This window comes from Actinomadura luteofluorescens (genome assembly GCF_013409365.1).
Lineage (GTDB): Bacteria > Actinomycetota > Actinomycetes > Streptosporangiales > Streptosporangiaceae > Spirillospora > Spirillospora luteofluorescens.
Map to the genome: position 1 here is coordinate 3,064,361 of NZ_JACCBA010000001.1, position 111,723 is coordinate 3,176,083.

Here is a 111,723-nt window from a genome sequence, read left to right on the forward strand (position 1 = left end):
ACCGGAACACCAGGGCGGCGCCGAGGAGCGCGGCGTGCACGAGCAGCAGGATCGCGCCGCGGGTGTGGCAGGCGTAGGCGTAGGCGACCAGCAGCGACGCGCCCGCCCCGGCCAGCGTCAGCCGGACGGACGAGCGGCGCCCCGCCGGCGGCGGGGCGGTCAGCCAGGTGTGCGCCAGGAGCAGCCAGCCGACAACGAGAACCGGCAGGATCGCGTCGGTCAGCACGAACCCGGAGTAGAACAGCACGCACGGCAGCAGCGCCGTGACGTGCGCGAAGACGTACGACCAGCGCCGCCGCACCGCCAGCCGGCGCAGCAGCAGGTAGGCCAGCGGCAGCATCGCCGCGCTGACCAGCGCGTTGATCGCCAGGGCGGCGCGGTACACCCCGACCGGGCCCTCGCCGACCCAGAAGGCGGGCGTCAGCAGCAGCGGGTAGCCGCCGCGGTACACCGTCCCGAACGACATGTCGGCGTCGGGCCCGCCGGTCAGGACGCGGGCGGCGAACAGGTAGCCCGACTCGTCCGGCGTCGCCACCGGCACCGTCTGCCCCGACCCGAGCCAGAGGCGTACCGCGACCTGCGCGACCCAGCCGAGCGCGAACAGCCAGGCCCAGCGGCGGCGGTCCACGCGCGGCGGCGCGGCGGCCGGATCGGCCGGGGAGGCGGGCGGGCGGGCGGCGGCGCGTCCGGGCGGCGCGTCCGGGCGCGCGGCGCCCTGCGGGATGCGGGTGCTCACCGGCGCGCGGCGCGCCGGGCGCGGACGACCGGGTTGAGAAGATCCATCGACGGACAAGCCTGTCACAGTGCGGGCGGGGCGTCCGAGCCCGGCCCGGAGACGCTCAGCGACCGTCCTCGTCGCCGTCCTCGGACGCGGTCGCGCCCGCCTTGGCGGCGGTGACCTTCGCGTCGGTCTTCACGCCGGTCTTCGCGTCGGTCTTCGCGTCGGTGTTCACGTCGGTGTTCACGTCGGTGTTCACGTCGGTCTTCGCGTCGGTCTCGGCCGCCTTCTCGGCGCGCGCGGCCTTCTCGGCCTCGTCCCTGGCGACCTTGTGGGCGGCAGCGTCGACGACGCCCGCGGCCTCCTCGGCCGGGTCCGTGAGCGGCGGGTGCTGGCGGCGGCGGATGCCGAGGATGCTGACGAACAGCGAGGCGAAGATGGCCTGGAAGCTCATCACCAGCGCGGTCGCGGCGGGGACGACGATGCGCAGCGAGTGCCGCGGGTCCAGCTCGCCGAAGCTGTTCACCCGCCAGTGCAGCAGGGACGCGACGAGGCCGGCGAGGCCCGCGGCCGCGAGCAGCCCGCCGAGCAGCAGGCCGCGCTCCAGGCTCCACCAGTCGATGACCTTCTGCACCCGGCGGTCGTGCGGCAGGAAGCCCTCCTGCATCGCGTAGACCTTCGTCAGCAGCGCGAACAGCACCGCCTGGAAGCCGATCACCAGCGCGGCGGAGGCGCCGACCAGCGTGTCGACGTCGAAGGCGATGTCCCCGACGGTCACCGGACCGGTCGACAGCGCGACCCCGGCGACCAGGCCGAGCATCATGAAGACCAGGCCGGGGATGAGGAAGAGCCAGCGCGGGCTGTAGAGCATGAGGAAGCGCAGGTGGCGCCACCCGTCGCGCCAGGTGTTGAGGTGCGGGGCGCGGGTCCGGCCGTCCGGCGACAGCGTGGTCGGCACCTCGCGGATGTCGTAGCCCTGCAGGGTCGCCTTGACGACCATCTCGCTGGCGAACTCCATGCCGCCGGTCTGCAGGCCGAGCCGCATGATCGCTTCCTTGTCGAAGGCGCGCAGCCCGCAGTGGAAGTCGCCGATCTTGCTGCCGAAGAACAGCCGGCCGACGAAGCTGAGCACCGGGTTGCCGAGGTAGCGGTGCAGCGGCGGCATGGCGCCGTCGGCGATGCCGCCCTTGAACCGGTTGCCCATGACCAGGTCGGCGCCGTCGCGCAGCTCGTCCAGGAACGGGCCGAGGGTGGTGAAGTCGTAGGAGTCGTCGGCGTCGCCCATCGCGACGTACCGGCCGCGCGCGGACCGGATCCCGCCCATCAGGGCGTTGCCGTAGCCCTTGTCGACCACCGGCACGACGCGGGCGCCCGCGTCACGGGCCAGCTGCTGGCTGCCGTCGGTGCTGCCGTTGTCGGCGATGACCACCTCGCCGTCGATGCCGCTGTCCTCGAAGAAGCCGATGGTCTTGCGGACGCAGGTCTCGACCGTTTCGGCCTCGTTCAGACATGGCATCACTACGGAGAGTTCCACGCGATCTCCTTCATTACCCCTGGTGGCGTCGTTACCCTTGGTGACCCTGTTACACCTGCTGACCGTCTGCGGCGTTTTCCACTAATCTCTGTTGTTCCGCGTGTTGTTCATCGGGACGGCCCGTCGGCGTTCATGATGCCCGCCGAGGGCGGGGCATGATGGCCGCTCTCGTCAAGAGCACCCGTATCGTGTTGCCCACTTGCAACCGGAAAACCCTATCCGGCACCGTCGCGGGCGGCATGTTAGGACGTCAAGCATACGGGCACGGCGGCCCGGAAAGGGTGGGCGGCTGTGACGCGCGCCGCAGGACGCAGTGCCGTGGACGAACGTAGTGCCCTGGACCAACGCAATGCCACCGGACCGGGGGCCGGACATCGAAGGGAAGGTGCGGCAGTGGCGGGGGAAACGCCGCGGGGCACCGCGCTCGACGGGTCGGTGCAGGGCGGGACGGCCCTGGCGACGGCGGCCGCGTCCGCCTCGGCGACGGCCGCACCGGACGCTCCGGGCGACACGCCCGGGGACGCGAAGACCGTCCCGGACTCGGTCAAGTCTTCGCCAGACGCCGGCAACACCGCACTCGAATCCGGTACAGATGGCCTGGAATCCGGCATAACGGCCGCCAGCATCCATGGGTCCATTAAGGACGGTCCGAAAACCGATTCAAAGGTACGTCCGGAATCGGGAGACGCATCGGACGGCCCACCAGGGGACAACGCGGAACCCGGCCGCGGAGGCGGGCGCGGAGGCGGGCGCGGGCTGTGGACGCTGGCGCGCCGCAACCCGGTCTTCAGTGTGATCATTGCCATAGCGGCACTGCTCCGCCTGGTGGCGATGCTCGGCTACCAGCCGGTGATGTTCTTCAACGACAGCTTCGACTACCTCAACGTCGCGATGGACCCGTATCCGCACCCGCTGCGGCCCGACGGGTACTCGTTCCTGCTGCTCGTCCTCAAGCCTTTCCACAGCTTCGCGCTGGTCGCCGGACTCCAGCACCTCATGGGCCTGGCCATGGGCGTGATGATCTACGCGCTGCTGCGGCGCCGGTTCGGGCTGCCCGGCTGGGGCGCCGCGCTCGCGGCCGCGCCGGTCCTGCTGGACGCCTACCAGCTGCAGCTCGAACACCTGGTGCTGTCGGACACGACCTTCACCTTCCTGGTGATGTGCGCGGTCACGCTGCTGCTGTGGCGCGACCGCCCGTCCTGGAAGATCGCCGCGGCGGTCGGGCTCATCATCGGGATGGCGTGGCTGACCCGCTCGGTGGGGATGCCGGTGCTCCTCGGCGTGCTGGTGTACATGCTCGTCCGCCGCAGCGGCTGGCGGCTCATGGCCGTCACGCTGGTCGCCTGCCTGCTGCCGGTGCTGGGCTACATGGGCTGGTACAAGGCCGAGAGCGACAAGTTCGCGATCACCGAGAGCAACGGGATCTTCCTGTACGCCCGGGTCTACAAGTTCGCCGACTGCCACAGGATGGACGACCTGCCGGTCAGCGAGTACCCGCTGTGCACCGAGCCCGCGAACCGGCTGCCGAACTCGCAGGACGGCATCTGGAACGCCCGCTCCCCGCTCAACCGCTACACCGGCACGCGGTTCAGCCCCGAGAACAACAAGCTCGGCAACGACTTCGCCAAGCGGGCCATCGCCGCCCAGCCGCTCGACTACGCGCAGGTCGTCGCGCACGACTTCCTCCGCGTCTTCCAGTGGAAGCGCACGGTGTTCCCCGATCCGGCGACGTACTCGCAGTACGAGTTCGAGAAGAAGAGCAGGCCGCTGCCCGACTGGCACATGCCCGGCGGCGGTACCGCCGCCCAGGACGCGCGCGGCTACGAGCACGGCAACGCCCGCACGCAGGTCGTCGAGCCGTTCGCCGGGGCCGCCCGCGGCTACCAGGACGTCTTCTACCTGCGCGGCACCATGGTCGGCGCCATCCTGCTCATCGGCCTGGCCGGGCTTGTTCCGCTGTGGCGCCGGTTCGGCGGCGAGTCGCTGCTGCCGTGGACGCTCGCCACCGGACTGCTGCTCGCACCCGCGGCCACCGCCGAGTTCGACTACCGGTACGTGCTGCCGGCCGTCCCGCTGGCGGCGCTCGCCGCCGGGCTGGCGTTCAGGCCCGAGGCCCGCGCGACGGCGGCCGGCTGGACGCGCCGCCTCTTCGGCCGCGGCAAGGGCGAGGCGACGCCGCCGGTCGAGCCGACGCCCCAGGAGTCGCAGGAGTCGCAGGAGGCCGCCCGCGTCACGGCCTGACCGGCCTGACCCGCCTGACCGCTACCAGGCGTGCAAGTGACGCAGGTGGAAGACCATCGCCACGTCGCTGCCGCTGCGGGCGATCGGCACCTCATCGTGCATGCCGTCCCTCGCGGACAGCGCTTTGACGTTCTGGCTGCCGCAGCCCGGGCAGGAGCGGTCCATCCAGGGCGTCGTGCAGGGCTGGCCCTGGCGCCAGTAGACGACGGCCTCGTTGCCGTGCCCGTCACCGGAATGCCGGACCTGGAACTCCTCGTCCCAGGATCCCTCGCAGTGCAGACACTCGAAGCCCCACACCTCGTGGTTCGTCCATGCCTCGTGCACGGCACCCACCCCTCACAGACCATCTTCCGCGCGTCTCTTCGGCGCCCCTGGTCTGCTCCCTCGGATGCCGCGGCCGGAGGCCACCGGATCGGTTATGCCCGGGAGAAACCCGTTTGGATCGCTCTGTGGGGGGTGATTATTTCCTGGCCTTGACAACGGCGTCGTAAACGAGGCGCTTCTGGGCGCCGTTCTCCCTGGCGACCTCGGCGATGGCCTGCTTGCGCGGCGTCCCGGCCGCCTCCCGCGCGGCGACGGCCGCCGCCAGATCCGCCGGGTCCGTCAGCCCCCGCGGCTCGGGCGCGCCCCCGACCACCACCGTGATCTCGCCGAGGACGCCGTCACCCGCCCACGCGGCGAGTTCGCCGAGCGTCCCGCGGCGGACCTCCTCGTAGGTCTTGGTCAGCTCGCGGCACACCGCGGCGGGACGGTCCGCGCCGAACGCCTCCGCCATCGCCGCGAGGCTGACGGGCAGCCGGCGTGGCGACTCGAAGAACACCATGGTGCGGGGCTCGCCCGCGAGCGACTCCAGCCGGCGGGCCCGCTCGCCCGGCTTGCGCGGCGGGAACCCCTCGAAGCAGAACCGGTCGGTCGGCAGCCCCGACACGGCCAGCGCGGTCGTGACCGCGGACGGGCCGGGCAGCACCGTCACCGGAACGCCCTCGGCGACGGCGGCGCGCACCAGCCGGTACCCGGGGTCCGACACGCCCGGCATCCCGGCGTCGGTGACGACCAGCACGTCCCGTCCGGCGAGCAGTTCCTCCACCAGGCCCGCGGCCCGCTCCCGCTCGTTCACGTCGTTGTAGGACACGACGCGCGCGGCCAGTTCGACGCCGAGATCGCCCGCCAGCCGCCGCAGCCGGCGCGTGTCCTCGGCCGCGATGACCGGCGCCTCCGCGAGCGCGGCCCGCAACCGGGCCGAGGCGTCCTCGGGCCTCCCGATCGGCGCCGCCGCGAGCCGCAGCGTTCCCGTCCCCGCCTCCATCACGGCCCCCATCCAGGTCGTCCCGTCACGCGGCTCATTGTCCCAGGGAAGGCCCCGAGGTCCTGAAGGAGGCGGCAAGTGCAAATAAACTCGCAGGATGTCGACGACGGATCTGGCTCCGGTCCCGGCCACGGCGTCCCGGCGCAGGCCCCCTCCGCTGCGGGAATGGCTCGCGCCGGCGATCCCCGGCAGCGCGCTGCTGTCCTGGCTGGGCCCGCTGCTGGTCACCGCGCTCGCCGCGTACCTGCGGTTCGACCGGCTCGGGACGCCGAAGGCCGTGGTGTTCGACGAGACCTACTACGCCAAGGACGCGCTCGCCCTCCTGAGGTTCGGCTGGGAGCACAACACCGTCGAGAACGCCGACAAGATGCTCATCGCCGACCCGGACGCCCATATCTGGGGCAGCGGGCCCGCGTTCGTCGCCCACCCGCCCTTCGGCAAGTGGATGATCGCGATCGGCGAGTGGATGTTCGGCGCGACACCGTTCGGATGGCGGTTCGTGCCCGCCCTGGTCGGGACGCTGTCGGTGCTGATCCTGTGCCGCCTCGCCCGCCGGATGACCGGCTCGACGCTGCTCGGCTGCGCCGCCGGGCTGCTGCTGGCGCTGGACGGCCTGGCGTTCGTGACCAGCCGGGCCGCGCTGCTGGACGTCTTCGTCATGTTCTGGGTCCTCGCGGGTTTCGCCTGCCTGGTGAACGACCGGGACCGGTCCCGCCGCATGCTCGCCGAGCGGATCGAGCAGGGCCGGACCTCGGTGTACGGGCCGTTCCTCGCGCACGGCTGGCGGTGGGGGGCGGGCGTCTGCCTCGGCCTCGCCTGCGCCACCAAGTGGACGGGGGTCTTCTACGTCGCCGCGTTCGGGGTCATGACCGTCCTGTGGGACTACGGCGCCCGCCGCGCCGCCGGGGTGCGGGCCCCGTTGCAGGGGACGATGCTGCTGGAGGCCGTCCCGGCGTTCGTGCAGATCGTCGTCGCGGGTCTGCTCGCGTACCTGGCGACCTGGTGGGGCTGGATCTTCAGGCCGGGCGGCTGGGGGCGCGGCGAGGTCTCCGGCAACCCGCTGTGGCGGCCGTTCGAGGCGATGCCGAAGCTGTGGCACTACCACTCGGAGATGCTCGGCTTCCACACCGGTCTGGACGCCAAGCACCCCTACCAGTCGTGGCCGTGGGACTGGCCGATCCTGCGCCGTCCGGTCGCGTTCTTCTACACCGAGCCGAAGGGCGCGTGCGGCGGCGCGACCCGCTGCTCGCGCGAGATCCTCGGGATCGGCACGCCCGCGCTGTGGTGGGGGGCGCTGGTCGCGCTGGCCGTGGTCGTGTTCCTCTGGCTGATCCTGCGGGACTGGCGGGCGGGGGCGATCCTGCTCGGCTTCCTCGCGGGCTGGCTGACCTGGTTCCCGTCGGCGTTCGCCGACCGCACGATGTTCCTGTTCTACGCGACGCCGCTGATCCCGTTCATGGTGCTGGCGGTCGTCCTGGTCCTGGGCTACCTGATAGGACCCGCGCCCGCCTCGGCGGCGGGCGCGCATGCCGCGCGTCCCGGCGAGAGCGGCTACGACGGGGAGCTCACCGCCCCGCAGCGGGCCTCCGACGCGTCGCCTCCCGGCCTGCCCTGGGAGACGCCCGCCGCCCCCGAACCGGCGCCCGGCCAGGTCGCCGGGGTCCGGCGGCTGATCGGCGCCGCCGCGGCGGGGGCGTTCCTGCTGGTGGTGCTGGCCAACTTCGCGTACTTCCATCCGATCCTGTCCGCGCAGACGATCCCCTACGACGACTGGCAGTCGCGGATGTGGTTCGACCGCTGGGTCTGACGCCCGGCCGGGCCGTCACAGCCGGGCGGCGGCGTCCGCGGTGACGGCCGGGGCCGCGGCGGGACGCAGCGTCCGCGCGCCGAGCAGGCACAGGGCCAGGGCCAGGACGCCCCCGACCCCGGCACCGGCGAACGCGCCGGGCACGCCCGCGGCGTCCTGCCCGACGCCCGAGACGAAGGAGCCGACGGAGCCGCCCGCGCCGATCGCCGCGACGATCCACGCGAACGCCTCGGTGACGGTCCCATCCGGGGCGAGCCGATCGACGAGCGTGAAGCTGCACGCGAGCACGGGGGCGAGAAACACGCCGGAGACGAACGCGAGCACCGACATGACGGGCAGGCCCGGCGCGAGGACGAGCGGGAGGTACCCGGCGGCGAGCGCGGCCAGCAGCCAGGGCAGCCGCCGGTGCGGCTCGCCCGCCCACCGCCGGGCGCCGTAGACGATCCCGCCGGTGAGGGCGCCGCCCGCCATGCACGCCAGGAGCAGTCCGGAGGCGAGGTCGCGGCCGAGGTCCTCGGCGTAGGCGACGACGGCGACGGAGTAGACGCCGAGCGCGATCCCGGCGCAGGCGAGCGACAGCAGCAGGACCCGCAGGCCGGGCGAGCGCAGCGGCCCGGCCCAGTCGGAGGCGCGCGGCCGGCCCCGCCACCGGCGGGACGGCCCGGACAGCGCGACCACGAGCGTCCCGGCGATGCCGAGGGCGCCGGTGATCAGCAGCGCGGTCTCGGTGTTCACGACGGCCGCGGCGACGACGAGCAGCGGCCCGAGGGTGAACAGCAGCTCCTGGGCGGCGGCGTCGAGCGCGTAGGCGGCGTCGACCTGCTCCGGGCCGTCCAGGACGTCGGGCCAGAGGGCGCGCAGCCCCGCTTCGAGCGGCGGGGTGGCGAACCCGGCGGCGAAGACGGCGGCGACCGCCAGCGGGAGCGGGGCCGCGCCGACGGCGGCGAGCAGGGCGAACCCGGCCGCGGAGGCGCAGGCGGCGGGCAGCAGGACGCGCGGCTGGCCGTAGCGGTCCATGGCGCGGCCGAGGACGGGCTGACCGGCGGCGGTCGACAGCCCGAGGACCGCGGCGAGGGTCCCGGCGAGGGGGTAGCCGCCGTCGTCGGCGCGGACGTGCAGGACGACGGCGAGCATGCCCATCCCGTTGGGCAGCCGGCCGAGGAGGGTGCCGCCGAGCAGCCGTCCCGCGTAGGGCCTTCGCAGGAAGACGACGTAGCCGCGCATTCGATGGCCCCCGGATCCCGGTCTAAATGTGAGTCATACGTATTACCTCCGTCATACGTACCACCTCCGGGTCCTCCCGTTCTAGTCTGATTTCGTTAGCCCGATCCGCCAGGGAGGCGCAGGTGCCGGCGATCAGCCGTCCCACCAGCAAGGACGTGGCTCAGGAGGCCGGGGTCTCGCAGTCCACGGTCTCGCTCGTGCTGGGCGGCAAGTGGAGCGGGCGCGTCTCCCCCGCGACCGCGCGCAGCGTGCGGAACGCCGCCGAGCGGCTCGGCTACCGGCCCAACCAGGCGGCCCGGAACCTGCGGCTCGGGACGACCCGGACCGTCCTGCTGATGGTGCCGACCCTGACCGCGCCGTTCTTCGGCCCCGTGTACACGGGCGCCGCGCGGGTCGCGGCCCGGCACGGCTTCGGCGTCGTGGTCTCGACCTGGCCGGACGACGCGGCGGGACGCGCCGACGGCCCGTTCGCGGCCCCGGACGAGGCGATCGACGGCGTCCTCGCGTCCTCGATGGCCGCGCGGACGCTCGGCGAGTTCCGCGAGACGCCCGTCGTGATGCTGGACAGCGGCCCGGACGGGCGGCCCGGCGCCCCCGCCCCCACGGTCGACTTCGGCGTGGCCGACGGGATGCGGGAGATCGCGGCGCACCTCGCGGACCTCGGCCACCGCCGGATCGGGCACGTGGCCGCCGCCCTGGACCAGTGGACGTTCCACGCCCGCGCGGACGCCCTCGCCGAGGTCGTCGCGCGCCTGCCGGACGGCGTCCTGACCCGGGCCGGCTGCGCGATCGACGTCGCCTCGGCCAAGGACGCCGCCACCCGGCTGCTCACCGGCCCCGAGCCGCCGACCGCCCTGGTCTGCGACGACGACCTGATCGCGGCGGGCGCGTACAAGGCGGCCCGCGCGCTGGGCCTGGACGTCCCGTCCGACGTGTCGGTCACCGGCTTCGACGACGTGCTGCTGGCGACGGCGCTGGAACCCGAGCTGACGACCGTCCGGCTGCCGGCCGAGGAACTGGGCGCGCAGGGCATGGCGGCGCTCCTCGACCTCCTCGGCGGCCGCCGCCCGGCCCCCCGCGTCCTGCCGGGCGAGCTCGTCGTCCGCGGCTCCACGGCACCGCCGCGCGCCCGCTGAACGGCCCGGGCGTTCCGGCTCGCCCCGGCTTCTCTTCTTCTGGGAAAGCAGGGGTATAAGGCGCGCATGGGATCCCATCCATCCGAGACCGACTTCGACGAGGATCCGGCCAACCGGATCGGCTCCGCGCCGCCGCGGACGCGAGCCTGGCGCGGCGGCGCGATCGAGGCGGAGGGCTTCCCCGTCGCGCGGCTGAGCGACTACCTGGAGCGCCCGGACATGGTCGTGTGGCTCGACCTGTGCGCGCCGCGGCGCGAGGACCTCCACGTGGTCAGCGACGAGCTCGGCCTCGACCCCGTCGCCGTCGAGGACGCGGTGTCCCGGCACGAGCGGGCGAAGCTCGACCGCTACGAGGGGTACGCGTTCCTCAACGTCTACGTCCCGGTGGTGACCGACGGCGAGCTGGCGATGCACGAGGTGTCGGCGTTCCTCAGCGAGCGCGCCCTCGTCACGGTCCGGCAGGACCGCGGGTTCGACGTCGACGCGCTCGTCCGCCGCTGGGACCAGACCCCGCACGCCGGGTTCGACGAGCCGACCGCGGCGTTCCTGCTCTACGGCCTGCTCGACCTGGTCATCGACCTGCAGCTGACGGCCGTCCAGGCGCTGGACGACGAGGCCGACGCGGTCGAGGACCTCGTCTTCGACGACGCGTTCCCGGTCAAGGAGATCCAGCGGCGCAGCTACCGGCTGCGCAAGAACCTGACCGCGCTGCGGCGGATCGCGCTGCCGATGCGGGAGGTGCTCAACACGCTGCTGCGCCGCGACCTGAAGATCGTCCCGCCGCCGCTGGTCCCCTACTTCCAGGACGTCTACGACCACACGCTGCGCGTCGGGGAGTCGACCGACGGCCTGCGCGACCTCGTCGCCGACCTGCTGGAGACGCGGCTGGCGCTGCAGGGCAACCGGATGAACGAGGTGATGAAGAAGGTCACCAGCTGGGCGGCGATCATCGCGGTGCCGACCGCGGTCACCGGGTTCTACGGACAGAACGTCCCCTACCCGGGGTTCTCCCAGCACTCCGGCTTCATCGCCAGCACGGTCATCGTCGTCGTCTGCAGCCTCTCCCTCTACGTGATCTTCAAGGTGCGCAACTGGCTCTGACCCGCCGCGTCCGGCGAGGTCAGCGCGGCGGTATATGCGTTCGCATATCGAGACCCACGTCATATCAATATTGGACATGCCGTTCGCGGCTCTGGTCTGCTCTCCGGCATGACGACCCACAGCATCCGCGACCGGCGGCTCGGCGCCGCCGCTCTCGCCCTGACGACCATCGCCGGCCTCGCCGGCTGCGGTTCCGGCACCGACCCGGACGTGCGGAGCGCGGCGCCGCGCAGCGCCACCTCCACGATCGCCGTCGATCCCGCGCAGGCGAAGGTGACCGCGCAGATCGGCCGCCTCGAAGCGACCCACCACGTGCGCATCGGCGCCTTCGCGATCGACACCGGCAACGGGCGCAAGGTCTCCCACCGGCCGGACGAGCGCTTCGCGTTCGCCTCCACGTTCAAGGCGATGGCGTGCGGCGCGGTGCTGCGCAAGGCCCGGCAGTCCGACCCCGGCCTGCTCGACAAGGTGATCCACTACACCAGGGACGATCTGGTCGCCGGCTCCCGCGAGACCGAGAAGCACGTGGACACCGGCATGACCGTCGCCGCCCTGTGCCACGCGGCCATCACCCAGAGCGACAACACCGCCGGGAACCTGGTGCTGAAGGAGATCGGCGGGCCCGCCGGGCTCACCGCCTTCTTCCGCTCGCTCGGCGACACGGTGAGCCGCAGCGACCGCTGGGAGACCGACCTCAACATCTGGAAGCCGGGCGAACTGCGCGACACCACCGCGCCGCGCCCGTGGGCGGGCGACCTGCGGGCCCTCACCGTCGGCGACGCGCTCGTCCCGGCCGACCGCAAGCAGCTCATCGACTGGATGAAGGCGACCGTCACCGGGGACAAGCGCATCCGGGCCGGGCTCCCCAAGAGCTGGACGGTCGGCGACAAGACCGGCACCGGCGGGGTCTACGGCACCGCGAACGACATCGCGATCGCATGGCCGCCGTCCGGCGCCCCGCTGGTCATCGTGATCACCACGAACGGGCTCACCGCCGACGCGGAGACGGACGACAGGGCCGTCGCCCAGACCGCCCGCGTCCTCGCCGGCGCGCTCCGCTAGAAGCCCGTGGCACGACGATCGCCCCTGGTGCCGGACGTCCGGCACCAGGGGCGGCGCGCGGCAGAGGCCGCCCGCGGCTCAGAGCGCCCTGAGGAACTTCGCGGCGATGGGCGCGGCGGCCTCGGCTCCGGTGCCGCCGCCCTCGACGATCACGGCGAAGGCGACGTCCTTGCGGTACCCGATGAACCAGGCGTGGGTCGGCGGGTCGTCGCCCTCGCCGAACTCCGCGGTGCCGGTCTTGCCCGCCGTCCCGGACGGGAAGTCGACGCCGGACGCGGTGCCCTCGCTGACGACCGCCGGCATGAGGGCGTGCAGGGCCTTCTCGACGGCGGGCTCCAGCCGCTTCGGCGGCTCGGGCTTGCGGCCTCCGGAGTCGGCGGCCCGCGCGGCGAGGGACGCCTCGACCAGGCGGGGCGAGCGCCAGGTGCCGTCGGCCGCGGCCGCGGCGACGCTCGCCATGTTGAGCGGGCTGGTCAGCACCTGGCCCTGCCCGAAGGACGCGGCGGCGAAGGCGGTGTCGTCCTTGTTGTCGGGGAACGCGGCGCGGACCGCGGGGAGCCCCGCGATGATCGGGGCGTTGAACCCGAACTGGGCGGCGACCTGGGCGAGCCGCTTCTCGCCGAGCTTGTCCACGGCCAGGCGCGCGAACGTGGTGTTGCAGGAGTGCGCGAACGCCTCGCGGAGCGGGACCGTCCCGAAGTCCTCGTGCTTGTAGTTGTGGAACGACCGGCCGCCGACCGCGGTGGTCGCCGGGCAGGCGACGTTCGACCCCGGGGACAGGCCGCCCGCGACGAGCGCGGCGGCCGTGACGACCTTGAACGTCGAGCCCGGCGGGTACCGGCCCATCAGCGCCCGGTTGTAGCCGCCGGGCTGGTTCGCCACGGCGAGGATCTCGCCCGTGGACGGGCGCAGCGCCACCATGGACGCCGGCTTGGCCGCCCCGGCGACCGCCTGCCCGGCGGCGGCCTGCGCCTTCGGGTCGATGGTCGTCTTCACGGGCTCGCCCTGGGCGCCGCCGAACCGCTGCAGCGTCTTCACCGGGACGCCTCCGGCGTCCACGATCTGCACGGCGAGCGCGGGCTTGCCGGAGAGGCGGCGCTCGTACTGCTGCTGGAGGCCGTCCACGCCGGCCGGGTCGCCCTTGCGGTACGGGGCGCCGAGCTTGCCCGCCGCCTCGGCGGACACGGGGCCGACCTGCCCGGCGAGCTGCCGCGCGGACCCGGACGGCGAGGACCCGAGGTCGCTTCCGTCCGCCGCGAGCACGGGGGCGCGGTCGGGCCAGGCGCGCGACGCGCGCAGCCGCTGCCCCTCCTTGAGCTCCGGGTACATGACCTGCGGCGACCAGCGGACGCGCCAGTCGCCGTCCTTCTTGACCATCGGCAGCGACCCGTCGTACTTCCACGTCCGGTCGCCGGCCAGCGTCACCTCGGCGCTGTAGGCCCCGCCGACCGCGTCGCCCTTGGGACGTCCCACGGAGGCGACCGTGTAGCGCTGCCTGACGACGCCGAGGTCGTCCCGCATCCGGGTGAACCGCGTCTCGAAGTCGGCGGGCGGGCGGTCGGTCAGTGCCTTCATCGCCGCGGCGTCGCCGCCGCTCCAGGCCGCGAGGTAGCGCTCCGCGGCGTCCCTCGGATCGTCACCGTCGCGCAGGAACCACACCGCCCCCGCCCCCACGATCACGACCGCCGCCACGACCGCGGCGACGGCGAGCACACGGGATCGGCGCATCGTCGAACTCCTTCTCCCCCTGATAGACCCGGCGGCCGGGCGATCCGCCGAAGACGCGGATGACCGCCGGGGGGCACCAGGACACCAGGCGTCGCCCTAAAAGTCCAAGATTGATATCGGTCCAGATGAATATCCGTTTTGGTATCATCACTGGTCGTGAACCTGGTCGGGCATCTGCGGTGCTTCGTCGTCGTGGCCGAAGAGCTGCACTTCGGCCGCGCGGCCGAGCGTCTCGGCATGGCGCAGCCGCCGCTGAGCCAGCGTATCCAGCGGCTGGAGAAGGAGCTCGGCGTGCGGTTGTTCGACCGGTCCAGCCGGCGGGTGCGGCTCACCGCGCCGGGCGGTCTGCTGCTGGAGGAGGCGCGTGACATCCTCACCCGCGTGGACCGCGTCTACTCCGTCTCCGAGCGCGCCCGGCTGGGCGAGGTCGGGACGGTGCGCGCGGGCCTGCCGAGCGACCTCGGCGGCCGGGTCGTCGCCGCGCTGATCGCCGCGTTCCGGGAGCGCCGCCCGGACCTGCGGCTCGACCTGCGCGAGACGGGCACCGACCAGCAGATCCGCGCGCTCGCCGAGGGCGCGCTGGACGCCGGGGTGGTGCGGCACCCGTGCGACGCCCGCGGGCTGGAACTCGGCCCGATGCTGGCGCAGCCGCTCGGCGTGCTGCTGCCCGCCGGGGACCGCGCCGCGCGACCGGGCGCGCCCCCGGAGGTGCATCTGGCCGACCTCGGCACCCGCGACGTCGTCGTCCCGCCGCGCGAGGAGGCGCCCGGCGCGCACGACGAGGTGCTCGCGGGCTGCCGCCGGCACGGGTACGCGCCCGCGGTCGTCCACGAGGCGCGGCATCCGGGGTTCGCGCTGGGGCTCGTCCTCGCGGGGTCGGCCGTGGCGCTCGTCCCGCGCACCGACGACACCGCCGGGGTGGTGTGGCGGCCGCTGGCGGGCGAGCCGCTCGCCTGGCGGACGTCCTGCGCCTGGCGGCGGGCCCGCGACCCCGAGCACGCCCGCGCCATCGCCGACTTCACCGCCGTCGCGACCGCGGTGCTGCGCGGCGAGGCCGGCATGGCGCCGCTCGACCGGGCCCCCGCCCGCCGGGTCGTCCCGCGCCCGTCCTCCGGGTTCCTGGCATGAGCGAGGTGCCGCTCAGGAGGGCGAGCGCGGCCGAGCGGATCAATGCCGCGTTCCGGTCCGCGGGCGTGACCGGGTTCCTGCACGTCGTCGACATCGACACCGGGCGGGACGTCGCGGTCGGCGCCGACGAGCCGGTGGTGCTCGCGTCGGTGTTCAAGGTGCCGCTGCTCGTCGCGTTCCACCGGCAGGCCGCCGAGGGCGTGCTGGACCCGGCCGAGCAGGTCACGCTGCGCCCGGGCGACCGCACCGCCGGGCCGACCGGGGTGTCGGCGCTGCTGGACGAGGTCCGCATGTCGCTGCGCGACCTCACCTGCCTGATGATCACCGTCAGCGACAACGCCGCCGCCGACGTCGTGATGGACCGGGTCGGCCTGGACGCGGTCAACGCGGCGGCCGCCGACCTCGGGCTCCGCGACACCGTCATCGAGGGCAACGGCCGCGACCTGCACGAGTCGCTGCTCGCCGACGCCGGCGCGGACAGCGTCGCCGAGGTCTGGGCGCGGCTGGACGAGCCGGGCGTCCAGGGCCGGCTGCGCGCCCTCGACCCGCTGCGCACGAGCCGCAGCACCCCCCGCGACATGACCCGGCTGCTGTCGATGATCTGGCGGGACGAGGCCGCCCCGCCCGCCGAGTCGGCGGCGATGCGCCGCCTGTTCGGCCTCCAGGTGTGGCCGCACCGCCTGTCGTCGGGGTTCCCCTACGACGACGTCGTCGTCAGCGGCAAGACCGGCACCCTGCCGACCCTGCGCAACGAGGTGGGCGCGGTCGAGTACCCCGACGGGGCCCGCTACGCGGTGGCGGTCTTCACCAGGTCGATGGTGCCCGTCGCCGTCCTCCCGGAGGCCGACGCGGTCATCGGCGCCGCCGCCCGGATCGCCGTGGAGTCGCTCCGCCGCCCCTGAACGGGCGGTGCGGCCCGGGCGCCACAGCACCCGCTCTGAAAACATAAGCTGTACCCCTGTTTTGGACGTTCTTGGAGAGTGTTCGTTGCGGCTGCCAGAGCATCTGGAGCTACTGCTCACCGACGAGCCGGTGCTCGACGTCTACTCGCACGGCCCGTGGCGCGTCCCGGACGGCCTGTTCGAGGAGATCTCGGCACGGATCGACGGGCTGGCGGCCGACCCGCGGGCCGTGGAGCTGACCACCGACGAGCACAAGCTGCTGACGCTGCCCGCGTCGCTCGTCACCGCGGAGATCTTCGGCATGCTGGCGTTCCTGCCGGGCGGCGGCGCGATCAAGGCGGGGTCGTGGTCGCAGCTCCCCGAGCGGCTGCTGCACCGGCACCTGGTCAACCCCGGCCCGCTGAGCACCCGCATGACCCGCTGGGACGCGCCGGGCGGGCGGTGGCGGCCCCCGGTGGACTGGCTCATCGAGGCGCCCGACCGGGCGCTGGCGATCGAGCTGGCCCGCGACTGCCTGTCGGTGCTGGAGGGCATCGAGCCGCTGGAGGAGCGCCGCAAGGCGCTGCTGCGCCTCTACGACGACCCGCCGGTCTGCGACGTCAACCTGCCCAAGACGGAACTGCGGGAGCACTGGCACGCGCACGCCGGAGACGACATCGTCGCGGCGGTGCCCGAGCTGCTCGGCCCGGTCGGCTACCTGGAGTGGGTCTGCGCGGGCCTGCTCGCGTCCTACGAGCACCTGATGGAGGCGGCGCCGCGCGAGGAGACCGTCGAGGTCCACCTGGTCCAGCTGCTGCTGCAGGGCAGCATGGAGCAGGTCCCGGCCGAGCTCGCGGTCGCGCTCGGCGAGGACCGGTACGGCGAGCTGCTCCAGCGGTTCACCGCGGAGCGCCGCGGGTTCAAGGCGGGCGCGTGGCAGGAGCGGACGCGGGCATGGCTCGTCCGGGCGCTCGTCGCGGGCGCCGCCGACGCGTGCCGCGGCTGGCTCGACATGGCGATGCGGTTCATCGCGATCGTGCAGGGCCTGCCGGGCGACCCGTGGTTCCCGAAGGCGGAGTGGATCCCGGTCGGCCAGTTCCAGACCGACCTGCGCCGCCTGTACGCGCCGCGCCGCCGCGTCGTGAACCCGCTCACCGAGACGCTGACGAGCGTGCCCGCCGCCGGCGCCGCGCCCGGGACGGCCGCCGGCGGGCGGCAGGAGATCGCCACGTCGCTGGTCGAGCAGCCGGAGGTCACCGAGGCGCTGGCCGAGCTGACCCGCGGCAGCGCGCCCGTCCGGCTGCTGATCAGCGGGCCGGACGGCACCGGCAAGCGCGACGCCGCGCAGGAGCTCGGCAAGGCGCTGGCGCTCGGCCGCGACCCGCACTGGGTCACCGACAACCTGTTCACCGGGCAGCGCCTGTCGGACGCCGTCGCCAAGCTGCACGCCGACGCCCGCGAGTGCGCCGGCGACCGGCTGCTGATCATCGAGGGCCTGGACGGGATCGTCGCCGACCCCGGCAACGGCGAGGCCCTGGCCGCCGAGCTGCACCGGCTCCTGGCCGTCCACCCCGACCTGAACCTGGTGGCGCTGTGCGACGCCGGCGGCGAGGAGCGGATCCGCGAGATCAACCCCGTCCTGCCGCAGCGGTTCCGGATCGCCCGCACCCGGCCGTTCACGGCGGCGGGCCACGCCGAGCTGTTCCGCCGCGCGCTGGACGCCCGCGGCGCCCGCGGCACCCGCCCGGCGATCGAGGCGGCCGGCGCGCTGCTGGCCGCGACCCCGCCGACGCAGACGCTCCGCAACGCCCGCCTCGCGCCGCACCTCGCCGACCAGGTCGTCGCCGCCGCGCGGGCCCGGCTGGAGGCCGGCGAGCCGGGCGCCGCGCTCGTCGTCCGCAAGCAGGACGTCCCGGCCGCGCTCGACACCGCGCAGGCCGCCGGGAACCCGCTGGCCGAGCTGAGCGACCTCACCGGCCTGGAGACCGTCAAGCACGAGATCGCGCTGCTCGTCGCGGGCACGCACGCGGCGCGGCTGCGCAGCGAGTCGGGCCTGCGGATCACCCCGCCGACCCGGCACATGGTGTTCACCGGCAACCCGGGCACCGGCAAGACGATGGTGGCCCGGCTGCTCGGCCGCATCTACAAGCGGCTCGGCGTCCTGTCGTCCGGGCACCTGGTGGAGGCGTCCCGCGCCCACCTCGTCGGCGAGTACATCGGGCAGACGGCGCCCCGCACGCGCCGCCTGGTGGAGCGCGCGGTCGGCGGCGTCCTGTTCATCGACGAGGCGTACACGCTGACGCAGTCGCCGCTGAAGGGCGACTACGGGCACGAGGCGATCGCCGAGCTGGTCAAGCTGATGGAGGACCACCGCGACGACCTCGTCGTGGTCGTCGCCGGCTACGAGCAGGAGATGGCCGAGTTCCTCGCCGCCAACCCCGGCCTGGACTCCCGCTTCCCCAAGCAGATCCACTTCCCCGACTACAGCGACGACGAGCTGATCACGGTGTTCGGCCAGCTCGCCGCCGCCGACGGCTTCGAGCTGGCCCCCGGCACCGAGGACGTGCTGCGCTCGATGCTGCGCCGCGCGCCGCGCGGCCCGTCGTTCGGCAACGGCCGCCTGATGCGCAACATGCTGGACGTGGCCGTCGCGAACCAGGCCGACCGCGTCGCCTCCGCCGCCGTCGTCGCCCTCACCAAGGACCCGGCGGCGAAGAAGGGCGCGGGCAGGGACAAGGGCACCGAGCAGGCGCCTCCCACCCGGCAGGAACTGGTCACGCTGACCGCCGACGACCTGCCCCCGCTGCTGGACCACCCCGAGGAGTTCTTCGGCCTCTACCTGTAGGCAAGGCCCCGGCTGTGTTGATTCAGTCCCGGCCCACTTCGCTCGCCTTGCGGCTCGCTACGTGACCGTGCCTGGGCGAACGCGGCATCGCTTCGCGATCTGCCCGGTTTCGCTCGCCTTCGGCTTCGCTCCACCGGGCAGTTCACGCGTTCGCGCGTGGCCGAGGCCGTTCGAGACAGGCTGGGCGTGGCCCGGCTCAAGTGGTGAGGTGCTCGGCGGCTGTGAACAGGAGGCTCTCCGCGCCGCGGCGGGTGACTAGCTGCGCCCCGATCGGCAGCTCGCCGCCGCCGTCCGCCGGGACGGTTCCGGCGGGGACGGACAGGGCGGGCAGCCCCAGCACGTTCCACGGCGAGGTGAGGCTGACCAGCAGCGCGGTGAGCGGGCCGAGCCCGACCTCGGTCGCGCCGATCCGGGGCGCGGGGATCGGCATGGTGGGCATGGCCAGCAGGTCGTAGCGGTCCAGCAGACCGGCGATCTCCTCGGCGTACCGGTCCCGCTCGCGCAGCGCACGCACGAGCCGCCAGCCCGGCATCCGGCCCGCGTCCTCCAGGCGGGCGAGCGTCGCGGCCTGGTACCGGCCGGGCGCCTCGGCGACCCGCTCGGCGTGCACGTCGTACGCCTCGCTGTACTCGATCGCCAGGAACACCTGCCGGAGCCCGGCGAAGTCGATCCGCTCGGACGGCGCGTCCGGGAACAGGGCGCGGACGCGCCGCTCCACCTCCGGGTCGCACGCCGGCGGCTCGATCCAGGCGACACGCCCGTACGGGGCGTCCCCGGCCCGGCCGCCGCCGGACGAGCCGGCCAGGAGGGAGGGGACGGCCTCCGCGGGCCCGGTCAGCGCGTGGTAGGCGACGCGGCAGTCGTCGGCGGTGGCGGCGAGGACGCCCACGTGGTCGAGCGAGCGCGACAGCGGGAACACTCCGTCGGCCGGGATCGTGCCGTGCGCCGGCTTGAACCCGGCGATCCCGCAGAACGCGGACGGGATGCGCACCGACCCGCCCGTGTCGGTGCCGATGGCGAGCGGGACCATGCCCGCGGCGACCGCGACGGCGCTGCCGCTGCTGGACCCGCCGGACATCCGCTCCCGGTCGTGGGGGTTGCGGACCGCCCCGTTCACCGACACGTCGCCGCTGCCGCCGAACGCGAACTCCTGCGTCCCGGTCTTGCCGACGATCACGGCGCCCGCGTCCCTGAGCATCGTCACGCAGGCCGCGTCGGCCTCGGCGACGTGCCCGGCGTAGTGGCCTGACCCCATGCCGGTGGGGAGCCCGGCGACGTCGATGATGTCCTTCACCGCGACCGGGACGCCGTGCAGCGGGCCCCGGTCGACGCCGGACGCCAGCTCCTCGTCGGCCCACCGGGCGGCGGCCTCGGCGCCCTCGGCGTCCAGGGTCACGAAGGCGTTCAGGTCCTTGTCGACCGAATCCAGGACCCGCGCGACCAGGCCCCGCGCCGACTCCCGGCCCGCGCGCAGATCGCGCCCGATGCCGGTCAGCGTCCGTCCGGTGAAGAACCCGCCCATTGCGTCTCCTTGCCCTCTACCTGTGCCGATCTGCGTAGCATCTCAGACCCTCGCGGCCCCTCTCCGTCCGCCCGCCGTCCCGGTCGTCGCGCACAATGTGGCATTCTGTCATCAATTGATCGCTCACAGTCAACCGTTCACCGCAGATTGCCCACCGCTGGTCGAACCCGCTTCCGGAACCGTGAACCTACGCACGGGTAGGCGGCAGGCTTCCAGCACCCAGAGGTGACGCTCCCGCCGGTTCGCTGGGGGGCGGGGCGGAGGCCGCGCGCCGACGTGCGCCCGGCATGCCGCCCCTGTAACCGGTGACGGTCACACCGAGGTGGGGGGAACGAGGTCACGGCCGGGCGCCGTGGCCTCGTTGTCGCCAGGGACGTTCGGCCCTAGGCCCGCGAGCACGGGGCTGATGGGCTCTCCTCGACGGTTGAGAACCCCGTCCGTGGGGACGGGATGTCCTCAGGGCGATCGAGAGAACCCGGAGGACCCGCATGACCCAGTCGGGCACCCTGAGCGATGACGACGTACGGCAGATCAACGCGTACTGGAGAGCCGCCAACTACCTGTCCGTGGGGCAGATCTACCTCCTGGACAACCCGCTGCTCCGCGAGCCCCTCGAACGGCGCGACCTCAAGCCGCGGCTGCTCGGGCACTGGGGCACCACGCCGGGACTGAACTTCTGCTACGCCCACCTCAACCGCGTGATCAGGGCGCGCGACCTCGACATGATCTACGTCATGGGCCCGGGGCACGGCGGGCCCGCGGCGGTCGCGAACGCCTGGCTCGAAGGCACCTACAGCGAGGTGTACCCGGAGGTGTCGCAGGACGAGGCGGGCATGCGCCGGCTGTTCCGGCAGTTCTCCTTCCCCGGTGGCATCCCGAGCCACGTCGCGCCGGAGACGCCCGGCTCCATCCACGAGGGCGGCGAGCTCGGCTACTCCCTGGCCCACGCGTTCGGGGCGGCCTTCGACAACCCCGGCCTCGTGGTCGCGTGCGTCGTCGGGGACGGCGAGGCCGAGACGGGCCCCCTGGCGGCGAGCTGGCACTCCACCAAGTTCCTCGACCCCGTGCGGGACGGCGCCGTCCTGCCCGTCCTGCACCTCAACGGCTACAAGATCGCGAACCCGGCGGTGCTGGCCCGCATCCCCGAGGAGGAGCTCGTCCAGCTCCTGGACGGGTACGGCTACCGCCCGTTCCTGGTGAGCGGCGACGAGCCCGCCTCCATGCACCGCAAGATGGCCGCCGCCCTCGACCAGGCCCTCGACGAGATCGCCGACATCCAGCGCGCCGCCCGCGAGGGGCGGGCGACCGAGCGGCGCCGCTGGCCCATGATCGTCCTGCGGTCCCCCAAGGGCTGGACGGGCCCGAAGGAGGTGGACGGGCTGCCGGTCGAGAACACCTGGCGCTCCCACCAGGTGCCCCTCGCCGGGGTGTGCGAGGACGCCGGGCACCGCGCGCAGCTGGAGGAGTGGCTGCGCTCCTACCGCCCGGAGGAGCTGTTCGACGAGGCGGGCCGCCCGGTGGCCGCGCTCCGGGCCCTCGCGCCCGCGGGCGACCGGCGGATGAGCGCGAACCCGCACGCCAACGGCGGGCTGCTGCTGAAGCCGCTGGCCCTGCCCGACTTCCGCGACTACGCCGTGGAGGTCGGCAAGCCCGGCACCGTCACGACCGAGCCCACCCGCAGGCTCGGCACGTTCCTGCGCGACGTCGTGCGGGCCAACCCGTCCAACTTCCGGATCATGGGCGCGGACGAGACGGCGTCCAACCGGCTCGGGGACGTGTTCCAGGCCACCGACCGCGTCTTCCAGGGCGGGCTGCTGCCGACCGACGAGCACCAGGCCCGGTCCGGCCAGGTGATGGAGGTGCTGAGCGAGCACCTGTGCCAGGGCTGGCTGGAGGGCTACCTGCTCACCGGGCGACACGGGCTGTTCAACAGCTACGAGGCGTTCGTGCACATCGTCGACGCCATGTTCAACCAGCACGCCAAGTGGCTCAAGGTCACCCGCGGCCTGCCGTGGCGGCGGCCGATCGCGTCGCTGAACTACCTGCTGTCGTCGCACGTGTGGCGGCAGGACCACAACGGCTTCACCCACCAGGACCCCGGCTTCCTCGACGTCGTGCTGAACAAGAAGCCGGAGATCGTCCGCGTGTACCTGCCGCCGGACGCGAACACGCTGCTGTCGGTCGGCGACCACTGCCTGCGCTCCCGCGACTACGTCAACGTGGTCGTGGCGGGGAAGCAGCCCGCGCTGAACTGGCTGCCGATGGACGCCGCGATCGCGCACTGCACCCGCGGCATCGGCATCTGGGAGTGGGCGTCCACCGACGGCGGCGCGGACCCCGACGTCGTGCTGGCCTGCGCGGGCGACATCCCGACGCTGGAGACGCTCGCGGCCGCCGACCTGCTCCGGCAGCTGTTCCCCGAGCTGCGCGTCCGGGTCGTCAACGTGGTCGACCTGATGCGGCTCCAGCCGTCCAGCGAGCATCCCCACGGCCTGTCGGACCGCGAGTTCGACGCGCTGTTCACCACCGACAAGCCCATCATCTTCGCCTTCCACGGCTACCCGTACCTCATCCACCGCCTCACCTACCGGCGCGCGGGACACGGCAACCTGCACGTCCGCGGCTACAAGGAGGAGGGGACGACGACCACGCCGTTCGACATGGTCATGCTGAACGACCTCGACCGGTTCCACCTCGTGATGGACGTCATCGACCGCGTCCCGTCCCTCGGCGCCCGCGTCGCCCACCTCCGGCAGCGGATGGCCGACCAGCGCCTCTTCCTGCGCGCCTACACGCGCGAGCACGGCGAGGACGCCCCGGAGGTCCGCGACTGGACGTGGCCCTACTGATGCGCGTCCTGACGGTCAACCCCGGGTCGAGCAGCCTGAAGGTGAGCCTGCTCGACGCCGGAGACGAGGTCCTCGCCGAGGACTCCGGCGGCGGCCACGAGATGGCCGGGCTGGTCGCCCGGCTGCCCCGGCCGGACGCCGTCGGCATCCGGTTCGTCCACGGCGGCACCGACTTCACCGAGCCGGTGCGCGTCGACGAGAAGGTCACCGCGCGGCTCCGCGAGCTCGCCGACCTCGCGCCGCTGCACCAGCCCGCCTCCCTGCGCGCCCTGGCCGAGATCACCGGCGTCCTGCCGGACGTCCCGGCCGTGGCGTGCTTCGACACCGCCTTCCACGCCACCCTGCCGGACGCCGCCGCGACCTACGCGCTCCCCCGGGAGTGGTCCGAGCGGTTCGGGCTGCGCCGCTACGGCTTTCACGGGCTGTCGTTCTCCTACGCCGTGCGCCGCGCCGGCGAGATGATCGGCGCCGACCCGGCCGCGCTGCGGATGGTGGTGTGCCACCTCGGCGCCGGGGCGTCGCTGTGCGCGGTGGCCGGGGGCCGGTCGGTCGACACCACCATGGGGTTCACGCCCCTCGAAGGGCTGGTCATGGCGACGCGGGCGGGCAGCATCGACCCCGGCATCCCGCTCTGGCTGATGAAGCACGGCATCGCGCCCGCGGAGGTGAACGACGCGCTCGAACGCGACTCCGGGCTGCGCGGCCTCACCGGCACCGGCGACATGCGCCGGGTCCGCGAGCGGGCCGCCGAGGACGACCGGGCCGCCCTCGCCGCCCTGGACGTCTACCATCACCGCCTCCGCGCCTGCGCCGCCGCGATGACCGCCTCGCTGGGCGGGCTCGACGCCCTCGTCTTCACCGGCGGGATCGGCGAGAACGACCCGGCGGTGCGCCTGCGGCTGGCCGAGGACCTCGCCCACCTCGGGACCCGCGTCGACCCCGGCCGCAACGCGGCCGCGGACGGCGACACCGACGTCACCGCCGCCGGCGCGGCCGTCCGGACGCTCGTGGTGGCGGCGCGCGAGGACCTGGAGATCGCCGCCGGCGTCCGGAGGTGCCTGCGGCCGCAAGCCCCGCCCGCCGCCGTGAGGTAGTACATAAGGTGTGAGCGTGGAGAACACGGCGGGCGCTTCGGAGGGCGCGATCCGCAGGCTGGCGAACATCCAGGCGATCACCGACGAGGCGTTCGCCGCCATGGACGTGGACGACCTCCTCGACACCCTCCTCGACCGCGTCCGCGCCGCGCTGGGGGTCGACACCGCCGTGGTCCTGCTCCTGGACCGGGAGGAGCGGTTCCTCGTGGCGACGGCCGCGAAGGGCCTCGAGGAGGAGGTCGTCCAGGCCGCCCATGTCCCGGTGGGCGAGGGGTTCGCCGGGCGCGTCGCCGCCGAGCGGCGGCCGGTCTACGTCCCGCACGTGTCCAGCGCCGGCGTGTTCAACCCGCTGCTCGCCGAGCGGGGCCTGCAATCGCTGCTCGGCGTCCCGCTCGTCGGCGGCGGGACGCTGGTCGGCGTCATGCACGTGGGGACGCTCGCCCACCGTCGCTTCACCGGCGAGGGACCGAGTTCCTCCAGCTCGCGGCCTCCCACGCCGCGCTGGCGGTGCGGTCCCTGCTGGGCCGGGCCGAACGCGCCGGCGCGCTGGAGCTGCAGCGCAGCCTCATCCCGGCCCCGCCGCCGCGGGTCCCCGGTCTCGAACTGGCCGCCCGCTACCGTCCCGGCAAGGCGCTCGTCGGCGGAGACTGGTACGACGTGTTCGACCTGCCGTCGGGAGAGGTCGGCATCGTCATGGGGGACGTGGCGGGCCACGGGCTCTCGGCAGCCGTCGTGATGGGCCGGATGCGCAGCGCGCTGCGCGCCTACGCGCTGGACAACGACGACCCGGCCGAGGTGCTGCGCAAGCTCAACCGGAAGATGCTGCACTTCGAGCCGGAGGCGACGGCGACCGTCCTGTACGCGGTCGTCGACCCCGTGGTGGGCCGGGTCCGGGTCTCGTCGGCCGGGCACCCTCCCCCGGTCCTCGCGCTTCCGGACGGCCCGGCGGAGTCGGTGGACATGAAGTTCGACGTCCTGATCGGCCTGGGCGAGAACCTCCCCCGCCGGACCATGACCTTCGGCCTCCGGCCCGGCGCCCTGCTCTGCTTCTACACCGACGGGCTGATCGAGCGGCGGAACGAACCGATCCTCGACGGCGTCGCCCGGCTGTGCGAGGCGACCTACGCCGGCCCGCCCGAGACGGTCGGCGCGGCGGTGATGTCGGCGATGATCGGCCGCGAGGCGCCCGAGGACGACGTCGCGCTCCTGGTCGCGCGCCGCGTCCCGTAGAGGCGCCCGGATGACCCGCGGGGACTTCGCGGAACCCCGGTGCGGGCGGGAGCGTCCGAGTCGGGCGTTTCGGAGGCAAGGGGGCGGCGGTGGCGGGCGTTCGGCGGGCGGGTCCGGGTCGGCGACGGCTCGTGGGGGCGGTGCTGGGTCGGCGACGGCTCCTGGGGGCGGTCCTGGCAGGGGCGGTGGCCGTGGCGGGAGCGGTCGTGGCGGTCGTGGCCGCCTTCGATGCGCCCGTTCGGCCTCGGGAGTGCGGGTGCAGGCCGCCGCCGGTGACCAGCGGGATCAGCGGTGTGCCGCGCGAGTGGCAGGCCGCCGTGGCCCGGCGCGACGCCGGGACGGCCTGGCGGTTGCTGACGCCCGAGGCGCAGCGGCGGTACGGCTCGGTGAAGGGGCTGCGCGGGGCGCTCGCCCGGCTTGCCCTGGATTCCCACGGGCCCTCGGGGTGGAGGCTCGTCAACACGGACACGCAGGGGAGCGGCACGCCGAGCACGTTCCTCTACCTGCTCGTCGAGAAGCGGAACCTGCGGCCGGCCGGAGCCGTCGTCGTGCACTCCATCGCCGACGGCTCCGCCGATGGGCGGGTCGATCCCGTGCCCGCCGCCACCGTCCGCATCCTGGAACCCGCCGCGCGGGCCACCGTGGGCGTGCGCCCGCGCCTGCGTGCGGCGGCCGGGTCCCCTCCCGCGTACGCGGTCGTGCGGCGGGACGGTGAGATCCAGGGTGGCGTGGGATCCATCCGTGACGCGGACGGGTGGGACACACCGTTCTACGATGCGCTCAAGCCCGGCCCGGCGCTGATCGTCGCGGTCGAGGAGGACGGCGGCGGACGCCTCGCGTACGGAAGCGTCCGCGTCACGATCCGCTGACCTCGTACCGCGTCGCCGGCGGCGTCAGTCGGCCGGCTTGCGGGACGCGGCCCGGGCGCGCTTCTCCTCGTCCTCCAGGAGGGGGCCGACGCGGAACGGGACCTGGTGGGTCAGCACGATCGAGGTGGTGCTGCGGCGGACGCCGGGGCAGGCCAGGATCGAGTCGATGACCTCGTGGAGCTGCTTGCCGTTGGGGGCGACGGCGCGGACGAGGAGGTCGCCCTGGCCGGTGATCCCGAGGACCTCCAGGACGCGCGGGATCGCCGAGAGCGCCACGGCGGCCTCGCGCAGCCGGCCCTGGGCCACCTCCAGGGTGACGAAGGCCGTCAGCTCGAATCCGATGGCGCCGAGGTCGACCTCGCGGCCGCGGTGGCCGATGACCCCCTCGCGTTCGAGGCGCTCCACCCGGGCGTGCGCGGTGTTGCGGGCGATGCCGAGCTTGGCGGCCAGTTCCGTGACGCCGATGCGGGGCTGCTCGACGAGGCGGCGCAGGATCTGCAGATCGAGGAGAGTGGTACGGGTCACAACGCTCAGCTCCGGCGGATAACTCGATTCTGACTTGAGCAATCCGCTCAATTATCGTCCGACCATCTTGCACTCCGCTCAGCTTAGGCGGCTCAATGCAAGCATGAGCACCACCGTTTCTTCCTCCCCCCTCCGCGACCGGCTCGAACTGGAGCGCGGCCGGATCGCGATCGGCGGGGTGCACGCCCTCGTCCGGCTGCTGCTGGAGCAGCGGCGCGCGGACGCCCGGCGGGGATGGCGGACCGCCGGGTTCGTGTCCGGGTACCGGGGGTCCCCGCTCGGCGGCCTCGACCAGCAGCTGGTGCGGGACGCGAAGCTGCTGGACGCCCACGACATCCGGTTCGTGCCGGGCGTGAACGAGGAGCTGGCGGCGACGGCCGTGTACGGGTCGCAGCTCGCCGACCACCTGCCGGGTCCCCGGTTCGAGGGCGTGTTCGGGCTCTGGTACGGCAAGGCGCCCGGGGTGGACCGGTCACTGGACGCGTTCAAGCACGCGAACTGGCTCGGCACGTCGGAGCGCGGCGGGGTGCTCGCCGTGGTGGGCGACGACCCGTCCGCGAAGTCGTCCACGCTGCCGTCGGCGACGGAGGGCGCGCTCGCGGAGGCGTTCATGCCGGTGCTGGTGCCCGCGTCGGTGGGCGACCTGCTGCGCCTCGGGCGGCACGGCTTCGAGATGTCGCGGTTCAGCGGGGCGTGGACCGGGTTCAAGCTCGTGACGGACGTCGCCGACTCGCACGAGATCGTGGACGTCGAGCCGGTGCCCGGCCCGGTGTACCCGGAGTTCGCGTGGCGCGGGCGGCCGTGGAAGCCGACGCGCAAGCCGGGCGTCGACCTCCAGGGCACGACGGCCCTCGAAACCGAGGTCCTCCAGGGCCGCCTTCAGGCCGCGACGGCCTACTCGGCGGCCAACGGCCTCGACCGGATCGAGGGCGCCGCCGGCGACGCGGCCGTCGGGCTGGTCGCCGCGGGCCGCACCTATGTGGAGCTGCGCGAGGCCCTCGACCGGCTCGGGCTGGACGACGAGGCCCTCGCCCGCCGGGGCGTCCGGCTGCTGCGCCTCGCCATGATCTACCCGCTGGACGCGGACCGGATCCGCGAGTTCGCCCGCGGCCTGCGCGAGATCGTCGTCGTGGAGGAGAAGCGGCCGTTCGTCGAGACGCAGATCCGGGACGTCCTGTACGACCTGGCGGAGCGTCCCGCCGTGTACGGCAAGAACGGCCCGGACGGCGCCGGCCTGGTCCCGCCGGACGGGGGCCTGGACGCCGACCGTCTCGTGAAGGCCCTCGCCAGGCTCCTCGCCGACCGCGTCGGGCAGGAGCACGTGGACCTGCGCGACGCGGTGCTGAAGCCCCGCACGCCGCAGATCAACCTGCTCGCCCCTGCGCGCACCCCGTACTTCTGCTCGGGCTGCCCCCACAACCGGTCGACGGTCGTCCCGGACGGGTCGGTCGCGGCGAGCGGCATCGGCTGCCACGTGATGACCGTGTTCACCGACCGCGGCATCGGCACCACGCAGATGGGCGGCGAGGGCGCGATGTGGGTGGGCGCGGCGCCGTTCTCGGACACCGGGCACATGTTCCAGAACCTCGGCGACGGGACGTTCTTCCACTCCGGCAGCCTCGCGGTCCGGCAGGCCGTCGCCGCCGGAACCAGCATCACCTTCAAGATCCTCTACAACGCCGCGGTGGCGATGACCGGCGGGCAGGACGCCGACGGCGGCTCCGACCCGGCCGCGATCACCCGGATGCTGCACGCCGAGGGCGTCGCGAAGATCGTGGTGGTGGCGGACGACCCGTCCCGCTACCCGCGCGGGACCGGCTGGGCGCCCGGCGTCCGGGTCCGGCACCGCGACGACCTCGACGCCGTCCAGCGGGAGCTGCGCGAGATCCCGGGCGTGACCGTCCTGCTGTACGACCAGGCGTGCGCGGCCGAGACGCGGCGCAAGCGCAAGCGCGGCCTCGTCCCCGACCCGCAGACCCGCGTCCTGATCAACGAGGCGGTCTGCGAGGGGTGCGGCGACTGCGGCACCAAGTCGAACTGCCTCAGCGTGGAGCCGGTCGAGACCGAGTTCGGCCGCAAGACGCAGATCAACCAGACGTCCTGCAACAAGGACTACTCGTGCGTGGACGGCGACTGCCCCTCGTTCGTCACCGTCCTGCCGGGCGGCAAGCCCAGGGCCGCACGGACGCTGGCGCCGATCGGCGAGCTGGAGGAGCCCGAGGCGCGGCCCGAGTCGGCGGACGTGCTGCTCGTCGGCATCGGCGGCACCGGCGTCGTGACCGTGAACCAGGTGCTCGCCACGGCGGCGCTCATCGACGGCCGCCACGCCCGCGCGCTCGACCAGACCGGGCTCAGCCAGAAGGCCGGCGCGGTCGTGTCGCACCTGCGCATCGGAACCGCCGACCGGGAGCGGCCGGGCATGGTCGGAGCCGGCGGCGCCGACGCCTACCTCGTGTTCGACTCCCTGGCCGGGACGACGGAGGCCAACCTGCGCCGCTGCGCGCCGGACCGCACCGCCGCGATCGTGTCGACCAGCGAGGTGCCGACCGGGCGGATGATCGTGGACACCTCGGCGTCGCTGCCGCCGAGCGCGGCGCTGGTCAGGCGGATCGCCGAGCGCACCCGGGCGGACCGGCTGGTCGCGCTCGACGCCCTCGCGCTCGCCGAGCGCTGGTTCGGCGCCACGACGACGGCCAACTTCGTGGTGGTCGGCGCCGCCTACCAGGCGGGGCTGCTGCCCCTGTCGGCGAAGGCGATCGAGGAGGCCCTCACGCTGAACGGCGTGCAGGTGGAGGCGAACATCCAGGCGTTCCGCGCCGGGCGCCGCCTCGTGCTCGAACCCGAGGGCCGGGACGAGGCCGCGGCGCCCGCCGCCCAGGTCGCGCCGCGCCCGCTGGACGCGACCGCGTCGGCCGCGATGGACCTCGTCGACGCGGCCGGCGTGGACGGCGAGCTGGCCCGCGTCCTGCGGATCCGCGTGCCCGACCTCGCCGCCTACCAGAACCTGGCGCTCGCCGGGCGGTACCTGGACGCGGTCCTGCGCGTCGCCAGGGCCGAGGACGCGGCGGGGGCCGCCGGGAACCGCCTCGCGGTGGCCGTGGCGCGCAACCTGTACAAGCTGATGGCCTACAAGGACGAGTACGAGGTGGCCCGCCTGCACCTCGACCCGGAGCTCGCCCGGCGCGTCGAGGAGCAGTTCGGGCCCGGCTCCCGGGTCGCCTACATGCTGCACCCGCCGCTGCTGCGGGCCGTCGGCGTGGACCGCAAGATCGCGCTCGGCCGGACGGCCCGCCCGGCGTTCCGCGCGCTGCGCGCGATGCGGCGGCTGCGCGGCACCCCGCTCGACCCGTTCGGCGCCACCGCGCAGCGGCGCGCCGAGCGGCGCCTCGTCACCGGGTACGTCGCGGTGGTGAACGAGCTGGTGGCCGGGCTGGACGCGGGCGCCGCCGGGGACGGCCGGCACGAGTCCGCCGTCCGGATCGCCGAGCTGCCGGACATGATCCGCGGTTACGAGGACGTCAAGACCGCGAACATCGCCCGGTACGAGGAGAGCCTGCGCGAGCTGCTCGCCGCGTGGCGGGCCGAGCGGTCGCCGAGCCGGGTGTGACGCTCAGGTGATCGCGCCGGCCACCGCACCGGCCAGCGCGATCACCACCAGCTCCAGCGCGAGCAGCTTGGCCAGCGGGCCCGGCGCGAGCCGGCACGCGTAGCACTGCTCGACGAAGATCTTGAGCTGGTCGGACGGGTGCAGGCGCGGCGCGGAGTGCCGCGACGGGACGCCGCGCAGCGCCGCCGGCGGGGGCGGCCGCTCCTCCACCGGCCGCACCAGCACGCTGGTGACCGACCGCGTCGGCACGACCATCCGGTCCCAGTGCAGCGCGTCCAGCGGCAGCGGCTTGCCGTGCCCGTCGAGCTGGAAGATGGGGCCGCACAGGGTGATGAAGGGCGGCTCGCTCCCGCGCGCCGCCGATTCCTCTCCGAGGAGTCCGCGAAAGGTCTCGCCGCTGTTCAGGGTGATTTCGAGTTCGACGTCGCGGTCCCCGTAATCGGCGCTCGACCCGGCCGCCGGACGGGCCTCGGCGGGAAACGGCCCCGGACGATTCTCCAAACGCGCGAGAACGGCCGCGGCCAGCGACGAGAGCGTAAGGGAAAGCGCGAGGAAACAGCACGCCGTCCAGGCGGCGGCGAGGGGCGGGACCGCGGCGCCGCCCTCGTCCAGGAGGCGGTGCGGGCTCGGCACCACGGCCTGCCCCAGCACGCCCAGCAGGATCGACGTCACCGTCGTGACCATCGTGCCTGCGACCACCACGCGGGAGAACCGCGGCAGCGTGCCGCCCGGGCGGGCGCGTTCCCGGCGGCCGCGCACCAGATCGAAATGCAGGCCCGGAACCGCCGCCAAGACCAGCAGTACGACGGGCACGACAATGGAGCCCACGGTCATGGTCACCCCTGCCCTGCATCGGGGATCATGAGCTACAGATCCTGTCACTTGGACCGGGGATTCTCAATATCAAGACAACTGACTCCTGGTCCAATTGCCGTCCCTTTTCGGGACCGTTCGAAAAGGTCTTCACCGCGGATCGGTCGAACCCGCCGGGGCCGGCGGCGCGTACTGCCTGACGAGCCGGGGACCGCGCCCGGCACCGGAGTGCGACGAGGGTGACGTCCAGTGGAATCGGGACTGCGGCTGACGGAGCGCTACCGCCTCGTGGAACGTCTCGACGACGGCGGGACGATGGAGGTCTGGCGCGCCTGGGACGAGCTGCTGGGCCGTCCCGTCGCGGTCAAGGTGCCGGCGCCCGCGGGCACCGGGCCGCAGCGGGGTTTCCGGCGGGGCGTGAACCGCGCCGCCGCGCTCTCCCACGCCGCCCTGGAGACGGTCTTCGACAGCGACCAGACCCGCGACGCGTCCGGCCGGCTCGCGCCCTTCGTCGTGACCGAGTTCCTGGTCGGCGACACCCTCACCGACCGGTTGCGGCGCGGACCGCTCGCCGTTCCCGAGGCGGCCTCCGTCTGCGGTCAGATCGCGGGGGCGCTGGAGGCCGCGCACGCCGCGGGCGTGACGCACGGCGACCTCAAGCCGGACAGGGTCGTGCTCGTCCGCGGCGACACCGGCCTCGACGTGAAGGTCGTCGACACCGGAATCGGCGGCGTCGTCCGGTCGGCGGGCGACGGCACGGAGGCCGCAGACGTGCGGGCGCTCGGCGTCATCATCGCCGCCTGCCTCGCCCCCGGCGCGTCCGGAGAACTGTCCGCGCTCGCCGCCCGCTGCATGGGTCCGGACGCCCCGTCCGCCGCCGAGGTCGCCGCCCTCCTCGCCCGCGACGAGGGACCGCCGAACGCCGTCTTCGCCGCCCCGCCCGACGGCCACCGGACCGGCGCCCTGCCTCCGCCGCCCGGCCGAGGGAACGCCCGCCTCGCCGCGCTCGCCCTGGTCGTGGCGATCCCGGTCACGGCCGCTGCGGCGGTCCTGCTCTCGGCGCCGCGCTCCCCGGTCGCCGTCCCGGCCCCGGCGCGGACGAGCGCCGCCCCTCCGGCCCCCGCGCCGACGTTCCGGACGCCGCAGTCGGCGACCGCTCCCCGCGTCACCGACGCGCTGGGGCGGCTGCGCCCCATCGTCAGCCGCGGCTACGCCGCCGGCGAGATCCGCTCCGACGTCGCGATCGACCTCGACAACGTCATCACGAACCTGGAGAACGACCTCACCGCCGACCGGAACGTCGACGTCGGCGGCCGGATCGCCGAACTGCACGACAAGATCGTCACGCGCCGCCGCGAGCGCGGCCTGTCCCCCGGGCTCGCCGAAGAACTGAACCGCGTCCTCGCCACCGTCCAGACATGACGGGCGAACGGGACGCTGGATGGCGGCGCGAGGGCCTGCCCGGCACCCCGCACGCCGCCCGCTTCCCCTGGCTCGCGCTGGCCGGGGTCGCCGCCACGATGGCGGCGGCGACGGTGCTCGTCCTCGGGATCGGCGACACCCTCTCCAGCCGGGACGATTCCGCCGACCGGCTGCTCCCGCTCCAGGCGGCGTCCCCGTCCGCACCGGCTCCGCCCGAGCCGTCCAGCCCGGCGACGCCCCGGCCGCCGCCCGGATCGGCCGCCCCCGAGCCGCCCCCACCGCAGGCGCCGCCCACGGAACCGAACGTGGAGGAGGTCCTGGTGAGGCTGCGGCATGCCGTGGACGAGGGTGTGGCCGCCGGGGACGTCCGCGACGACGTCGGCCTCGACCTCGGCAACGTGATCGAGCGAATGCTCGACCACGGGCAGCGGAGCCGCACCGACGTCGCCTCCCTGCGCCACAAGATCGCCACCCGCGCCCGGGAGGGCGCCATCACCGGCGGCCGCGCCGAGCAGCTCCGCGTGATCCTCGACGGCGCGCTCCCCTAGACCTCGCGGGCCAGGCCGGGGCTTGACGGCGGCATATCGTTTATCGTTATTATCGAAAAACGATATGCCCCCCCGAAGGAGACGACATGACCTGGGCGACGCGCTGGTCCCGTTTCGACACCCATTTCCTGGAGCTGGTCATCGGCCTGGGCCTGCTGCTGGTCGGGCTCTTCCAGGCCCTCTTCCCGATCCTCGGCGTGACCGGCCCCTTCCCGCCTATCGACACCCGCGACGTCGACCTGCGCTCCACCGCGCAGGTGCCGGACCTGGCCTCCGGCGGGACGTCCCTGCGCGGCACCCACCACGCGGAACTGGCGGTCGGCGACCCCGGCCTCTGGGACCGGGTGCTGCTCGCCGCCCCCGAGGTCGCCCGCGCCGTGCTGATCATCGTGATCCTGTCGATCCTGCTGCGGATGGCCGCGACGTTCCGCGGCGGCGACGTGTTCGTCCCGGCGAACGTCCGGCGGCTTTTCGCGATCTCCACGGCCGTGCTGCTGCTCGGCATCGCGGCCCCCGCCCTCGACATGCTCACCACGAACGCGCTGGTCAGTGGCACGCCGCTGGAGGACGCGGTCGAGATCGGCTTCGAGGTGCGGGCCTCGACCGTCCTGCTGGCCATCCTGATCGCCGCCCTGGCCGGGGCGTTCGGGCACGGCACCCGCCTGCGCGCCGACACCGAGGGCCTGGTCTGATGCCGCCCGAGGACCCCCACCAGATCACCGTCCACCTGGACGCGATCCTCGCCGAGCGCGGCATCACCCTGGTGGAGCTGGCCGAACGCGTAGGGGTGACGCCCGTCAACCTCTCCATCCTGAAGAACGGCCGCGCCAAGGCCATCCGCTTCACAACCTTGAGCGCCCTGTGCCGAGAGCTGGCCTGCCAGCCCGGCGACATCCTCTCCCGAGCCGAGGAATGACCCCCCTCCCCTTTGACAGCGACAAAGCGCGCCAAGCCGCAACCATCAGGCGCGACAACCGCACCCGTGGGCCGCAACGACCGCAACCGTCGGACGCGCCAACCGCAACCGTGGGCCGCAACAACCCCAGCCACCACAGCAACCACCAACAAGCCGGGCCACCGCGATTGCGAGCGAAGCCAGGTTCGAGCCCGCGAGAACCTGATCGCCGAGTGAGCCGCCAGGCGAGCCGAGGCGATGCAGCAATCGCACGTGTTTTTGGGGGCGGTCGGCGCCCCCAAGGCGCCGACCGCCCCCAAAAACACAATAAATACAGCAGGCACCTCTCCGGATGAGGTGCCTGCTGTGCGGGGTACGGGCGAACCGGGCCTTGCGGTCCGGGTCAAGGCTTCGCCCGTTTCCCGTGTCAAGGTGGGGTTTCAGGCGCGGGCGATCACTTCCGTTTCTGGCTCGGGGACGGGACGGGACGGCCGGGGCCGGCGCGGGGTCATGCCAAGGGCGGTGATCGCTGCGATCACCATGAACGCGCCGACCATCAGCCAGGCGTGGACGTAGGCGGTGTGGGCGTCGGTGTAGCCGCGCGGGGTGCCGAGGACGGCGACGGCCAGGCTGACGCCGAGTACCGCGCCGATCTGCCGGCTCATGTTCACCACGGCGCTGCCCGTGGCGTAGCGGTGGGAGGGCAGTTCGACCGCGGCCGCGGACAGGATGGTGGGGAGGGCGAGGCCGACGCCGGTGCCGCCGATGAGCCAGCCCGGCAGCATCTGCGCGGCGTAGGCGGGTACGGGGCCCAGGCTCGTCGCGATCAGGACGACGCCGAAGGCGCACAGCATGCACCCGGCGGCGGTGATCAGCCCGACGGGGACGCGGGCGGCGAGGCGTCCGGCGATGAGCGCCATGACGGGGACCATCAGGGGGCCGGGCGCGACGGCGAGCCCGGTGCGGATCGGCGAGTAGTGCCAGACCTGCTGCATCCACAGCACGCCGAGCAGCAGGTTGGCGGCGAACGCGACGGTGAACAGCAGGACGGCGGCGTTGGACCACAGGAAGGTGCGGACGGCCAGCAGCGCGGGTTCGATCACCGGCGCGGGGTGGCGCAGGGACCGCAGCCAGAACCAGGCGAGGCCGAGCAGCGCGGCGGCGGCCACGAGGACGGTCCGTTCGCCCGGCCAGTCGTTGATCTTCACTACGCCGAGTGCCAGCAGCGCGATCGCCGCGGTCGCCACGGCGGTCCCGACCAGGTCGGGGACGCGGGCCGTCACGCCTTCGCGGGAGTCGGGCACGAGGCGGGCGGCGAGCAGCACCGCCGCGATGCCGATGGGGACGTTGACTTCGAAGACCCAGCGCCAGGAGGCGTCGACCAGGACGCCGCCGACCGCGGGCCCGGCCGCGGCGGCGATCGCCGAGGCCGCGGACCAGATCCGCACCGCGCCGCCGCGCCGCTCGGCGGGGTACGCCGACAGCAGCAGCCCGAGGCTGGTGGGGATGAGCGCCGCGGCGCCCGCGGCCTGGACGACGCGGAAGGCGACGAGCCACCACAGCGAGGGGGCGGCGGCGCACGCCTGGGAGGCGAGAGTGAAGACGGTGAGGCCGAGGAGGAGGCCGGCCTTGCGGCCGTAGCGGTCGGCGAGCCGGCCGAGCGGCACGAGCAGGGCGGCGAACACGATCGCGTATCCGTTGAGCACCCACGACAGGTCGGCCATCGACTCCCCGGCGAAGTCGCGGCCGATGTCGGTGAACGCCACGTTGACGATGAACAGGTCGAGGCCCGCCATGAAGGAGGCGACGGAGAGCACCGCGAGCACCGGTCCCCTGCGGATCCGGCCCGCGCCGCGCACCTGACTTTGTTCCACCATAGTCAGGGAGGCTAGCGAGCCCCCTGACTTTGGTCAAGCAAAGTCAGCAGGTTTATAGTGGAAGGGTGACAATCTCACTGGAAGGGCACTTCGCCGACCGTGACGCCTGGTCGATGCAGAACTGCCCGGTCGCGAGGACGCTCGCCGCGCTCGGCCCGCCGTCGGCGGTGCTGGTGCTGAGCGAGGCCTTCTTCGGGACGAACCGATTCGGCGACTTCGTGCGCAACCTCGGCATGACGGAGTCGGCCGTCACCGCCCGGCTGCGCCACCTCGTCGACGCCGGCCTGCTCACCAGGGAGCCCTATCAGGAGCCGGGGCAGCGCACGCGGTACGAGTACCACCTGACGAAGATGGGCCTGGACCTCGCGCCCACCCTCGTCAGCCTCATGGAATGGGGCGAGACCTACCTCCCGCACGAGGAGGGGCGCCAGGTCATGCTGACGCACGCCCGCTGCGGCGAGCGCGTGACGGCGCAGGTCAGATGCGCGGACGGCCACGACGTCGCGGTGGACGAGATCGTCATGGGCCCGCCGGGCGCGGCGGACGGCGAGCAGGGCGACGGCGGGTCCGGGGGCTGACGGGCGGCCGCGGGCGGCCGCCGCGCTCACGCGTGCCGGGTGCCGCCCGCGAGCCGCAGCGCGTGCTCGACCAGCGAGACGAGCACCTGCTTCGCCGACACCGTCCGGCGGGCGTCGCACAGCAGGACGGGGACGTGGGGGTCGATGTCCAGGGCCGTCCGGATCTCGGGCGCCTCGTAGCGGTCGGCGTCGTCGAAGCAGTTGACGGCGACGACGAACGGCGTGCCCTTGCGCTCGAAGTAGTCGATCGAGGCGAAGCTCGCCATCAGCCGCCGCGTGTCGGCGAGCACGACCGCGCCGAGCGCGCCGCGCGACAGCTCGTTCCACATGAACCAGAACCGCTCCTGGCCGGGCGTCCCGAACAGGTAGATGGCGACGCCGTCGCGCAGCGTGATGCGGCCGAAGTCCATCGCCACGGTCGTGGTGGTCTTGGCGGCGACGCCGTCGAGGTCGTCGACGCCGACGCTCACGTCGGTCAGCGCCTCCTCGGTGCGCAGCGGCCGGATCTCGCTGACCGCGCCGACCATGGTCGTCTTCCCGACGCCGAACCCTCCGGCGACGAGGATCTTCAGCGCGACGCGCGGGCCGTCCGCCCGGTCGTCGGGCTCGTCCGGTTCCGCGGTGGCGGGGGGCGGGGCGTCAGAGCGCGCGGAGTTCATCGAGCACCCTCCTGAGCAGGTTCGGGTCGTTGTGCGGCTGGAGCGCGGTCGCCTGGCCGAACGGCCCGGACGGCGACGGCGCCGGGGACCATCGCTGGACTTCCAGGAGGCCGGAGTCGAGCAGGTCGCCGGCCAGTACCCGGATCACGCCGAAGGGCAGGTTCAGGTCCGAGGCGAGGTCGGCGAGGGCGTGCGGGCGCCGGCACAGCGCCAGCAGCCGGCGCTGCTGGCGCGAGAGCCGGCCGGGCTCGGGCGGCGGCCGCCCGGTCGCGACGAGGATCGCCACGATGTCGAGCGGCTCGCCGCTCGGCCGGGTGCGGCCGCGCGTCACCGCGTAGGGGCGGACGATCGGTCCGGCGGCCGCGTCGAGCCACCGTTCCCTGCCGGGACCCCGGGGAGCACCGGGCCCGTCACTGGGGTCCATGGCGGGTCACCGGTGTCCGGGTCCGGGCGCGCCCTGCCTGAGTCCGGTGGACAGCTGCCTGCCGACCCGCTTGACCAGCATCGTCATCTCGTAGGCCACGAGGCCGGCGTTGGCGCCGACCTCGCTGAGCAGCGCGAGGCAGCTGTTGGCCCCGGCCGGGACGACGAAGAACAGGCCCTTGTCCATCTCGACGAGCGTCTGCCGGATCTCGCCGGAGTCCAGTTGCGGCCGGGCCCCGACGGCGAGGCTGTGGAACCCGGCGGCGAGGGCCGCGAGGTACTCGGAGTCCTCCCGCCCGACGCCCCGCGACATGCCCATGACGAGCCCGTCCCGGGACAGCACGACCACCTTCCTGATCTGCGGGACCCGGTCGACCAGGTCGTCGAGGAGGAAGTTCAGCTCCGCGGCCACTCCCTGATAGGTCATGATCTTCCCTCCATGCCGGGCCCCTCGGGCGCCTCGTCCTCGTCCCGGCCGCGCAGCCAGCCCGCCTGCAGGGACGCGAACAGGTCCCGGGACGCCTCCGCCGACCGTTCCTCCCAGGCGGCGATGGCGTCGCCGGTGGCGGCGGACTCTTCTCCGTACGGGCCGGTCTCCTCGTAGGAACCGGTGTCTTCGTAGGTGCCGGCGTCGCGCAGCTGGGGCGCGAGGCTCCCGCCGCGCACCCGGCGCGGCAGCGGGGCCCGCCCTCCGCCGGTCGTCTGCGCGTCCCCGAACTGCGTCCCGCCGAACGGGGACTCGCCGAACGGCGTCTCTCCGAACGACGCGGGAGCGCCGTACCGGTCGGCCGCTCCGCCGTAGGAACCGCCGCCGAAGGCGGGGGCCCGGGGCCCGGCGGCCTGGAACGGACGCGTGGCGTCGGTCGGCGGCGGACCGTGCGGCGGTGGGGTCCCGAACGACGTCGGGGTCTGGTCACCGTCGTCGAACCCCACCGCCGCGTTCTGGTCCGGTTTCTCCTCGCTCCCCCAGTGGGGGAAGGACACCGGCGTCTCTGGCGGCGCCGCTTCACCGGCCGGCCCCATGGCGTCGGGCGCCGCGCCGTTGGGCGCCGGACTGCCGGGGATCGCCCGGTTGGGCGCCGTATCGGTCGACGCCACGTCCTGGACGGGGGCGATGTCGTACACCGGCGCGTTGAGCGTCGCGGTGGACGACGGCGCCGGCGGCGTGGGCCAGGCGCGCATCGACCCGTTCACCGCCGCCGCGCCCCGCTGCTGGACGGGACCGGCCTGGACGGCGCCGTCCTCGTCCTCGGGCTGGTCGGCGTCCACGATCAGCTGGCGCGGGATCAGCACGACGGCGCTGACGCCCCCGTACAGGGACGGCTGCAGCGCGACCCTGATGCCGTGCCGGCCGGCGAGGCGGCCGACGACGAACAGCCCGAGGCGGTCGGTGACGGCCAGGTCGAACTCGGGCGGCCGCGCCAGCCGCAGGTTCAGCGCGTCCAGCTCGGACTGGTCGAGCCCGATGCCGCGGTCGATGATGTCGACGGCGAACCCGTTGGCGCCCATCTCGCCGCGGACGAGCACCTCGGTCGGCGCGGGCGAGAACACCGTGGCGTTCTCGATCAGCTCGGCGAGCAGGTGGATGATGTCGGCGACGGCCTCGCCGATCACCGCGGCCTGCCCGGACACCACGACGATCTCGACCCGGGTGTAGTCCTCGACCTCGGCGACGGCGGCGCGCAGCACGTCCTCGACGTGCACCGGCCGGCTCCAGCCCCGCCCCGGGGACGTCCCGGACAGGATGACCAGGCCCTCCGCGTGGCGGCGCATGCGGGTGGTGAGGTGGTCGAGGCGGAACAGGTCCTCCAGCACCTTGGGGTCGGAGGCGTCGCGCTCCATCTCGTCCAGCATCCGCAGCTGGCGGTGCAGCAGCGACTGGCTGCGCCACGCGACGTTGAGGAACACGCGGCTGATGCCCTGCCGCAGGTAGGACTCCCGCACGGCGGTCTCGATCGCGGTGTGCTGCACCTTGGTGAAGGCGTCGCCGACGCGCGCGACCTCCCGCGACTTGCCGATGACCAGCGGCGGTGCCTCGGCGTCCACGTCCACCTCCTCACCACGCCGCAGCCGGGCGACGACGCCGGGCAGCCGGTCCTCGGCGAGCTTCAGCGCGGCGCGCTGCAGCCCCCGCAGCTCCCGCGACAGGCTGCGCGCGGCCAGCAGCGACAGCAGGATCGAGGCGATCACCGCGAGCAGCCCGAACCCGCCCGCCAGGACGAGCCGCATGATGATCCGCTCACCGATCGGCTTGGCCATCTCGTTGAGCGCGAGGCTCGCCTCGGTGACCTTCTGCGCCCACGCCTGCGACAGCAGCTGCGTGGTGGCCTGCCAGTCCGCGGCCTCGGGCGGCAGCCGGTCGCCGCGGGCGCCCACGATCGCGTCCTCGGCCGCCCGGTACCGCTGGAACTCCGGGGACGCGGCGAGCCTGCCGATCGGCCCGCGGATCTGCTCGTTCAGGTCGGCGAGGCCGGCCTCGAACACGCGGCGCCCCTCCGCGGCCCACTGGACGAACGCGGTGTGCTCGGCGGCCGTGAGCCGCCCGTTGCGCGCCATCGCCGCGGTGACGAGCGAGTCCTCCCGCAGCATGTAGGCGCGGGCGTTGCCGATGCCGATCAGCGCCCGGCCCTGCGTGAAGATGGCGACGTCGTTGACGGTCACCAGGCCGTCGAAGACCTTGATGACCTGGTCGAGCAGGACGCTGTAGGAGTTGATGACCTCCAGCGGCTGGGCCCGGCCCGAGTCGACCCTGGCGCGCAGCTGCGGGAGCCGGTCGAGCGCCCGGACCGCCTCGGCGAGGCGCCGCTTGGTCTCCGGCTCGGCCGCGTCCCGCGCGTCGGGCGACAGCGCGGTCGAGCGGAACGCCTTGTCCACGGCGCTCACCCGGGCGCGCTGCCCGCCCAGCTTCTGCCGGTCCGCGGGGTCGCGTGTGCTGAGCGCGACGACGCTGAGGGAACGCTCCGCCTGGAGCTGGTTCACCAGGTAGATGCCGGGGAGGCCCACCTTCTCGTACGTCGTGGAGAAGTCGTACTTGTCGAACGCGTCGCCGAGCGTGATGTTCGCGGCGAACGCCCACAGGGTGATGAGGGACACCAGCGGGACCAGCAGCAGCGCCGTGATCCGCAGCCGGATGGGACGCCTGCGCCGGGGCCTTCGGCCGGACGCGTCGTCACGGGGTGTCGTGCGGGACATCGAGATCACTACCTCTAGCCGGGGGCGGGCCGCGCTGCCGGCCCGTGTGTCGGGGGTGGCCCGTGTGTCGGGGGGTGCGGGGTCAGGGGTGGGCCTCGTCCAGGGCCGCGCGGGCGACCAGGCCGCGCAGCCGGCCGGTGATCATGGCGACGGCCTGGGCGTGCCCGCGCAGGGCCTTGTCCCGCGCGGTGTACTGCCCGATGTCGGCGTGCATGGCGTGGTCGGACACGATCGTCTGCCACAGCAGCGGCCTTCCGTTCGCCGCGATGCCGAGGTCGATCACGGTGAACCAGGTCGAGACGACCACGACGACGGCGCCGACGCGGATGACGTCCTGCGCGAGCAGGCGCCCCCGCACGTCGAGCAGCAGCCGCTGGGCCTCCTCGGCCGTGGCGCGCCGCCCGTCCTCCCGGTAGTAGTCGGGGGGACGGCGGGGATCGGCGGACCGCGGGCCGGCGGGCTCTCCCGGGGGCCGGCGGTCACCGGGCCCCGGGTCGGCGGGCCTTCGGTCGACCGGCCCCCGATCGGCGGACCGCTGATCGGCGGACCGCTGATCGAAGGGCCCCTGGCCGGGGGGCCGGAGGTCCGCGGGCCGCTCGTCCGCGGGCCGGTCGTCTGCGGGCCGGTCGTCTGCGGGCATGGCGTTAGCAGGCATGGCATTTCCCATCGCCGTACCGGGGGTGCGCGGGAGATGCTCAGTGGCCGGGGTGCTCGTCCCGCGGCCAGGCGCGCACCTCGCACCAGACCGCCTTGCCGGAGGCGGTGTGGTCGGTGCCGTGCCCGTCGGCCATGACCGCGACGAGGAACCAGCCGCGCCCCGTCTCCTCCATGAGGTCGACCGGCCGCGCCGTCGGGACGGCGGCGCTCTGGTCGTGCACCTCGATGCGGAGCCGGGTGCCGGCGCGCAGCAGCCGCAGGCACAGCGCGCCTCCGGCGACCGGCGCGTGCCGGACGGCGTTGGTGACCAGTTCCGACACCAGGACCTCGGCGTCGTCGGCGACGTGCCCGATGCCGGACGCGGTGCTGACGGACCTGCTGAAGCGCCGCGCCGCCGGCACGGACTCCCGCTCGGCGGGCAGCGTCAGCTCGCCCAGCAGGACCGCGGGGGCCTCGTCCAGGCCCCGCAGCCCGTTCGGCGCCGTGCCGTTCGGTGCCGCGACCTGGGACGCGGTGGCGGTCAGGTGGCTCGGAAGTGGTGTGCTAGGTAGTTCGATGGTGTGGTGGTCGCCTGACATGATGAACGCCTCCTTGACTAAGGCGTGCCGCCCGATTCCAGCCCGGCCGGGGCGCGAGGCTGGGGTGGGCGTGGGGGGTTGGTGCCGGTGCCGCCGCTGTCCGGGCAGACGGCGGCACGGCGTGCGAGGGACGGGGCCGCCTCATGGCGGGCCGCTCCCCTCGGACTGGGTGCCCGCCCGGGCTCGCAGCAGCCGGGCGGTGCTGGTGAACCACGCGTAGTTCTCCTGCTCGAAGCGGCGTCCGCGCAGGCACGTGAGGTAGGGCCCGAGAGGGGACCCGGTGCGCAGGAAGGACTCCTCGTCCAGGTCGCCGCGCAGGTGCTTGAGGGTGCGTTCGAAGACCTCGACCTTGGCCGCCGAGGCCACCGCCCGGTCTTCCAGCTGCGCGATGACGGAGTCGGCGCAGATGTGGTCCACGGCCTGCACCATGACGAGCAGGTTCTCGCGGATGATCCCTGGCTTGGCGGGGGTCACGGCGAACCGTTCGAGCTCGTCGACGCCGGCCTGGGTGACGGTGTACACGCGCTTGTTGGGACGATCGTGCTGGATGATCTGCCGCCCGCTGATCAGACCTTCCGTCTCCAACCTCGACAGCTCCGAGTAGAGCTGCTGCGGTACGGCGTGCCAGAAGTTGGAGACCGACAAATCGAAGATCTTTGCCAGCTGGTAGCCGCTGTACTCGCCGTCGAGCAGCGCCGCCAGCACCGCGTGACGTAGCGCCATCGGCCTTCTCTCCCCGCCTTGACTCAGGGTGATGCCCGACGTTAGCAGACAACGACATGATTAGTCATCATGTTGACTAGGATTGGTCAGCGTCGACTTGGGCGCGCGCCTCCCGGAGACCGGCGACGCCCGGTTCCAGATCGGCCGCGAGCTCGGTGATCCGCCCGGTCAGGAACGCCTCGCGGGTCTGCCGGCGCTGCATCTTCCCGCTGGTCGTCCGCCTCACCGAGCCCCGCGCGGCCAGCACGACGCTGACGGCGGGCAGCTCGAACGTCCGGGTGACCCGGGTCCTGACCGCCGCGGCCACCTCCTCCAGGGGCGTCCCGGCCGCCGCCCGGGTGCTGATCTCCTGGACGATGACGACCTGCTCCCGGCTCGCGTCGGCCCCGCCGCCCTCGGGCGGCCCCGGGCCGAGGTCGGGGTCGATGGCGGCGTCGATCGCGAAGGCGGCGCCGAGCAGGGCGGCCGGATGCGCGGCGCGTGCCACTTCCTCGATGTCGTGCGCGTGGATGTTGCGGCCGTTGACGATGATCAGGTCCTTGATCCGCCCGGTGACGTACAGCTCGCCGTCGGCGGTGAAGCCGAGATCGCCCGTCCGCAGGAACGGGCCCTCGCCGCCGGCCGTGCGGGCGCGGAACGTCGCCTCGGTCTGCTCGGGGCTCTCCCAGTAGCCGCGCGCGACGCTGCCGCCGCGCACCCAGATCTCCCCCACGCGCCGCTCCGGCCGCTCGGCGCCGGTCTCGGGGTCGACGACGCGGACGTCCAGGGTGACGGGACGGCCGCTGCTCACGAGCCGCCTGACGCCGTGGGCGGAGGTCCCGTCCGCGGGGACGGCCTCGTTCCGCGCGAGCGCCCCCGCGTCGAAGTCGCGGACGACGGGGCCGCCGCCGAGGGGCGCGCCGGTGATGAGCAGCGTCGTCTCGGCCATCCCGTAGCACGGCATCCACATCGAGGGCCGGAACCCGACCGGGGCGAACCGCTCGGCCATCGCCTCCAGCGTCGCGGCCCGGACGGGCTCGGCGCCGTTCTTCACGACGGTCAGCGACGACAGGTCCAGGCCCTCCAGCTGCCGGTCGGTGACGCGGCGCAGCACCAGCTCGTACCCGAAGTTCGGCGCCACGGTGATCGTCCCCCGGTACCGGGTGATCAGCTCAAGCCACAGCACCGGGCGCTTGATGAACGTGATCGGCGAGGTGAAGACGTACCGGCAGCCGAGGTAGAGCGGCTGGAGGAACTGCCCCACCAGCCCCATGTCGTGGTAGTGCGGCACCCAGCCGACGCCGACCGTGGCGGGCGACCCCTCGATGCGGCGCCTGATCTCCTCGCCGTTGGCCAGCAGGTTGCCGTGGGTCACCATGACGCCCTTCGGCTCGCTGGTCGACCCGGAGGTGTACTGGAGGAAGGCGACGGTGTCCGGCCCGGACCGCGGAGGGGACCAGTCCCCGGCGTCGGTGTCCTTGCCGGCCTGGGTGTCCAGGCAGTGGACTCGTCCTTTCAGCCCGGCGGCCGACAGCCACGCGTCGAGGGTGTCGCGGTGGGCGGTGTCGGTGAGGATCAGCGCGACGTCGGCGTCCTCGATGATCCGGCGGGTGCGGCCGAAGCGGCCCGCGTCCAGGTCCGGAAGCGGGGGCCGGGACGGCGATGACGCGCGCGTACAGGCAGCCGAGGAACGCCGCCAGGAACTCCAGCCCCTCCGGGTAGAGCAGCAGGACGGCCCGGTCCCGTAAGCCGCGCGCCTCCAGGCGGCAGCCGAGCGCGCGGGCCTTGCGGTCCAGGTCGGCGAAGCCGAGCACGTTCTCCTTGTACCTGCGTCCCGGTTCCTCGCTGATGAAGGTGAAGGAGCGGGTGTCGCCGTGCGTCCGGATGTTCTTCCGGACGAGCGACACGAAATCTCTCGTCGTCTCCGGTGGCCCGGCCATGGGTGTCACTCGTCCTCGGGGGAGATGAGCAGGGAGGGCGGGAGCGCGGACAGGGAGAGCAGGGAGAACCAGCGCCGCTCGCCCTCGCCGCGGAACATCGCGTCCTCCAGCGGCGGGAGGAACTCCTCGGACAGGACGGTGTCGGGCTGCGCCCGCTGGAGCAGCCGCTGCAGGCACAGGACGAGCCACTGGCCGTCCTCGAACGCCCCGCCGAACACCTGCCGGTTGTGCAGCCAGGTGAGCATGCACGACGCCATCGCGTGCAGCTCGCAGTACCGTCGGGCCCGTGTCAGCGCCGCGACCGAGGACGTGTCGCCCTCGTTCTTGCGGATGCCCTCCTCGATCCTGGCGCGCAGGGTGCCGATGGCGGACAGCAGGTCCTTCAGCTCGGCCGCGACGCCGGGCGCGGCGTGCGCGTTCGCCGCCGCGAGCACCTCCTCGGAGATCTCCTCGAACCGCTGGCCGATCTCGTCGCGCCCCTCGTTGGTGAGCTGGAGCAGGCGGCCGTCGGGGTCCCAGGCGGGCGGGGTCCGCGTCCAGCAGAACAGGTCGGCGAGCAGCTCGTCCTCGCGGCCCGTCTCCGCCGGCGGGTCGATCAGGAAGGGCAGCTGGCCCGCGACGTTGGCGAGGTTCACGTGCGTGGTGCCCTCGAAGATGCTCGCGATCGCGTGGTCGCGCTGGAGCTTCTGGAACACCCCGTGCGCCACGCCCTCGCGCAGGTAGCCGCGCGCGGCGAGCACGGTCCCGATGCTGGCCACGACCTCCTCGCCGAGGACGGGCACGAAGTACTTCACGATCGAGGACCACAGGCTGAGCCGCCCGGGCGCGACCGTCAGGCAGCGCGCCACCGGGATCGCCACGCACTCGGCGATCAGCAGGTCCAGGTGCGCCTTGACCAGGTGGTCGCGGATCACCGGGATCCGGTAGATGTCCGAGCCGTAGAGGGTGCGCTGGCGCGCGTACTCCATCCCGATGCGCACCACCGCGTCCATCGTCCCGACCGACAGCGCCGCGATCGCGGTCCGGGTGATCTGCAGGGTCTTGAGCGTCTGGACGAGCCCGGAGCCGCGCCGCCCGATCACCCGCTCGGCGGGCAGCCGCGCCCCGGAGAACGCGACGCCGGACAGGTCGTGGCCGCGCAGCCCGACCGTCCGGACGGGTGGCAGCGTCGACCAGGCCGCCGGGTCCAGTTCCCGCTTGTCGACCAGGATGAGGGAGAAGTCGCGCGGGCCGGTCCTGGCGTAGGTGGTGACGAACCGTCCGCGGGTGGCGTTGCCGACCGGCCACTTCACCCCGGTCAGTACCAGCTCGTCCCCCTGGATGTCGGCCTCCGACTCCGACGCCATCACGTCGCTGCCGTGGTCGGCCTCCGAGACGCCGAAGCAGGCCAGGTCCCCGCGCAGCACCCCGTCCGCCACGGTCCTGCGCTGCCAGGCGTCGCCCCACAGCCACACCGGGTTGACCGCCAGCAGCCCGGACCCGTACATCACCGCGACGGTGACGCTGCGGCGTGAGATGCCGCGAGTGACGAAGAACAGCTCCTCAAGGGTCGTGAGGCGCCCGCCCAGCCCGCTCGGCACCAGGTATTTCGGGAAGCCCCACGCCCTGACGGCGTCCACCGCGCCCGGGGGCAGCTCGTCGCGCTCCTCCGCCTCCACGATGGCCTTGTAGGAGAACGGCCCCGCCTCGTCGTCCATCGGGTCGCCGAGATAGCCGTCCAGGTCGGCGGCGATCCGGTGCGCCGGCGCCAGCCTCTCGCGGGGGTGCCGCCCGGGCGCGGCCCCCTCGGAGGCGGGCTGCTCGGGCGCTGGGCTCTCAGAGGAGGACGTCTCGGACGCGGGGTTCTCAGAAGGGCCGGGGTGTACGGGATGCGCGGGATGGACGGAGCTCTCAGCGTGGGCCCCGGGGGCGGAGTGGGCGGGGCGGACGGGGTGCACGGGGTGTGCGGGGACCTTGCTATCCATTTTTCCTTCGACTCCCTTGTGTGGGTCGCGCCTTCCTGTTCGCGGGCCGCGACTCCTGAACGGGTCGGCTCCCTATGGCTGCGCGGTGTCGCCGGACGGGCCCCCCGCGTCGTCGGCGTTCTTCGGGTCCTCCATGCGCCTGCCGACCACCCGGGCGAGCGTCATCGCCGCGGGCAGCGGGCGGACCATGACGGTCAGGCCGGTGACGAGCCCGCTCTCGCCGAACCTCAGCAGGTCCAGCCCCTGGAGGTCCTTGCCCAGCACCCTGGCGCTGAAGACCAGCGCCTGCGCCGGGGGGCCCGCGCCGTTCGTCCCGCCCGAGGGGACGCCCACCAACTCGTCGGTGTAGTGGAAGTCCTCGAAGACCTCCAGCAGGACGCCGAGCAGGGCGGCGACGGCGTCGCGCCCCAGGTAGGGCTTCACCATCACCGGGCTGCGGAACTCGATGCCGGGGTCCAGCGCACCGGTGATGGCGGCGAGGTCCTTGGCCTCCACCGCCGATCGGAACGTTCCGGGAACCGTCATCCGAGCTGCTCCCTTCGCTTGCCGTTACGGTCAGTCGGCCGTCCTCGGCGGGACGGCTCCGGCGGGGGGCGTGTCCTGTGGCGGTTCGCCGGGCCCGGCGGCGCCGGGTCCGGTGGCGGGAGCGGGGGCTGGGAAGGCGGCGCGGGCGAGGTCGCGCGCCCAGGCCCGGTAGCCCGCGGCCGACGGGTGGAAGCCGTCGGCCGCGAAGAGCCGCGGGTCGCGGGCCATCGTCTCGTCCATGGGAGCGTGGACGGCGCCGCCCGCCTCGGCCGCGTCCCGCGTGATCCGGTCCATCGCCCGCGCCCGCGCGCCGAGGACCGAGCGCAGCGGCCGCGGCAGCGCGGGGAACCGGTGCACCGGCGGCATCCCGGCGACGAGCACCGTCGCCTCCGGGAACCGGCCCCGCAGGAGGGCGACGAGTTCGGTCACGTCCGCCGCCCACCGGCGCAGGGGACGCCGTCTGAGCAGGTCGTTGATGCCCGCGGTGACGACCACCAGGTTCGGCGCGGAGCCGTTCGCGGGCGGGACGAGCCCGCCGATGATGCGCCGGGCCGTCGCGCCGTTCCGGCCGGAGACCGACCAGGCCACGCTGCGCCGCAGCCGCTCGCCCAGCTCCTCCGCCAGGAAGCCGGGCAGCGCCTCGGCGTGCCGGGACGCGCCGACGCCCACGGCGGTGGACTCGCCGATCACCACGACCCGGAAGGCCGGGCCCCGCCCGGGGTCGGCGCCGGCGACGAAGCCCTGCTCGTCCCCGGTCGCCGGGTCCAGCCTCGGTGTCCGCCGCACCGTCCGCCATGCCTGCACGACCAGTACGGGAGCCAGGAACAGCAGCATCGGCGAACGGAATGCGCGAGCGACGGAATATGCTCTTTTCATCAGTCTCCCAGACTGCTGGATCGGCCCCCGTGACTCATTTCACCCGCTCGCCGAGCAGGCTTGCCGCGAGTTGCGCCATCACTTCCGCGACATAGGCGTGCCCATCCGGGTTCAGATGGATTCCGTCGGCGCTCCACATCGCGGGATCGGCGACCCTCGCCACCGTGTCCCGCTCCGGGAACGCCATTCCGAACAGGCGTGAAACCCGGTCGAGTTCGGCATTGAAATCGTGGATGCGCTGCACCGTGCGTTTCTTGCGGAACTGCGAGATCGGCGAGATGTCCAGCAGCGGCGGCCGCGGCACCGGGATGGCCAGGACGACCGCGCCGCGCCCGCGCGCCCAGCCGAACAGCTCCGCCAGCCGCAGCGCCGCGGCCTCCCGCTCGAAGCCGCGCAGCGCGTCGTTCATGCCGCAGCCGAGCACGACCAGCCGCGGCGCCAGGTCGCGGACGGCGGGCAGCTGGTCGCGGACCACGTCCTCGACCGTCGCTCCCGGGTCGGAGGCGTTGAGCATCTCCTCGCGGGAAATCCCCAGGTGACGGGCCAGCCGTCCGGCCCAGCCGAGCCACCCGCCGGCCGGGTCCGGATCGTCCTGGCCCTCGGCCACGCTGTCGCCGAGCACCACCATGGCGGGCCCGGCGCCGCCGCCGCCCGCCTCGGGGGGCCGGTCGGCCATCACGCGACGAGGTCGAGCAGGTAGTCGGTGAGGTCGGCCACCGTCTCCCGGCGCCGCGCCTCGGCCACGTCGACCTCCACCTGCAGGTGGTCCTCGATGTCGCTGATGATGCTGATCGCGTACACCGAGTCGACCCCGTAACGGGCGAGTTCGACCCCGGGGTCGATGTTTTCCACAGGCCTGTCGAGGTAGAAGGCGATCTTGTCAAGAAGCCACGATTGCAGCTCGTCGTGGGAAATTATTTCCGATCGGGACACCGCCACTCCTCCTTATGTCAGAGGATCATCGAAACAATCGCGATTGGTAACGGAAGACGAGCAACACGCAAGATACAGCCAAATGGTTGGCGTGTCTCGATCCGGATGTGAACGATCGGACACGGGGGTGTCTCCGTCCTGTAAACCCAGTCAGTGGTACGGTAAAAACGGCGATAAGTTACTTACCGGTAACCACTTCCGATAAGGGCCCAACGCGGGCGGTCGCGGACCCGCCGCCCCGCGCGCCCCACCGACCCGTTCTCCCCCGCGCGACTCCCGGCGGCACGCTACCTGCGCCGTTCCATAGTCAGCCTCGCCCCGGCGCCCCTCGGCCCCGGCCGCGAACCGGGCACGTTCCAGGAGAGTTTCGGACAACCCTTCGGGCGAGTCCCGTGCCGCCCGGCCGAGGCACCCTTACCTGAAGGCAAGGGCCATCTGTCCATCCAGTCGGCGCCCTCAGTCTGTCAGGACACGCTTACCGGACCGTTCAGCCACGACACGACCGGGTTGGGCTCTCGCTCCACCGCCAGCCGGTCCCGGACGGCCTGCGCATGCCGGGCCCTCCAGCGGTGCGCCGCGAGACGGTGGAATCTTGCGAGCGCAGCCGCCCCCGGACGCCCGCCCTCCGTGACCGCGTAGCCGTGCCGCCGCAGCCGGGACGCGAGGACGTGCTGGACGAGGTCCGCCTCCCACCCCTCCAGGCGCTCGCGCCAGGCGCCGACCTGGCGGCCGTGCACGGCCTCGTGCGTTCCCAGGTGCCACTTGCGCGCGGACGGCACCGTCTGCCGCGCGTGCCGGTACGCCCCCGTCATGCCGGGGTCGTACTCCTCCCCGAGGAACGCGCACAGCCTCGTCAGGGCGCCCTCGGGCTCGGCGACCAGGTCCTCGTAGCGGAACTCGTAGAAGGTGTCCGGGCCCAGGCGGGTCTGGAGGCGCGCGCCCATGTCGATCGCCTCCCGCCACGTCAGCGCGGCGGCGTAGATGTCGCCGTCGAACCACGGCATCCGGGTCAGCGAGCTCACCGCGTCCCGGCCGTCCCTGACGAGGTGGACGAACTGGGCGTCGGGGAACATCCGCCGGAGCATCGGCACCCGGCGGAAGTAGCTCGGCCGCTTGTCCCCCCAGCGCGGCTTCCCGTGCCGGCGCGCGTAGGCGCGGAACACCGCCGCGATCGCCGACCCGAGCGTCGGCGGCCCCTGCACGATCTCCTCGACCACGGCCGCGGCGTCCAGCCGCAGCACCCCGAACTTGGTGCCCTCCCCGGCGGTGATCCATTCGGCCAGCGCGCGCCGGTTCCCCGGCCGCTCCAGGTCGCCGAACCGGTGCCGGATGTCGTAGGAAATGTGCACGAACCGGGTCTCGGAGGGGAACGCGATGTGCCGGTGCGAGTGCAGCATCTGCTGGAGCAGCGTCGTCCCCGAGCGCGGGCACCCGAGCACGAAGATGGGCCTGCACGACTCCCCCCTCATGGCCCGCGAACTACCCGCGACCCCTGGAAGAAAGCTCAAACGAACCTCAACAGCACTTGAAAACCACAGGTCACAGGCGTCCCAGCAGTCACATGGGCCCCTCACGCCGACCCGTCCGGGCCTCCTGTTCCCCCGGCGCCGAAGGCGTGTCGGCCTCAGGCGCCGGCTCGGCCCCGCCCGTTTATTCTCCCGCCGCATGCACCGGAAGTGGTTGAACGTTCGAGTGCTTTCAATGGGCGTTCCGGGCTGGCCATGCCCTTCCTGGGCAATACTCGATGCGCGGTTTTACTCGTCCGCCCATAGAGCGGCGATATATGCGTCGCCCGGCGGTGTGGACGCTTCCCGAGTGGCTCACGGCGCGGCGTCCGCCGGCGCTCCGTTCCTTTCCTCGGGCGACGTTTCCGGCGTCCCGCGACGTGGCGGCGCGGGCGCCACCGGGACGTCCAGGGCCTCCAGAAAGGCGGTGGCGGCCGGAGACGGCCCCAGGCGGCTCCAGACCAGGTGCTCCACCCGGGTGGGCGGATCACGGAGCTCGACGACGCGCAGCCCGGCGAGCCCGGTGACGAAGGCGGCGGGCAGCATGCCGACGCCCAGGCCCAGCCGGACCAGCCGCACCACGAGGTCGGGGGTCGTCACCTCGAAGGCGACGTCACGGCCGACCCCGGCGGCGGCGAACGCCTCGTCCGACTGGGCCCGCCCGGCCGTGCCCGCGGAGAAGTCGACGAACACCTCGTCCGAGAGCCGGCGCAGGCCGACGTCCACCGCGTCGGCCAGCGGGTGCCCGGGGGCGACCACCGCCACCAGCTCGCCGTGCGCCAGGACGCGGCCGTGCACGCCCTTCGGCCGGGCACTGCGCGGCAGCCCGAGGAAAGCGAGGTCCAGCGTGCCCTGCCGCACCCGCTCGGCCATTTCGGCGCTCCCCCCCACGCGCAACGTGACCCGCACCTGCGGATGGCGGACGTGGAAATCCTTCAGCGCGCTCGGCAGGTCCACCGCCGTCACGGTGGGGATGGCGCCGATGGCGAGCCGTCCGCGGATCTCCCCGGAGACCGCCGCGACCTCGGCGCGGGCCCGGTCGGCGGCGTCGAGGGCCTGCCGGGCGGCGGGCAGGAACGCCTCACCGGCGGGGGTCAGCCGGACCCGCCGGCTGGTCCGGTCGAAGAGCCGGGTGCCGAGCTCGCGCTCCAGCCGGGCGATCTGGTGGCTCAGCGCCGACTGGACGACCCGGCACCGCTCGGCCGCCCGGGTGAAGTTCGACGTCTCCGCCACCGCGACCACGTAGCGCATCTGCTGGAGCTCCATGGATCCATCTTGTATCGCGATCAATCGGATGACGAACATGTGTTGGACTCATTGATCCGGCCGGGGCGAGACTCCGGGGGTGAACACGAACACGACGACCGGCGAGACGACCGGAGGCGGTGCGGCCGCCCAGGGCGCGCGCCCGCCCTCGGCCCTTCGAGAATGGCTGGGGGTCGCGGCGATCACGGCCAGCCTGTTCGCCTTCCTCACCACCGAGCTGATGCCCGTCGGCATCCTCACCCCCGTGAGCGCCGGCCTCGGGGTCTCGGTCGGGGTCGCCGGGCTGATGGTCACCGTGTACGGCGTCTCGGCCGGGCTGGGCGTGCCCTTCATCGTGGCGTGGAGCAGGCGCGTCGACCGCCGCGTCCTGCTGCCGGCGCTGCTGGTGGTCCTGGCGGCGGGGAACCTGGTCACCGCCCTCTCCCCCGCCTTTCCGCTGATCCTCGCCACGCGGCTCACCATGGGCTTCGCCAACGGCGTCTTCTGGGCCATCGGCGTGAGCATGGCGATGCGCCTCGTCCCGGAACGGCACGCGAGCAGGGCGGCCGCGGTCGTGATGTCCGGCATCTCGATCGCCGCCGTGGTGGGCATGCCGCTCGGGACGTTCCTGGAAGACCTCACCGGCTGGCGGACCACGTTCCTCATCTGGAGCGGCCTCAGCGCGCTGGTACTCCTGGCGGTCACCGTCGTGGTCCCGTCCCTGCCGTCGCGGAACGCCGTCCCCGTCCGCGAGGTGTTCGCCCTCCTGGTCACGAACGTGCGGCTGCGCACGGTGATGGTCACCGTGGTGCTGTTCGTCCTCGGCCACTTCGGGGCGTACACGTTCGTGCGGCCGTTCATGGAGGACGGCGCGAGCGCCTCGTCCGCCTCCATCACCGGGCTCCTGATGGCCTACGGCATCGGGGGCGCCGTGGGGAACTTCATCGCCGGGCACACCGCGACCAGGCACCTGCGGGCGACCTTCATCACCGCCTGCTCGGGCCTCGTGGCCTCGTTGCTGCTGCTCCTCGCCGTCGGGCACCAGGCGGCCGCGCCGGTCGTCCTGCTCGTCGTGTGGGGAGTGTCCTTCGGTGCCTGGCAGCTGTGCCAGGTGAACATGACGCTCGCCGCCGCGCCCGAGACGTTCGAGGCCGCGATGTCGCTCAACACCCTGGCCTACAACACCTCCATCGCGGTCGGCGCGCTGTTCGGCGGGCTGTTCGCCGACCACCTGGGCGTCAGGAGCGTCCTGTGGTTCGGCGCCGCGCTCACGGCGGCGTCGCTGCTCGTCACGCTCGCCGGCGCCGGCCGCGGGCCGCGCCGGTCAGCAGATGCGCGGTAGCGGGTCGCCGACCAGCAGGTCCACGATGCGGGTGCCGCCGAAGGCCGTCTTCAGCAGGACGAGGCCGGACGGGTCGTCCGTCACGCGCCCGATGACGGCGGCCTCCTCGCCCAGCGGGTGCGCCCGCAGCGCCGCCAGCGCGGCCCCCTCGCACTCGGGGGCGACCACGACCACGGCGCGGCCCTCGCACGCGACGTACATCGGGTCGATCCCGAGCAGCTCGCAGGCCCCCCGGACGGCCGGGCGCACCGGGATCGCGTCCTCCTCCACCACCACGGCGGCCCCGGCGTCCGACGCCAGCTCGTTGAGGACGGTCGCCACGCCGCCCCGGGTCGCGTCCCGCATCCGGCGCAGACCGCCCGGGCACGCGTCGGCCAGATCGGCGAGCAGGCAGGTCAGCGGCGCGGTGTCCGACACGACGTCGGCCTCCAGGTCCAGCTCGCCGCGCGCCAGCATGATCGTGACGCCGTGCTCGCCGACCGGGCCCGTCACCAGCACGATGTCGCCGGGGCGGATCTCCCCGCTCAGCCGGGACCGCACGACCCCCACGCCGGCGGTGGTGACGAAGCACCCGTCGGCCTTCCCGCGCTCGACGACCTTGGTGTCGCCGGTGACGATGTCGACGCCCGCCGCGTCCGCCGCGCGCCGCATCGACTCGGTGACGCGGCGCAGGTCGGCGACGGGGAAGCCCTCCTCGAGGATGAACCCGGCCGACAGGTGCAGCGGCCTCGCGCCGCAGACGGCGAGGTCGTTGACGGTGCCGTTGACGGCCAGGTCGCCGATGTCGCCGCCGGGGAAGAACAGCGGCGACACGACGTGGCAGTCGGTGGTGAAGGCGAGGTCGGCGCCGTTCACCGCGAACCGCGCCGAGTCGTCCATCCGGTCCAGGAGCGGGTTGGCGAACGACTCCCGGAACACGGCCTCGACCAGCGTGCGGGTGGCCTTGCCGCCGGCACCGTGCGCGAGCGTGATCGTGTCCTCGCGGAGCCTGGCCTTGCGGGCCCGCGCGCGCTCGATGCGCTCCAGAACCTGCTCCTCGCGGACGGTCATCGCACCGGCTCCCTCACCCCGCCGGGCTCCCCAGCCCGGTCCGCCCCGCCGCCCCGTCCGACCTCGCTGATCCGCTCGCGGGTGAAGCGGCCGAAGTTGTAGTACGCGGCGCACGCGCCCTCGGACGAGACCATGCACGTCCCGATCGGCGTCTCCGGCGTGCAGGCCGTCCCGAACACCTTGCACTCCCACGGCCTCAGGACGCCCTTGAGCACCTCGCCGCACTGGCACGCCTTCGGATCGGCGACCCGACCGCCCGGGATGTCGAAGACGCGTTCGGCGTCGAAGGCGGCGTACTCCTCCTTCATCCGGAGCGCGGAGTGCGAGATGAAGCCGAGGCCGCGCCACTCGAAGTACGGCCGCGGCTCCATGACCTTGGAGATCGCCTCCAGCGCCCGGGGGTTGCCGTCCCACGGGACGACCCGCCCGTACTGGTTCTCGACCTCCGAGCGGCCCTCGGCGAGCTGGGCCAGCAGCATGTGCACCGACTGCAGGATGTCCAGCGGCTCGAACCCGGCGACGACCAGCGGCTTCCCGTAGTCGCCGGTGATGAACGAGTAGGGCCCGCAGCCGATCACGGTGGACACGTGGCCCGGGCCGAGGAAGCCGTCCAGGCGCAGGTCCGGCGAGTCGAGGATCGCCTTGATCGCCGGAAGGATCGTCACGTGGTTGCAGAACACCGAGAAGTTCCGGGTTCCCGCGGCGGCTGCCCGCAGTACCGTCATCGCCGTGGACGGCGCGGTCGTCTCGAACCCGATCCCCATGAACACCACGCGCCGCGACGGGTTCCGCTCGGCGATCTTCAGCGCGTCCAGCGGCGAGTACACCATCCGGATGTCCGCGCCGGCGGCCTTGGCGTCCAGGAACGACCCCCTGCCGCCCGGCACCCGCATCATGTCCCCGAACGACGTCATGATGACGTCCGGCTGGGACGCGATGTGGATCGCGTCGTCCACCCGCCCCATCGGGATCACGCACACCGGGCAGCCCGGCCCGTGCACCAGCGAGATGCCCTCCGGCAGGTAGTCCTCCAGGCCGTGCTTGTAGATGGTGTGCGTGTGGCCGCCGCACACCTCCATGAACTTGTAGTGCCGCCCGGGCTCGCACAGCGCGGTGATCGAGGCCGCGAGCGCCCTCGCCCGCTCCGCGTCCCGGTACTCGTCGACGAAGCGCATCAGTCGATCCTCGATTCCCGCAGCGCGTCGATCTCGTCGTCGTAGGCCTCGCCGAGGCCCTCCAGCAGCGCCAGCGTCGCCCGCGCCTCGTCCTCGTCGATCTTGGACATCGCGAACCCGACATGGATGAGGACCCAGTCGCCGGCGGCGAGCCGCTCCCCGTCGAGCAGGGCGATGTTCACCGCCCGCCGGACGCCGGTCACGTCCACCTTCGCCACCGGGCGGTCCGGCATGATCTCCACGATCTCGCCCGGTATCGCCAGGCACATCAGAAGGCCTCCCCCGCCAGTTCGAGCTGCGTCAGTTCCCAGAGCGCGTGGTAGATCGTCGTCTGCGCCTCCTGGACGCGGTGCACCGACGACGACGGGACGGTGAACAGGTGGTGCAGGCCGGGCGTCTCCGCCATCTGCCCCCCGGTGTATCCGGCGAGCCCGACCACCGTCATCCCGCGCCGCGCCGCCTCCCGCAGCGCCGCGATCAGGTTGTCGGAGTTCCCGCTGGTGGACAGTGCCAGCGCGATGTCGCCCGGACGCCCGAACGCGGCGAGCTGCCGCGCGAACACCACCTCGAACCCGACGTCGTTGGACAGCGCGGTGACCACGGCGACGTCGGTCGTCAGCGCCAGCGCCGGCAGCGGCCGCGCGGACCCGCCCGGGTTGAGGAACAGCGCGGCGACGTCCTGCGCGTCCGTGGAGCTGCCGCCGTTGCCGAACGTGAAGAGCCGGCCGCCGGAGCGGAACGCGCCCGCCATCCGCGCGGCGCACGCCGCGAGGTCCTCGCCGTACCGCTCCAGGACGGCCTCGCGCAGCCGGACGATCTCGTCGGCCTTCTCACGCGTCGAGCGGCGCACGTCCTCCAGCAGGGTGTCCAGCCCCGAACCGCCCGCGTACAGGAAGGGATAGAGCATGTCGGTCACGTCGCCACGACCCCGATCGCCTCCTTGGCGTGGACGAGCACGGTGTCGCCGACCCCGGCGTCCACCAGCGCCACGCTGACCCGTTCGAGCCGCCCGCCGCCGACGTCGACGTCCGCGAGGCCGTCGCCGAGCAGCCGCGCGACGACGACCGGGACGGCCTCGTCCGCGCAGGTCACGCAGTGGTCGCCCGTGCACCCGCTCACGCCGTCACCTCCTGGCCGAGCACGCCCGGCTGCTCCAGGAACACGTGCACCAGCTCCCACAGCACGTGGTACGCGGTGACGTGCACCTCCTTCACGACGCGCGGGTCGCCGGACGGCACGGTGACCAGGTGCTCGACCGTCCCGGCGAGCGCCCCCCCGTCCCCGCCCGCCAGCGCGACCGTCAGCATGCCGCGGTCCCGGGCGCACTCCATGGCGCGCAGGACGCTGCCGCAGCGGCCGTCCGGCGAGATCCCGAACGCGATGTCGTCCGGGCCGCCGAAGCAGCGGACCTGGTGGGCGAACACCTCGTCGAACCCCGCGCCGGCGCCGACGCCGGTGAGCGTCGCGACGTCGCCGGTGAGCGACAGCGCGGGCAGCGCCCGCTTGCCGACGATCACCGGGTGCACGAACTCGACCGCGACGTGCTGCGCGTCGGTCGCCGCGGCGCCGGTCCCGAAGGTGAGCAGGCGTCCCCCGGCGTGGAAGCGGGCCGCCATCGCGTGGCAGGCCGCGGCGATGGCGCCCGCCTCCCCGGCGAGCGCGGCGCCCGGCGCGGCGCGGCGCCGGAACACCTCCGTCACGGCGGCGGTCACCGGCCGTCCCCCGCGGGCGGGGCGTGCCGGGCGCGCAGCGACATGTCCACGGCGAGGTCCCAGCGGTCCGACAGCTCGTGCGAGATCGCGTGGGCGTCCTCGCACATCGCCGCCGCGATCCCCGCCGTCTCGCCGTCCCCGGCGCGGTCGGCGAGGCGCCGCAGCGTCTCGCCCGCCGCGATCTGCAGGTGGACGGCGACGTAGGCGTCCCGCATGTGCTTCACGGGGTCGCGGTGGCCGTGGCCGATGCCGCCCTCCAGCACCGACGCCAGCAGCGTCCCGGCGTCGCGCGCGATGCTCGGGGACGACCCGTGCGCGTGCAGCCGCGCCTCGATCGCCCTGGTGTACGCCCGCGACCGCTCGGCGTAGTGGCCGAGCGGCCGGCGCAGCTCCGGCTCGTCCGCCGCCGCGGTCAGCATCTCGCTCAGCGCGGCCTCGGCGTGCTCCTGGAGCGCGTGCGCGTCCTTCAGATGGCCGACGAGCCGCCGCTCGATCGTCGTCATGAGCGTCCGCTCCGCGTCCCCGATCACATCGACTCGGCTTTGAGGTACCGCCGCAGCGCCGGCATCTCCTTGACGATCGCCGCGATCGCGACGACCGCGACCAGCCCGAGCATCAGCCGGACGGCGCCCGGCCGGACGGCGCCCGGGCCGCAGTGCTTCTTCTTGTTCATCCCCCCGCTCCCTCCTGCGCGAGTTCCTGCGTGAATTCCTCCGCCAGCAGCCGCTCGACCAGCGCGGCGGCCTCCTCGACCCCCGCGGCGACCGGCGCGCTGAGCCTCATCTCCCAGGTGGCGTCCGTGGTCCGCGCCGACGGCTCGCACGCGACGAGCAGGATGCGCGGCGGGACCCGGCCGTTGTCCCGGGCCAGCCGCAGCACCCGCGCCGGGTCGAGGCCGTGCGCGTCGACGGCGACGCCGCCGAAGTCGTCCGGCCCAGGCTCGACCAGCGACACGGTGCCGGGCGCGTGACCGCGCTCCGCCGCGTCGACCAGGACCGCCGCCTCGTACCCGTCGCCAAGCGCGTACATGAGGTCGAGGCCGCGGATGCCGAAGTCGACCACGTCCACGCCGGGCGGCCGGGGACGGGCCCGCAGCCGCCGGACGACCTCCACGCCGAACCCGTCGTCGCCGTGGAAGACGTTCCCGATCCCCGCGACGAGCACCGTGCGGGACGGCGCCTCACCGGGCAGCGGCTCGACCTCGTCCGGCCGGACGAAGAAGCGGTGCCCGAGCTGGTTGTAGGGGCCGAGGTCGCGGCCCGGGTCGTCGTCCAGCGCGACGACCAGGTGCACCCCGCCCTCCATGTCCTCCTCGACGCGCTCGACGACGGCGGTGCGCCCGAGGAGCGCCAGGTCGAAGATGTCCGCGCCGCCGCGGGGCCGCAGCCGGACCCGGCTCCCCGGAGCCGTCCCCCGCCCGCCCGCGCTCTCGCCTTCCCCGCTCACCAGACGTCCCTCCGCGGATCCCGCAGGGTCCCGTGCAGCGCGAGCAGCTCACCGGTCGACAGCGCGCCGCACCGCTCCAGGATCCGCCGCGCCTTCGGGTCCGTCGCCGCCACCTCCCGCCGCTCGTCCTCGGTGAGGCTGAGCACGCTGAGGATCAGCAGCTGGTCGATCTCCGTCCCGTCGAACAGGTCACCGGGGCTCTCCGGCGCCACCTGCGGCCAGTCGTAGAGGACGATCGGCGCCGCGAGGACGGTGTCGCGGCTGCCCGGCTCCCCGGCGAGCACCGGCCACAGGCCGTCCTTGCCGCACCCGGCCGCGGCCTCCGCGAGCCGCTCCGGCGGATCCGTGAGCGAGACGAACGCGCCGCCGCCCGTGTGCGCCACGACATGCGCGCACAGCATCCCGGCGCGGACGGCGTCCTCGCGCTCATCGGCGGCGCCCGTGTTGACGACCTCGACGCGCAGCCGCACCACGCCGTCCCCGGCGGGCACGGCCGAGACCTCCACGCGCCCGTTCACCCGCCCCCACGACCGGACGAACCGCACACCGCCGCCGCTGCACGACGCCTTGCCGTCAACGGGCTCCTCCTCGGTGCCCGCGGCCGCCTCGATGGGGACCTGGACGGGAGCGCGCACGAGGCGCTCGACCGCGATCGGGCCGCTGGAGAACTCCCGTTCCCGGGCCTCCTGCCAGGTGGTGCAGATCTCGTCGCCGACGCGGATCTCGTCCACGGGACTGTCACCGTGCATCACCTGGCGGTGCACCGCGTGCAGGAACCGCAGCGTGACCTCGACGTCCGCGCCGGGCCCGGCTTCGAGGAGGAACTCGGCGTGGACCGTCCAGTGGTCGCGGTTCCGTTCGGCGTAGCCGCGCGGGTAGACGCCCCCGATCGTCCAGCGCTGCCGGTTCTTCAAGGCGGACCGGCGGTACGGCCAGAGGAGGTACCCCTCGTAGAGGACGGTGTCCGCTATCGCCCTTAAACGGTCCACTCTTCCTCCTCGCGTCGCTTCTCGGCGTGGCGCAGCAGTTCGTCGACCGTGTCGTCGAACGAGGAGTGCGCGCGGCGCGCCCGGTAGGCCGACAGACGGCCGAAGCAGTCGTCGTCCAGCCGCAGCCAGCGGGCGGTGCCGTAGTAGCGGCCCATGAGGTCCCGCCACACCTGGAGGGGCAGGTCGCCGGTGGCCTCGTGATGCCACGGGATCTGCCCGGTGCGCAGCGCGCCGTCCTCGCCGGGATAGAAGACCGTCCCGTTGAAGGCCAGGTCGAGCGGGACGTCGCCGCCGCCGAGCGCGTGCAGGTACCGGTCGGCCGCGACCTGCATGTCGTGCCCGCACGGCAGGGACAGCGTCGCCTCCGCCGCGCCGCGGAACGTCGGCACGGTGGCGCCGACCCGCGCCCAGGTCAGGCCGCGCAGCGACCGGTCCCACATCTCCGGCGGGCCGAACACCCCGGCGAGCCGGTCGCGCTCGGCGTCGTCGTAGCCGCGGCGCGCCGCCGCGATCGTCACCGTCGTGGTGAGCAGCACGCACTGGACGGGCCCGCCGTCCAGCCGCCGCAGCCCGATCCGCAGGCTCAGCGTCGGCGTCGCCGCGAACGCCTCCGGCTCGATGCCGAGCAGATCGAGCCCCAGCTCCGGTGTCCCGGTCATGCTCTGCTCCTTCGAGGGAGGACGACCCCCCACGCCCCCCGGATCGCTGCGCTCATGCTGGGGAAAGGTTCGGCATGGAGTCGAGGATCGGGCCGTGCGTCTCCGGGTTGATCCCCGTCGAGCGGGCCGCGGTGGACGTGCCGTCGGGCAGATGCCCGACCTGCTTGTCGTAGTTGCCCGTCTGGTTGCCCTCGCGGACGCCCCGCGTGTGCGAGGGCTTGTCCGGAGAGACGTCGGGCTTCCCCACTCTGATCATCGTGTTCCCCTCATCTCCTCGGTGGCCGCCTGGGCCGTCCTCAACTCGGTGAAGAACGCGCCGATGTGATGCCAGACCGCCTCGCCGCCGGTGAAGCCCGTCCAGTGCTCGCGCAGCAGCGCGGTGAGGCGGTAGCAGTCGTCGATCGGGAGGATCCAGTGCTCGGCCGCGTCCCGCGCCCGGTGCACGACGAGCGCCTCCACGTCCGGGCGCAGCTCCGCCAGGAAGGGGTTGGCCTCGGCCAGGCGCCGCCAGCTCCCGGCGTGGACGTCCGCGTGCAGCGCCCCCGCCGGGCTGGGATAGCGGGCCGTGACCTCGCCCGTCCCGGAGACGGAGAAGAAGGCGAGGTCGACCGGGATGCCGAGACCGGCCCAGAGCGGGCCGTCCAGGCGGAAGCCGGTCAGCTCGCGCCGCCGGTCCGGGATCAGCCGGTAGTGGCGTCCGCCCGCCGCCTGGCCGTCGAACAGGACGCTGCACGCCCCGCACGCGCACAGCAGCTCGCCCTTCTCCAGGTCGAGCAGGTGCCGGTGCGCGTCGTGCAGCGGTGCGGCGCACAGCTCGCACCGCTCCGCGGCCCCGGCCGGCGGCGGCACCGGGCGAGGCGGAGCCGAGGCCAGCGCGGCCAGCCTCGGCGTGCGGAGCTCCGGCGTCATGCGCGGCTCCGCACCTGGTCCAGGGTGATCAGCACCTTCTCCGGCGCGGGCGCCTCGATCTCGACCCGCTCCAGTTCCGGCGCCGCGGCGAGGGCCGCCCGCTCCACGGCGTCCAGCACCGGGCGCGGCGCGGCGGCGCGCCCCTCGGTCGCGACCCGCAGCCGCACCGCGTCCCCGTCGGTCCCGGTCAGCTCCACGGTCGTGCGGTGCTTGGCCAGGAACCCCTCCAGCGCGGCGAGGGCCCGCCGGACCCGCGCCTCCGGCGCCTCGGGGTGCAGGCCGTGCATGGCCAGCAGGTGGCCGACCAGCTCGTCGCCGGCCAGCGTCGAGGCGTCCGAGCAGAGCCGCACGACCCGCCCGAGGGCCTCCCCGTACAGCTCCACCAGCGCCTGGACGGCCTGGTGCCCCCCGGGGTCGAGCCCGTCGAGCAGCCCTTCGAGGCGCTGGACGTGCTCGCGGACGCGCTCGTCGTCCCAGCCCATCAGTGGCCTTCCTGCGCGCCGAACATCGGGGAGTGCCGCTTCTCGATCGTCCGGCCATTGCCGACGTACATGTGCACGCCGCACGGCAGGCACGGGTCGAAGCTGCGGACCGTCCGCATGATGTCGATGCCCTTGAAGTCGTCCGGGCCGTTCTCCTCGAAGATCGGCTGGTCCTGGACGGCGTCCTCGTACGGGCCGGGCGTGCCGTAGGAGTCGCGCGGGCTGGCGTTCCACGGCGTCGGCGGGTACGGGTGGTAGTTGGCGATCTTGCCGTCGCGGATGACGAGGTGGTGCGACAGCACGCCGCGGACCGCCTCGTGGAACCCGCACCCGATCGCCTCGTCCGGGACGTCGAAGTCGGTGAACACCTTCGTCCGCCCGGACCGGACCTCGTCGAGGGCCTTCTCGGCGAAGTGCAGCGCCATCCCCGCCGCGTAGGCGATGAAGTAGGCGCGGGCCCGGTCGCGCTCGATCGTGTTGGCGTACTGCGGCGGCTTCCACTCCAGGTTGACCTCCGGCATGCCGGGGGTCTTCGGCAGGTCGATCTGCACGCTGTGCCCTGTGGAGCGGACGTACGGGGTGTCCACCTCGCCGGCCAGCGCGGTCGCCCACAGCCGGGCGAGCGGCCCGCCGCCGGTGTCGAGCGCGAGGTGGTCGCCGGTCTCGGGGTGGCGCCAGCGCGGGCTCATCACCCAGCTGTACTTGCCGCCGTCGAGGTCGCGCTTCTGCGGGTTCGGCAGCGTCGTCTGGTTCCAGGGGTGCCGCTGGTCGATCGGGTTGCCGAGCGGGTCCTCCTTGACGAAGGTCTCCTCGTTGGCCCAGTCGTCGTAGTAGGAGCTGCCGAGCAGGATCCGCATGCCGAGGTTGATGTCGACGAGGTCCGTCGTGACGAGCTGCCCGTCCACGACGACGCCCGGGGTGACGTAGGCGGCCCGCCCCCACTCCGACATGTGCCGGTAGTCGTAGTCGCACACGTCCGGGTTCTGGAAGGCGCCCCAGCAGCCGAGCAGCGTCCGCCGCCGGCCCACCTGGTCGTAGCCGGGCAGCGCCTCCAGGAAGAAGTCGAAGATGTCGTCGTTCATCGCGACGGCCCGCTTGACGAAGTCGAGGCAGCGCGTCAGCCGGACGAGGTAGTCGGTGAACACCTGCGGCGTCGCGACCGTCCCCACGCCGCCCGGGTACAGCGTGGACGGGTGGACGTGGCGCCCCTCCATCAGGCAGATCATCTCGCGGGTGATGCGGCTGAGCTGGAGGGCCTCCTTGTAGACCGAGCCCTCGAACGGGTTGAACGCCGACATGATGTCGGCGATCTTGCGGAAGCCGTGCACGGAGCCGCGGGGCGCGTCGGTGTTCTTGGCCGTGGCGAGCAGGCCCGGGTTCGTCTCGGCGACCATCCGCTCGCAGAAGTCGACGAAGACCAGGTTGTCCTGGAACAGCGTGTGGTCGAACATGTACTCGGCGGCCTCGCCGAGGTTGACGATCCACTCGGCGAGCGGCGGCGGCTTGATCCCGTAGGCCATGTTCTGGGCGTAGATGGAGCAGACCGCGTGGTTGTCGCCGCAGATGCCGCAGATCCGGCTGGTGATGAAGTGCGCGTCGCGCGGGTCCTTGCCCTTCATGAACACGCTGTAGCCGCGGAAGATGGACGAGGTGCTCCGGCACTCGGCCACCCGCCCGTTCGCGAAGTCGATCTTGGTGTAGATGCCGAGGTTGCCGACGATCCGGGTGATCGGGTCGAACGCCACCTCGACGAGTCCCGCCTGCGTGGCGGCCCGTTCGCCTCGCGCCTGCGTCCCCTGCTTCATGACTCGCCCCGCTCCATGACTCGCCCCTGTTCCCTCGCCCGGCCGCCGTCCCTCGGCGCGGCCGTTCTGCGTCCGTGTCTGTCCTGGTCAGGCCCTGCGTCTCTCCTGGTCAGGCCCTGCCGCGCCGGTGGGGCGGCCCACCGGCGCGGCCGTCGCTCACTGGTGCGGCCAGCGGGGCTGGTAGCCGCTGGTCAGCCTCTCCCGGTTGTGGCGCCACTTCGGCTCCCGGTTCGCGCTCTTGTTGGTGATCGACCGCATCTTCCGGATGAACGGCCCGTAGGACCGCAGCAGCGTCGTGGACAGGCTCGCCCCGGGCGGCTCGTCCATGAACGGCATGAACTTGTCCGGGAAGCCGGGCATGGTGCAGCCGATGCAGATGCCGCCCACGTTGGGGCAGCCGCCGACGCCGTCCATCCAGCCGCGCTTGGTGACGTTGCAGTTCACGACCGGGCCCCAGCATCCGATCTTCACCTGGCACTTCGGCGAGTTGTAGTCGCGCGCGAAGTCGGCCTGCTCGTAGTAGGCGGCGCGGTCGCAGCCCTCGTGCACGGTCTTGCCGAACAGCCACGTCGGGCGCAGCTTGTCGTCCAGCGGGATGACCGGCGCCTGCCCGGCGGCCTGGTGCAGCACCCAGAGCAGCGTCTCCATGAAGTTGTCCGGCTGGACGGGGCACCCCGGCACGTTCACGATCGGCAGCCCTCCCGCGGAGCGGAAGTCCCAGCCGAGGTAGTCGGCGAGGCCCATGCAGCCCGTCGGGTTGCCCGCCATGGCGTGGATGCCGCCGTAGGTCGCGCACGTCCCGATCGCCACGACCGCCCAGGCCTTCGGCGCGAGCCGGTCGATCCACGTGTTCAGCGTGATCGGCTCGCCGGTCTCGGGGTCGTTGCCCATGGACGTCCAGTAGCCCTCCCCGTTGATGTTCTCGTTGGGGATCGAGCCCTCGACGACGAGGACGAAGGGTGCCAGCTCGCCGCGCGCGGCCTGCCGGAACGCCTCCATGAACTCGTCGCCGTTCTCGTAGGCGAGCACCTTGTTGTGCAGGTGGACCTTCGGCAGGCCCGGTATCGCGCCGAGGACGACGTCCTCGATGCTCGGCAGCGAGGCCGCGGTCACCGAGACCGTGTCCCCGTCGCAGCTCATTCCCTCGGACGTCCACAGAATGTGGATCTCGTCCGTCAGCGGTTGCGCCGGAGCCGCGCTCGTCATCGCTTCCCCCCTCGACCGGCTGAAGGTCATCACCCATGCGGTTGCCCTGCGGGAACGGCGCGAAACACCGCCCGAAAAGCCCCTCAAGCCGTTTCCCCGATTCGGTAAACACACCGTTTGAGCTGGGAAGATCGGGGCAGCAGAACGGCGCTGGGACAATGGAAGCGGGCCGGGAGGGCGCGTGCACGAATTGGCCGTGACGGAGAGCGTCATCGCGGCAATTTCCACCCAATTGCCCGATTCGCGGGTGGTGGTGGTCCACCTCGAAATAGGGAGACTTTCCGGAGTCATGCCGGACGCGGTGCGATTCTGCTTCGAACTGGCCGGCGAGGGGACGTGCGTCGAGGGCGCGCGGCTCGACATCACCGAGCCGGAGGGCGTCGGCGACTGCGCCGCCTGCGGGGTCTCGTTCCCCGCGCGCGACCCGCTCGCGATGTGCCCGTGCGGCAGCGCCGACGTGGTGATCAGCGGCGGCGCCGACCTGACGATCAAAGCGGTGGAGGTCGCCGACGATGTGTGAGACCTGCGGCTGCGACGGCGAGGACGCCGCGCGCCTGACGACCCTGACGGCCCCAGGGGACGGCCCCGGCCACGCCGCCGGGCGCATCCACGTCCACGACCCGGTCCCCGGGCATGGGCATGGGCACGAGGACGGGCACGTCGTGACGCTGGGCCAGAAGGTGCTGGCCCGCAACGACGACCTGGCCGGCCGGAACCGGGCGTGGCTGGCCGAACGCGGCATCGCCGCGCTCAACGTGATGAGCTCCCCCGGTTCGGGGAAGACGACGCTGCTGGAGCGCACCGTCGCCGACCTGAGCCGGGACCGCCCGATCTCGGTGATCGAGGGCGACCAGGAGACGCTGCTGGACGCGCGGCGCCTCGCCGCCGCCGGGGCCCGGACCGTCCAGGTCAACACGGGCGCCGGCTGCCACCTCGACGCCGCGATGGTGGCCGGCGCGCTGGCCGCGCTGGCCCCGCCGGACGGATCCACGGTGTTCGTCGAGAACGTCGGCAACCTCGTCTGCCCGGCGCTGTTCGACCTCGGCGAGCGGGCCCGCGTCGTGCTCATGTCCGTCACCGAGGGCGACGACAAGCCGCTGAAGTACCCGCACATGTTCCGCGGCGCGGACGTCCTGCTGCTCAACAAGACCGACCTGCTGCCGCACGTCGACTTCGACGTGGACGCCTGCCGGGACGCGGCCCGCCGGCTGTGCCCCGGGCTGCGCGTGCTGCCCGTCTCGGCGACCCGCGGCGACGGCCTGGACGCCTGGTACGACTGGCTCGACGAGGCGACGGCAGGGCCTTGACCTGGAGCGCGCTCCAGCACCTAGCCTTCTGCGCGAGCGACTGACGAGGAGCACGCATGCAGTACCGCAAGCTCGGCCGTACCGGCGTCGAGGTCAGCACCCAGACCCTCGGCGCGATGATGTTCGGCGCCGTCGGCAACCCCGACCACGCCGATTCCGAACGCATCATCCACCGGGCGCTGGACGCCGGGATCAACTTCATCGACACCGCCGACATGTACTCGGCCGGTGAGAGCGAGGAGATCGTCGGGAAGGCCCTCAAGGGCCGCCGGGACGACGTCGTCCTCGCCTCGAAGTTCTTCTTCCCCCTCGGCGAGGAGCGCAACTCGCGGGGCGGCTCGCGGCGCTACATCGTCCGCGCCGTGGAGGACAGCCTGCGCCGCCTCGGCACCGACCGCATCGACCTGTACCAGATGCACCGCCGCGACTGGGAGACCGACCTCGAGGAGACCCTCGACGCGCTGACCGACCTCGTCCGCCAGGGCAAGGTGCTCTACGTCGGGTCGTCGTCGTTCCCCGCGGACTGGATCGTCGAGGCGCAGTGGGCCGCCGAGCGCCGGGGCGGCGTCCGGTTCGTCTGCGAGCAGCCGCAGTACTCGATCTTCTCGCGGTCGATCGAGGAGTCGATGCTGCCCGCGGCGCGGCGGCACGGCATGGGCGTCATCCCGTGGAGCCCGCTCGCCGGCGGTTGGCTCACCGGCAAGTACCGGCGCGGCGAGCAGGCCCCCGAGGGCGCCCGCTTCGCGCCGTCGGAGAACTCGGCGTGGGCGGGCCGCACGGTCGACGTCGACCCCAGCGCCTCGGCCCGCTACGACGCCGTGGAGCGCCTCACCAAGATCGCCGAGGGGGCGGGCCTCTCGCTGACCCACCTGGCCCTCGGCTTCGTGGCCGAGCACCCGGCCATCACCTCGACGATCATCGGGCCGAAGACGATGGCGCAGCTGGAGGACCTGCTCGGCGCCGCCGACGTCCGGCTCGACGCCGCCACCCTCGACGCCATCGACGAGGTCGTCCCGCCCGGTACCGACATGGCCGGCATCCGGCACGGGACCGGCAACCCGTCCCTGGAGGCGGGGAACCGCCGCCGGTCCTGACGCGGGTCCGGCCCCGGCGCCGCGGCGCCGGGGCCGTGCCGTCCTAGCGGATCAGCGGGTCGCGGGGCAGGCCGAGGATGCGCTCGGCGATCTGGTTGCGGGTGATCTCGGAGGTGCCGCCCGCGATGGACATGCCGCGCGACCCGAGGCGCATCAGGCCCGCGAACTGGCCGAGGCCGTCGGTGAACGCGACCTGCGGCCCGGCGAACTCGGCGAGGAGCGCGGCGGTGGCGTGGCCGTGCTCGGCGAGGACGAGCTTGGTGATGTTGCCCTCGGGGCCCGGCTCGCCGCCCGCGACCGCGCGCTCGGCCGACCGCAGGTTGAGCAGGCGCAGCGCCTGCTCCTCGGCGGCGTACGCGCCGACGCGCTCGGCCGCCGCCGGAACGCGGTCGCCGTGCTCGGCGTAGAGCCGGAACACGTCGGGTCCCGGCGGGCCGCCGACACCACCGCCGATGCTGACCCGCTCGTTGCCGAGGGTGGCGCGGGCGACCGTCCAGCCCTGGTTGGGGGCTCCGACGACGTCGGCGTCCGGGACGAACACGTCGGAGAAGAACACCTCGTTGAAGTCGGAGGTCCCGGTCGTCTGGCGCAGCGGCCGGACCTCCACGCCCGGGTGGTGCATGTCGACGACGACCATCGTGACCCCGGAGTGCTTCGGCGCGTCGGGGTCGGTGCGGACGGTGGCGAAGCCCCAGCGGCAGTACTGGGCGCCGCTCGTCCACACCTTCTGGCCGTTGACGAGCCAGCCGCCGTCCACCTTCACGGCGCGGGTCCTGACGGCGGCCGCGTCCGACCCGGCCTCGGGCTCGCTGAACAGCTGGCACCAGACCTCCTCGCCGGTGAGCGCGGGGCGCACCCACCGGTCGATCTGGTCCTGCGTGCCGTGCTGGACGAGCGTGAGGATCACCCAGCCGGTGATGCCGAGCTGCGGGCGCTTCACGCCCGCCGCGCGGAACTCGTCCTCGATGACCAGTTGCAGCCCGGCGCTCGCCGCCACGCCCCAGGGGCGCGGCCAGTGCGGCTGGACGTAGCCGGTCTCGATCAGCCTCTCGCGCTGCTCGGCCTCGGGCAGCGCGGCGATCTCCCGGGCCAGCGCCCGGATCTCCGCGCGCCGCGCCTCGGCCTCGGGCGGCAGGTCGAGGCTCGCCTCCCGGGCGACCCCGGCCGCCCGCAGCCGGGTCACGTCCCGCTCCGCGGCGTGCGGCCCGGCGACGGCCTCCAGCGTCGCGGCGCGGCGCAGCAGCAGGTGCGCGTCGTGCTCCCAGGTGAAGCCGATGCCGCCGTGCACCTGGATGTTCAGGCCCGCGTTGGAGGTGAAGGCGGGCAGGGCCAGCGCCGCCGCCACGGCCGCGGCCAGCTCGAACTGGTCGGGCGGGCCGGACGCGGCCCGCGCCGCGTCCCACACCGCGGCCGTGGCCAGCTCCGCGGCGACGAGCATGTTCGCGCAGTGGTGCTTGACGGCCTGGAACGTCGCGATCGGCCGCCCGAACTGCTGCCGCACCTTGGCGTACGCGGTGGCGGTCTCGACGCACTCCAGCGCGCCGCCGACCGCCTCGGCCGACATCAGCGTCCGGGCGACGGCGGTCGCGCGGGCGCGGGCCCCGGCGAGCACCTCCACGGCGGCGCCGTCCAGCCGCACGCGGGCGGAGCGGCGGGACGGGTCCAGGTTGCCGGGCACCTCGACCGCGACGCCCGGCGCGTCGGCCCGCACGACGACCATGTCGTCGCCGGCGGGCAGGACGAGCAGTTCCGCGAGGCCGCCGCCCAGCACGACGCCCGCGTCCCCGGTCGCGGCGCCGCCGGTCACGGTGAGCGCGCCGTCCAGCCCGAGGGCCGCCGGGGTCGCGCCCGACGCGAGGCCGGGCAGGAGGCGGGCCCGCCGCTCCCCGTCGCCCGACGCGGCGAGGACGGCGGACGCGATCATCGTCGGCAGCATCGGGCCGGGCGCGGCGGCGCGGCCGAGCTCCTCGGCGACCACGACCAGCTCCGGCAGGCCCGCTCCCCCGCCGCCGTGCTCCTCGGGAAGGTGCAGGCCGAGCAGTCCCAGCGCGGCGAACTCCGCCCAGAAGGCGGGCAGGGTCTCCTTCTCGGCGTCCAGCAGCGCGCGGTTCGCCGCCCGCGCCTCCTGGTCGCGCAGGAACGAGCGCGCCGTCCGTGCCAGCTCGCGGTGTTCGTCGCTGATGGCGATCGCCATGGCCCCTCCAGGCTTCCGTCCTGTCCAGAACACCAGAATGGCATTCGGTTACCGTCCGGGGCGAGGGGGTGGGCCCTGTCGATCGCTTTCCCGCACGCCGCGTCCGGGAACCGGGGTCAGGCGCCGGCCTCCACCTCCGCGCGCGACAGCACCGGGTCGGGAGCGACCGGCGCGGTGGAGGCGACCGGCGCCGACACGCCCGCCGCGACCCGCGCCCGCGCCTGGCGGAACTCCGGCAGGGGGCCGGTGGCGTCGTGCAGGGCGTTGAGGACGACCCACAGCGTCGTCCGGCGCAGCCGCAGCGTCACCGGGTTGGGCGGCTGGTAGAGGGCGAGCTTGCGCGCCCACTCCGGCAGCATGTCGCGGGCCGCCCAGTCCATGAACGGGCTGCCGGGCTCCCACGGCTTGGTCTTGCTGTCGCGCAGGTTGGGCCCCGTCCCGAACGCCTTGATCGGGGTGATCGCGAGGCGCGGCAGGTAGGACTCCAGGCACTCGGCCACGTCCGCCTTGGTGGCGGGCAGGTCCGTCCCTCCGAGGGCCTCGCCGACGCGGACGAACTCGCGGTAGTACCGCTCCAGGTCGTCGCCCTTGAGCGGGCGGCGGTGGTAGCGCTCGTGCGCGGTCGCCAGCCCCCACACCACGGTCGCGTAGTTCCAGCGCAGCCATTCGGGGTCGTCGGCGTCGTAGGCGAGCCCGTCCGGACGGGTGCCCTTCACCGTGTGGTGCATGGCGCGGACGGTCCGGGCGAGGCGCTCGGCCGTCGCGGTGGAGCCGTAGGCCGTCCCGATGAAGAACGAGAGGGAGTGCCCGAGCCGCACGGCCGCGCCCTCGGGGTCGATGCCGCCGGTCGGGACGCCGTCGACGCGCTCGGGGATGCGGGAGTGGTCGTAGGCCATCCAGCTGATGCTCGGGTCCAGGCCCTCGATGTAGGCGGCCCCGACCAGGCCGAGCAGCAGGGTCGGCAGGTGCGAGTGGACGTACCAGACCGCGCTGCCGGGCCCGAACCAGCCAGGGTCGCCCTCCGGACCCGCGAACTCCAGCCCGCGGAAGAACCTGGAGCGGATGTCGGCGTCGAAGGCCCGCTCGAACCGCGCCGCGATGATGTTGGTCTTCGATGGCATGCCGCACTCCCGGCCCATTCTGGTGACAGGTGTAGCCAGAGTAAGTGTCTGGGTACACCCGTGTCCAGACTTCGGGGCCGCCGCGGCCCACCGGGGTAGGGTGACCGGCATGGCGAGCACGCGCACGGTCGCGTCCACGCGGTGGGCCGGCGTCCCCGCGAGCCGGCGCCGCGACGAGCGGCGCGCCATGCTCGTCCGGGCCGCGTTCCGGCTGTTCGGCGAGGAGGGCGAGGCCGCGCTCACCGTCCGCGCCGTCTGCCGCGAGGCCGAGCTGCACACGCGCTACTTCTACGAGAACTTCGCCGACACCGGCGAGCTGCTCGCCGCCGTCTACGACCGGGAGGCCGCCGCCCTCGGCGAGGTCCTGGCACGCGCCCTGGACGAGGCCGGCCCCCGCCCGGACGTCCGCACGCGCGCCGGCATCCGCGGCGTGCTGAGCTTCATCAGCGACGACCCCCGCCGGGGCCGCGTCCTGTTCGCCGAGGCGCGCGGCAACGAGGTGCTGGCCGAGCGCCGCCGCGCCGCGCAGACCGCCCTGCTGGACGGCGTCCTCGCGATGAGCCGCGCCGAGAGCCCGCGGCTCCCCGTCGTCGTCGCCGCGACGATGTTCACCGGCGCGATGACCGAGCTGGCCGGGCAGTGGGCCGACGGCCGCCTGGGCGACGACCTCGACGCCGTCGTCGACAGCGCCGTCGAGCTCTCCCTCGCCCTCCACGCGACGACCGCCCCGCACCTCTCCGGCGGGTAGCGGCCCCGTCAGGCGCGCCGGAGCGCGGCCGGTCGCGGCCCGGTCGGGGGGCCGCATATCTCATCGAGGTTGAAATCGACCTTAGAGTATGCGGGGACGGTCGTCGGAGAGGGGAGCGCGGTGAGCGCCGGAATCGGCACGGCGGAGGACGTTGCGGCGGAGGCGGCGCGCCGCCGGACGTTCGCGGTGATCAGCCACCCGGACGCGGGCAAGTCCACGCTGACCGAGGCCCTGGCCCTGCACGCGCAGGCGATCGAGCAGGCCGGCGCGGTGCACGGCAAGGCCGGGCGGCGGGGCGTGCGGTCGGACTGGATGGACATGGAGCGCTCGCGCGGCATCTCCATCACCTCCTCGGTGCTGCGGTTCGAGTTCGGCGACGCCCTGCTGAACCTGCTCGACACCCCGGGCCACGCCGACTTCTCCGAGGACACCTACCGCGTGCTGGCCGCCGTCGACGGGGCGATCATGCTGCTCGACTCGGCCAAGGGCCTGGAGGCGCAGACGCTCAAGCTGTTCGACGTGTGCCGCCACCGCGGCATCCCCGTCATCACGTTCGTCAACAAGTGGGACCGGCCGGGCCGCGAGCCGCTGGAGCTGCTGGACGAGGTCGAGCAGCGCATCGGCCTGCACCCGGCGCCGCTGAACTGGCCGGTCGGGATCGCCGGCGACTTCCGCGGCCTGATCGACCGCGCCGACGGCGCCTACACCCGGTTCCGCCGCACCCCGGGCGGCGCCACCCGCGCGGTCGCCGAACGCGTCCCCGCCGACCAGGCCGCCGCCGAGGAGGGCCAGGCGTGGGCGACCGCGAACGAGGAGCTGGCGCTGCTGGAGGAGATCGGCGCCGTCCTCGACATTGACGCCTTCGCCGCCGGCACCTGCACGCCCGTCCTGTTCGGCGCCGCGCTGCCCAACTTCGGCGTGAGCGCGCTGCTGGAGACCGTGCGCCGCCTGGCGCCCGCGCCGTCCGCGCGCACCGACGCCGCAGGCCACGCGCGCCCGGTGACGGCGCCGTTCTCCGGGCAGGTGTTCAAGGTGCAGGCGGGCATGGACCGGGCGCACCGCGACCGGCTGGCCTTCATCCGGGTCTGCTCGGGCCGGTTCGAGCGCGGCGCGACCCTCACCCACGCCCCGACCGGGCGTCCGCTGGCGACCAAGTACGCCCAGACGGTCTTCGGCCGCGACCGCTCCACGCTGGACGCCGCCTACCCGGGGGACGTGATCGGGCTGCCCAACGCCTCCGGCCTGACCGTCGGCGACACCCTGTACACCAAGACGCCCGTGACGTTCCCGCCGATCCCGGCGTTCGCCCCCGAGCACTTCATGGTGACGCGGGTCAAGGACAACAGCCGGGCCAAGCAGTTCCGCCGCGGCATCGACCAGCTCGACAGCGAGGGCGTCGTGCAGGTGCTGCGCAGCGACCTGCGCGGCGACCAGGCCCCCGTCCTCGCCGCGGTCGGCCCGCTCCAGTTCGACGTGTTCACCGCACGGATGGCCGACGAGTTCGGCGCGCCGGTCGAGCTGTCCCGCCTCGACTACACGACCGCCCGCATCACCGACAAGGAGTCCGCCGAGACGCTCGACGGGCGCCGAGGCATCGAGGTGCTCACCCGCACCCTCGACGGCTCGTACATCGCGGTCTTCGTCGACAAGTGGCGAGTACGCGCGATCGAACGCGAATACCCCGACCTCACCCTCACCCCCATGCTCGCCGCAGGCGTCCCGGACTGACCAGCTTCCCGCTACTCGTGTCCGGGCCGTTCTGAGTAGAGGGCGGCGATCGCGGAGACGATGCGGTCGCGTGCCGTCTCCGGCGGAGTGACCCCGATCAGGACGTAGTACGCCAGGCCTTCGGCGAGCGCGACCAGGTCGACGCCCGCGCCGCCGGGCTCCACCCTCCCCGGCAGGAGTCCGGCCTCCCGGTCCCGGCGAAGAAGCTCGGCGACCTGCCCGTGGAAGTGCTCGTAGTCCGCCCGCATGCGCCGCGCGATCGCCTCGTCCGTGAGGGCCAGGGCGGTGAAGGCCTGCCGGACGCGCAGGCGCGCCCGCGTCTCGGCATCGCCGGCGATGAGCTCGGTCAGGACGACGGTGAGCACCGTGCGCGGCGCGGCGCCTTCGAGGTCCTCGCCCACGAGCGACCTGATGCGGGCGCCGCTCAGCTCGTTGCCGCGCTCGAACGCGGCCTCGACGAGCTCGTGCTTGGTGGGGAAGTAGTGCTGGACGCGTCCCGCCGACACCCCGGCCCGCGCCGCGACCTCGGTCAGCGACACGGCCGGCAGCCCGTGCTCGGCGACGACCGCCAGCACCGCGTCGGCGATCTCCTGTCGCCGCGCCTCGTGCCGCACCCCCGGCCCGCGGGTCCGCCGCTCCGTCACCCGATCCCCTTTCCAATGTGATCACATCGAATTGACGCCTCAGCCTAGCGGAACCTAGCCTGGGCCGAGCAAAACGATGTGACCACATTGGATTGAAGCCAGGGAGACCGGATGACCCGAGCCGGACCGGACGAGGGCCTCGCGGCCTCCCGGACCGCGGCCCCGCCCGCGCACCGGGTGATCCTCGCCCTGGCCTGCGCCGCCCAGTTCATGGTCGTGCTGGACGTCTCCGTGGTGAACGTCGCGCTGCCCTCGATCCAGAGATCCTTGAGCTTGACCGCCACCGGCCTCCCCTGGGTCGCCGGGGCCTACTCCCTCACCTTCGCCGGATTCCTGCTGCTGGGCGGCCGTCTGGCCGACCTCTACGGGACGAGGCGCGTCTTCACCGCCGGCCTCGCCCTGTTCGCCGTCCCGAGCCTGGCCGGCGGGCTGGCGACCGCGCCCGCCCTGCTGATCGCGGCGCGCGCGGCGCAGGGTCTCGGCGCCGCCGTCCTCGCCCCGGCGACCCTGACCGTCCTCACCACCACGTTCCCCGAAGGCCCCCGGCGCACCCGCGCCCTCGCCGTCTGGACGGCGGTGAGCCTGGCGGGCGGCGCGGCGGGCAACCTCGTCGGCGGCGTCCTCACCCAGTCGCTGTCCTGGCGCTGGATCCTGCTGGTCAACGTCCCGATCGGCGCGGCCGCGCTCGCCCTGACCGGCCGCCTCCCCGGCTCCCCTCGCCAGGCCGGGCGCACCGCCCGCCTCGACCTTCCCGGCGCCGCGTCGGTCACCGCCGGGCTGGCCCTGCTCGCCTACGGCATCATGCGGGCCGGGCCGCGCGGCTGGGACGACCCCGTGACCGCGTCGGCCCTCGCCACAGCCGTCCTCCTGCTCGCCGCCTTCATCGTCATCGAGACACGCCTGGCCCGCGCACCGCTGATCCCGCCGCGGCTGTTCCGCCTGCGGGCCGTCTCCGCCGGCAACGCGGCGATGCTGCTCGCCGGAGCCTGCTTCCAGGTGCCGATGTGGTACTTCCTGACCCTCTACATGCAGGACGTCCTGAACTACACCGCGCTGCAGACCGGCCTCGGCTTCCTCCCGCACACCCTGCTCACGATGGCCGTCGGCCTGCGCGTCACGCCGTGGCTGATGAAACGCGCCGACGACCGCGTCCTCATCGTCGCCGGCGCCCTGGCCGCCGCCGCCGGGTTCCTCTGGCAGAGCCGCATCACCGCCGACGGCGGCTACCTCTCCGCCGTGCTCGGCCCGGCGGTCCTCGTCTCCATCGGCGGCGGGCTGCTGAACACTCCCCTGACCACCACCGTCACCTCGGGCGTTCCCGCGAGCGACGCCGGAGCGGCCTCAGGCCTGATGAACACCGCGAAGCAGGTCGGCGGCGCTCTCGGCCTGGCCTCCCTCACCGCCGCCACCGCAGGTCACACCACCGCTCCGGCGTCCCTTGCGAACGCCTACGGCAACGCCTTCCTTCTCATGGCGCTCATGCTGCCGGCCATCGCCGCCGTCTCCCTGGCCCTCCCGTCCAGACGCGACACCGCCGAACCGCCCCGACCGGAGGACGTCTAGGTTGCGTCGCCGTCCAGCGCGCGTGCGAGCCAGTCGAGGGAGCCGGTCTTCTGGGCCTGCTCGGCGAGACGCCGGGCGGACGCGGTCCGGAGCCGGGCGAGCGAGCTGTCGATCCAGGGCTGGGTGTTCCGGTTGCCGTGCTCCCGGTACTCGATGGCCTGGACGAGGCATTCCAGCTTGTCCGCGTCGCGGGCGCACACCGCCTCGGCACTGTCCCCGCCTTCGTACTCCGCGACCACACCCGTGATCATCGCGGCCACCGCCGCGGGCAGGCCGCGGGTCTGGTGCTCGGTGACCCGCTCGTTGGGCGCCTTCTCCACGTACGGCCCGGCCGCGTGAGGAAGGTCGGTGAGGCGCGTCTCCTGGCTGTCGTGGAAGAGGCTGAGCAGCGCGGCCCGCCCAGGGTCGGCGCCCTCCATCGAGGCCAGGACGCTCGCGATGATCGCCGTCCGGAACGAGTGGTCGGCGATGCTCTCCGGGGCGCTCACCCCCGCGACGAGCCAGCCCGTGCGCCTGTAGCGCTTGAGGAGCCCGATCTCGTACAGGAAACCCGCCAGCCGCTCAGTCTCGTCCGCCATACCCAGACCGTAGAGGACCTCTCGCAGGACCGGTGCCCGCTCCTGCCCTTTCGAACCTGGATGCCCGCAGGTGGGCGGCGGTAGATTGGCGGGAGAACCATCAAACTGAAGAGCCGTCCCGGCTCTTGAGTCGCTCCGCGAATGCGGGCGCGACGAGGAGCCGGGACAACGTTCTCGGGATCCTTCGCGCGCCCCGCGACCCAAGGGGATCCCGTGAATCACAAAACAGGGCGCCTGCGAGATTCGATCGCAGGGCTTCGCATGCGCATGGGACCGCCGTCCGGCGATCTCCGTGTCAAGGATAAAGAAGTGCTCGCGATGGCCGTGTTCGCCAATGCAGCGGGTGCGCTCAACGGCTACTTCCTGGTGGCCGTCGGCGTGACCGAACATGTTGGACCGGTCACGACGGCGCTCGTCGTCACTCTCTCCGGAACGTCGGTCATCTGGTACTTCTACCGGCCGTCGTTGCGGAGCCGCTGGCCCGTCTGGAAGCAGGCCCTCCTGCTGGGCACCGCTCTGGGAACGAACAGCATGACTTTCCAGTGCGTCCTGAGATGGGTTCGGCTGGAGGTCATGGAATCGCTGGGCTTCGTGTTCAGCGCGGCTTTCATGCTCGGCGGGAAGGTCGTCCAAGACGTTCGGAGGAAGACCTACTCGACCATCTTGTGGCCGGTCCTCGCCGGGCTGGGCATCTGGGCCCTGACAAGGGACACGTCCGGCGGTGCGGGCGGAGGGCTCTTCACCGCCGCCGTCCCGCGGTTCCGTGTTCTGGACCTTCAGATTCCCGGCTGGGTCCCGGGGGTGGGCGTCGTGACCGCCACGGCGGCGACGTACGCCTTCGCCCAGAAGCGCCTGGAGACGCTCGACAAGAGCATCAAGGGGAAGGTGGACACCCTTTCCGGGTTCCCCGTCTTCGCCATCCTCCTCGTAGGCGCGTGGACCATGGAAGGCGGCTGGGAAGGCATGACCGCCGGCCGCTGGCCCTACCTGCTGATCTGCGTGGCCAGCGGAATGTTCGGCGGGCTCTTCGGCGCCGTCGTTCTGATCAGGGCCTACGAGCAGGGGCTCCTGGCATCGACGAACGCCATGCTTCTCCCGCTGCGGACCCTCTTCGGGACCGCGCTGGGGATGCTCGTGGCACGGACCGCTCCCGGCCCCCTGGGGCTGGCGGCGATCGGCATGATCATCGTCGCCTCCTGCGGGGCGGCGAGGATCCAGAGCCGCAAACCCGGCTCTGACTGACCCGGCGGCGGGGAGGCCCACCTCCCCGCCGTTCGCGTTCGATGCGGGGCACTGAGCGGACGAGTGTGGGGAGGGGCGGCGGCCCCTCCCCACGGGTGGTGATGACGCCGGGCGGGCGGCGGCGCGTACGCCGCCGCCCGCTCGGCCGGTGGGAGCCTCAGGCGGGCTGTCCCCCCTTCATGAAGACGAACCGGCCCTCCGACCGGATCACTTCGATGATCGGGTTCCTCGCGGCGACGATCGCCGCGAGGAGGACCAGGGCCATTCCGCCCCAGCCCCAGCTGTCGGGAGCCTGCACCGCGCTCAGCACGCCGAGCAGGGCCCCGACGAAGCCGACGAGGGTGCCCATCAGACTGTCGAACAGGTAGAACACGCCCGACGCGTCCTCCGAGATCTTGTCGGCCACCCAGGCGCCGATGAGCGTCGGCACCGTGAAGGACAGGACGCCGGCGATGGAGCCCCACAGGAGCACCTTCCCCGACAGCTCGGAGAACCCTCCGCCGAGGACGGGGCTCATGGCCCACACCGCGAGTGCGGTGAAGGGAACCGCGAGCAGGTCCGCGACCGACAGGATCCTGAGCCTCTCCTTCAGCGTGTAGTGGTCGTCGTAGACGCAGCTGAGGTAGTTCCAGAACGACCACGCTCCCAGCACACCGCACGCGAGCCCGAAAACCGCCTCCTTGTCGAAGTGCCTGAACTCGGCAAGGGGGTTGTTGACGGCCATCACGCCCAGGAACGCGACGACGCGGAGCCCGATGTTCAGGGACGCGTTCCGCAGAACGCGCCTCGGCATCTTCCTGCGATGCCGCACGACCCTCCACAGGTTGCTGCCCTTGCAGCACAGCGGCCCCAGGGCGGACATCGTGATGATCGTCCCCATGCCCAGGGTCTGGGCCCCGTACGGGTAGGCCGCGTTGAGCACCAGGATGCCGGCCCCGAGGCGCAGGACGATCACGCGGTCGTAGGCCGTGAGCGCCCGGAAGGGAAGGAGCCTGCGGGTCCACACGACCACGGCGCCCGCGAGGAAGAGGGCACCGACCGCGCCGGTGACCAGCCCGCTGGCGAGCGGATCGGCCAGGGTGTTGAAGGCCCAGCCGATCTGTTGGATCAACAATTCGACGAGTACGACTACGCCGTACACGATCTTCTCCTTTGTGACACCCCCCGCCGCGAGGACGGAGGTGGCTGTGATCCCTTGGATCACGGCGTGCTCTGGCAGACCGCGCCAGGACACGCCGGTTCCGAGGAACCTGGACATGTCCCGGCGCGAGGCCGGAACAGGGAAGACCGTGTGGAGAAGGGCGGCAGGCGCAGTGCGGCCGGCTGGGAAACGACGCAGATCACACGGCGGGCGCGGGCGTCATGAACGCGAAAAGGCGGCACCCTCGTTCACACGGGGGTGCCGCCTGTCAGAGCGCGCGGCGGCCGGTCTCCCGGGACGGCCGTCCCGGGTACCGCGGGGGTCAGATGCGGCGGGACTCCAGGACGCGGCTCAGGAACTCGCGGGTGCGCGGCTCGGTGGGCTCTTCGAAGATCTGCTCGGCCGGGCCGCGTTCCAGGAGGACTCCGTCATGGAGGAAGCAGACGGTGTCGGCGATGTCGCGGGCGAAGCCCATCTCGTGCGTGGCCAGGATCATCGTCATGCCGGAGTCCTTGAGCTCCCGGATGATGCCCATGACCTCGGTGACGAGTTCGGGGTCGAGCGCGGAGGTCACCTCGTCCAGCAGGAGCAGGCTCGGGCGGGTCGCCATGGCCCGGATGATCGCGACGCGCTGCTGCTGGCCGCCCGACAGCCGGTCGGGGTACTCGCCGGCCTTGTCGGCCAGGCCGAACCGCTTGAGCAGATCGTGCGCCTGCTCGGCGGCCTCCGCCTTCGGGCGCTTGTGGACGCGCAGCGGCGCGAGGGTGATGTTGTCCAGCACCGACATGTGCGGGAACAGGTTGTAGGACTGGAACACCATCCCGATCCGCTTGCGGACCTCGTCGGGGTCCGCGCCCGGGTCGGTGATGTCGTCGTCCTCCAGGAAGATCGCGCCGTCGTCGACGGTCTCCAGGACGTTCACGCAGCGCAGCAGCGTCGACTTGCCCGATCCGGAGGCGCCGATGAGGCAGACCACCTCGTGCGGCGCGACGTCCAGGTCGACGCCGCGCAGCACGGGGTGGGCGTGGTAGGTCTTCCACACGCCCTCGATGCGCAGCAGAGGTGTGCTCATCGTCCGCCTCCGGGGGCGCGGCGGCGTTCGGCGCGTGCCGCGAGATGGTCGGTGAACCGGGCCATCGGCACCGTCAGCGCGATGAACAGCACCGCCGTGGCCAGGTAGGGGGTGTAGTTGAAGGTCTCGGCCGAGTGGATCTGCGCCTGCCGCAGCGCCTCCAGCGGACCGAGCACCGCGACGAGCGCGGTGTCCTTCTGCAGCGAGGCGAAGTCGTTGAGCAGCGGCGGGACGACCCGGCGCACCGCCTGCGGAAGGACCACGTACCGCAGGCTCTGGGCCTTGCTGAGGCCCAGCGACCGGGCCGCGGCGCGCTGGCTCGGGTGGATGGAGTCGATGCCCGCCCGGAACACCTCCGCGACGTACGCCCCGTAGGACAGGACGAGCGCGAACCCGCCCAGCACCGCCGGGCTTTCGGGCACGCCCTGCAGCCGCAGCGCCGGGAGCCCGAACCCGACCAGGTACACCAGCAGGATCGTCGGGATGCCGCGGAACACGTCGGTGTAGGCGACGGCCAGCGCCCGCAGCGGGAACAGCAGCGGGGTCCGCAGCCCCCGCGCGAGCGCGACCAGCAGCCCGAGCACCAGGATCAGCACTTCGGCGATCAGGAAGATCCGCACGTTCAGCCAGAAGCCGCGCAGCACGTCGGGGAACGCGCCGGTGAGTTCGCCCCAGTTGAAGAACGTCTCGTGCACGCGCGGCCAGCCGGGCGACCCCACCACCACGACGACCGCGACCACGACGCACAGCACCGTCGACGCCGCGGCCACCGAACCGGACCGCACGTCGGCGCGGCGGCGCCGGCGCTCCCGGTCGAGCTGCCGCTCGCTCTTGACCCAGGCGGCCTGCCCGCCCGTCTGCGCCGTCACTTCAGGACGGGCGCGCCGGCCGACGCGGTCAGCCACTGCTGCTGGATCTTCGCCAGCTCACCGGACGACTTCAGCTGCCCGATGGCCTGGTCGAGGCAGCCGGCGAGCCCGCTGCCCCGCTCCATCAGCAGTCCGAAGTGCTCGGTGACGCCGCCCTGCGACTGCGGCAGCTGACCGACGATCTTCGAGTCGTCGATCTGCGCGGCGGTGACGTAGAAGGCGGTCGGCAGGTCCACCACCAGCACGTCCACCTGCTTGTTCTTCAGCGCGTTCACCGCGTCGATCTGCGTGTTGAAGATCTTCGGCTCGTCGGCGGGCTTGATCTGGTTCTTCACCGCCTGCAGCGACGTCGTCCCGACCTGGACCGCGATGCGCGCCTTGCCCAGCTCCGCGACGGACTTGGCGTTCTCGAACTTGCCGCCCTTGAGGGTCACGATGCCCTGCTGCACGTCGTAGTAGCCGTCGCTGAACGCTACCGCCTTCTCGCGCGCGGGGGTGACGGAGATCTGGTTGATGTCGAAGTCGAAGGTCTTCGGCCCCGGCGCGTACGACGACTCGAAGGACTGGGTCTTCCAGACCACCTCGTCCTTGGTGAAGCCGAGCTTCCCGGCGACCGCGTAGGCGACGGCGCCCTCGTAGCCCTGCCCGTTGGACGGGTCGTCGTCCTTGAACCACGGCTCGAACGCCGGCTTGTCGGTCGCGATGGTGAGCTTGCCGGGCGCCTTCAGCGGCAGCTTGTCCTTGGCGCAGGAGGCGGGACTCTTGCTCGCGGAGGCGCCCGAGTCCTCGTCCTGCGGAGCGCAGGCGCTGACGGCGAGGGCGAGCGCGGCGGCACCGGCGAGCGTTGCCACGAGGGGACGGCGGATCACAGGAAATGCCTCCGGCGGTGAGGGTTTTCGAGGGTCATGGACGCGGCTCCGCGCGCAGAGTGAGGATCCGCGCGCCGGCCAGGCCCAGGGCGTCGGCGGCGCGTCCCTGGTTGACGCCCAGGGCGAGCCATCCGGACGAATCGGTCCACAGCAGCGGCTCCCCGACCGCGACGCTGCCGAAGGTGAGCTGGAACGGGACGCGAGCGGTCCTGGACGGTCCGTCTGCAACGTTCCACTCCACGTCGAACGGGGTGCCCGGTTCCAGGGAGCCGAACGCGGCCGCCAGGTCGCCGGGCTCCGCGCCCAGCACCAGGCTGCCGAACCGGTCGGTGTACAGCACGGGAACGGTCAGCTCGCCGGGCCGGACGACCGGGGGCGGGACGTCCAGCGGCAGCGGCTCGACGGCCGCGCCGAGGTCCGCCGCGTCCGCACCGGCCGCGACGTGCGCGGCGGCGGGAGCGAAGACGTCACGCCCATGGAACGAGGTCGAGACCTGCGGCAGCCGGTAGGCCGGGTTCTCCAGCGCGTACGCCCCGGTGACCCCGCCGAGCACCTCCGCCGCCGGCACCAGCAGCCCGTTGTCCGGCCCGACCAGCACGTCGCCGCGCCCGGTCGCGATCGCCAGCGGCCGGCGGGAGGTGCCCACCCCCGGATCCACGATCCCGACGTGCACGCCCACCGGCAGGTACGGCAGCGCCTGCCGCAGCAGCATCGCCCCCTCCCGCACGTCGAACGGCGTGATCTCGTCGCTGAGCACCAGCACGTTCGCGTCCGGGGCGATCCCGTACACCACCCCGGCGCAGATCGCCGTGTACGCCGCACCGAAGTCGGTCGCCAGGCTGACGAACGGACGACTTTGCGGCATGGCAGACCTCATGAAACGGAAGGGGTGAGCGGTACAGGAGTGAAAATCCTACCAAGTCGATAGATTAGCCAGCCCCGCCACCCCTGTCCGGCAAGCACCGATCACCGTCCCACGATGCGAGACGGCCGTATTGCCGTCGCCCCCCACGCCGTCCGGCGCTCGCCGCGCCCTCTGGTCTCCGTCTCCGGAACCAGACGGTGTGATGGCGATAACAGTTGTCATTTTCAGTAACGCGAACACGGTCTGTACCGCAGGCGGAAGCCGTCTGCCTCCCGGTTCTCCGGGAGAAGAGCCAAACGAAAGGTCGTTGCCTCATGTCCAAAGTGAGGTTGATCGGACGGAAGACGTTCCTGGGGGTCGGTGTCGGCCTGCTAGGACTGCTGTTCTGTGTCACCGGAGACGCCTTCTCCGCGCTGGGCGCCGAAGACCAGGAGCGATTCCCCTTCGCCCCCGGTGCGCTCGGGGCGATCTTCGGCGGGTTGTTCCTCGCGGGCTACGCCGCCGTCCTGTTCGCCCGGGACGTTCGGTCGTCCAAGGACAACAGCGTCGCCAAGGAGTTCCAGCGGGCGCGCGCCTCGGCCAAGTCGGTCCGCTGGCCGATCGCGTGCCTGGGGATCTCCGGAATCTTCTACCTGCCGCTGCTGGTCGCCGCGACTCAGCGGATCAGCAGCTTTCCCACGGTGATCGCGATCGCGTTCTGCGGCCCGCTGGCCGTGGCGGTCTGGGGAGCGGTCCGCGAGGCCCGCTTCCTCGCGGCGTTCTGGCCCGTCCTGGCCGGTGCGGGTCTGTGGATCATGTCGCTCCAGGAGGAGTCGCACGCCGACCTGCTCGGCTACGCCTTCGCCGCCGCGGCCGCGATCTGCTTCGCCGTGAACGTCAGTGCGGTCGAGAAGCTGGAGGACCGGGGAGCCGAGACGATCGGGCTGGCCCTGGCCGGCCTGCTCACCATCCCGGGCGCGGCCTGCTGGCTGGTGGCGGGGGGCCTGGACTGGTTCCAGCCCCGGATCCTCCTGCTGGCCACGCTGACCGGACTGTGCACGGCGTGCGTGGCTCCGGTGCTGGAGGCGCGTTCCATCGGCTTCCTGGGCAAGGAGAAGTTCGGCGTCCTCGCCGCCGGTGAGCCGATCATGAGCCTGCCGGTCGGACTGCTGCTCCTCGGGGAGGTCCCCGGCTGGTTCGTGGCGGTCGGCATGGCGGCCATCGTGGTGGCCATCGTGGCGAACACCGTCGAACTGGACAGGTTGCTCCTGCGCCGTCGGCGGTAGCACGGCCGACGGCTCGGAGCCGGAAGACGGCAGCCGGGCCCGCCCAGGGGCACGGCGGCCGAACCGCCGGGCGGCGCGCGAACCGCGCCGCCCGGCAGCACCGCGGGGCCGACGGCCCCGCACCCGCGGTGGGGAGGCATTGCCTCCCCACCGTTCTGCTTTCCGGGCACCTGTTCCGATTCCGGAGAACTTCCCGGCAAGGGACCGGAACTGCCGATCCTGTTGCTCGGGGGACGGTCGTCGTCATAGGAGGGCTGGTGCCAAGTGTGCTCCGCGGGAGCGGAGCAGGCGGCCAGCGATGACAATGCAAAGAAGAACAGCCGGGTGGATCGCGGTAGCGGTCCTCCTCGTGATGGGCGGCGGCGTGGAGCTGAAAGGAAGCACCGAGCCCGGTACTTCCCCGGGCGTCCCGAACGTCCAGACCTCTTCACCCGCTCCCTCCGCCGGGAAGGCGCAGGTGAGCTCACGCCTGTGGCAGACCGACCACTGGAAGGTCTTCCTCAAGGGCGGCGGCTCGGTCGATCTGTCCGAGAGCGCCGGAGACAACTGCACCCACGGCAGCGTCTTCGTCCGCAGCACCCGTAAGTGCGAGTAGGGGACGCGCCCGACAGTCGGGAGTTCCCGGAGCGCACCTGCTCCGGGAACTCCTCCTCTTCCCGGCCGCCCCGTCCGCCCCGGCCGCCTTGAGGGGCGACTACTCCCTGCCCGGCGCGGACGTGTGGTGCGGGTGCCCGTGGGTGCGCCGCTGTTCCTTCAGCCGGGCCTCGTGGAGGTGGCGTCTGCCGGCGGTCAGCAACTCTCGTACGCGCGACTCATAACGTCGGAGCGGCTCGTAGTAGGTGTCGTCGTACTCCTCGATCGCCTGGAAGCTCCAACGGTCCGGGAGGACGTTGCGGCCTACGAGTTCGCGCGACAGTTCTTCGGCGAGGTCCCGGTGCCCTGCGTCGGCGAGCAGCTCGGCCGCGTCGCCCAATTCGAAGTCCGCCTTGCCTGTGAGTTGATGCCATGAGTACAGATGGCCCCTGGCGCGCTCGATGCTCTCCAGGGCCTCGCTCAGCTTGCCTACGGCTTTCACGGTCGCCTCGTCGGGCTCGGGACTGCTGCCAGCGATCATGCGGGCTTATCTTCCCTTCCGCCCTCTGATGATGCCCTCCCGCCTCCGATCGAGGGCCAGGGCCGGGACGGGCGGCCGGTCAGGCCGTCCAGCCGCCGCGGCCTAGACTGCTGGGCCGGGTCAAGTCGCTTCGGACGGCAAGGGGTCTCATGGAAAACGGCGTCCCGCCTCAACGGCAGAGCCCCGAGAGCGACCAGCTCGCGGACCGCATGGGGACGGCGTCAGACGTGGAGAAGGCGTCCGTCCTTGTCGACCACTTCGCGGCGGCCACCGCCGGCCCTCCGTCGGCATGGGTGGACGAGTTCGTCTCACGGGTCGAAGAGTTCGGGCTCTCCGTACGGCAGATCCGGCGGGCGGCCACAGACCTCGCCTGGCTGGCGCGGAAGAACGGTCAGGGCTACCTGGACGAGACCGACCGGGCGCGCGTCCTGGCAGCCGGCAACTCGCATACCGCACGGCTGTGCCTTGCCTACATCCAAGGCCAGCGGTTGCGCTTCGACTTCAAGTTCGCGCAGCTCCACCGGCAATGCCTCGACTGGCTGACCGAGTTCGACGGTGACGCCCTCGTACTGAGCTTCGCGGCCTTCGCCGCACTCGGCGCCCGCACCTCGAACGGGCCCAGCATGTACCAGCGCGCCGTCGAGGCCCCCGACGCGGACGACAAGAGCAACCAGGTGCTCCTGACGGGCATCAATTTCGCCGACCATTTGCCGGAACAGCCGCAGATGATGCTGACCCTCTCCGACGAGATGATGGCGCGCGGCCAGGAAAACGCGATCGTCTATTACCGACGCGCGACGGCGTACCGGAAACTCGGCCGCTTCGAAGACGGGCTCTACGAAATAGACAGGGCAATAGACGACCTCGGCCCGGGCGACGTTCTGGTGCATGAACAGTTCACCCAGGAGCGCCGTTCGATCATTCTGGCCCAGGATCTGCAAAAGCAGATCGAACGCAACACCCAGGCCGTCGCGGACTCCATCACCGCCCAGGTGGACGAGCGGATCGCGGCGGCCTCGGCCCAGCTCGAACAACGGCTCGACGAGGCCTCACTGAGGCTGGCCCAGCGTGTCGACGTGGCGCAGGAGATGGTCTCGTCCGGCCTGCTCAAGATGGTGGAGATCCTCGGACTCTTCGTCGCTCTCGTCGGCTTCATCGCCGGGTCTGGGGCGGTGGTGATCAAGTCGCACGGCCTCGAGGAACGGGCGCTCTCCATGCTTCTGGTAGTCGGCGGATCTCTGGTCTTCTTCGCTCTCCTCCGGCTCGTCACCACCGTGGGCAGGCGACGCGTGCGAACGGAGAGGTAGTCGCGCACCGCCTTGCTATGCTGGCGCCGAGTTCAACCTAGGTGGCTGATGTGAGCGAAAAGAACGCTGTCTACCGTCCCGAGCTAATTTGCCCTGAACGGACGATCGGGCGGCGCGCGTTCGATTTCTCGCGACAGGTCGCCGTGATGGCGATAATCAACCGCACTCCCGACTCATTTCACGATCGGGGCCGCACCTTCGCCTTGGACAAGGCTCTGGTCGCGGCGGAGAACGCACTCGCCCGCGGGGCCGACTGGCTGGACATCGGCGGCGTCCCCTTCGCTCCGGGGCCTCCGGTGAGCATCGAGGAGGAGATCGACCGTGTCGTCCCGGTCATCGAGGGCGCCCGCTCCCGCACGGACGCCGTGATCTCCGTCGAGACGTACCGGCCCGAGGTCGCCCGCGCCGCCTTCGCCGCCGGCGCCGACGTCCTGAACAACACGAGCGGCCTGCACGACCCCGCCCTCGCCGACGCGGTCGCGGAGGCCGGCGCGACGCTCATCATCACGCACAGCCTCGCCGACCCCCGCACTCCCTACCCCCGCCCCCGGTACGACGACGTGGTCACCGAGGTCGCCGAGTTCCTGCGCCGGCGGGCCGCCCTCGCCGAGAAGCACGGCGTGCCGGCGGACCGGATCATCATCGACCCCGGCCACGACCTCAACAAGAACACCTACCACTCGCTCGAACTCACCCGCCGTCTCCCGGAGATCGCGCAGCTCGGCTACCCGCTGCTCGTCGCGGTCTCGAACAAGGACTTCATCGGCGAGACGCTGGAGCGAGACCAGCAGGACCGCGTCGAGGGCACCATCGCCGCCCTCGTCGTCTCCATCATGAGCGGCGCACGCATCGTCCGGGTTCACGATGTCGCGGAGGCGAAGGCGGCGGTGAACATGGTCGAAAGCATCCTCGGCTGGCGTCCACCCGCCTACGTCCGCCACAACCTCGTCTAGCGCTCGGCCATGCGGTACCGCAGGAAGAGATAGTTCTCGTCCTGGAACGCGTGGCACAACTCCATGCGCTGCATGTCGATACTCGGACCATCCAAGACACGGGCGGCGTCACCGGCGGTGATGACCGGACTCAACGTCAGGCACAGCTCGTGCAGCCAGCCCGCGGCGGCGATCTGAGCCAGCAGGACCGGGCCTCCCTCACAAAGCTGGCGCCGGTAACCCTTGTCGGCCAGCCGCCGCAACGCCATGCCCAAGTCAGTGGAGTCGGTACCGCACACCATGACCTCGGCGTGCTTCTCGGCTTCGCGCAGACGCTCGGCCGGGGCCGCGCCGCACGTGATGACGACCGGCGGCGCGGGCGCCTCGGTGAACAGCGGCCCGTCGAAATCGAGCCGCAGACTCCGCGACACGACGGCCAGCTTCGACGCCTCCGACGGATACGCCCCGTACTCCCGAACCGTCGTGGCCCCCATGATCACAACGTCGGCCAGCGTCCTGAGCCCCTGCATGAGGGCCCAGTCCCCCGCGTACCCGAGTGCACTGGTGCTCCCCTGGTACCGGATCCCCCCATCGAGCGACGCGATCATGTTCGCCCGCAGCCACGGCGCCGTCTCCGGATAGGCGTACCGCTCCAGCATCGCGCTCACGTCCATCTGTGCACTGTAGAGGCCGCCGCCACCCCGGACCATGTGATGATCAAGGCCGCGCGCCCGGACGAGGAGGAGTGCCATGCCACTGATCTCGATCATCACCGCCGTACGGAAACCCGTCCCCGACTACCTGCGCCAGGCCGCCGCCGGCGTCGCGTCCCAGCGCCTCCCCGCCGGCTGGGACCTCGAATGGCTCGTCCAGGAGGACGGCGACACCCCGACCGCCCGCGACCTGTGCCCGGGCGCGCTCTACGAGGCGAACGGCGCCCAGCTCGGCACCGGAACGACCAGGAACTTCGCACTGAGCCGGGCACGCGGCGACCTCGTCGCCGTACTCGACTACGACGACGTCCTGCTCCCCGACGGCCTCGCGACGCTCATCCCCGCCTTCGACGAGCATCCCGGCATCGGCTGGACGATCGGCCAGGCGGACGACTTGATCGACGGACAACGCGTCCCCTACCCCCTGGCCTACCCCTGCGGCATGGTGCCCGCAGGAACGATCGGCCGCCTGTACGAAGAGACGGGCCTATGCCAGGCGGCCTGCGCCGGCCTGGTCGCCCCCACCGACCTGATCCGCGCCTTCGGCGGCTGGGGCGCCCTCCCCCGCGCGCAGGACGTAGCCCTCTTCATCGCACTCAGCGAAGTCTTCGACGGCTACCAAGAACCCACCGTGACCTGGCTCTACCGAAAGCACCCAGACCAGACCACCCACCCCACAAAGCCCGACACCTGGGGCCGGCACCAGGACAACTTCATCCGCCACCGCCTGAACGCCATCCGCACCACCCCCCTCCCCACCCCCACCGCAGCGCGCCCCGGCTCGTGAGGAACTTCGAAGCGCAAACGTCCCCAGCCCAAGCCCCCTGGACATGGGCCAGACCTTCTCCGAGCTCACGGAAATGGCCCGCACCACCGTGCGGCTGTGCTGTGGCCCGACTCGTCCTCGATCACCGGCCGACCCCGGCCCTGATGCCATGCTCATGAACCGCCTCGGTCGAGCGGTCGTCCAGGGATGGTCAGGACGGACCGGACGGGGCCCGGCTCAGATGCACGACGCAGAAGATGTTGCCGTCCGGGTCGGCGAGGACGACGAAGTCGGGGTCCGGTGGATACAGGTCCCAGTCGACGCTGACGGCCCCCAGCCCGATCAGTCGCTCGACCTCGGCCTCCTGCTCGTCCGTGGTGTCCGTCAACAGGTCGAGGTGGATACGCGGGTGCGCTTCGGCGGGCGATTCGCTGCGCATCAGACCGAGCGCCCGGCCTGACCCATCCGCATGTTCCAGTGTCCGCCAACCCGGGCTCTCCCACTCGGACACGGGCTTCAAATCCAGCGCCGACGTCCAGAACGCCACGGCCCGGGGCAGGTCGGTCACACCGATCACAGGGAAGCCGAGTCTCAGCATGCCCCGAGTCTAGGCAGCATCCCAACAGCCCAAGGCCCAAGAACCCTCGCCAGGAGGAGCGCCCCCAAACCCGAACAGCACCATCGCGGTGAGCATCTATCCTCAGCGAGATCCGGCCACTCCAGCGCTGTCCCGACTGTCACCTACGTCTCTAGGATCTCGCTCTCTCGCAACCGATGGCTCGCCCGACCTGGGGGTCTCCATCAGCGATCCCCAGATCGAAGCGCATCACTGAGCGCAAATACTCGATGCGGCTCCAGAATCGCTCACCATAAGCAAAGGCAGCATCGAAGGAGTCGCCATCCCTTGTATCGCCGGACTCCAGCCGCCTGGCCATAGAGAACAAAGTACCGAGATGCCCCCTCACGGCCCCGGCAGCCTCTAGCACATTGCCGCTGAATCTTGGCCAGGTCGAACTCTTGCTGCCTGCTTCGAAGCGCCGTCCGCTGGGAGTAGATGGATCCCGCCACCGTTCCAATCACGGCGATGACCGCGGCCAGTAAGTCCGTGATATAGGCCATGGCCGGAGCCTAACCGGTCCGATATGGCCCGTACGGGCGCAACTAAGGCCGCGCGTCCCGACACCGCCTGCAGGACATCACCGCGTCCCTCACTCGGCGTCGACCAACTCGGCTGCACAAGAGCTCAGGCCTCTGCGACCGTGGCCCGGGGACCAGGGCTATCGAGACTGTCGACCGAGCCGTTTTCCTGCCGCGGGAGCGAGGTTCAGGCGACGATCGGATGGGGGCCGTTTACCGGCCTTACGATCGGGGTCTCGCGGAGGACTTCGCCCAGTGTGGACCGCAGCGTGTAGCCCTCTTGGGTGATCCCAACGGTGCCGAGCACTGGATCTTCCTCGCCGTACCTGAACGGCACCGTGACGATGAAGGGCTCGGCGACGGCTACAGCGATCGTCAGGGCGTCTCCCCGGGGGTCGAACTGCTCCGCCAGCCATCCAATGGTGTCAGAAGGCAAAGCGCACACGTAGACGGCCTCACCAACGCGATTGACCGAAGTCGCCACGAGTGAACGAGCTTGGTCCTGCACCGTCAGCGCCCGTCCCAGCCTCTTGTAGACCTCTTCGCGCTCCTTGCGGTGCTCATCGAGCGCGATGCGGATCACGAGCTCGCCCCCGGCGATCTCGTAGTGGCGTTCATGGTGTTCTACTACGTGGAACGGCCCTGGCCGGTCGAAGTGGAAGGCGAGGACCTCGTCGATCTCCGCCCGCAGCTCGGACAGCGAGGACACGCCGTGGGCCAGCCCCGGAGCCTGCGGCGAAGTCGCGTACAGGCCGTCCTCCACCGACCTGACGATCAAGTGGATCACTTCAGCCACCCTGCACCACCTCCAACGCCTCCTCGCAGCTGAGCTCTGCCTGCTTCACCAGTATGTCCCGCACTTCGGTGGGTGTCAGGCTCCGCCTGTCGTGAAACGCGAAGGTGATCGGGGGCCTTCCCTCGCACTCCAGTCGTCTGTGAGATCCCCTCTGGCGGACGATCTCATACCCGAGCTTCTGCAGCACCCTCAGCATGGCCGGCGCCTTCAGAGAGGGGAATGGGCTAGGCACGCACCGTACGGTACCGCTGGCGCTGCGTGAGGGTAGCCAACTGTAGTGATCCGCGCCTGCTCCGCCTGGGACGTGTCGGAGCGGCCTGGTGGCTCGTGGCCGCACCGTGGCATCTGGTGGTGGGGAAACCCCGATGGCGTCTGATGACGAACGAGTAAGACCCTGATCGGGATGATTTCCGATCAGGGTCTTGACCTGGGTGTTCTCGGTGGAGCTGAGGGGATTTGAACCCCTGACCCCCTCGATGCGAACGAGGTGCGCTACCGGACTGCGCTACAGCCCCGAGGACTCCGTAAGGTTAGCAAACATCGGGGAGTGCTCGCGCACCGGTTATTCGCCGACGGCGCGGCGGTCGGCGGCGTACTGGTCGAAGACCTCGTCGGGGGTGATGAGTTCGATGACCTCGGCGGGTTCGGTGGCCTCGGCGGCGCGGCGGGCCTCCAGGGCGCGGGTGCGGGCCGCGGCGCGGGCCTGGGCGGCGGCGCGGCGGCGGGCGGTGTCCATGCCCACGGCGACGCGCAAGAGCGCCAGGTGGCCGGCCAGGAGCAGGACCGGGGGCACGATGATCCACCAGGGCGTGAGGCCGGAGGCGGTGACCGCCACGGAGGTGAGGAGCAGCGCGGCGAGGCCGGAGGTGCGGCGGCGGCGCCGGGCGATGACGGTGGCGCGGCTCACCGGGCGGCGCGGGGCGGGGGCCTCCTCGTCGCGGAGCGGCTCCTCCTCGTCGCCGTCGTCCTCGGCGGCGGGCTCGTCGGGACGCTTGTGCAGGAGGCGGGAGATCCCGGTGGTCTCGGTGTCGCGGCGCAGCCACATGGGCACCAGGACGACGGCCCAGACGGCGACGATCGCGAGGTAAAGGACGGCGCTGCTCATCGGCCCCACCGTTCCAGGGCACGCTCGGCAGGCGGGCCGACTTTCGGCGCGCGAACGTGCAATGGGAGCAGGGTCACGCCCCGCACGGTACGAGGGGCTGTCAGAGGTTGACGAGCATAAGGGGCGGTGTGTCGCGAGATCGATCTCGCCGTTACTCTCCGTTTGCCGGGACTTCTCGATCGCAGGATTCTTACGGCGGGAAAGTCATGGGCCGCTCAGGTGCGCCGGGGAAATGCCTGTTTCCGGTCTGCCAGCCAGCGGGCGCGCAGGCCACCGGGCACGTCCTCGACGGTGAGGGCGTAGCAGATGTGGTCGCGCCAGGCTCCGTCGATGTGCAGATGGCGGCGCCGAATTCCCTCTTCGCGGAATCCGAGTTTTTCGACGACGCGGCGGCTCGCGGTGTTCTCCGGACGGATATTCGCTTCGAGGCGGTGCAGGCCGACGGTGAAGAAACAGTGGTCGACGGCGAGGGCGACGGCGGTGGGAATGACGCCGCGGCCTGCGACGCGCCTGTCGACCCAGTAGCCGATCTGCGCGGAGCGCGCCGAACCCCAGACGATCGCGCCGATGGTGAGCTGGCCGGCGAAGTCGTCCTCGTGGGTGACGACCCAGGGCAGGGCGAGGCCGTGGCGGGCCTCGCGGCGCATGGTGTGGACCATGCTGACGTACGGTCCGAGGCCGCTGCGGAACAGCGGCGTCTCGGGGTTGGTGGGCTCCCAGGGCCGGAGCCAGTCGGCGTTGCGGACCCGCAGCTCGCGCCAGACGGCGGCGTCGCGGTGCCGCAGCGGGCGCAGCCCGACAGGGCCCTCGGTCAGGGTGACCGGCCATCCCCGCAAACGTTCCACGGTTCCATGATTCCCTGGTCGGATGTCTGAACGCCATATTGTCCCCGAGAAATCGGGCACGCGGGACGTTCGGCCACCACCGTCACACGCGGCGGCCCCACTTCATCACCCAGTCGACGCGCAGGTCGTCGTCCAGGACGACGAGGTCGGCGTCCTTGCCGGGCTCCAGTGATCCGACGCGCGCGTCGAGGCCGAGGGCGCGCGCCGGGGTGAGGGACGCGGCCTCGGCGGCGCGTTCGATCGGCAGGCCGACGTCGGCGACGGCGCGGCGGAAGGCGTCCGCCATGGTGATCGTGCTGCCCGCGATGGACGTCCCGCCCGCGAGGACGGCGCGGCCGCCGCGGACCTCGACGTCCATCACGCCGAGGCGGTAGTCGCCGTCGCCCATCCCGGCCGCGGCCATCGCGTCGGTGATGAGCGCGACGCGGGGCGTGGCGGCGAACACGAGGCGGGCCACGGCGGGCTCCACGTGGACGCCGTCGTTGATCAGCTCCACGGTGATCCGGGGGTCGTTCAGGGCGGCGGCGACCGGGCCGCCCTCGCGGTGGTGCAGCGGGCGCATCGCGTTGAACAGGTGGGTCGCCACGCGGGCGCCCGCGTCGAACGCCGCCCGCGCGGCCTCGCCGGTGCCGTCGGTGTGGCCGACGGCCGCGATCACGCCCGCGTCCACCGCCTCCCGGACGAGGTCGAGGGCGCCCGGCAGCTCGGGCGCGAGGGTGATCATGCGCAGGTGCCCGCGGCCGAGGCGGACGAGGCGGCGGAACTCGGCGGGGTCCGGGGCGCGCAGGAGCGCCGGGTCGTGCGCGCCGCAGCGCGAGGGGGCCAGGTAGGGGCCCTCCAGGTGGACGCCCGCGATCACGCCGTCGGCGGCGAGGCCGGCCAGGCCCTCGACGGCGCCGGCCAGTTCGTCCGGGTCGCCGGTGACGAGGCTCGCCATCGTGGTGGTGGTGCCGTGCGCGAGGTGGAAGGAGGCGGCCCGGTGGGCCTCGTCCGGGCGTCCGAGCTGGTAGGAGGCTCCGGCGCCGCCGTGGACGTGCATGTCCACGAAGCCGGGCACGACGTACCGTCCGGCGAGGTCGATCACCTCACCGGTGCCGGGACCGGCCGCGATCGTGCCGCCGGCGATGTGGAGGGCGCCGTCGCGGACGCCGTCCGGGAGGACGATCCGCGCGTTGGCCAACGAAACGGCGCCGTCGTCCGGCTTCGCCATGGAATCCCCCAATGCACGCATATGATCGTTAGTGATTGTTCCATGGCCGCAACGCTCAGGTAAGACCAGGGGCGCGCAGGGCTAGAATCCGCGGATGACCACCTCCCTGGAGTCCCGTCCACCCGCAGGAAAGGGGGCCGGTGTGACCCGGCACGAGCGCTGGAACGCGCTGCTCGAACTGCTCGCGGACGCCGGGCGGCTGACGGTCGAGGAGGCGTCCCTGCGCATGGGGGTGTCGGCCGCGACGATCCGCCGCGACTTCGACCAGCTCGCGCAGCAGCAGATGCTGACCCGCACCCGCGGCGGCGCCGTCGCGCAGAGCGTCAGCTACGACCTGCCGCTGCGGTACAAGGCGGCGCGGAACGCGTCCGAGAAGCAGCGGATCGCGGCGGCGACGGCCGAGCTGGCCGAACCCGGGTCGATCATCGGGCTGAACGGCGGGACGACGACGTCGGAGGTCGCCCGGGTGCTCGCCACGCGCGCCGACCTGCACGCGGAGGGGCCGACCCCGGCGATCACGATCGTGACGAACGCGCTGAACATCGGCAACGAGCTGGCCGTCCGGCCGCACGTGAAGATCGTCCTGACGGGCGGGGTGCCGCGGCCGCAGTCCTACGAGCTGACCGGGCCCCTCGCCACCGGCATCTTCGACCACGTGACGCTGGACGTGGCGGTCATCGGGGTGAACGGGGTGACCGCGCGGCACGGCGCGACCTGCCACAACGAGGGCGAGGCGGTCGTGAACCGGCTGATGGCCGAGCGCGCCGACCGGGTGGTCGTGGTGGCGGACGGCACCAAGGTCGGCCACCGGGCGTTCGCCCGCATCTGCGGCACCGACGAGATCGACGTCCTGGTGACGGACGGGACGGCGCCCGAGTCCGAGATCGCCGCCTTCACCGAGGCCGGCGTCCAGGTCATCCAGGCGTAGGGTCCGGCGGTCGCGGCGCGGGAGCGGTGTTAGGCCGGCGGGCGGGGGTGGTCGCCGCCGTTGATCTGGTCCACCGCGTGCGGCAGGACGCGGGCCAGCACGGTCATTCCGTCGCGGACGCCGCCGGTCGAGCCGGGCAGGTTGACGATGAGGGTGCGGCCCGCGATGCCGGCGAGACCGCGCGACAGGATCGCGGCGGGGACCTTCTCGCGTCCCTCCAGGCGGATGGCCTCGGCGATGCCGGGGACCTCCCGTTCGATGACCGGCCGGGTCATCTCGGGGGTCTGGTCGGTCGGGGTGAGGCCGGTGCCGCCGGAGGTGACGACGACGTCGTAGCCGGCGGCGACCGCGTCGCGCAGGACGCCGGTGACCGGTTCGCCGTCGGGGACGACGACGGGGCCGTCCACCTGGCAGCCGATGTCCTCCAGCATCTCGACCAGCACCGGGCCGGACCGGTCCTCGTAGACGCCCGCCGCGGCGCGGTTGGAGACGGTGACCGCCATCGCCCTGATCAACGCCGCCACACCCCCGTCTTGCCGCCGGTCTTCTCCTCGACCCGGACGTCGGTGATCACGGCGGCGGGGTCGACGGCCTTGACCATGTCGACCAGCGCGAGCGCGGCGACGGTGACGGAGGTGAGGGCCTCCATCTCCACGCCGGTGCGGTCGGCGGTGCGGGTCACGGCCGTGATCGCGACGCCGTCGTCGGCGATGGCGAGGTCGACGGTGACCCCGTGCAGCGCGATCGGGTGGCACAGCGGGACGAGGTCGGGCACGCGCTTGGCCCCCATGATCCCGGCGATGCGGGCGACGGACAGGGCGTCGCCCTTGGGGATGTCGCCGGCACGCAGGAGGGCGACGCACTCGGGGGACAGGCGGACGAACCCCGTCGCCGTCGCCGTCCGGGTCGAGACGTCCTTCGACGACACGTCGACCATGCGGGCCGATCCCTTGTCGTCCAGGTGGGTGAACTCGGACCCCATGGCGCTCATGACGGCAACCTCATGACCTCGACGTGCGAACCGGCCGGCATGGCTTCGACGTCCTCCGGAATCTCGATGAGCGCGTTGGCCGACGACAGCGACCCGAGCTGGTGGGAGCCCTGCACGCCGGCCGCGGTGACGGTGTAGAAGCCCCTGGTGAACGAGAGTCTGCCTCGCAGGAAGTGGCGGAGCCCCGCAGGAGACTTGATGTCTTCGGCGACGACGGCGCTCACAGTGGGCAGCGGTTCGGGCGGCAGCCCCTGCATGACCCGTAGGGCGGGACGGACGAAAACCTGGAACGACACGTACGCGCTCACGGGGTTTCCCGGGAGCGTGAAGACGGGAGTGCCTTCCAGGAGGCCGAACCCTTGCGGCTTGCCAGGACGCATCCGCACCTTGTGGAATTCCACAGTTCCGGTGCCGGTGAGCACTTCCTTGACGACGTCCCTGGTGCCCATGGAGACGCCCCCGGTGGTGACGATGGCGTCGGCCCGGACGAGCTGGTCGTGAAGCATCTCCAAGACCTTGGCGGGCTCGTCCTGCACCGTGGCCTGCCGGAACCCCGTTCCTCCTGCCTCGACCACCGCGGCGGTGAGCATGAAGCTGTTGGACTCCCAGATCTGGCCGGGCGCCAGGGAGGTGCCCGGCTCGCGCAGCTCGTCGCCCGTGGAGACGACCACGATGCGCGGTTTCGGCCGGACGGTCACCCGGGACCGTCCGATCGCCGCGAGCATGCCGATCTGCGGGGCGGCGAGCCGGGTGCCGACCTCGGCGACGACCTGACCTGCGAGGACGTCCTCCCCCGCCCGGCGGATGTAGTTGCCCGGCGGGGCGGCGCGCGAGATCCGGACGGTGGCGTTGCCGCCGTCCGTCCACTCGACGGGGATCACGGCGTCGGCGCCGGCCGGCAGCGGCGCGCCCGTCATGATCCGGGCGGTCAGGCCCGGCCGGATCGCCGACACGCCGGAGTCGCCGGCGACGATGTCGCCGACCACGGGCAGCACGACGGGGTCGGCCTCGGTGGCCGGCGCGATGTCCGCCGCGACGACGGCGTAGCCGTCCATCGCGGAGTTGTCGAACGGCGGCAGCGGCACCGGCGCGGACACGGACTCGGCGAGCACCGTGCCCTGCGCCTCCAGCAGTGCCAGGTCAAGCGGCGGCAGCGGTGCCACGCTGCCGAGGATCTCCGTCAGATGCTCGTCGACCGTTCTCATAGCCACGGCCCCAGTCTGACGCGTCGTCACGAATCCGTTGTGTCGCCCACGCCGTCCTGCGTCCGGACGAATTCCCGCAGCCACGGCAGGAACTCCGGCGCCAGATCGGGCCGTTCCGCCGCGAACTGGACGACCGTCCGCAGGTACTCCAGCTTGTTGCCGGTGTCGTAGCGGCGGCCCCGGAACTTGACCCCGTAGACGCCGCCGCCCTGGTCGGCGGGCATGTCGGCGAGGGTGCGCAGCGCGTCGGTCAGCTGGATCTCGCCGCCGCGGCCGGGCGGGGTCTTCTCCAGGACGTCGAACACCGCGGGGTCGCAGACGTAGCGGCCGATGATGATCCAGTTGCTGGGGGCCTCCTCGGCGGCGGGCTTCTCGACGAGGTCGGAGATGCGGACGACGTCCTCCTCGCCGGTCGCCTCGATGGCCGCGCACCCGTACGCCGACACCTGGTCGGGCTCGACCTCCATCAGCGCGATGACGCTGCCGCCGTGCTGGCCGCGCACCTCGATCATGCGCTGCAGCAGCTTGTCGCGGGCGTCGATCATGTCGTCGCCGAGCAGCACCGCGAACGGCTCGCGGCCGACGTGCTGGCGGGCGCAGTGCACCGCGTGCCCGAGGCCGCGCGGCTCGCCCTGCCGGACGTAGTGCATGATCGCCAGATCGCTGGACTCGTGCACGGCCTCCAGGCGCTCGTCGTCGCCCTTGGCGCGCAGCGCCTCCTCCAGCTCGTACGCTCGGTCGAAGTGGTCCTCGATGGAGCGCTTGCTGCGTCCGGTGACCATCAGGACGTCGGACAGCCCGGCGTCGACCGCCTCTTCGACGACGTACTGGATCGCCGGTTTGTCGACGATGGGCAGCATTTCCTTGGGAGTCGCCTTGGTCGCGGGCAAGAATCGGGTACCGAGGCCGGCCGCCGGGACGACCGCTTTGAGCACTGGTGCAATGTCGGCCATATACACGACCCTAGCCATCCGCGAGGACCACAGCGTGCACCCCATCGCCACGAAGACCGGCCTCCGGGCCGAACTGCTAGCACGACGTGCGGCGATGCCGCCCGAGACGCGCTCCGGCGCGGCGCGCCCGATACGGGACGCGCTGCTGTCGGTCCCGGAGGTGGAGATGGCCGGGACCATCGCGGCGTACGTCTCCATAGGCGACGAGCCGGACACGCGAAGCCTGCTGTTCGCGCTGTGGAAGCGCGGCACGTACGTGCTGGTCCCCCGCCTGCTCCCGGACGGCGACCTCGACTGGGCTTCCTACGAGGGACCCGACTCGCTCGTCCCCGGGGCCCGCGGGTGCCTGGAGTCGTCCGAGCCTCCTCGCGGTCCCGGGGCCGTGGCCAGCGCGGACGTCGTGCTGGTGCCCGCGGTGGCGGTCGACCGGGCGGGCGTGCGCCTCGGCCGCGGCGGCGGCTCCTACGACCGGGCGCTCGCGCGGGTGGGCCCGGCGATCCTGACCGCGGCGCTGCTGTACGACGGGGAGCTGGTGGACGGCGTGCCCGCAGAGCCGCACGACCAGCGCGTCCGGGCGGTGGTGACGCCGTCGCGGGGGCTGGTCCGCCTGGGCTGACCTGCCCGCGGACGCCGCCCTGCTCGTAGAGTGAGAGGGCCAAGATCGCGGATGGGGGACGCGGTCGAGCAGGGCCCGACGGGAGGTACGAGATGACGGCGCCGTGGCGGATCCTTTCCCTGCCCCCGATCGCGGACGAGATCGTCCAGGGGTTGTTCGCGCCGCTGGGGGACGCGGCCGAGGTGACGTTCCCGCAGGCCAGGGATCGGGCGGGCCTGCTCGCCGCGCTCGCGGGGGCCGACCTGGTGATCGGCGACTTCACCGGCCGGCTGGCGCTGGACGCCGAGGCGGTGGCGGCGGCGCCGCGGGTGTCGTTCGTCCAGATGCCCGCGGTCGGGATCGACAGCATCGACGTCGCCGCGTGGGCGGCGGCGGGCGTGCCCGTGGCCAACGCGGCGGGCTTCAACGCGCGCGGGGTCGCGGAGTGGGCGGTCGGCGCGGCGTTCGCGCTGTGCCGCAGCCTCGCGCGGGGCGACCGGGCCGTCCGCGCGGGCGGATGGCCGCAGATGGAGATGGCGGCGCTCGGCCCGCGCGAGATCCACACGCAGCGGGTCGGCGTCGTCGGGTTCGGCGCGATCGGCGCGGAGGCCGCGCGGCTGTTCGCGGCCCTGGGCTGCGCGGTCTCGTACTGGACGAGGCGGCGGCGTCCAGAGGCGGCGGCGACGTACCGGGAACTGGACGACCTCATGGCGACGTCCGACATCCTCGTCCTCGCCTTGCCGCTGACCGAGGAGACAAGGGGGCTGATAGGTCCGGAGCGTCTCGCCCTGCTGCCGGACAGAGCGCTGCTGGTGAACGTGGCGCGCGGGGGCATCGCGCCTGACGGCGCCGTCCTCGCCGCGCTGGAGTCGGGACGCCTGGCCGGGGCGGCCCTGGACGTGTTCGAGCAGGAGCCCCTTCCGGAGGGGCATCCGCTGCGTTCCCGCGAGGACGTCCTGCTGTCGCCGCACACGGCGGGGGCGTCCGTCCAGTCGCAGCTGAACCTGCTCGGGACGGTGCGCGACAACGTCACCGCGGCCGTACAGGGACGAGACGTACAGAACGTAGTGAACGGGATCAATCCGCAGGTCATCCGCCGATAGCGGCCATCCCGGACACGCCATCCCTCAATCGTAAATATGCGATTCGCCCGTGAATCTGTAGGATTCCTAAACGATCAACTTTGACGACCCCGAAGGGTGGGATGTGCACCTCGACATCTGGCTACTCCTCGGGGCCACGCTCGTACTCAGCGCCATCGTCGCGGTCCGGCTGTCGCATCAGGCGGGCCTCCCCACGCTGCTGGCGTACATGGGTCTCGGCCTTCTCGTCGGCGAGTCCGGCCCCCTCCACATCCGTTTCGACAACGCGGAACTGGCCGAGACGCTCGGCCTCGCGGCCCTCGTGCTCATCCTCGCCGAGGGCGGCGTCACCACCAGCTGGCGGCGCGTGCGGCCCTCGGTGCCGGCCGCGCTCAGCGTCTCCACCCTCGGCACGCTGATCAGCATCCTCGTCGTGGCCCTGTCCGCCATGTGGCTCATCGGCATGGAGTGGCGCCCGGCGTTCCTGCTCGCCGCCGTGCTCGCCCCCACCGACGCGGCCGCGGTGTTCTCGGTGCTGCGCCGGCTGCCCCTGCCGTCCCGGCTGACGGGCCTGCTGGAGGCCGAGTCCGGCTTCAACGACGCCCCCGTCGTGATCATCGTGGTGACGCTCAGCGCCCACACCACCGCCCCCAACCTCGCCGAACTGCTCGGCGTCATGGTCTACGAGCTCGTCGCGGGCGGGATCGTCGGCGTCGCCATCGGCTGGCTCGGCGCGCAGGCGCTGCGCCGGGTCGCGCTCCCCGCGTCCGGCCTCTACCCGATCGCCGTCCTGTCGCTGTCCATCGGCTCCTACGGGGCCGCCTCCCTGATGCACGCCAGCGGGTTCCTCGCCGTCTACGTCAGCGCCCTCGTCCTCGGGAACGCGCGACTGCCGCACCGGCCCGCCACCCGGGGCTTCGCAGAGGGCGTCGGATGGCTCGCGCAGATCGGGCTGTTCGTGATGCTGGGCCTGCTGGCCGACCCCGGCGACCTCCCCGGCCAGATCCTGCCGGCGCTCATCGTCGGCTTCGTCCTGCTGCTGGTGGCCCGCCCCCTGTCGGTCGTGCTGTCCACGATCGGGTTCCGGCTGTCGTGGGGCGAGAAGCTCTTCGCGTCCTGGGCGGGCCTGCGGGGCGCCGTCCCGATCGTCCTGGCCACCATCCCGATGGTCGCGGAGGTGGAGCACGCCGACCGGCTCTTCGCGATCGTCTTCAACATCGTCGTCGTGTTCACCCTGCTCCAGGGGCCGACGCTGCCGCTGGCCTCGCGGCTGTTCGGGCTGAGGAGCGACGAGCAGACCCGCGAGCTGGACGTCGAGGCGGCGCCGCTGGAGGAGCTGCACGCCGACCTGCTGGAGGTGCGGATCCCCTCCGACTCGCTGATGAACGGCGTGGAGATCTTCGAGCTGCGGCTGCCGCCCGGCGCGTCGATCACCCTCGTCGTGCGGGACGGGGCGAGCTTCGTGCCCGAGCCCACCACGCCCCTGCAGGCGGGCGACACCCTGCTGGTCGTGACCACCGCCGAGGTGCGCGAGGCCACCGAGCGCAGGCTGCGCGCGGTCAGCCGCAAGGGCAGGCTGGCGGGCTGGTTCGGCGAGAAGGGCCAGTGACCCCTGCGGTGTGCCGGGGCCTTTGCCATGCCCTGGTCTCACGGCGCGCCGCCTGGGAACATCCCGGGGGCGAATCCTGTTCCACGCATGGGTACCATTAGCAGTCGTCTAGAGTGAGTGCCAGTCCGGCTCGCGCCGGGCTGAGTCAGCGAGGAGGAACCGTGCCGACGTATCAGTACGTTTGCACCGAGTGCGGCGAGCCTCTAGAGGTCGTGCAGAAGTTCAGCGACGACGCGCTGACCGAGTGCCCGGCGTGCACCGGCAGGCTCCGCAAGGTCTTCTCCGCCGCGGGGATCATCTTCAAGGGCTCGGGCTTCTACCGCACCGACAGCCGCGGCTCCGGCAAGTCGTCCACCACCGCGGGGGCGTCGTCGAACGGCTCCTCCAACGGGTCGTCCAGCGGCTCTTCCGGCGACTCGGGCGGCTCCTCGGGCGACTCCGCCAAGTCCGACTCGTCCTCGAAGTCCTCCGACTCGTCGTCGTCCTCTTCGACCGGCAAGTCGTCGTCCTCCGAAAAGGTCGCCTGACCTTCTAGGCATCTCCGCTCGCACCGGGGGATCCGCTCGGATCCCCCGGCTTTCGTCGTATCCGGAAGCCGTCGCCTACATCTCCAGGGGTAGGCGGCGGCTTTCGCTTGCCTCATGGGACGTAGCGCAGGTCCGTCCTGACGCCGGAGGCGCGGGGTAATGCGGTTCGCGACGATAGAGGAGACAGGGAGGAACCCCCTCATATCGGAAGGGCCCTCCCGTGAAGCCCGCCACCCGCGGCGCTTCCGTGATTCGCGATATTACTTGACATCTCTCGGACAACGAGAGACTCTTACGGCGAACACGACATATCTCAATATCGCCCGGTGCACACCAGGAGAGGAACCATGAGCGCACCTAGCCCGGCTCCCCCGAGGCCGCGGACACACCGCCTGGCCGGACTGATCGCCGGACGGCGCACGAAATGGGCCGTCCTGGCCCTGTGGGTCGTCCTGCTGGCCGCTCTCGGCCCCCTCGCCGGCAAGCTCGGCGACGTCGAGAAGAACGACGCCGCGTCCTGGCTGCCCGCCGGGGCCGAGTCCACCCGGGTCGTGGAGTTGCAGGAGCGGTTCCGCAAGGACGAGACGATGCTCGCCGTCATCGTCTACGAGCGGTCCGGCGGGATCACCGCGGCGGACAAGGCCAAGGCCGAGTCCGACGTGGCCGCCTTCCAGAAGCTGCCCGGAGCGCAGAAGGCCCAGGGGCCGTTCCCGTCCAAGGACGGCAAGGCTCTGCAGACCCTCGTGCCCCTGACGGACGAGGACCTCACGGCCGCCGTCGACCAGGCGCGCGACCTCGCCGAGCGCGGGCCCCCCGGACTGGCCTCGCACGTCACCGGCCCCGCAGGCGGCGGCGCCGACCAGTTCGAGGTCTTCCAGAGCCTGGACGGCTTCCTGCTCATGGCCGCCGGCCTCGTCGTCATCGTCCTGCTGCTGTTCATCTACCGCAGCCCCGTGCTGTGGTTCGTCCCCGTCCTGAGCGCCGTCTTCGCCCTGGGGCTCGCCCAGTCGACCGTGTACCTGCTCGCCAAGTACGCGGACCTCACCGTCAACGGCCAGAGCGCCGGCATCCTGACCGTCCTCGTCTTCGGTGTCGCCACCGACTACGCGCTGCTGCTCGTCGCCCGCTACAGGGAAGAACTGCACCGGCACGAGGACCGGCACGAAGCCATGGCCTACGCGCTGCACCGCGCCGCGCCCGCCGTCATCGCCTCCGCCGCCACCGTGGCCGTCGGCCTGCTGTGCCTGCTGCTCGCCGACATGAACTCCACCGCAGGGATGGGCCCCGTGGCCGCCGCAGGCGTCCTCACCGCGCTCGCCGCCATGACGACCCTCCTGCCCGCCCTCCTGGTCATCTGCGGCCGCTGGCTGTTCTGGCCGCTCATCCCCCGCTACGACGCCAAGTACCTGGAGCCCGAGGCCTACGAGGCCGAGCACGGCGTCTGGAGCCGTGTGGCGGGGATGGTGGGCAAGCGCCCGCGCGCGCTCTGGGCCGTGACCATGCTCGGCCTCATCGTCCTCACGCTCGGGCTGGGCTCGCTCAAGGCGGACGGCCTGTCGGACGCCGGCCAGTTCACCGGCAAGCCCGACTCGGTGAAGGGCTCGGAGGTCATCGCACGGCACTACGCCGCCGGTTCCGGCTCCCCGGCCCTCGTCATCGGCAAGGCCCCCGCGTCCGACCAGCTCGCCCGGGCCGTGCGGGGGACGCCGGGCGTCGCCGAAGTCAGCGACCCCGTCACCGCCGGCGGCCTGGTCAAGTACGAGGCGACGCTGAAGGACGCCGCCGACAGCCAGGCCGCGCGCGCGACCATCGACCGGCTGCGGGACGCGGTGCACGCCGTCCCGTCCGCGGACGCCAAGGTCGGCGGCACGACCGCGACATACCTGGACATCAAGCGCGCCTCCACCCGCGACAACAAGGTCATCATCCCGATCGTGCTGGCCGTGGTGCTGCTCATCCTCATCGCGCTGCTGCGCGCCGTCGTCGCGCCGCTGCTGATGATGGGCACCGTGGTGCTGTCGTTCCTCGCCTCGCTCGGCGCCTGCGCGGTCATCTTCGAGCACGTCTTCGGGTTCGAGGGCACCGACTCCGGATTCCCCCTGCTGGCCTTCATCTTCCTGGTCGCGCTGGGGGTCGACTACAACATCTTCCTGATGCACCGCGTCCGGGAGGAGTCGCAGACCCTCGGCACCCGGCGCGGCATCCAGCGGGGCCTCACCGTCACCGGCGGTGTGATCACCTCGGCCGGGCTCGTGCTCGCGGCCACCTTCGCGTCCATGGTCACGCTGCCGCTGGTGTTCATGGTCGAGATGGGCTTCGCGGTCGCGTTCGGCGTCCTGCTCGACACCCTCGTCGTCCGGTCGCTGCTGCTGCCCGCCCTGTCCTACGACATCGGGCGGCGGATCTGGACGCCGGGACGGCTCGCCAAGGAGGCGCCCGCCGCGCCGGCCAAGGTGCTGGACCCGGTCGGCTGACGCCCGAGAACGCGGAAGGGCCCGGCTCCCGCCGGGCCCTTCGTCATGCGGCGGCGGAGTTATCCACAATCGGTGGACGGTCTGCCGGGCACGGCGCCCGGGTGGCTAGGGTCGGCGGCATGTCCACTTCGGCTTCCCCGTCGCAACCCACCGCCGAGATCGGGGTCATCGGCGGCTCCGGGTTCTACTCGTTCCTCGACGACATCGAGGAGGTGCGGGTCGACACCCCCTACGGCCCGCCCAGCGACCCCATCGCGGTCGGCGAGCTCGCGGGCCGCCGCGTCGCCTTCGTCCCCCGGCACGGCCGCGACCACCGCTTCCCCCCGCACAAGATCCCCTACCGGGCCAACCTGTGGGCGCTGCGGTCCCTCGGCGTCCGCCAGGTGCTGGCGCCGTGCGCGGTCGGCTCCCTCACCCCCGACCTCGGGCCCGGCACGCTGGCCGTCCCCGACCAGCTCGCCGACCGGACGTCGGGGCGCGACCAGACCTACTACGACCAGGGCGCCGCCGTCCACGTCTCGTTCTCCGACCCGTACTGCCCGGCGGGCCGCCGCGCCGCCGTCGAGTCCGCGCAGGCCTCCGGGTGGGACCCGGTCGACCGCGGCACGCTCGTCGTCATCGAGGGCCCCCGCTTCTCGACCCGCGCCGAGTCCCGGTGGTTCGCCGCGCAGGGGTGGACGCTGATCGGGATGACCGGCCACCCGGAGGCCGTCCTCGCCCGCGAGCTGGCGCTCTGCTACACCTCGCTCTGCCTCGTCACCGACCTCGACGCGGGCATCGAGGAAGGCGAGGGCGTCACGATGGAGGAGGTCCTGCGCGTCTTCGGCGAGAACATCGACCGGCTCCGCGGCGTCGTCGGCGACGTCGTCAAGGCGCTGCCCGCCGAGCGCACCTGCGGCTGCGCCACCGTCCTTGACGGCATCGAACTCCCCCTGGAACTGCCGTGAGCGCCCGCTTATCCCGCCTGCGGCGGCCGCTGGCGGCGCTGTTCGCCGCGGCCGCCGCGGGCCTGGCGCTCCTGGCTCTGCGGCCCGGCCCGCCGCCGTCCGTCCGCGTCCTCGCCGCCGCCCGCGACCTGCCCGCCGGAACGCCCCTCGCCCCGTCCGACCTTCGCGGCCTCGACCTGCCGCCGTCCGCCGTCCCGTCGGGCGCGCTCCGCACGGGCGGCGCCGGCCGCGTCCTCGCCGGCCCCATGCGCCGCGGCGAACCCCTCACCGACGCCCGCGTCGTCGGCGCCGCGCTCCTTCGCGGCTACGGCCCCGGCACGGTCGCCACGCCGGTCCGTCTGGCCGACGCCGGCGCCGCCCGCCTCGTCCACCCCGGCGACCGTGTGGACGTCCTGACCGTCCCCGAGGCCGACCCCGCGAACGGCCCGCCCGGCGCCCGCCCCCGCTGGGACGCGGCCCGCGTGGTGGTCTCCGAAGTCCCGGTCATAGCGATCCCGGCCCCGGACGAGAACGACCCCCGCGACGGCGCCCTCGTCGTCCTGGCGACCGACCGTCCCCAGGCGATGGCCCTGGCCGGCGCCGCCGCGCCCCTGGCCCTGACCATCACCTGACCTCCGCGAGGTGCGCCGACTTGGCTAATCACGGATGACTTCATTACGATCCGTAGCCGTTTGATGCGCCCCACAGCCAGGGGCGCGACCCCCGACACTCCCTGGAGCCGGCATGAGCGGATTCAAGAAGTTCCTCCTCCGCGGGAACCTCGTCGAACTGGCGGTGGCGTTCGTCGTCGGAGCGGCGTTCGCCGGGCTCGTGAAGGACTTCGCGAACTCCTTCATCACCCCGTTGATCGCGCTTCTCGGCGGCAAGCCCGACTACACGCGCCTGGCCGTCGACATCAACGGCACCACGTTCCCGTACGGCGTCTTCGTGACCTCGGCGGTCGCATTCTTCATCACCGCCCTGATCGTCTACTTCCTGGTCGTGCTCCCGACGACCAAGCTGATCGAGCGGATGGACCGCGGCAAGGAGGCCACCGAGCGCGAGTGCCCGCAGTGCCTCAGCGACATCCCGGTGAAGGCCCGCCGCTGCCGCTACTGCACCGCGGAGGTCGTCCCCGCCCACGAGGTGCCGTCCGCCCGATGACGCCGAGCGGCCCGGCTCACCCGTTCTCCGTCCCGAACTCCCAGTGCCAGGGCTCGAAGGGGTTGCTGTAGGCCCAGGCCGGGTGGATCCATCCGTACTTCCCGGCGTGGGCCTCCATCCAGTTGAACTGGGCGGAACCCGAACTCTGCACACCACCGCACAGGTCGAGCGCCTGGCCCTTGCCGTGGTTGCTCGTCCCGGGGACGGCGGCGAAGCCGGGCCGCTGCGCGTAGACACGATGCTGGTCGGACAGGCTCCGATAGGCGTCCGTCACGCACATGTCGCGGCCGAAACTGCGCTTGTACGCCTCGTTCAGCTTGTAGAACGCGAGCGCCGCGTCCGCCCGCAGCCTGTGGCCGTTCTTCTGCGGCAGGGGGCACAGGTACTTCGACGGGATGAGCCCGTTGGGGAACTTCTTCGACTCCTTCGCCAGTGACTTGTCGCAGCCGAGTTCGAGCCGCTTCTGCCGCGTCACCGCCAGCTTGTCGAGCATCGCGTTGAGCTGCTTGGTCAGCTGCGCCGACCGGCTCTTCAACCCGTCCACCTCCTGCTGGAGGCGGGTCTGCTCGACCGCGTTGCGCGACTGCAGCTCCTGCGCCGTGGAGGCGAGCCGCTGCCGCCGGTCCTGGAGCTCGTCGGCACGCTCCACGAGCGCCTGCTGCGACCTCGCCATGAGCGTCACGTCCGCCGTCGACCGCAGCGCCGTGCTCGGATCCCCGCCCCCGAAGATCGCCATGGAGCCGGCCGCGCCGCTCTGCTGGTAGGAGGTGTTCGCGAGCCTGGCCAGCGGCTCGCGGATCCGGTTCAGCTCCGCCTCGGCCCCGGCGAGATCCTTCAGCGTGGCGCGCAGCTTCACCTGCGACCCGGCCAGGTCCTTCTTCCGGGTCTCCATCTTCTCGGTGGCCTTCTCGAGCTCGGTGCGCGCCTTCGTCGCCTCGCGGCGCAGCGACTCCAGCGGGTCGGCCCCCGCGGCCGCGTTCGCGGCGCCGTGCGGTGAGAGCGTCGTCATCACCAGGAAGACCGCGGTCAGCGCCGCCGACCGGGGGTTCGGCACGGTGGTTTTCCTCCAGATGCCCAAAAGCGGAACAGCGGCAGAACGCTACTACAGGTTCTACGATGACCTGTCCGTAACCGGTTCAGCGACTTCGGTGATGTTCGCACCACCGGCGCATCCACCAGACGTCCTCCCAGCCCGCGGGGCACGGCCGCCGTCCGCGCACGGACGGCGAAGGCGCCGGAGTGGGCGTCCCCCTCCGTGGCGTCACCACCGGCCTGGGCGCCCGCTTCGGCGGCCTGGTCACCACCTGCGGCTCCGCCGCCGGCGGCACGTACGTCCCGATCGTCGGCTCACCCTCCGGCTCCGCCGGCGCCTCGCTCCGCGCGGGCGGTCCCGCCGACTCCGGCCGCTCCCGGACGGGCTCCTCCCGCAGCCCGAACGCGAGCACCGAAGCCACCAGCACGGGCACCGCGAACGCCGCCGCGACGACCGCGATCCGCCTGCCGCGCGGCGATTCCTCGACCACCGCGTCCCCGGCGTCCCCGTCCTTAGGCTGCCCACGATGCCGTCCCGTCACGGAACGGAAGCGTACCCACACCGCCCCTTCCCGGCCTAGGGCCCGGCGCACATAACAGGGAGCGTTCACGGCTCCCCTTCCCCTACCCTGTAGGTGCCGTCCGCTACGCTCTACCCGCGAGCGACGACACGCCTCCGTAGCTCAGGGGATAGAGCACCGCTCTCCTAAAGCGGGTGCCGCAGGTTCGAATCCTGCCGGAGGCGCTTTTCCGACCACCGCGAGTGGCCTGCGGCCAGCGCGTGGACGCCTGGCGGGTTACCGCGGTCTGAGGTGGGCGCGGCTCCGTGTCGGTCTCCGCCTCCGCGCCGGTGCTGCTCCTGTGTCCTCCCGAAATCTGCGATCGAACGTCGCGCACTCGTACCGCAACGAAAGCGGCCCTTCTCCCGGAGGAGAAGGGCCGCTTTGTTGAAAGCGCACAATGCAGGACGGCGCGCTTCGGGTGAGAGTTCGGCCCCTTCGACGGAGCCGAGGTTCACGGTCGACCGCCGGCTTCACGCCGGGGCCGTGAAAGGGTCGCCGTGTCGGCGTCCCCTCCTTCTTGGTGCTCCTGGCGACGGAGTCGCGCAGGCCAGGGGCCTACGGCTCTGTCACCACGCTCGCCAGGTCATCGCGGAGAGCCGCGCGGTGTACTCCACCCAGTCGTACCCGGCCCGGGTGTACTCCTCCCGGAGGTACTTCAGCGTGACGCACTCCCGCACGTAGCAGCCCACCGGCGTGTACTCCACGACGGTGGTCCGCAGGATGGCGATCCGCCGCACGGTGACCCTCGCCACCAGGTACTTCACCACGGTGACGCGCATCGTGGTGAGGTCCAGCACGGGGATCCACACCGCGTCGTACTCCACCACGATCAGCTTCACCAGGGTGAGGTCGATCTCGGTGAAGCCGCTCCCGGCGAAGCCGACCCCGGTGAAGGCGGGCCCGGTGTAGCGGATGGGGGGGAAACCGGCCCCGGGACGGGAGAGCTCGAGGGGGCGGTCGTTGGTCGGGATCATGATGATCACCAGCCCTTTCGGGATTTGGTCACGAACTGCACGAGGCAGGGGCCCTGCTGAGCAGGACTTGATCAAGACCGTACGGTGCCGGGGCCGTAAGGCAACCTGAGCGGCCCGTCGGACTCACCGGCATCACGCCCATCGAGTGGTGGCTCCGTATCCGGGGGTGCCGCCGAGTCGAGGCAAGGCGCATAGCCGGTCCAGCCTCGGTCACCGAATTGCCGGCCTCGGACCACAAGAAAAGGCCGGTCGGCGTACGAGCACGCCGACCGGCCTTCCGATGGATGGGTCGAGTGCCCGGCAGGCCTAAGCCTGGCCGGGCCGGGTCAGTCCTGGCCGTGAGACTGCCGCACGATCAGCTTTCTCGCGGCGATTCGGCGAGCCTTTCGACGAACGCCTTCCTGGCCGCGTCATCTCGCAGCGCGTCGAACTCCGTCCAGACGGTCAGCGCGCTTTCGGCCGGAAGGCCGGCGGCGTCGATGGCGTCGGCGAGCTTGACGCTCACGTCCCACAGAGCGGTCCGCCAGCAGTACGTGACGGCGAGTTCACGGAGCCCCGGATGCATGGCGTCCAGGTCTCCGACGATCCAGTCACGAGTGTTCCGCACCATTCGCTCGTGGCCGGGGCGCAGCAGTTCCTGGACGTCTGCGCCCCGCCGTTCGCAAAGGGCCGCGAACCGCGCGTGATTCCCGATGGCCTCGCGGACGACGCGCAGCACGCCTTCGCGGACCCGAGGATCCGTGTAGCGGGCGGACCGGTGCACCGGGTTGATCCCCCTGGCCGGTGGACGATCACGCATCAGCCCCTGCACGGGGTGACCGTGGGCGTCGATCCGGTCCGGGGTCTGCTTCGGCCCGCCCGTCAGGACCTCGATCAGCACGAGCGCGTCGTTCGCCCGGAAGGTCAGGCCTTCCAGACACGGGTCGTCCGGCAGCACGAGCATGTTCTTGCCGCCGTCGGTGCCGGCCGCGTCGAGGTCGAACACGTACCCCCGGTCGGCGTCCGGGTGCGGGTCGAAGTACGCCGCCGCCCGGAACACGTACAGCCCGCGCACCAAGGTCCCGCTGGCGCGCGCCCAGTAGATCTGTTTCAGGGCCGCACGGGTCGTACCGCGCATTCCGTTGTCGAGCAGGATGATGTCCCGCGGGGGGTCGGGCTCGTCCACGGGCAGGCCGAGCCGTCGCAGGAGGGCCGTCAGGTTCCCGGCCGCGTCGGCGATCTCTTCGGGGGACAGGGCCTTCCACTTGATCCCTCCGAGCATGGCGTCCAGCTCGGGGAAGGTCCTGCCGTGGTTCTGCTTCAGATCCGCCAGCGCGCTCCTGACGATGCCGCGGTTGACGGGGATCTCGATGACGTCCAGGCCCGGTTCGAAGGCGAGGACGATCATGCGGCAGTTCTCGCCGTCGCGGCCGACCGAGGCGATCATCGCTCCGGCCGCGGCCGCTGCCCGAATGTCTTCGAGCATGCGGTGCACGGCCCTCACGTAGAACGGCGCGATCGTCTCCCACGCGGCGTCGTACGCGTCGCGGAGGGCGGACGCCACGGCGTCCCGTTCGGCCCGGGATGCGAACTGGAAAAGCCCCTTGGTGTTCAGGACCGATTCCAGAGAGGCTTCCCGCTCCCTTATGCCTTGTTTGCTCAAGTTAGTCGCCATAGCGACTCACTTCCATTCATGGTTTGATTTCCTTCACGGCCTTTTGCCGCAAGGATCATGCTAGCGCATGCATGTTAGACGTCAAGGAGACGTCACAAATTCGCCCTCAGAATTCAAATCAGTGGATTGGCGTTCGCTCCACACTTCGTCGCCCGTAATCGGACCACTGCGGCCGCGGCGCGTCCGCTCTGACGCCCCATCCGCTGGCCGCGACCGGACCCCGAGGGCCGGATCTGACGGGTCAGGGGCGGTCGAGACGGGGCTCTCTCGGCTCCAGCATGGGGACGAGGAAGCGGTTCGCCAGGGCGGCCAGCTGGGTTTCGTCGTCCAGGTCGATGATTTGGCTGGGGACCGCTAGGAGGGAGCCGGAGATGCGGACCATCATCTCGGCGACGAAGTCGGTGTCCAGGTCGCTCGACACGTTGCCGGCGCGCTGCTCGCGGCGGAGCTGGTCGGCGACGAAGCGGCGGACGGTGGCGAGGGTCCGGCCCCCGTCGCCGGTCAGGGACGGCAGGAGGAGGTCCGGTTCCGTGGCGATCAGGCCGCCGATCAGCGGGTTGCCCCGGATGGCGCGCAGCGAGCTCACGAAGCCGAGGACCACCCGGTCGGCGGCCGTCTCGGCCTGCTGGATGTCGACGAGGAACCGGTCGAAGTAGCGGCGGAACTCGCGCCGCACCACCTGCTCCACCAGGGCGTCCTTCGTGGCGAAGCGCCGGTAGACGGTGATCCGCGAGACGCCGGCCCGGCGGGCCACGTCGTCCATCGTGGAGCGCTGGATGCCCATCCGGCAGAACTGCGCGTAGGCGGCGTCGAGGACGCGCGAACGGGTCTCGTCGGCCTCGTCCACCTCGTCGGCCTGTTCGACGGCCTCGACGTACACGCTCTCCAGCAACGATCCCGAGTCCGACGACGCCATGAGGAACGACAGCACAGGTTCCACGATGCCCTCCCGAGACACAGATTCTGCCCGAATCGTCCATGTACGTCACGAAGGGTCTTGTGACGGACGCCACGGTGTGCTCTCATGATGCCAGATCCTGATACGCAGAAGCACGATGCGTTTCATCGTACCAGGAGTCGCCGTCGGCCCGAGGAGGGAAAGGCATGGAACAACCCAGCAGGCGCAACGTGCTGATGACGGGCGGGGTGCTCGGGGCGCTCGGGGCGCTGAGCGTCGCGACGCCCGCGCAGGCCCGGCCGCTGTGGACGTGGTCGCCCAAGGGATCGGTCGTGGGCGCGGGCAAGGGCGTCGACCCGCGGTGGGTCTGGGACGAGGAGGCCGACCCGCTGGTCGCCTCGCTGATCGACCGGGGCGACGTCCCCAAGGTCAACATGCTGCTGAAGACCTGGACCAAGAACGGCCAGGCGCTGCCGGCGGGGCTGCCGGCGGATCTGAAGGCGTTCATCGAGAAGGCCCGGCAACTCCCGTCGTGGGCCGACCAGACGAAGCTCGCCACCGCGTACAAGTTCAACCAGAAGCGGGGCACCTACCTCGGCGTCAGCTACGGCTTCGCCAGCGGGATGATGAGCACGGTCATCCCCCACGAGGCGCGCGCGGTCTACTACTCCAAGGGCGGCGCGGACATGAGGGACCGCATCACCAAGACCGCCAAGCTCGGCTACGACATCGGCACCCGCAACGCCTTCCTTCCCGACGGCGAGATGATCGTCACCTGCGTCAAGACGCGGCTGGCGCACGCGGGCGTGCGCCACCTGCTGCCCCAGTCCCCGTACTGGACCAAGGTCGCCGACGAGCAGATCCCGATCAGCCAGGCGGACATGATGGTCACCTGGCACAGCCTGCCCACCACGGTCATGAAGCAGCTCACCAGGTGGAAGGTCCCGATCCCCGCCGACGAGTCCGCCGCGTTCCTGCACTCCTGGCAGTTGACCGCGCACATGCTGGGCATCCTGGACGAGTACATCCCGGGCTCGTGGGACGAGGCGAACTCCCAGGCCGCGCAGGTCCTCGACCCGGTCCTCGCCCCCACCACCGAGGGCGTCAAGCTGGCCGACATCCTGCTCCACCTCGGCGTCACCATCGACGGCGGCATCCTCACCACGCACATCCTCGGCGCGCTCACCCGCTACATGCTGGGCGACGAGATCTGCGGCTGGCTGCAGATCCCGCGCGAGCCGGTGTGGGACCCGGTCTTCGAGGCCTTCTGGCCGACGTTCGTCGCCATCAAGGAGGGCCTGCTCAAGATCACGGACGCTCCCCCCGGCCTGCTGCAGGTCTACTGGGCCTTCGACGAGATCATCCGCCTGGGGACGCTGCTCTTCCTGTCGGGGGGCAACCTCCCGATC

109 protein-coding genes and 2 tRNA genes (2 of these 111 only partly in view) are annotated in these 111,723 nt (G+C 72.5%); 43 read left to right on the forward strand and 68 right to left on the reverse strand.

Annotation, left to right across the window (positions count from 1 at the left end; all coding sequences use genetic code 11):
- On the reverse strand, positions 1-736 hold the 5' portion of the coding sequence (locus BJY14_RS14085) for a hypothetical protein (protein ID WP_179844032.1). It extends 1,094 nt beyond the left edge of the window; the window shows 736 of its 1,830 coding nt (coding positions 1-736); it begins with the start codon at positions 734-736; its stop codon lies off the left edge, out of view.
- Between the two features lie 103 nt (positions 737-839).
- Positions 840-2,252, reverse strand: coding sequence for a glycosyltransferase family 2 protein (locus tag BJY14_RS14090; RefSeq protein ID WP_312879208.1), 1,413 nt, complete (start codon positions 2,250-2,252; stop codon positions 840-842).
- A gap of 792 nt (positions 2,253-3,044) precedes the next feature.
- Between BJY14_RS14090 and BJY14_RS14095 the strand changes: the two genes are divergently transcribed.
- On the forward strand, positions 3,045-4,493 hold the full coding sequence (locus tag BJY14_RS14095; RefSeq protein ID WP_246395903.1) for a hypothetical protein: 1,449 nt from the start codon (positions 3,045-3,047) through the stop codon (positions 4,491-4,493).
- A gap of 21 nt (positions 4,494-4,514) precedes the next feature.
- On the opposite strand, the gene BJY14_RS14100 is transcribed toward BJY14_RS14095, so the two are convergent.
- Both BJY14_RS14100 and rsmI read right to left on the reverse strand, forming a co-directional pair.
- On the reverse strand, positions 4,515-4,817 hold the full coding sequence (locus BJY14_RS14100) for a hypothetical protein (RefSeq protein WP_179844033.1): 303 nt from the start codon (positions 4,815-4,817) through the stop codon (positions 4,515-4,517).
- Positions 4,818-4,953: 136 nt separating this feature from the next.
- A complete protein-coding gene (rsmI, locus tag BJY14_RS14105) occupies positions 4,954-5,811 on the reverse strand; it encodes a 16S rRNA (cytidine(1402)-2'-O)-methyltransferase (RefSeq protein ID WP_246395905.1) in 858 nt (285 codons plus the stop codon).
- Positions 5,812-5,896: 85 nt separating this feature from the next.
- On the opposite strand from rsmI, the gene BJY14_RS14110 reads away from it, so the two are divergent.
- The gene (locus tag BJY14_RS14110) at positions 5,897-7,606 is read left to right on the forward strand and encodes a dolichyl-phosphate-mannose--protein mannosyltransferase (RefSeq protein ID WP_179844034.1); all 1,710 of its coding nucleotides are present in this window, start codon (positions 5,897-5,899) and stop codon (positions 7,604-7,606) included.
- A 15-nt stretch (positions 7,607-7,621) separates the two neighbouring features.
- Here BJY14_RS14110 and BJY14_RS14115 read toward each other — a convergent pair whose 3' ends face one another.
- Entirely contained in the window at positions 7,622-8,830 is a 1,209-nt protein-coding gene (locus tag BJY14_RS14115) for an MFS transporter (protein WP_179844035.1), read from the reverse strand.
- A 122-nt stretch (positions 8,831-8,952) separates the two neighbouring features.
- On the opposite strand from BJY14_RS14115, the gene BJY14_RS14120 reads away from it, so the two are divergent.
- The 3 genes from BJY14_RS14120 (at position 8,953) to bla (ending at position 12,129) form a co-directional block, all read left to right on the forward strand.
- Entirely contained in the window at positions 8,953-9,966 is a 1,014-nt protein-coding gene (locus tag BJY14_RS14120; protein WP_179844036.1) for a LacI family DNA-binding transcriptional regulator, read from the forward strand.
- A gap of 66 nt (positions 9,967-10,032) precedes the next feature.
- Complete coding sequence (locus tag BJY14_RS14125) at positions 10,033-11,067, forward strand: magnesium transporter CorA family protein (RefSeq protein WP_179844037.1); 1,035 nt, start codon at positions 10,033-10,035, stop codon at positions 11,065-11,067.
- Between the two features lie 108 nt (positions 11,068-11,175).
- The gene (gene bla / locus BJY14_RS14130) at positions 11,176-12,129 is read left to right on the forward strand and encodes a class A beta-lactamase (RefSeq protein ID WP_179844038.1); all 954 of its coding nucleotides are present in this window, start codon (positions 11,176-11,178) and stop codon (positions 12,127-12,129) included.
- A 78-nt stretch (positions 12,130-12,207) separates the two neighbouring features.
- On the opposite strand, the gene BJY14_RS14135 is transcribed toward bla, so the two are convergent.
- A complete protein-coding gene (locus tag BJY14_RS14135; RefSeq protein ID WP_179844039.1) occupies positions 12,208-13,857 on the reverse strand; it encodes a penicillin-binding transpeptidase domain-containing protein in 1,650 nt (549 codons plus the stop codon).
- A gap of 156 nt (positions 13,858-14,013) precedes the next feature.
- Between BJY14_RS14135 and BJY14_RS14140 the strand changes: the two genes are divergently transcribed.
- From BJY14_RS14140 to BJY14_RS14150, 3 genes are all read left to right on the forward strand, one after another.
- A complete protein-coding gene (locus BJY14_RS14140; protein ID WP_179844040.1) occupies positions 14,014-14,985 on the forward strand; it encodes a LysR family transcriptional regulator in 972 nt (323 codons plus the stop codon).
- Positions 14,982-15,887: a serine hydrolase gene (locus BJY14_RS14145; RefSeq protein WP_179844041.1), complete on the forward strand. Its 906-nt coding sequence runs from the start codon at positions 14,982-14,984 to the stop codon at positions 15,885-15,887. Before BJY14_RS14140 ends, BJY14_RS14145 begins: the two co-directional genes overlap by 4 nt.
- 85 nt (positions 15,888-15,972) lie before the next feature.
- A complete protein-coding gene (locus BJY14_RS14150) occupies positions 15,973-18,711 on the forward strand; it encodes an AAA family ATPase (protein WP_179844042.1) in 2,739 nt (912 codons plus the stop codon).
- Between the two features lie 196 nt (positions 18,712-18,907).
- On the opposite strand, the gene BJY14_RS14155 is transcribed toward BJY14_RS14150, so the two are convergent.
- Positions 18,908-20,233: an amidase gene (locus BJY14_RS14155; RefSeq protein WP_179844043.1), complete on the reverse strand. Its 1,326-nt coding sequence runs from the start codon at positions 20,231-20,233 to the stop codon at positions 18,908-18,910.
- Between the two features lie 488 nt (positions 20,234-20,721).
- On the opposite strand from BJY14_RS14155, the gene BJY14_RS14160 reads away from it, so the two are divergent.
- From BJY14_RS14160 to BJY14_RS14175, 5 genes are all read left to right on the forward strand, one after another.
- Positions 20,722-23,082 (forward strand): phosphoketolase family protein, encoded by a 2,361-nt coding sequence (locus tag BJY14_RS14160; RefSeq protein ID WP_179844044.1) that lies wholly within the window; start codon positions 20,722-20,724, stop codon positions 23,080-23,082.
- Positions 23,082-24,176, forward strand: coding sequence for an acetate/propionate family kinase (locus BJY14_RS14165; RefSeq protein WP_179849371.1), 1,095 nt, complete (start codon positions 23,082-23,084; stop codon positions 24,174-24,176). Before BJY14_RS14160 ends, BJY14_RS14165 begins: the two co-directional genes overlap by 1 nt.
- Positions 24,177-24,192: 16 nt before the next feature.
- Entirely contained in the window at positions 24,193-24,912 is a 720-nt protein-coding gene (locus tag BJY14_RS47205) for a GAF domain-containing protein (protein ID WP_312879210.1), read from the forward strand.
- On the forward strand, positions 24,870-25,406 hold the full coding sequence (locus BJY14_RS44425) for a PP2C family protein-serine/threonine phosphatase (RefSeq protein ID WP_312879789.1): 537 nt from the start codon (positions 24,870-24,872) through the stop codon (positions 25,404-25,406). Before BJY14_RS47205 ends, BJY14_RS44425 begins: the two co-directional genes overlap by 43 nt.
- Before the next feature lie 272 nt (positions 25,407-25,678).
- Positions 25,679-26,275 carry a hypothetical protein gene (locus BJY14_RS14175; RefSeq protein ID WP_179844045.1) on the forward strand — a complete coding sequence of 199 codons (597 nt, stop codon included), beginning with the start codon at positions 25,679-25,681 and terminating at the stop codon, positions 26,273-26,275.
- Between the two features lie 24 nt (positions 26,276-26,299).
- Here BJY14_RS14175 and BJY14_RS14180 read toward each other — a convergent pair whose 3' ends face one another.
- Positions 26,300-26,800, reverse strand: coding sequence for an Lrp/AsnC family transcriptional regulator (locus tag BJY14_RS14180; protein WP_179844046.1), 501 nt, complete (start codon positions 26,798-26,800; stop codon positions 26,300-26,302).
- Between the two features lie 103 nt (positions 26,801-26,903).
- Between BJY14_RS14180 and BJY14_RS14185 the strand changes: the two genes are divergently transcribed.
- Entirely contained in the window at positions 26,904-30,407 is a 3,504-nt protein-coding gene (locus tag BJY14_RS14185) for an indolepyruvate ferredoxin oxidoreductase family protein (RefSeq protein ID WP_179844047.1), read from the forward strand.
- 3 nt (positions 30,408-30,410) lie between these two features.
- Here BJY14_RS14185 and BJY14_RS14190 read toward each other — a convergent pair whose 3' ends face one another.
- Positions 30,411-31,241 carry a DUF6338 family protein gene (locus BJY14_RS14190; RefSeq protein ID WP_179844048.1) on the reverse strand — a complete coding sequence of 277 codons (831 nt, stop codon included), beginning with the start codon at positions 31,239-31,241 and terminating at the stop codon, positions 30,411-30,413.
- 228 nt (positions 31,242-31,469) lie between these two features.
- On the opposite strand from BJY14_RS14190, the gene BJY14_RS14195 reads away from it, so the two are divergent.
- The 4 genes from BJY14_RS14195 (at position 31,470) to BJY14_RS14210 (ending at position 34,106) form a co-directional block, all read left to right on the forward strand.
- Positions 31,470-32,642: a protein kinase domain-containing protein gene (locus BJY14_RS14195; protein WP_179844049.1), complete on the forward strand. Its 1,173-nt coding sequence runs from the start codon at positions 31,470-31,472 to the stop codon at positions 32,640-32,642.
- Positions 32,639-33,190, forward strand: coding sequence for a hypothetical protein (locus BJY14_RS14200; RefSeq protein ID WP_179844050.1), 552 nt, complete (start codon positions 32,639-32,641; stop codon positions 33,188-33,190). Before BJY14_RS14195 ends, BJY14_RS14200 begins: the two co-directional genes overlap by 4 nt.
- Positions 33,191-33,276: 86 nt before the next feature.
- A complete protein-coding gene (locus tag BJY14_RS14205; protein WP_179844051.1) occupies positions 33,277-33,882 on the forward strand; it encodes a DUF2975 domain-containing protein in 606 nt (201 codons plus the stop codon).
- Entirely contained in the window at positions 33,882-34,106 is a 225-nt protein-coding gene (locus tag BJY14_RS14210) for a helix-turn-helix domain-containing protein (RefSeq protein ID WP_179844052.1), read from the forward strand. Before BJY14_RS14205 ends, BJY14_RS14210 begins: the two co-directional genes overlap by 1 nt.
- Before the next feature lie 419 nt (positions 34,107-34,525).
- Here BJY14_RS14210 and BJY14_RS14215 read toward each other — a convergent pair whose 3' ends face one another.
- Positions 34,526-35,962 (reverse strand): MFS transporter, encoded by a 1,437-nt coding sequence (locus tag BJY14_RS14215; protein WP_179844053.1) that lies wholly within the window; start codon positions 35,960-35,962, stop codon positions 34,526-34,528.
- 65 nt (positions 35,963-36,027) lie between these two features.
- Here BJY14_RS14215 and BJY14_RS14220 point away from each other — a divergent pair, with 65 nt between their 5' ends.
- The gene (locus BJY14_RS14220; protein WP_218905359.1) at positions 36,028-36,540 is read left to right on the forward strand and encodes a winged helix-turn-helix transcriptional regulator; all 513 of its coding nucleotides are present in this window, start codon (positions 36,028-36,030) and stop codon (positions 36,538-36,540) included.
- Between the two features lie 26 nt (positions 36,541-36,566).
- Here the strand turns inward: BJY14_RS14220 and BJY14_RS14225 are convergent, their stop codons facing one another.
- From BJY14_RS14225 to BJY14_RS14295, 15 genes are all read right to left on the reverse strand, one after another.
- Positions 36,567-37,199: a GTP-binding protein gene (locus tag BJY14_RS14225; RefSeq protein WP_179844054.1), complete on the reverse strand. Its 633-nt coding sequence runs from the start codon at positions 37,197-37,199 to the stop codon at positions 36,567-36,569.
- Entirely contained in the window at positions 37,180-37,623 is a 444-nt protein-coding gene (locus BJY14_RS14230) for a DUF742 domain-containing protein (protein WP_173398268.1), read from the reverse strand. The genes BJY14_RS14225 and BJY14_RS14230 overlap by 20 nt, the downstream gene beginning before the upstream one ends.
- Before the next feature lie 6 nt (positions 37,624-37,629).
- Positions 37,630-38,049: a roadblock/LC7 domain-containing protein gene (locus BJY14_RS14235; RefSeq protein ID WP_089311298.1), complete on the reverse strand. Its 420-nt coding sequence runs from the start codon at positions 38,047-38,049 to the stop codon at positions 37,630-37,632.
- Complete coding sequence (locus BJY14_RS14240) at positions 38,046-40,814, reverse strand: nitrate- and nitrite sensing domain-containing protein (protein WP_179844055.1); 2,769 nt, start codon at positions 40,812-40,814, stop codon at positions 38,046-38,048. The genes BJY14_RS14235 and BJY14_RS14240 overlap by 4 nt, the downstream gene beginning before the upstream one ends.
- A gap of 82 nt (positions 40,815-40,896) precedes the next feature.
- The gene (locus tag BJY14_RS14245) at positions 40,897-41,469 is read right to left on the reverse strand and encodes a hypothetical protein (RefSeq protein ID WP_218905361.1); all 573 of its coding nucleotides are present in this window, start codon (positions 41,467-41,469) and stop codon (positions 40,897-40,899) included.
- 40 nt (positions 41,470-41,509) lie between these two features.
- Positions 41,510-42,049, reverse strand: a complete 540-nt coding sequence (locus tag BJY14_RS14250; RefSeq protein WP_179844057.1) for an ATP-binding protein — start codon at positions 42,047-42,049, stop codon at positions 41,510-41,512.
- A 141-nt stretch (positions 42,050-42,190) separates the two neighbouring features.
- Positions 42,191-42,772 carry a PadR family transcriptional regulator gene (locus tag BJY14_RS14255; protein ID WP_179844058.1) on the reverse strand — a complete coding sequence of 194 codons (582 nt, stop codon included), beginning with the start codon at positions 42,770-42,772 and terminating at the stop codon, positions 42,191-42,193.
- A 76-nt stretch (positions 42,773-42,848) separates the two neighbouring features.
- Positions 42,849-44,663, reverse strand: coding sequence for a fatty acyl-AMP ligase (locus BJY14_RS14260; protein ID WP_312879790.1), 1,815 nt, complete (start codon positions 44,661-44,663; stop codon positions 42,849-42,851).
- 33 nt (positions 44,664-44,696) lie between these two features.
- Positions 44,697-46,655 carry an acyl-CoA dehydrogenase family protein gene (locus BJY14_RS14265; RefSeq protein WP_218905363.1) on the reverse strand — a complete coding sequence of 653 codons (1,959 nt, stop codon included), beginning with the start codon at positions 46,653-46,655 and terminating at the stop codon, positions 44,697-44,699.
- A gap of 72 nt (positions 46,656-46,727) precedes the next feature.
- Positions 46,728-47,180: a nuclear transport factor 2-like protein gene (locus tag BJY14_RS14270; protein ID WP_179844059.1), complete on the reverse strand. Its 453-nt coding sequence runs from the start codon at positions 47,178-47,180 to the stop codon at positions 46,728-46,730.
- A gap of 30 nt (positions 47,181-47,210) precedes the next feature.
- A complete protein-coding gene (locus tag BJY14_RS14275) occupies positions 47,211-48,014 on the reverse strand; it encodes an SGNH/GDSL hydrolase family protein (RefSeq protein WP_179844060.1) in 804 nt (267 codons plus the stop codon).
- A gap of 76 nt (positions 48,015-48,090) precedes the next feature.
- On the reverse strand, positions 48,091-48,732 hold the full coding sequence (locus tag BJY14_RS14280; protein ID WP_179844061.1) for an SGNH/GDSL hydrolase family protein: 642 nt from the start codon (positions 48,730-48,732) through the stop codon (positions 48,091-48,093).
- Positions 48,732-48,995 (reverse strand): acyl carrier protein, encoded by a 264-nt coding sequence (locus BJY14_RS14285; RefSeq protein ID WP_312879214.1) that lies wholly within the window; start codon positions 48,993-48,995, stop codon positions 48,732-48,734. Before BJY14_RS14285 ends, BJY14_RS14280 begins: the two co-directional genes overlap by 1 nt.
- A gap of 458 nt (positions 48,996-49,453) precedes the next feature.
- Entirely contained in the window at positions 49,454-50,458 is a 1,005-nt protein-coding gene (locus BJY14_RS14290; RefSeq protein WP_179844063.1) for a sulfotransferase family protein, read from the reverse strand.
- Between the two features lie 351 nt (positions 50,459-50,809).
- Positions 50,810-51,760: a LysR family transcriptional regulator gene (locus BJY14_RS14295; RefSeq protein WP_179844064.1), complete on the reverse strand. Its 951-nt coding sequence runs from the start codon at positions 51,758-51,760 to the stop codon at positions 50,810-50,812.
- Between the two features lie 79 nt (positions 51,761-51,839).
- On the opposite strand from BJY14_RS14295, the gene BJY14_RS14300 reads away from it, so the two are divergent.
- Positions 51,840-53,081 carry an MFS transporter gene (locus tag BJY14_RS14300; protein ID WP_312879215.1) on the forward strand — a complete coding sequence of 414 codons (1,242 nt, stop codon included), beginning with the start codon at positions 51,840-51,842 and terminating at the stop codon, positions 53,079-53,081.
- Here BJY14_RS14300 and hypE read toward each other — a convergent pair.
- From hypE to BJY14_RS14380, 16 genes are all read right to left on the reverse strand, one after another.
- A complete protein-coding gene (hypE, locus tag BJY14_RS14305; protein WP_179844065.1) occupies positions 53,064-54,131 on the reverse strand; it encodes a hydrogenase expression/formation protein HypE in 1,068 nt (355 codons plus the stop codon). The genes BJY14_RS14300 and hypE overlap by 18 nt on opposite strands.
- Positions 54,128-55,306 (reverse strand): hydrogenase formation protein HypD, encoded by a 1,179-nt coding sequence (hypD, locus tag BJY14_RS14310; protein WP_179844066.1) that lies wholly within the window; start codon positions 55,304-55,306, stop codon positions 54,128-54,130. The genes hypE and hypD overlap by 4 nt, the downstream gene beginning before the upstream one ends.
- Positions 55,306-55,575 carry a HypC/HybG/HupF family hydrogenase formation chaperone gene (locus BJY14_RS14315; protein WP_179844067.1) on the reverse strand — a complete coding sequence of 90 codons (270 nt, stop codon included), beginning with the start codon at positions 55,573-55,575 and terminating at the stop codon, positions 55,306-55,308. Before BJY14_RS14315 ends, hypD begins: the two co-directional genes overlap by 1 nt.
- A complete protein-coding gene (locus BJY14_RS14320) occupies positions 55,575-56,213 on the reverse strand; it encodes a D-sedoheptulose-7-phosphate isomerase (RefSeq protein ID WP_179849375.1) in 639 nt (212 codons plus the stop codon). The genes BJY14_RS14315 and BJY14_RS14320 overlap by 1 nt, the downstream gene beginning before the upstream one ends.
- A gap of 5 nt (positions 56,214-56,218) precedes the next feature.
- Positions 56,219-56,425 carry a HypC/HybG/HupF family hydrogenase formation chaperone gene (locus BJY14_RS14325; protein ID WP_179844068.1) on the reverse strand — a complete coding sequence of 69 codons (207 nt, stop codon included), beginning with the start codon at positions 56,423-56,425 and terminating at the stop codon, positions 56,219-56,221.
- Positions 56,422-57,018: an SIS domain-containing protein gene (locus tag BJY14_RS14330; RefSeq protein WP_312879216.1), complete on the reverse strand. Its 597-nt coding sequence runs from the start codon at positions 57,016-57,018 to the stop codon at positions 56,422-56,424. The genes BJY14_RS14325 and BJY14_RS14330 overlap by 4 nt, the downstream gene beginning before the upstream one ends.
- Entirely contained in the window at positions 57,015-57,521 is a 507-nt protein-coding gene (locus BJY14_RS14335; protein ID WP_179844069.1) for a DUF892 family protein, read from the reverse strand. Before BJY14_RS14335 ends, BJY14_RS14330 begins: the two co-directional genes overlap by 4 nt.
- Positions 57,522-57,544: 23 nt before the next feature.
- On the reverse strand, positions 57,545-57,691 hold the full coding sequence (locus tag BJY14_RS14340; RefSeq protein WP_179844070.1) for a hypothetical protein: 147 nt from the start codon (positions 57,689-57,691) through the stop codon (positions 57,545-57,547).
- Positions 57,688-58,464: a hydrogenase maturation protease gene (locus tag BJY14_RS14345; protein WP_312879217.1), complete on the reverse strand. Its 777-nt coding sequence runs from the start codon at positions 58,462-58,464 to the stop codon at positions 57,688-57,690. Before BJY14_RS14345 ends, BJY14_RS14340 begins: the two co-directional genes overlap by 4 nt.
- On the reverse strand, positions 58,461-59,453 hold the full coding sequence (locus BJY14_RS14350; RefSeq protein WP_179844071.1) for a hypothetical protein: 993 nt from the start codon (positions 59,451-59,453) through the stop codon (positions 58,461-58,463). Before BJY14_RS14350 ends, BJY14_RS14345 begins: the two co-directional genes overlap by 4 nt.
- A complete protein-coding gene (locus BJY14_RS14355; protein WP_179844072.1) occupies positions 59,441-60,112 on the reverse strand; it encodes a DUF6084 family protein in 672 nt (223 codons plus the stop codon). Before BJY14_RS14355 ends, BJY14_RS14350 begins: the two co-directional genes overlap by 13 nt.
- Positions 60,113-60,164: 52 nt before the next feature.
- Positions 60,165-60,368 (reverse strand): hypothetical protein, encoded by a 204-nt coding sequence (locus BJY14_RS14360; protein WP_179844073.1) that lies wholly within the window; start codon positions 60,366-60,368, stop codon positions 60,165-60,167.
- Positions 60,365-61,021, reverse strand: coding sequence for a DUF5947 family protein (locus tag BJY14_RS14365; protein ID WP_218905365.1), 657 nt, complete (start codon positions 61,019-61,021; stop codon positions 60,365-60,367). Before BJY14_RS14365 ends, BJY14_RS14360 begins: the two co-directional genes overlap by 4 nt.
- A complete protein-coding gene (locus BJY14_RS14370; RefSeq protein WP_179844074.1) occupies positions 61,018-61,503 on the reverse strand; it encodes a NifU-related iron-sulfur-binding protein in 486 nt (161 codons plus the stop codon). Before BJY14_RS14370 ends, BJY14_RS14365 begins: the two co-directional genes overlap by 4 nt.
- Complete coding sequence (locus tag BJY14_RS14375) at positions 61,503-63,308, reverse strand: nickel-dependent hydrogenase large subunit (protein ID WP_179844075.1); 1,806 nt, start codon at positions 63,306-63,308, stop codon at positions 61,503-61,505. The genes BJY14_RS14370 and BJY14_RS14375 overlap by 1 nt, the downstream gene beginning before the upstream one ends.
- 156 nt (positions 63,309-63,464) lie before the next feature.
- Positions 63,465-64,514, reverse strand: coding sequence for an NADH-quinone oxidoreductase subunit B family protein (locus BJY14_RS14380; RefSeq protein WP_179844076.1), 1,050 nt, complete (start codon positions 64,512-64,514; stop codon positions 63,465-63,467).
- Between the two features lie 196 nt (positions 64,515-64,710).
- Between BJY14_RS14380 and BJY14_RS14385 the strand changes: the two genes are divergently transcribed.
- The 3 genes from BJY14_RS14385 to BJY14_RS14395 are packed head-to-tail and all read left to right on the forward strand — an operon-like array spanning position 64,711 to position 66,915.
- Positions 64,711-65,034, forward strand: coding sequence for a hydrogenase/urease maturation nickel metallochaperone HypA (locus BJY14_RS14385; RefSeq protein ID WP_312879219.1), 324 nt, complete (start codon positions 64,711-64,713; stop codon positions 65,032-65,034).
- Entirely contained in the window at positions 65,027-65,821 is a 795-nt protein-coding gene (hypB, locus tag BJY14_RS14390) for a hydrogenase nickel incorporation protein HypB (RefSeq protein WP_179844078.1), read from the forward strand. Before BJY14_RS14385 ends, hypB begins: the two co-directional genes overlap by 8 nt.
- Positions 65,822-65,877: 56 nt before the next feature.
- Complete coding sequence (locus BJY14_RS14395) at positions 65,878-66,915, forward strand: aldo/keto reductase (protein ID WP_179844079.1); 1,038 nt, start codon at positions 65,878-65,880, stop codon at positions 66,913-66,915.
- 43 nt (positions 66,916-66,958) lie between these two features.
- On the opposite strand, the gene BJY14_RS14400 is transcribed toward BJY14_RS14395, so the two are convergent.
- Positions 66,959-69,109 carry an acyl-CoA dehydrogenase family protein gene (locus BJY14_RS14400; RefSeq protein WP_179844080.1) on the reverse strand — a complete coding sequence of 717 codons (2,151 nt, stop codon included), beginning with the start codon at positions 69,107-69,109 and terminating at the stop codon, positions 66,959-66,961.
- A 116-nt stretch (positions 69,110-69,225) separates the two neighbouring features.
- Positions 69,226-70,230, reverse strand: coding sequence for an oxygenase MpaB family protein (locus tag BJY14_RS14405; RefSeq protein WP_179844081.1), 1,005 nt, complete (start codon positions 70,228-70,230; stop codon positions 69,226-69,228).
- 109 nt (positions 70,231-70,339) lie between these two features.
- Here BJY14_RS14405 and BJY14_RS14410 point away from each other — a divergent pair, with 109 nt between their 5' ends.
- Both BJY14_RS14410 and BJY14_RS14415 read left to right on the forward strand, forming a co-directional pair.
- Entirely contained in the window at positions 70,340-70,978 is a 639-nt protein-coding gene (locus tag BJY14_RS14410) for a TetR/AcrR family transcriptional regulator (RefSeq protein ID WP_179844082.1), read from the forward strand.
- Positions 70,979-71,098: 120 nt separating this feature from the next.
- Entirely contained in the window at positions 71,099-72,706 is a 1,608-nt protein-coding gene (locus BJY14_RS14415; RefSeq protein WP_179844083.1) for a peptide chain release factor 3, read from the forward strand.
- A gap of 11 nt (positions 72,707-72,717) precedes the next feature.
- Here the strand turns inward: BJY14_RS14415 and BJY14_RS14420 are convergent, their stop codons facing one another.
- Complete coding sequence (locus BJY14_RS14420) at positions 72,718-73,350, reverse strand: TetR/AcrR family transcriptional regulator (RefSeq protein ID WP_179844084.1); 633 nt, start codon at positions 73,348-73,350, stop codon at positions 72,718-72,720.
- A 111-nt stretch (positions 73,351-73,461) separates the two neighbouring features.
- Here BJY14_RS14420 and BJY14_RS14425 point away from each other — a divergent pair, with 111 nt between their 5' ends.
- Positions 73,462-74,913: an MFS transporter gene (locus BJY14_RS14425; protein ID WP_179844085.1), complete on the forward strand. Its 1,452-nt coding sequence runs from the start codon at positions 73,462-73,464 to the stop codon at positions 74,911-74,913.
- Here the strand turns inward: BJY14_RS14425 and BJY14_RS14430 are convergent.
- Positions 74,910-75,491 carry an HD domain-containing protein gene (locus tag BJY14_RS14430; protein ID WP_179844086.1) on the reverse strand — a complete coding sequence of 194 codons (582 nt, stop codon included), beginning with the start codon at positions 75,489-75,491 and terminating at the stop codon, positions 74,910-74,912. The genes BJY14_RS14425 and BJY14_RS14430 overlap by 4 nt on opposite strands.
- A gap of 318 nt (positions 75,492-75,809) precedes the next feature.
- Here BJY14_RS14430 and BJY14_RS14435 point away from each other — a divergent pair, with 318 nt between their 5' ends.
- Entirely contained in the window at positions 75,810-76,733 is a 924-nt protein-coding gene (locus BJY14_RS14435; protein ID WP_179844087.1) for a hypothetical protein, read from the forward strand.
- A gap of 157 nt (positions 76,734-76,890) precedes the next feature.
- On the opposite strand, the gene BJY14_RS14440 is transcribed toward BJY14_RS14435, so the two are convergent.
- The 5 genes from BJY14_RS14440 to BJY14_RS14460 all read right to left on the reverse strand — a co-directional run bounded on the left by BJY14_RS14440 (position 76,891) and on the right by BJY14_RS14460 (position 81,549).
- Positions 76,891-77,874: a DMT family transporter gene (locus BJY14_RS14440; RefSeq protein WP_179844088.1), complete on the reverse strand. Its 984-nt coding sequence runs from the start codon at positions 77,872-77,874 to the stop codon at positions 76,891-76,893.
- Between the two features lie 322 nt (positions 77,875-78,196).
- Positions 78,197-78,946 (reverse strand): amino acid ABC transporter ATP-binding protein, encoded by a 750-nt coding sequence (locus tag BJY14_RS14445; RefSeq protein WP_179844089.1) that lies wholly within the window; start codon positions 78,944-78,946, stop codon positions 78,197-78,199.
- Complete coding sequence (locus BJY14_RS14450) at positions 78,943-79,815, reverse strand: amino acid ABC transporter permease (RefSeq protein WP_258944123.1); 873 nt, start codon at positions 79,813-79,815, stop codon at positions 78,943-78,945. Before BJY14_RS14450 ends, BJY14_RS14445 begins: the two co-directional genes overlap by 4 nt.
- Complete coding sequence (locus BJY14_RS14455) at positions 79,812-80,684, reverse strand: ABC transporter substrate-binding protein (RefSeq protein ID WP_179844091.1); 873 nt, start codon at positions 80,682-80,684, stop codon at positions 79,812-79,814. The genes BJY14_RS14450 and BJY14_RS14455 overlap by 4 nt, the downstream gene beginning before the upstream one ends.
- A 34-nt stretch (positions 80,685-80,718) precedes the next feature.
- Positions 80,719-81,549 carry an SAM hydrolase/SAM-dependent halogenase family protein gene (locus BJY14_RS14460; RefSeq protein ID WP_179844092.1) on the reverse strand — a complete coding sequence of 277 codons (831 nt, stop codon included), beginning with the start codon at positions 81,547-81,549 and terminating at the stop codon, positions 80,719-80,721.
- Between the two features lie 314 nt (positions 81,550-81,863).
- On the opposite strand from BJY14_RS14460, the gene BJY14_RS14465 reads away from it, so the two are divergent.
- A complete protein-coding gene (locus tag BJY14_RS14465; RefSeq protein WP_179844093.1) occupies positions 81,864-82,814 on the forward strand; it encodes a DMT family transporter in 951 nt (316 codons plus the stop codon).
- A 457-nt stretch (positions 82,815-83,271) separates the two neighbouring features.
- Positions 83,272-83,409 carry a hypothetical protein gene (locus tag BJY14_RS14470; protein ID WP_179844094.1) on the forward strand — a complete coding sequence of 46 codons (138 nt, stop codon included), beginning with the start codon at positions 83,272-83,274 and terminating at the stop codon, positions 83,407-83,409.
- 99 nt (positions 83,410-83,508) lie between these two features.
- Here the strand turns inward: BJY14_RS14470 and BJY14_RS14475 are convergent, their stop codons facing one another.
- Positions 83,509-83,928, reverse strand: a complete 420-nt coding sequence (locus BJY14_RS14475; RefSeq protein ID WP_179844095.1) for a hypothetical protein — start codon at positions 83,926-83,928, stop codon at positions 83,509-83,511.
- 149 nt (positions 83,929-84,077) lie between these two features.
- On the opposite strand from BJY14_RS14475, the gene BJY14_RS14480 reads away from it, so the two are divergent.
- Both BJY14_RS14480 and folP read left to right on the forward strand, forming a co-directional pair.
- Positions 84,078-85,235 (forward strand): hypothetical protein, encoded by a 1,158-nt coding sequence (locus BJY14_RS14480; RefSeq protein WP_179844096.1) that lies wholly within the window; start codon positions 84,078-84,080, stop codon positions 85,233-85,235.
- A 146-nt stretch (positions 85,236-85,381) separates the two neighbouring features.
- Entirely contained in the window at positions 85,382-86,188 is an 807-nt protein-coding gene (gene folP / locus BJY14_RS14485) for a dihydropteroate synthase (RefSeq protein WP_179849379.1), read from the forward strand.
- Here the strand turns inward: folP and BJY14_RS14490 are convergent.
- Positions 86,185-86,937, reverse strand: a complete 753-nt coding sequence (locus tag BJY14_RS14490; RefSeq protein WP_246396740.1) for a dihydrofolate reductase family protein — start codon at positions 86,935-86,937, stop codon at positions 86,185-86,187. The genes folP and BJY14_RS14490 overlap by 4 nt on opposite strands.
- On the opposite strand from BJY14_RS14490, the gene BJY14_RS14495 reads away from it, so the two are divergent.
- Positions 86,918-87,667, forward strand: coding sequence for a glycosyltransferase family 2 protein (locus BJY14_RS14495; protein WP_179844097.1), 750 nt, complete (start codon positions 86,918-86,920; stop codon positions 87,665-87,667). The two genes, BJY14_RS14490 and BJY14_RS14495, sit on opposite strands and share 20 nt — an antisense overlap.
- Before the next feature lie 190 nt (positions 87,668-87,857).
- Here the strand turns inward: BJY14_RS14495 and BJY14_RS14500 are convergent, their stop codons facing one another.
- The 7 genes from BJY14_RS14500 to nagA form a co-directional block, all read right to left on the reverse strand.
- Positions 87,858-88,244 (reverse strand): VOC family protein, encoded by a 387-nt coding sequence (locus tag BJY14_RS14500; RefSeq protein ID WP_179844098.1) that lies wholly within the window; start codon positions 88,242-88,244, stop codon positions 87,858-87,860.
- Positions 88,245-88,970: 726 nt separating this feature from the next.
- Positions 88,971-89,579 (reverse strand): hypothetical protein, encoded by a 609-nt coding sequence (locus tag BJY14_RS14505; protein WP_179844099.1) that lies wholly within the window; start codon positions 89,577-89,579, stop codon positions 88,971-88,973.
- A complete protein-coding gene (locus tag BJY14_RS14510; RefSeq protein WP_218905371.1) occupies positions 89,572-89,775 on the reverse strand; it encodes a type II toxin-antitoxin system HicA family toxin in 204 nt (67 codons plus the stop codon). Before BJY14_RS14510 ends, BJY14_RS14505 begins: the two co-directional genes overlap by 8 nt.
- Positions 89,776-90,020: 245 nt before the next feature.
- Positions 90,021-90,094: transfer RNA gene (locus BJY14_RS14515), tRNA-Ala, on the reverse strand.
- Between the two features lie 47 nt (positions 90,095-90,141).
- Positions 90,142-90,684: a divisome protein SepX/GlpR gene (gene sepX / locus BJY14_RS14520; RefSeq protein ID WP_179844101.1), complete on the reverse strand. Its 543-nt coding sequence runs from the start codon at positions 90,682-90,684 to the stop codon at positions 90,142-90,144.
- Between the two features lie 215 nt (positions 90,685-90,899).
- Entirely contained in the window at positions 90,900-91,520 is a 621-nt protein-coding gene (locus BJY14_RS14525) for a GNAT family N-acetyltransferase (RefSeq protein WP_179849381.1), read from the reverse strand.
- 91 nt (positions 91,521-91,611) lie between these two features.
- Positions 91,612-92,739: an N-acetylglucosamine-6-phosphate deacetylase gene (nagA, locus tag BJY14_RS14530; protein ID WP_179844102.1), complete on the reverse strand. Its 1,128-nt coding sequence runs from the start codon at positions 92,737-92,739 to the stop codon at positions 91,612-91,614.
- Between the two features lie 94 nt (positions 92,740-92,833).
- Here nagA and BJY14_RS14535 point away from each other — a divergent pair, with 94 nt between their 5' ends.
- Complete coding sequence (locus BJY14_RS14535) at positions 92,834-93,667, forward strand: DeoR/GlpR family DNA-binding transcription regulator (protein WP_218905373.1); 834 nt, start codon at positions 92,834-92,836, stop codon at positions 93,665-93,667.
- A gap of 29 nt (positions 93,668-93,696) precedes the next feature.
- Here the strand turns inward: BJY14_RS14535 and BJY14_RS14540 are convergent, their stop codons facing one another.
- Genes BJY14_RS14540 through galU form a run of 4 tightly spaced genes read right to left on the reverse strand, consistent with a single transcriptional unit; the run spans position 93,697 to position 96,816 of the window.
- Entirely contained in the window at positions 93,697-94,170 is a 474-nt protein-coding gene (locus BJY14_RS14540) for a MogA/MoaB family molybdenum cofactor biosynthesis protein (RefSeq protein ID WP_179849384.1), read from the reverse strand.
- Between the two features lie 8 nt (positions 94,171-94,178).
- The gene (gene moaC / locus BJY14_RS14545) at positions 94,179-94,649 is read right to left on the reverse strand and encodes a cyclic pyranopterin monophosphate synthase MoaC (protein ID WP_179849383.1); all 471 of its coding nucleotides are present in this window, start codon (positions 94,647-94,649) and stop codon (positions 94,179-94,181) included.
- A 5-nt stretch (positions 94,650-94,654) separates the two neighbouring features.
- On the reverse strand, positions 94,655-95,863 hold the full coding sequence (gene glp / locus BJY14_RS14550; protein ID WP_179849385.1) for a molybdotransferase-like divisome protein Glp: 1,209 nt from the start codon (positions 95,861-95,863) through the stop codon (positions 94,655-94,657).
- Positions 95,864-95,889: 26 nt separating this feature from the next.
- Complete coding sequence (gene galU / locus BJY14_RS14555) at positions 95,890-96,816, reverse strand: UTP--glucose-1-phosphate uridylyltransferase GalU (RefSeq protein ID WP_179844103.1); 927 nt, start codon at positions 96,814-96,816, stop codon at positions 95,890-95,892.
- Positions 96,817-96,850: 34 nt separating this feature from the next.
- Between galU and BJY14_RS14560 the strand changes: the two genes are divergently transcribed.
- From BJY14_RS14560 to BJY14_RS14595, 8 genes are all read left to right on the forward strand, one after another.
- On the forward strand, positions 96,851-97,432 hold the full coding sequence (locus BJY14_RS14560; protein WP_312879223.1) for a 5-formyltetrahydrofolate cyclo-ligase: 582 nt from the start codon (positions 96,851-96,853) through the stop codon (positions 97,430-97,432).
- Between the two features lie 92 nt (positions 97,433-97,524).
- Complete coding sequence (locus tag BJY14_RS14565) at positions 97,525-98,514, forward strand: NAD(P)-dependent oxidoreductase (RefSeq protein ID WP_179844105.1); 990 nt, start codon at positions 97,525-97,527, stop codon at positions 98,512-98,514.
- A gap of 103 nt (positions 98,515-98,617) precedes the next feature.
- Positions 98,618-100,102 (forward strand): potassium/proton antiporter, encoded by a 1,485-nt coding sequence (locus BJY14_RS14570; RefSeq protein WP_179844106.1) that lies wholly within the window; start codon positions 98,618-98,620, stop codon positions 100,100-100,102.
- Positions 100,103-100,263: 161 nt separating this feature from the next.
- Positions 100,264-100,629 (forward strand): FmdB family zinc ribbon protein, encoded by a 366-nt coding sequence (locus BJY14_RS14575; RefSeq protein WP_179844107.1) that lies wholly within the window; start codon positions 100,264-100,266, stop codon positions 100,627-100,629.
- Between the two features lie 347 nt (positions 100,630-100,976).
- Positions 100,977-103,103: an MMPL family transporter gene (locus tag BJY14_RS14580; protein WP_179844108.1), complete on the forward strand. Its 2,127-nt coding sequence runs from the start codon at positions 100,977-100,979 to the stop codon at positions 103,101-103,103.
- A gap of 119 nt (positions 103,104-103,222) precedes the next feature.
- Complete coding sequence (locus tag BJY14_RS14585) at positions 103,223-104,050, forward strand: S-methyl-5'-thioadenosine phosphorylase (protein ID WP_179844109.1); 828 nt, start codon at positions 103,223-103,225, stop codon at positions 104,048-104,050.
- Positions 104,047-104,661 (forward strand): RcpC/CpaB family pilus assembly protein, encoded by a 615-nt coding sequence (locus BJY14_RS14590; protein WP_179844110.1) that lies wholly within the window; start codon positions 104,047-104,049, stop codon positions 104,659-104,661. Before BJY14_RS14585 ends, BJY14_RS14590 begins: the two co-directional genes overlap by 4 nt.
- Positions 104,662-104,773: 112 nt before the next feature.
- Positions 104,774-105,193 (forward strand): MscL family protein, encoded by a 420-nt coding sequence (locus tag BJY14_RS14595; RefSeq protein WP_179844111.1) that lies wholly within the window; start codon positions 104,774-104,776, stop codon positions 105,191-105,193.
- A 16-nt stretch (positions 105,194-105,209) separates the two neighbouring features.
- Here the strand turns inward: BJY14_RS14595 and BJY14_RS14600 are convergent, their stop codons facing one another.
- Positions 105,210-106,247, reverse strand: coding sequence for a D-alanyl-D-alanine carboxypeptidase family protein (locus BJY14_RS14600; protein WP_179844112.1), 1,038 nt, complete (start codon positions 106,245-106,247; stop codon positions 105,210-105,212).
- An 82-nt stretch (positions 106,248-106,329) separates the two neighbouring features.
- Entirely contained in the window at positions 106,330-106,767 is a 438-nt protein-coding gene (locus tag BJY14_RS14605) for a hypothetical protein (protein ID WP_179844113.1), read from the reverse strand.
- A gap of 130 nt (positions 106,768-106,897) precedes the next feature.
- On the opposite strand from BJY14_RS14605, the gene BJY14_RS14610 reads away from it, so the two are divergent.
- Positions 106,898-106,970: transfer RNA gene (locus BJY14_RS14610), tRNA-Arg, on the forward strand.
- A 384-nt stretch (positions 106,971-107,354) separates the two neighbouring features.
- On the opposite strand, the gene BJY14_RS14615 is transcribed toward BJY14_RS14610, so the two are convergent.
- The 3 genes from BJY14_RS14615 to BJY14_RS14625 form a co-directional block, all read right to left on the reverse strand.
- Positions 107,355-107,762 carry a hypothetical protein gene (locus BJY14_RS14615; protein WP_179844114.1) on the reverse strand — a complete coding sequence of 136 codons (408 nt, stop codon included), beginning with the start codon at positions 107,760-107,762 and terminating at the stop codon, positions 107,355-107,357.
- Positions 107,763-108,117: 355 nt separating this feature from the next.
- Positions 108,118-109,305, reverse strand: coding sequence for a hypothetical protein (locus BJY14_RS14620; RefSeq protein WP_179844115.1), 1,188 nt, complete (start codon positions 109,303-109,305; stop codon positions 108,118-108,120).
- Between the two features lie 352 nt (positions 109,306-109,657).
- Positions 109,658-110,356: a TetR/AcrR family transcriptional regulator gene (locus BJY14_RS14625; protein WP_312879224.1), complete on the reverse strand. Its 699-nt coding sequence runs from the start codon at positions 110,354-110,356 to the stop codon at positions 109,658-109,660.
- Between the two features lie 164 nt (positions 110,357-110,520).
- Here BJY14_RS14625 and BJY14_RS14630 point away from each other — a divergent pair, with 164 nt between their 5' ends.
- A protein-coding gene (locus tag BJY14_RS14630) for an oxygenase MpaB family protein (RefSeq protein ID WP_179844116.1) crosses the window boundary here: on the forward strand, positions 110,521-111,723 show its 5' portion. 39 nt of this gene lie beyond the right edge of the window; 1,203 of the gene's 1,242 nt are visible here — the first part of the coding sequence; the start codon lies at positions 110,521-110,523; its stop codon lies off the right edge, out of view.

What these genes read in the sequence shown, in the direction of transcription:
- rsmI (WP_246395905.1), bottom strand. Translation starts at nt 5,811, where the DNA reads ATGGGGGCCGTGATGGAGGCGGGGACGGGAACGCTGCGGCTCGCGGCG.
- BJY14_RS14110 (WP_179844034.1), top strand. Translation starts at nt 5,897, where the DNA reads ATGTCGACGACGGATCTGGCTCCGGTCCCGGCCACGGCGTCCCGGCGC.
- BJY14_RS14115 (WP_179844035.1), bottom strand. Translation starts at nt 8,830, where the DNA reads ATGCGCGGCTACGTCGTCTTCCTGCGAAGGCCCTACGCGGGACGGCTG.
- BJY14_RS14125 (WP_179844037.1), top strand. Translation starts at nt 10,033, where the DNA reads ATGGGATCCCATCCATCCGAGACCGACTTCGACGAGGATCCGGCCAAC.
- bla (WP_179844038.1), top strand. Translation starts at nt 11,176, where the DNA reads ATGACGACCCACAGCATCCGCGACCGGCGGCTCGGCGCCGCCGCTCTC.
- BJY14_RS14135 (WP_179844039.1), bottom strand. Translation starts at nt 13,857, where the DNA reads ATGCGCCGATCCCGTGTGCTCGCCGTCGCCGCGGTCGTGGCGGCGGTC.
- BJY14_RS14145 (WP_179844041.1), top strand. Translation starts at nt 14,982, where the DNA reads ATGAGCGAGGTGCCGCTCAGGAGGGCGAGCGCGGCCGAGCGGATCAAT.
- BJY14_RS14155 (WP_179844043.1), bottom strand. Translation starts at nt 20,233, where the DNA reads ATGGGCGGGTTCTTCACCGGACGGACGCTGACCGGCATCGGGCGCGAT.
- BJY14_RS14160 (WP_179844044.1), top strand. Translation starts at nt 20,722, where the DNA reads ATGACCCAGTCGGGCACCCTGAGCGATGACGACGTACGGCAGATCAAC.
- BJY14_RS14165 (WP_179849371.1), top strand. Translation starts at nt 23,082, where the DNA reads ATGCGCGTCCTGACGGTCAACCCCGGGTCGAGCAGCCTGAAGGTGAGC.
- BJY14_RS44425 (WP_312879789.1), top strand. Translation starts at nt 24,870, where the DNA reads ATGGGGGACGTGGCGGGCCACGGGCTCTCGGCAGCCGTCGTGATGGGC.
- BJY14_RS14185 (WP_179844047.1), top strand. Translation starts at nt 26,904, where the DNA reads ATGAGCACCACCGTTTCTTCCTCCCCCCTCCGCGACCGGCTCGAACTG.
- BJY14_RS14190 (WP_179844048.1), bottom strand. Translation starts at nt 31,241, where the DNA reads ATGACCGTGGGCTCCATTGTCGTGCCCGTCGTACTGCTGGTCTTGGCG.
- BJY14_RS14200 (WP_179844050.1), top strand. Translation starts at nt 32,639, where the DNA reads ATGACGGGCGAACGGGACGCTGGATGGCGGCGCGAGGGCCTGCCCGGC.
- BJY14_RS14205 (WP_179844051.1), top strand. Translation starts at nt 33,277, where the DNA reads ATGACCTGGGCGACGCGCTGGTCCCGTTTCGACACCCATTTCCTGGAG.
- BJY14_RS14210 (WP_179844052.1), top strand. Translation starts at nt 33,882, where the DNA reads ATGCCGCCCGAGGACCCCCACCAGATCACCGTCCACCTGGACGCGATC.
- BJY14_RS14215 (WP_179844053.1), bottom strand. Translation starts at nt 35,962, where the DNA reads ATGGTGGAACAAAGTCAGGTGCGCGGCGCGGGCCGGATCCGCAGGGGA.
- BJY14_RS14225 (WP_179844054.1), bottom strand. Translation starts at nt 37,199, where the DNA reads ATGAACTCCGCGCGCTCTGACGCCCCGCCCCCCGCCACCGCGGAACCG.
- BJY14_RS14230 (WP_173398268.1), bottom strand. Translation starts at nt 37,623, where the DNA reads ATGGACCCCAGTGACGGGCCCGGTGCTCCCCGGGGTCCCGGCAGGGAA.
- BJY14_RS14235 (WP_089311298.1), bottom strand. Translation starts at nt 38,049, where the DNA reads ATGACCTATCAGGGAGTGGCCGCGGAGCTGAACTTCCTCCTCGACGAC.
- BJY14_RS14240 (WP_179844055.1), bottom strand. Translation starts at nt 40,814, where the DNA reads ATGTCCCGCACGACACCCCGTGACGACGCGTCCGGCCGAAGGCCCCGG.
- BJY14_RS14245 (WP_218905361.1), bottom strand. Translation starts at nt 41,469, where the DNA reads ATGCCTGCTAACGCCATGCCCGCAGACGACCGGCCCGCAGACGACCGG.
- BJY14_RS14250 (WP_179844057.1), bottom strand. Translation starts at nt 42,049, where the DNA reads ATGTCAGGCGACCACCACACCATCGAACTACCTAGCACACCACTTCCG.
- BJY14_RS14255 (WP_179844058.1), bottom strand. Translation starts at nt 42,772, where the DNA reads ATGGCGCTACGTCACGCGGTGCTGGCGGCGCTGCTCGACGGCGAGTAC.
- BJY14_RS14265 (WP_218905363.1), bottom strand. Translation starts at nt 46,655, where the DNA reads ATGGATAGCAAGGTCCCCGCACACCCCGTGCACCCCGTCCGCCCCGCC.
- BJY14_RS14270 (WP_179844059.1), bottom strand. Translation starts at nt 47,180, where the DNA reads ATGACGGTTCCCGGAACGTTCCGATCGGCGGTGGAGGCCAAGGACCTC.
- BJY14_RS14275 (WP_179844060.1), bottom strand. Translation starts at nt 48,014, where the DNA reads ATGCTGCTGTTCCTGGCTCCCGTACTGGTCGTGCAGGCATGGCGGACG.
- BJY14_RS14280 (WP_179844061.1), bottom strand. Translation starts at nt 48,732, where the DNA reads ATGGCCGACCGGCCCCCCGAGGCGGGCGGCGGCGGCGCCGGGCCCGCC.
- BJY14_RS14290 (WP_179844063.1), bottom strand. Translation starts at nt 50,458, where the DNA reads ATGAGGGGGGAGTCGTGCAGGCCCATCTTCGTGCTCGGGTGCCCGCGC.
- BJY14_RS14295 (WP_179844064.1), bottom strand. Translation starts at nt 51,760, where the DNA reads ATGGAGCTCCAGCAGATGCGCTACGTGGTCGCGGTGGCGGAGACGTCG.
- hypE (WP_179844065.1), bottom strand. Translation starts at nt 54,131, where the DNA reads ATGACCGTCCGCGAGGAGCAGGTTCTGGAGCGCATCGAGCGCGCGCGG.
- hypD (WP_179844066.1), bottom strand. Translation starts at nt 55,306, where the DNA reads ATGCGCTTCGTCGACGAGTACCGGGACGCGGAGCGGGCGAGGGCGCTC.
- BJY14_RS14315 (WP_179844067.1), bottom strand. Translation starts at nt 55,575, where the DNA reads ATGTGCCTGGCGATACCGGGCGAGATCGTGGAGATCATGCCGGACCGC.
- BJY14_RS14320 (WP_179849375.1), bottom strand. Translation starts at nt 56,213, where the DNA reads ATGCTCTATCCCTTCCTGTACGCGGGCGGTTCGGGGCTGGACACCCTG.
- BJY14_RS14335 (WP_179844069.1), bottom strand. Translation starts at nt 57,521, where the DNA reads ATGACGACGATCGAGCGGCGGCTCGTCGGCCATCTGAAGGACGCGCAC.
- BJY14_RS14340 (WP_179844070.1), bottom strand. Translation starts at nt 57,691, where the DNA reads ATGAACAAGAAGAAGCACTGCGGCCCGGGCGCCGTCCGGCCGGGCGCC.
- BJY14_RS14355 (WP_179844072.1), bottom strand. Translation starts at nt 60,112, where the DNA reads ATGACCGGGACACCGGAGCTGGGGCTCGATCTGCTCGGCATCGAGCCG.
- BJY14_RS14360 (WP_179844073.1), bottom strand. Translation starts at nt 60,368, where the DNA reads ATGATCAGAGTGGGGAAGCCCGACGTCTCTCCGGACAAGCCCTCGCAC.
- BJY14_RS14365 (WP_218905365.1), bottom strand. Translation starts at nt 61,021, where the DNA reads ATGACGCCGGAGCTCCGCACGCCGAGGCTGGCCGCGCTGGCCTCGGCT.
- BJY14_RS14370 (WP_179844074.1), bottom strand. Translation starts at nt 61,503, where the DNA reads ATGGGCTGGGACGACGAGCGCGTCCGCGAGCACGTCCAGCGCCTCGAA.
- BJY14_RS14375 (WP_179844075.1), bottom strand. Translation starts at nt 63,308, where the DNA reads ATGAAGCAGGGGACGCAGGCGCGAGGCGAACGGGCCGCCACGCAGGCG.
- BJY14_RS14380 (WP_179844076.1), bottom strand. Translation starts at nt 64,514, where the DNA reads ATGACGAGCGCGGCTCCGGCGCAACCGCTGACGGACGAGATCCACATT.
- hypB (WP_179844078.1), top strand. Translation starts at nt 65,027, where the DNA reads ATGTGTGAGACCTGCGGCTGCGACGGCGAGGACGCCGCGCGCCTGACG.
- BJY14_RS14395 (WP_179844079.1), top strand. Translation starts at nt 65,878, where the DNA reads ATGCAGTACCGCAAGCTCGGCCGTACCGGCGTCGAGGTCAGCACCCAG.
- BJY14_RS14400 (WP_179844080.1), bottom strand. Translation starts at nt 69,109, where the DNA reads ATGGCGATCGCCATCAGCGACGAACACCGCGAGCTGGCACGGACGGCG.
- BJY14_RS14405 (WP_179844081.1), bottom strand. Translation starts at nt 70,230, where the DNA reads ATGCCATCGAAGACCAACATCATCGCGGCGCGGTTCGAGCGGGCCTTC.
- BJY14_RS14410 (WP_179844082.1), top strand. Translation starts at nt 70,340, where the DNA reads ATGGCGAGCACGCGCACGGTCGCGTCCACGCGGTGGGCCGGCGTCCCC.
- BJY14_RS14425 (WP_179844085.1), top strand. Translation starts at nt 73,462, where the DNA reads ATGACCCGAGCCGGACCGGACGAGGGCCTCGCGGCCTCCCGGACCGCG.
- BJY14_RS14430 (WP_179844086.1), bottom strand. Translation starts at nt 75,491, where the DNA reads ATGGCGGACGAGACTGAGCGGCTGGCGGGTTTCCTGTACGAGATCGGG.
- BJY14_RS14435 (WP_179844087.1), top strand. Translation starts at nt 75,810, where the DNA reads ATGGCCGTGTTCGCCAATGCAGCGGGTGCGCTCAACGGCTACTTCCTG.
- BJY14_RS14445 (WP_179844089.1), bottom strand. Translation starts at nt 78,946, where the DNA reads ATGAGCACACCTCTGCTGCGCATCGAGGGCGTGTGGAAGACCTACCAC.
- BJY14_RS14460 (WP_179844092.1), bottom strand. Translation starts at nt 81,549, where the DNA reads ATGCCGCAAAGTCGTCCGTTCGTCAGCCTGGCGACCGACTTCGGTGCG.
- BJY14_RS14465 (WP_179844093.1), top strand. Translation starts at nt 81,864, where the DNA reads ATGTCCAAAGTGAGGTTGATCGGACGGAAGACGTTCCTGGGGGTCGGT.
- BJY14_RS14475 (WP_179844095.1), bottom strand. Translation starts at nt 83,928, where the DNA reads ATGATCGCTGGCAGCAGTCCCGAGCCCGACGAGGCGACCGTGAAAGCC.
- BJY14_RS14480 (WP_179844096.1), top strand. Translation starts at nt 84,078, where the DNA reads ATGGAAAACGGCGTCCCGCCTCAACGGCAGAGCCCCGAGAGCGACCAG.
- folP (WP_179849379.1), top strand. Translation starts at nt 85,382, where the DNA reads ATGGCGATAATCAACCGCACTCCCGACTCATTTCACGATCGGGGCCGC.
- BJY14_RS14495 (WP_179844097.1), top strand. Translation starts at nt 86,918, where the DNA reads ATGCCACTGATCTCGATCATCACCGCCGTACGGAAACCCGTCCCCGAC.
- BJY14_RS14490 (WP_246396740.1), bottom strand. Translation starts at nt 86,937, where the DNA reads ATGATCGAGATCAGTGGCATGGCACTCCTCCTCGTCCGGGCGCGCGGC.
- BJY14_RS14500 (WP_179844098.1), bottom strand. Translation starts at nt 88,244, where the DNA reads ATGCTGAGACTCGGCTTCCCTGTGATCGGTGTGACCGACCTGCCCCGG.
- BJY14_RS14510 (WP_218905371.1), bottom strand. Translation starts at nt 89,775, where the DNA reads ATGCTGAGGGTGCTGCAGAAGCTCGGGTATGAGATCGTCCGCCAGAGG.
- sepX (WP_179844101.1), bottom strand. Translation starts at nt 90,684, where the DNA reads ATGAGCAGCGCCGTCCTTTACCTCGCGATCGTCGCCGTCTGGGCCGTC.
- nagA (WP_179844102.1), bottom strand. Translation starts at nt 92,739, where the DNA reads ATGGCGAAGCCGGACGACGGCGCCGTTTCGTTGGCCAACGCGCGGATC.
- BJY14_RS14535 (WP_218905373.1), top strand. Translation starts at nt 92,834, where the DNA reads ATGACCACCTCCCTGGAGTCCCGTCCACCCGCAGGAAAGGGGGCCGGT.
- BJY14_RS14540 (WP_179849384.1), bottom strand. Translation starts at nt 94,170, where the DNA reads ATGGCGGTCACCGTCTCCAACCGCGCCGCGGCGGGCGTCTACGAGGAC.
- moaC (WP_179849383.1), bottom strand. Translation starts at nt 94,649, where the DNA reads ATGGGGTCCGAGTTCACCCACCTGGACGACAAGGGATCGGCCCGCATG.
- glp (WP_179849385.1), bottom strand. Translation starts at nt 95,863, where the DNA reads ATGAGAACGGTCGACGAGCATCTGACGGAGATCCTCGGCAGCGTGGCA.
- galU (WP_179844103.1), bottom strand. Translation starts at nt 96,816, where the DNA reads ATGGCCGACATTGCACCAGTGCTCAAAGCGGTCGTCCCGGCGGCCGGC.
- BJY14_RS14565 (WP_179844105.1), top strand. Translation starts at nt 97,525, where the DNA reads ATGACGGCGCCGTGGCGGATCCTTTCCCTGCCCCCGATCGCGGACGAG.
- BJY14_RS14580 (WP_179844108.1), top strand. Translation starts at nt 100,977, where the DNA reads ATGAGCGCACCTAGCCCGGCTCCCCCGAGGCCGCGGACACACCGCCTG.
- BJY14_RS14585 (WP_179844109.1), top strand. Translation starts at nt 103,223, where the DNA reads ATGTCCACTTCGGCTTCCCCGTCGCAACCCACCGCCGAGATCGGGGTC.
- BJY14_RS14595 (WP_179844111.1), top strand. Translation starts at nt 104,774, where the DNA reads ATGAGCGGATTCAAGAAGTTCCTCCTCCGCGGGAACCTCGTCGAACTG.
- BJY14_RS14615 (WP_179844114.1), bottom strand. Translation starts at nt 107,762, where the DNA reads ATGATCCCGACCAACGACCGCCCCCTCGAGCTCTCCCGTCCCGGGGCC.